A 115343-nucleotide genomic window follows, 5' to 3' on the forward strand; every position below is an offset into this window, starting at 1 on the left:
GAGAACGGCACGCTGGGGCTGGCCGATCTGGCTGCGCTGGCGGCCGGGCAGGGCGAACCCAAGCAGATCAGCGGCAAGCAGGAGCGTTACGAGAACCTGCTCAACCAGTACCTGCTGCGCTGAGCGCGTGATGACGGCTTCCGCCCGCGTGGTTCGGGCGGAGGCATGGGCAGCAGGTCGATTCGAAGCCTGGAGGGGCGCAACGAATGAACAGCACCACGCTTGAGGGTGGCCACATCGCCAGTGGCGAAAACACCCGCTTCATCATCCTGATCAGCTGCGTGGCCACCATTGGTGGCTTCCTGTTCGGCTTCGACAGCGGCGTGATCAACGGCACCGTCGACGGCCTCAAGCAGACCTTCCAGTCCAGTTCGGCCGGCATCGGTTTCGAAGTGGCCTCGATGCTGCTGGGCTGCGCGGTGGGTGCGTTCTTCGCCGGTCGCCTGGCTGATCGCTGGGGACGGCGTGCGGTGCTGATCATCTCGGCGGTGCTGTTCCTGCTATCGGCCATCGGGGCCGGCGCGGCGCACAGCTCGCTGGTGTTCATCGCTGCGCGCGTGCTGGGCGGCTTCGCGGTCGGCGCGGCCAGCGTCATGTCGCCGGCCTATATCGCCGAAGTGGCATCGGCGCGCTACCGCGGCCGGCTGGCCACGGTGCAGCAGATCGCCATCATCAGCGGATTGTTCTGCGCGTTCCTGTCCAATTACCTGCTGGCCAAGGCGGCCGGTGCGTCGACCGAGGCGCTGTGGCTGGGTCATGCGGCGTGGCGCTGGATGTTCTGGATGCAGGCCGTTCCGTCGGCGGTGTTCCTGCTGCTGTTGCTGTTCATCCCAGAAAGCCCGCGCTATCTGGTGGTGAAGGGGCGCACTGCCGCCGCCAGCGAAGTGTTGACCCGACTGTATGGCGCGACCGAAGCGGCCACCAAGCTGGGCGAGATCGAAGCCTCGCTGTCGGCGGACCAGCATCGTCCGCAGCTGTCGGACCTGATCAACAAGGCCACGGGAAGAATCCGCCCGATCGTCTGGGTGGGCATCGGCCTGGCCACGTTCCAGCAGCTGGTCGGCATCAACGTGGTGTTCTACTACGGCGCGGTGTTGTGGCAGGCCGTCGGCTTTTCCGAGAACGATGCGCTGCTGATCAATGTACTGTCCGGCGCGCTGAGCATCGGCGCCTGCCTGATCGCACTGGTGCTGATCGACCGCATCGGCCGCAAGCCGCTGTTGTGGATCGGTTCCGTGGGCATGGCCGTTTCGCTGGCCTTGGTCAGCGCTGCGTTCGCCAGCGCCTCGCTCGATGCCGGCGGAAAGCTGGCGCTGTCCGACACCATGGGCCTGGTGGCGCTGGTGGCGGCGAACGTCTACGTGATCTTCTTCAACATGTCGTGGGGCCCGGTGATGTGGGTGATGCTGGGCGAGATGTTCCCCAACCAGATCCGCGGCTCGGGCCTGGCGGTGGCGGGTGCCGCGCAGTGGACGTCGAACTTCGCGATCACCGTGACCTTTCCCATCCTGCTGGCGAGCATCGGTCTGGCCGGGGCGTATGGCATCTACACCGTGGCGGCGATCATTTCGGTCTTCTTCGTGCTCCGGTTCGTCTACGAGACGAAGGGCAAGGAACTCGAGCAGATGGAAGGCTAGGAACGGAGCATGCCTTCCGTGGCGCGCTACCCCATTAGTCCTATCGCGCGATCCGCAGGGCGGGCCCGTGGCGTTTCAGCGGCGCCTGGCCTTGGGCGGCACCGAGACCGAGTCGCGCACGACCAGACGGTGTGCCGCCACGTGGTCGGCGAGCACGCGGGTCGTGCCGTCCTGGCGGCGGATGCTGCGCAGCAGGACGTCGATGGCGTCGTTGGCCATCGACGCGATCGGCTGGTGGATGGTGGTGAGTTCCGGCCATACCGTCGTGGCGGCCGAGGTGTCATCGAAGCCCACCACCGACAGATCACGCGGCACATCCAGTCCACGCCGGTGCGCCACCGAGATGACGGCGGCGGCCATGTCGTCGTTGCTGGCGATGATGGCGCTGGGCATCCGGCGCAGCGACAGCAGTTTCTCCGCTGCCTTCAGCCCCGCGCGATACGTGTAGTCGCCGGGCTGCACCAGGCCGGGCTCCAGCGTCAGTCCCGCTTCATGCAGGGCCGCCTGGAAACCCTCGAAGCGTCGCGCACTGGCGCTGAGGTCGGACCGGCCCTTGATGAATCCGATGTGGGTATGGCCATGCTCGATGAGGTGTTCGGCCATTTCCTTGCCCGCGCGGAAGTCGTCGATGCGCACGCAGGAGATCTCGTCGCTGAACCGTCCCGACGCGATGGCGACCACCGGGACACCGGCGCGTACCAGCTCGCTTACCGCCGCGCGGGATTCGCACAGGGGCGGCGGCAGGATGACGCCATCGACACGCTTGGCCAGCTCTCGCGCCGCCTTCCGCTCCGACTCGGCATCCACGTCTTCCCAGTATTCGCTCACCAGCTGGATGGTCGTCCGCGAGGCGACGCGCAGCAGGCCAAGCAGCAGTTCGCGCAGGTAGGCGCCGGTGGGATTGGTATAGATCAGGGCGATGCGGGTGTGCTGCGCGGCCGCGAGCGAGCTGGCCGCCAGGTTGGGCGTGTAGTCGAGCTTGCGGACGGCGCGCATGACCCGTTCGCGCGTCGCATCCTTGACCTTGGACTTGCCGTTGATCACGCGCGACACGGTCATCGGGGAAACGCCCGCGAGTGCGGCCACTTCGTCGATGGTGATGCCGCGGCTCTTGCGTCGCACGGCTCTCGTCGGCTTTTCCAAAACGGGTTCCTTTCAGGGGTCGGAAGGCGGGCGACCCATGACCGCTCCGCGCGACAGCAACCAGCGCGGGGACGGCCATGAAATCCGCGCTCTGGGCCGCTTTCCTGTCGTGCCTCATGGTATCGCCAACACGGCGGGGCGACGAGGGGCGCGCTGCCCTCCGGCGCGGCCTCCACCTGCTTGTAGTGGGCTGCCTGATGTGCGTGCAGGCAGTCGGCGCGCAGGCGGAGGACGGCTACGACCTCTGGCTGCGCTACGCGCCTGCCGCACCGGCAACGGTGGAGCACTACCGGGCACGCACCACCCAGCTGGTGATGCCGGCGCCGTCGGCCACATTGGCGGTCGCGCACGCGGAGCTGCTGCGTGGTCTGGCCGGTTTGACCGGGCAGGCGCCCGATGTCGCGGCGGCGGTCACCCGCGATGGCGCGCTGGTGGCGGGGACGGCCGCTTCTTCTCCGGTCGTCGCCGGCCTGCGGCTGGACACGCGTCCGCTGGGAACGGAGGGTTACCTGATCCGCAGTGTGCGCATCGGTGACCAGGCGGCCACGGTGATCGCGGCGAACACCGATATCGGCGTGCTCTACGGCAGCTTCCATTTCCTTCGCCTGCTGCAGACGGGGCAGGTGATCGATGCGCTGGACGTGCGCGAGTCGCCGCGGGTGAAACTGCGCGTACTGAACCATTGGGACAATCTCGACGGGTATGTGGAGCGCGGCTACGCCGGTGCTTCGATCTGGGACTGGCACACGCTGCCCGACTACCTGGATCCGCGTTACACCGACTACGCCCGTGCCAATGCATCGCTGGGCATCAACGGCACGGTGCTCAACAACGTCAACTCCCATGCACTGAGCCTGACGCCCATGTACCTGGACAAGACCCAGGCGCTGGCATCCGTGTTCCGTCCGTACGGCATCCGTGTCTACCTGAGCGCCCGCTTCAGCGCGCCGATGGAGATTGGGGGACTGCAGACGGCCGACCCGCTGGACCCGACCGTGCGGCGCTGGTGGAAGGACAAGGCCGACGAGATCTACCGCGCGATTCCGGATTTCGGCGGCTTCCTGGTGAAGGCGAATTCCGAAGGCCAGCCCGGTCCACAGGACTTCGGAAGAACCCACGTCGATGGCGCAAACATGCTGGCCGAGGCGCTGGCGCCCCATGGCGGCACGGTGATGTGGCGCGCGTTCGTCTACTCGCATGAGGAACCCGACGATCGCGCCAAGCAGGCGTACACGGAATTCGTGCTTCACGACGGCGAGTTCCGCGACAACGTCCTGGTCCAGGTGAAGAACGGTCCCGTCGACTTCCAGCCGCGCGAGCCGTTCCATCCGCTGTTCGGCGCCATGCCGCGCACGCCGTTGATGCTGGAACTGCAGATCACCAAGGAATACCTCGGGTTCGCCACGCATCTGGTCTATCTGGGGCCGCTGTACGAAGAAGTGCTTGCCGCGGACACGCATGCGCGCGGCACCGGTTCCACGGTCAGGAAGGTCATCGACGGCACGCTCGAGGGACACGCGCTCACCGGCCTGGCGGGCGTGGCGAACATTGGCGCGGACCGCAACTGGAGCGGGTCGCACTTCGACCAGGCTAACTGGTACGTGTACGGCCGCCTTGCGTGGAATCCCTCACTGGCCGCGCGGGGCATCGCCGAAGAGTGGGTCCGCATGACTTTCTCCGACGATGATGGCGTGGTGGCACCCGTCGTGGAGATGATGATGGGGTCGCGCCAGGCGGCCGTGGACTACATGACGCCGCTGGGCCTGCACCACCTGATGGGGCGCGGTCATCACTACGGTCCGGGGCCGTGGGTGCAGGGCGGTCCGCGCGCCGACTGGACATCGGTGTACTACCACCGGGCCGACCAGGACGGCATCGGCTTCGACCGTTCCGCGACGGGGAGCAACGCGGTGGCGCAGTATTTCCCGCCGGTGGCGCGCCAGTTCGGCGATGTCGCACGCGTGCCGGAGGAATTCCTCCTGTGGTTCCACCACGTGCCCTGGGATCATCCGATGGCGTCGGGCCGGCCGTTGTGGGACGAACTGGTGATGCGCTACGCCCGCGGCGTGGACTACGTGCGCGGCATGCGGTCCACGTGGGACGGGGTGTCGTCGCATGTCGATGCGCCGCGGCACGCGCAGGTGGCGGCCTTCCTGGTCATTCAGGAAAAGGAAGCGCAGTGGTGGCGTGACGCCAGCATCGCGTACTTCCAGACATTCGCGCGTCGCCCGCTGCCGGAGGGCCAGGCGCCGCCGCCGCACCCGCTGGCGTATTACGAAGCGCTGCAGTTCCCGTATGCGCCGGGGGATGGTCGATGAAGGCTTACCGCATCATGGGGGTGCTGCTGGCGGTCGCGCTGCTGGGGAGCGGCGCGCCCGTCGCGCACGCCCGCGAGCCCGATGGCGCACTGCTGCATGCCCTGTTCCAGGACCACATGGTGCTGCAACGCGACGCGGCCATCCGCGTCTGGGGGCATACCGATCCGGGCGAACAGGTCAGCGTGATGCTGGCCGGCACGAAGGCCGGTGCGCGTGCCGCGACCGATGGCCGCTGGGAAGTGACGCTGCCGGCGCGCGCCGCCGGCGGACCGTACGACCTGGTGGTGAACGCCGGCGCGGGCGCGCAGACAGTGCGCGACGTGCAGGTGGGCGACGTCTGGCTTTGCGCGGGGCAGTCGAACATGGAGTTGCCGGTCTGGCGGGCACTGGATGCGAGTTCGGAGATCGCATCCTCGGCGCATCCGCGGATCCGGCTGTTCACGGTGCCGCAGGCAGGTGCCGTCGCGCCCCAGTCCCGTTTCCAGGGTGATGCACACTGGCAGGTGGCATCGCCCGATTCCGTGCGGGATTTCTCCGCGGCCTGCTTCTACTTCGCGCGGGAACTGCAGAAGACGGTCGACGTGCCGATGGGCCTGATCCAAGCGGCCTGGGGCGGCTCGCGGATCGAAGCCTGGACCAGCGCCACGGCACTGCGTACCGGTGGCGGGAGCGCTGAAGCGCTCGACGTGCTTGCGCTTTACGCCACGGACACACCTGCCGCGCTCGCGCAATGGGGACGTCATTGGGAGCGCTGGTGGACCACGCGCGAAGGTGCCACGTCAGGCGACGCCCCCTGGCGTGCAGATGCGCCCGACACCGGCTGGCGCACGGCGCCCGCAACGCTGGGCGCATGGGAGCGCTGGGGCGTGCCGGCGCTCGACGACTACAACGGCATGGTGTGGTATCGCACGCAGGTGACGTTGACGGCGGCGCAGGCGGCACGTGGCGCAACGCTGGAATTCGGGCCCGCCGACGAGACCGACATGACCTGGGTCAATGGCACCGCCGTGGGCAGCCGCTACGGCGCCGGTGAGCCGCGTCGCTATCCGCTGCCGTCCGGATTGTTGAAGGCGGGCATCAACACGGTGGTGGTCAATGTGCTGGACACCTATCGCGACGGCGGCCTCGCCGGCCCGGCCAGTGCGCACGCCCTGGCCTTCGACGATGGCACGCGCGTGGTGCTCGATGGCCGCTGGCGCTACCGGCCCGAGCCCGGCGCCGATGAGCCCCCCCGTGCTCCGTGGCATACGGCATCGGGGTTGTCGACGCTGTACAACGGCATGATCGCGCCGCTGGGTACGGTCGGTCTGCGCGGCATGCTGTGGTACCAGGGCGAATCCAATACCGGCGACGGCGCTGCCTACGCCGCGCGGCTGCGCACGTTGCGCGATGACTGGCGGCAGCGCTTCGGCGCCCAGGTCCCCTGGCTCGTCGTACAGCTGGCCGGCTATGGCATGCCACCGTCGGCGCCGGTGGAAAGCGGCTGGGCGCAGGTGCGTGAGGCGCAGCGGCATGTTGTGGCTGAAGATCCGCATGCCGGGCTGGTGGTCGCCATCGACATCGGTGACGCCTACGACATCCATCCACCGAACAAGCAGGAACTCGGCCGCCGCCTGGCGCGCGTGGCACGCCATGTCATCTACGGTGAGCGTGCGCTGGCGCCGTCCGGCCCGACCGCGCGTGATGCAGCACGCGTGCAGGACGGCATCAGCGTGGCGTTCGACAATGTCACCGGCGCCCTGGTGACGACCGGCGCGCACGGCCCCATCGGCTTCGAACTCTGCGATGCGGCGAAGCGCTGCGACTACGCGGATGCCGCCCTCGACGGGCGGTATGTCGTGTTGCGCGGCCCGCGCGCTTCCACCGCCATGTACGTGCGCTACTGCTGGGCGGATGGCCCGGTATGCACGCTTCGCGATACCGCCGGGTTGCCGGCCGGTCCCTTCGAACTTCCCGTCCCTGCCGTCGAGGTGCCCCGATGAAGCTGTTCTCCCTGCGTCGCCACCAGAACGACCGTCGACATGCCACTGCGCAGGGTGCAACCCGCCACGCCGCGCGCGGCCTACTGGCCGCCGCGCTCCTGCTGCTGACGGTCACGGGCAATGCCCAGCCCAAGGACGGGGCGCCGCCGGTCTACTTCGACTGGTTCGAATACACCGGCCGCGATGCGGCATTCGAACCGCCGCTGCCCACCGGCCACTACCGCAACCCCATCCTGGCCGGTTTCCATGCCGACCCCAGCATCGTCAGCGCGAACGGCAAGTTCTATCTGGTCAACTCCAGCTTCACCTTCTTCCCGGGCATCCCGGTGTTCGAGAGCACGGACCTGGTGCACTGGAAGCAGATCGGCAACGTCATCGACCGGCCCACCCAGCTGGACTTCGACGGCCTGAGCGTGTCGCGCGGCATCTTCGCGCCCGCCATCGAATTCCATGACGGCATGTTCTACCTGGTGACCACGGCCACGGACAGTGGGGGCAACTTCATCGCCACCGCCCGCGATCCGGCAGGTCCGTGGTCCGACCCGCACTGGCTGCCGACCATCGGGGGCATCGACCCGTCGCTGTTCTTCGACACCGATGGCAAGGTCTATCTGCTCAACAACGACGAGCCGCCCGGACCGGCGCGCTATGACGGCCACCGCGCCATCTGGATGCAACAGATCGACATCGCCCGCTTCCAGCCCATCGGCCCGCGCAAGGCGCTGATCGATGGTGGTGTGGAACCCGAGAAGAATCCGATCTGGATCGAGGGGCCGCACATCTACAAGCGCGACGGCTGGTATTACCTGTCCGATGCTGAAGGCGGCACGGGGCCGCAGCATTCGCAGGTGGTGCTGCGCAGCCGCGATGTCTGGGGCCCGTATGCACCGTATGCAGGCAATCCGATCCTGACCCAGCGCGACCTGGCGCCGGACCGGCGCCTGCCGATCACCAATGCCGGCCACGCCGATCTGGTCGAAGGCCCCGACGGCACGTGGTGGGCGGTGTTCCTGGCCAGCCGCAACTACCAGCAGCGCCACTACAACACCGGGCGCGAAACATATCTGCTGCCGGTGCAGTGGCGCGATGGCTGGCCGGTGATCCTGCCGGCGGGGCAGACCATCCCCTACATTGCCGCTGCCCCTGCGTGGATGCGCGGGAATGCCACGCAGGCGCCCTTCACCGGCAACTTCGTGCATCGCGACGAATTCGATGGCACCACGCTGCGGCCCGAGTGGCTGCGCGTGCGCGTGCCCAAGCAGGCGTGGGCCGACCTGGCCGCGCGCCCGGGGGCGCTCGCCGTGCATCCACTACCGGAAGGACTGGACACGCTGCGCAATCCAGCATTCCTCGGCCGCCGCCAGCAGCATCTGCGCTTCGAGGCCAGCACGGCGATGACGCAGCCCACGCCCGGTATCGCCGCGGGTCTGGCCGCTTTCCAGAGCGAGGCGTACTGGTATTTCCTCGGCGTGCGGCCCGCGGCCGATGGGCGCTTGGCCATCTTCCTTGAAGGCCGCGACGGTGGCGGCACCACGCGCACACTCGCCACACGCGAGGTCGAGGGCAGCGACACGCTGCGGCTGAAGATCGAAGGCGATGAGGGTGCCTACGGCTTCGCGTTCGACACCGGCGATGGCCGGGGCTGGCAATCGCTGGCGCGCGATGTCGATGGCACCGTGTTGAGCACCGACCGCGCCGGCGGCTTCGTCGGCACGCTGCTGGGCCCTTTTGCACGCGATGAACGTCCCTTGAGGAGCGAATGATGAAGACCGTGAGCCGTCCCCTTTCTGCGTACCGGCGTGTCCGCCCCGGCCTGCGCGCGCTCGCGCTGTGTGTCTTCGCGCTGGTGGCGCGGCCCGGATGGGCGGCGGACGCAAAGCCCTGGCTCGATACGTCGAAGAGTTTCGAAGCACGCGCGGCCGCGCTGGTCGGGCAGATGACGCTGGAAGAAAAAGCGGCGCAGATGCAGAACGCCGCGCCTGCCATCGAGCGCCTGGGCGTGCCTGCCTACGACTGGTGGAATGAAGCGCTGCACGGCGTGGCGCGCGCGGGCCAGGCGACGGTGTTCCCGCAGGCCATCGGCCTGGCCGCGACGTTCGACGTGCCGCTGATGGGCGACGTGGCCACCACCATCAGCGACGAGGCGCGCGCCAAGCATCACCAGTTCGTGCGCGACGGCTCGCATGGCCGCTATCAGGGCCTAACTTTCTGGTCGCCGAACATCAACATATTCCGCGACCCGCGCTGGGGTCGCGGCCAGGAGACCTACGGCGAGGATCCCTACCTGACCGCGCGCATGGGGGTGGCGTTCGTACGCGGCCTGCAGGGCGACGACCCGACCTATCGCAAGCTGGATGCCACCGCCAAGCACTTCGCCGTGCACAGTGGCCCCGAGGCCGACCGCCATCACTTCGATGCGCGCCCGAGCCAGCGCGATCTGTATGACACCTACCTGCCTGCCTTCGAGACACTGGTGAAGGAAGGCGACGTGGACGCGGTGATGGGCGCCTACAACCGCGTCTACGGCGAATCGGCCAGCGCCAGCCGTTTCCTGCTGCGCGACATCCTCCGTCGCGACTGGGGATTCAAGGGGTACGTGGTATCCGACTGCTGGGCGATCGTGGACATCTGGAAGAACCACAAGATCGTCGCCACCCGCGAGGAAGCCGCGGCGCTGGCGGTCAAGAACGGCACCGAACTGGAATGCGGCGAGGAATACGCCACGCTGCCCGCCGCGGTGCGCCAGGGACTGATCAGCGAAGCCGAGATCGACGACGCGGTGACCCGGCTGTTCGCGGCGCGGATGCGGCTGGGCATGTTCGACCCACCGGAACGCGTGCGCTGGGCGCGCATTCCGTATTCGGTCAACCAGGCGCCGGCGCACGATGCGCTGGCACTGAAAGCAGCACAGGCATCGCTGGTCTTGCTGAAAAACGACGGTACGCTGCCATTGCCGCGCACCCTCAAGCGCATCGCGGTGATCGGCCCGACCGCCGACGACACCATGGCGCTGCTCGGCAACTATTACGGCACGCCGGCCGCGCCCGTGACCGTGCTGCAGGGCATCCGTGACGCGGCGAAGGGCATCGAGGTGACGTACGCGCGCGGCGTGGACCTGGTGGAAGGGCGCGACGATCCGGCAGCGACCCCGTTGATCGAAGCCGCGTTCCTGCGGCCGTCGGCCGTATCCCCCGAGCGCGGCCTGCGCGGCGAGTACTTCCGCACGCCGGATCTGTCCGGTACGCCGGCCCTGGTGCGCACCGATGCGCAGATCGGCTTCCGCTGGGATCGCGGTTCGCCGACCGACAACCTGCTGGCGCGCGGCGAGGCGGCGCCGGGGCAGGGCATTCCGAACGATGGTTTCAGCATCCGCTGGAGTGGCCAGCTGTTGCCGCCGGTATCCGGCCGCTACCGGATCGAAGCGGCCGCGGACGACGGCTACCGCCTGTACGTGGACGGCAAGCGCGTGCTCGACCGCTGGACGAACAGCGACCGCCTGCGCAGCGATGGCGTGGAACTGGATCTGCAGGCCGGGCGCGCCTACGACCTGCGCCTCGAGTATTACGACGCCGAGCGCGATGCCGGCGTGCGCCTGGCCTGGCGCATGCCGGGCGCGAAGCCGCCATTCGAGGAAGCACTCGACGTGGCACGCAAGGCGGATGTGGTGGTGTTCGTGGGTGGCCTGACCGGCGACGTGGAAGGCGAGGAGATGACCGTCAACTATCCCGGGTTCGCCGGGGGTGATCGCACCGACATGCGCCTGCCGTCGCCGCAACGCGCATTGCTGGAAGCGCTGCATGCCACCGGCAAGCCGGTGGTGCTGGTGCTGACCGGTGGTTCCGCCCTCGCCGTGGACTGGCCGCAGGCGAATCTGCCCGCGATCCTGATGAGTTGGTATCCCGGGCAGCGCGGCGGAACCGCCGTGGCGGATGCGCTGTTCGGCAACATCAATCCCGCGGGCCGCCTGCCGGTGACGTTCTACAAGGCCGACGAAACCATGCCCGCGTTCGACGACTACGCGATGGAAGGCCGGACGTACCGGTACTTCCGCGGCACGCCGCTGTACCCGTTCGGCCATGGTCTGTCCTACACGCGGTTCGACTACAGCGACCTGCAGCTGGACAAGCGTGTCGTTGCGTCCGATGGGCGCATGACGGTGCAGGTACAGGTGGCCAACACCGGCACCCGCGCCGGCGAGGAAGTCGTGCAGCTGTACGTGCGTCCCTTGCAGGCCATGCCGGGCGCCGCGCAGCAGGAACTGCGCGGTTTCCAGCGCATCCACCTGAAGCCAGGCGAGCGCCGCACGGTGTCGTTCGAGCTCGCGGCCGATGCCGCACTGCGGCGCTACGACGAAGCCAGCAAGGCCTACGCCGTGGCACCCGGGCGTTACGAGGTGCGGGTGGGCGCGTCCAGCGCCGATCTGCGCGCCAGCGGACAGTTCGACGTAAAGGCGGCCGGCCGATGACATCCCTTCCATCCTGTGCCCGCGACGCGGCACGTGCACGCCATCGAACACCTTCGGAAGAACCGCATGTCCAGCCTTGAACAACCGTTGTCGGTCCGGGAGAAAGTGGGTTACAGCCTGGGCGACCTGGCGGCGAACCTGATCTTCCAGACGCTCATCACTTACCTGGCGTTCTTCTACACCGACGTCTACCAGCTGCCGGCCGCCACCGCCGCCACCATCATCTTCGTGGTGGGCCTGCTGGGGGCGTTCGTCTTCACGCCGATCATCGGCATCGCCGCCGACCGTACCCGCACCCGCTGGGGCAAGTTCCGTCCCTGGATCCTGTGGACGGCGGTCCCGTTCGGCATCCTGGCCCTGCTGGCCTTCAGCACGCCGGATCTCGGCGAGCGCGGCAAGATCATCTATGCCCTGACGACCTACAGCCTGCTGGTGCTGGTGTACGCCGCCAACAACCTGCCGTATTCGGCGCTGAGTGGCGTGCTGACCGGCAACATGGCACAGCGCAACAGCCTGTCGGCGTACCGGTTCGTGGCGGTGATGGTGGCGCAGTTCGTCATCCAGGTGCTGCTGCTGCCGCTGGTGCTGATCCTGGGCGACGGCGACAAGGTCAAGGGCTTCGAGAGCGTGATGACCCTGTTCGCGGTCGTCGGCACCGTGTTCTTCCTGATCACCTTCTTCACCACGCGCGAGCGCGTCGTTCCGATCGCCACGCAATCCTCCGGCGTGATGCAGGACCTGGCGGACCTGGTGCGCAACCGGCCGTGGCAGGTCATGCTGGCGCTCACCATTCTGGTGTTCATCAACCTGGCGCTGAAGGGCGGTACGTATGTCTATTACTTCCAGTATTACCTCAGCGGTCCGGCACTGGCGGCGTTCCTGCAGGACATCGGGTTCAACGGCTTCATCGGCGCGCTCAACGCCACGCTGACCCGTGCCGGCCTGACGGAATTCCAGTGGCCCAAGGATGCGGCCACGTCGGCGTTCAGCCTGTTCAACGCCAGCGGCATCATCTGCATGATCCTGGGCATCGGACTGTCGCGGCCGTTGGCCGACCGCTTCGGCAAGCGTGACGTGTTCGGCGGCGCGCTGTTCGTCTCCACGCTGTTCCTGTTGGTGTTCTACGTCTACCCGCCGACGGCGATTCCTGCTGTGTTCGTGTCCTTCATGCTGCACGGGTTCTGCTACGGCATCACCATTCCGCTGCTGTGGGCCATGATCGCCGACGTCGCCGATTACTCGGAGTGGAAGAACAACCGTCGCGCCACCGCCATCATCTTCTCCGCCATGCTGTGCGGCCTGAAGATCGGATTGAGCATCGGCGGTGCGCTGGTCGCCGGCCTGCTCGCGCATTACGGCTACCAGCCCGGCGCGGCGCTGCAATCGCCGCAGACGGTGGACGGCATCCGCCTGACCGTCAGCCTGTTCGCTTCCCTTCCTTTCCTGCTCGCCGTCGCGCTGCTGCTGGCCTACGAGATCAACAAGAACCTCGAGGCGCGCATCGAACGGGAACTGGCCGAGCGCAGGGCAGGCCAGGCGAGCGTCACGCCCTGATCCAGGCATTCCAATCTTGATGACAGCCACAGCGATGAACCACGAACCGACGACCGTTGACCTTGACGAACTCGCCAGCCGGGCAGTGTCCGCACCTCTGGTGACGCATATCTACACGGCGGATCCGTCTGCCCATGTGTTCGAAGGCAAGATATACATTTATCCCTCGCACGACATCGACGCAGGTGCTCCCTTCGACGACGAAGGCGGCCATTTCGGCATGGAGGACTACCACGTCCTCTGCATGGATTCACCGGAGGGCGAGGTGACCGATTGCGGCATGGCCTTGCACATACGTGATGTGCCCTGGGCGGATCAGCAGATGTGGGCGCCGGATGCCGCCACCAGGGACGGCCGCTACTACTTGTACTTTCCCGCCAAACGCGCCGACGGCCTGTTCCAGATCGGTGTTGCAACCAGCGATCGCCCTGCGGGTCCGTTCGTGGCCGAGCCTGCACCCATCCCGGGCTGCTATTCCATCGACCCGGCCGCATTCGCCGATTCGGATGGCGAGCACTATCTCTACTTCGGCGGCATCTGGGGTGGTCAACTGCAGCGCTACCGCGACAACGCCTACGATCCGGACAACGAAGAGCCTGCAGACAACCAGCCCGCCCTGGGGCCGCGTGTCGCACGGATCAGCCACGATATGAAAACGCTGGCCGAACCGAGTGCGGAGGTCGTCATTCTCGACGAGTACGGGCAGCCGCTGCTTTCCGGCGACCATGCGCGCCGCTACTTCGAAGGGCCGTGGGTGCACAAGCGCGAGGGCCGGTACTACCTGTCCTGGTCAACTGGCAACACACATCTTCTCTGCTATGCCACGGGAGGCAACCCGTATGGTCCCTTCGTCTACCAGGGCGTCATCCTGAAGCCGGTGGTGGGCTGGACCACGCATCATTCCATCTGCGCGTTCGGCGACAGGTGGTATCTGTTCTACCACGATGCAATCCTGTCGGGCGGCGTCACCCATCTGCGCACGGTAAAAATGGTCGAGCTCCACCACGACGCGCAGGGACGGATACAGACCATCGACCCTTATGGCGGCTGACATCCTGCCGAAGGTCCCGCTTGCCGCAGCGGACTCACCGTTGCCGCCGGGCCACCTGTTGCGCATCGGGAACGGCAACGTCTCCGTTGATCTTGCGCCAGAGGCGGGCGGCCGCATCGCGCAGATCCGGTTCCGCGGTAGCGAACAACTGATCGGGCCGGACGATGGTTGGCCCGCCATGATCGCGTGGGGCTGTTATCCGATGGTGCCCTGGGCCGGTCGCGTTCGGCACGCACGTTTCCGTTCCGCCGGCGTCGCGCAGACGCTGGAAGCGAACATGGGCCCGCATGCCATCCACGGGGTAGGGTTCGCACTTCCATGGGAAGTGATCGAACGCACGGCCACCAGTGCGGTGCTGACGCTGGCACTGCCGCGCGACAGCCGCTGGCCGTATGGCGGAACCGCGAAGCAGTCGATTCACGTTGAATCGGACCGCCTGCGGATGACCCTGACCGTGGTGGCGGGTGAGCAGGCGATGCCCGTGGTCATGGGCTGGCACCCCTGGTTCCGCAAACCGGAGCGACTGGAGTTCTCGCCCGTGTGCATGTATCCCCGCGATGCCGAGGGGATGGCGACGCTGCCCACGGTGCCGGCGATCCCCGGGCCCTGGGATGATTGCTTCCAGAAGGAGGGGGACGTGGTCCTGCGCCTCGGCGGAAACCGCCTGAAACTGGTGTCGGACTGCACGCACTGGGTGGTGTTCGACGCCATGGCGCACGCCACCTGTGTCGAGCCGCAAAGCGGCCCTCCCGATGCATTCAACCTCTGCGATGACGTGTTGCCTTCTGGCGGAACGATGGAGCGCAGCTTCACGATGATCTGGACATGAGAACGGGTGGATCGCGTGTCATCTTCATCGCGTGATACCCCCTCACGCCCGCGAGCCATTGCCTGCATCGCTGGGGAGAACGGTGATGCCTGAACATGTCGGAGTGGTTGTCCATGGGCCTTGGCATCGGGTCGATGGCAGCCGTGGAGCGGCTGGCGTCAACCGTTGACCCCGCAGTCATCGCGTTTCAATCGCGGATACCAAACACCAGACAACTGCTGCCACGCCAATGGATCTCGAGGGGCTGACCCGCGTCGGCCGCCTCTTCGTCCGACGGATCCTTGCCGCTGCCCAGGTTGAGCTGGCGATCCGGTTGCTTGCTCACGCCGAGTGTCACCACAAGACGGCTGCCACTCGCCAGCTTGCGCCCGATCAGCCGTGTGTCCTTCACGGCAAGGCGCTGCGGCACGCCTGCCTGCAGCAGGCGGCGTTGGCGGCGATCCATTCCGTAGCTGGCGCGCTGAAGCCACCAGGCGAGGTCCAGGTAGTGGCCATCAGCCGTGCGCTCGTACACGCCGATCACGACATCGACATCGCGCTTGTTGACGGTGAAGTCGAGCATGCCCTCGAACGGTCCGGCCAGTTCCGTGTCCCGCGGCAAAGGATCTCCGACAAAGACCAGACCTGCATGCGGATCCAGCTGTGGATTGACCACTGTCGGCGACGGCGTCCAGCTGGCGTCGCTGCGATCGCGGAAGTCAACGCGCTGCGTGGTGACAGCGCCAGGCTGCTCCTGCAAGGACAGGACACTCGCATCAGGCGTGGCACCGGGCGCCAGGCAGAGTTTCTGCATCCGCGTCGCCATGGTCTCCAATGTGCGGGCATGACGCCATGCATTGGCGCCCATGACCTGCCAGTTCACGCGGTCGGCCAGCAGTTCCGGCTTCGGCGCGCCCTTGAATACATGATCGAACCACGACAGCCGCAGTGCCTGCAGATCGATGCGCGCGGCGGCGTCCGGGGTGTAGCCCTGCACGGAGGGTGGGACGCCAGTCTGCATCGTGGTGTGCTCGTAGGGCCCTATGAGGAGCGTGTGGTCGGCCTCGGGTCGGTGCCGCAGGTGCTCACGGAAATAGTGCAGCACCCCCGCCTGCGCCCCATCGAAGTAGCCGGTCGTCGCCAGCACGGGAATATCGATGCCGGCAAACTCGTCCTCCTGTGGAATCATCGCCTGCCAGTAGGCATCGTAAGCAGGGTGCTGCAGCCATTCGTTGAACAGCGGATTCGCACTGCCATCCATCAGTGGGCGTTCCCGGTAGGCCCGGCCGCTCGCGTACCCGGCCCGGTCGAGCGCGGCCCAGCGTGCGGTGTCTCCGTAACGCGCATCATCCAGCCAGCGGTTCCCCATCGTGTACAAGGGCCACGCGTACATGAAGTTCAGGAAGACGCCGCCTTCCATGGGGATATCGATACCGGGTGCCGCCGAGGCGGACGTGGCGATCGCCCTCAGCGCTGGCGGCATGTGCTTCAGCGCGGCCCATTGGGCGAAGCTGTTGTAACTTCCGCCGAACATGCCGACGCGGCCGTCGCTCCATGGCTGCCTGGCGATCCAGTCGATGACCGCAGCCGCATCGGCGCCGTCGTGCCGGAAGGGCGCGATGGTATCGGGGCTTCGACCTTTGCCCCTGCTGTACGCCACCGCGCCTGCGTAACCATTGGCCGCCATCGTCTTGGCATCGCTCCATGCCACATCGTCGTTGGCGTAGATGGTGAACTGCAGCAGGGTGGGTAAGGGTGCTGCCTTGGCCGGGCGCACGACAAGGGCCGCAATACGCGCGCCATCCGGTGTCCGGACCAGGAGGTCGCGATCGATCCGGTAGCGGCGGGCATCGTCCTCCTCCAGCGCTGCATCGAACAGCGGCTGGAACTCGGCATATGCGGCGTGCACCTGATAGGCGCGGACAAGATCGATGGCCTCGAGCAGCGGCAAACTTCGCCTGCCTGCCGTCTTTGCCAGCGCCGCGTCCAGATCGCCCCGCAGTCTTGCCAGCGACGTGCCGAAGCCGAATTCCGCCTGCAATGCCGTGCGGTCGTCCAATGCGCCGAACTGCTGAGCAAACGCCTGGCGCCACGCCTGCGCGAACGGCACCCCACGTGCCTGCAAGACCTTCGCGCGGGCATGGATCTCGTACTGGAGATAGATCGGCGGTTGCGGACCCAGATCGTTGCGCAGCGCGCGAAAGGCGTGGATGCTGTCGATCGCCTGCGCGTACTGGCCCGCGACGAGTTGCAGTCGGAATCTCGTACCGAGATAGCGCGTTGGATCTTCTTCCCGATAGACGCTCATCGCTTCGCGCGCGAGAACGACCATCGCCTGGTCGACATCGCCTTCATGCAGATCCGCCGGAACGCGCACCTCGGGTGTCTGTGCGAGAGATGGCAGACATAGCGCCATCAGAAGAAACCCCAGCGTTAGTTTCATGTCGATGCGAGACGAGAGTGGCGGAAGGCAGCTTTACACACGTGCGTCATCGCATGGAAGTGACCAATGCCCGTCGTAGCACGCGTAGGACTGGGCGACGTAGTGGTAATGCACGGCCCAGTGTCTGCACAGGTATGCCGTGCGCTTGGCGGTGATGGAGCGGGCAGGGCAGTGATGGCCCCGCGCTTTGGCCAGCGCATGTGCTATCACTGATCAAGCCTTGGTGGAGGATCGGCCCAAACTGGACGCCGGGCGCGGATCGTCTTTCCGATTTATGCATTTACGCTGGCCTACAACACCGCACGCCCCGGCGTGGATCTGCTACGTGTGGTCACGTGCCTCGTGATCATCGGCCTGATCGCTCAGCCGTTCCACATGGTCGCGTTTCCTCGCAGGCTACTGCATCACTGAAAGAGCCGCCCAACAATGAGTTCGCTGATCAGCGATTCGTCGCCAAACTGTCCGGTCTTGGCCGTGCACGATTCGCTGCCCGCGCTGTGGAAATCGAGGCTTGGGCATTAACGACGATGATTGTCAGGCATGTCGTTGAGCACGGTGATCTGGAGGTGATTGTTCGTAGGCTTGTAGGGGCAAAGCCCTACGGTGAAAGTGACGGGAAGGAGCGGGCTTTTGCCCGGTGCAGCTGCTGAAGTGGTGGGCCAGCTAGTCGGCCAGTTCCACAATGATGACTTTGATGCATCCCTGCGAAACTTTCGCTTTGGCGTTCCGGGCCCGGGCATTGTCCCGGCGGGCTTCCGCCTCCATTCGCCACATGATCCCGCGCATTCGCTCGGGGCTGATTCGCTGCCCGTCCGGTGCCACCAGATATCGGCCGCGCTGTTTTCAGCCCAGCCAGTCCGCTCGCAGTTCGGTGTGGCCATGCACAACGCGGTTGTAGTGCGCCAGGACGCAGGGGTTCTGTTTCTCACGGTCCTGCCAGCACGGGGGCTGATCCATCAACATGCAAATGCCTCCAAAGTGTCCTTTGAAGGCTTATCGGCACGGGCAGGGCCTTTCAGGAACTGTCGACCGAAAAAAACCTAAGTAATTGATTTAAAAAGATCTAGCTACTCTTTCCTATGCCCGTCTCGGCATGACGTAACGCATTACTTCGGCAGCAACGGCGGACAGCGCGGCTCGGTTTGAGCATGAATCGACGCAAGGCAGACAAGTCGCCGCATAGATCGATCGAGCATGTTCGGTGCCGTGATCTGGTTCACATCTGCGTCTTGGGTCATCCGGATGCATGGCACGACGTGTCCGTCCTTCCTTCGTTGGTCGCCCCAGAGACCCGACAACCCTAAACCTCCTTCCTCTTCCTGGGACTGTAGAGGGATAGGCCCTGACAGCGTCCATGGAGGAGGCGGGGGTGACCGGGGAGTAGGGGCATGTCGGCAGTGTTCACGGGTAATGGCCTGGGTCTGTTCAACACCTCGCTGAGCCAGCTGGGGTACGGCGGCGGGGCGGGGGTGGGGCAGGGACGCGATGCCCAGTACGTGAACGTAGCCACGGGTAACCTGGTCTGGCAGGGCAGCGACGAGCACCTGGTGTTCCGCGGCCTGAGCGTGAACCTGGGGCGGACCTACAACAGCCTGGGCCAGCTGGCTGACAGCGGCGCCGATGGCTGGATCACCGGCTTCGAGCGCCGGGTGGTGCTGCAGAGCGGCATGCTCAACGCGGCCGGCAGCGTGATGCGCCGCCACACCGGCGACGGGGCCTACCAGGACTTCACCTATGTGGGGGCCAACACCTATCAGGCCACCGGTGGCGATGGTGCCCACGACACGCTGAGCTGGTCGGGCACGGACTGGCGCTATGTGGAAGGCAGCACGCGTCGGGAGGAGGGCTATGCCAGCCACGCTGATGGCGTGCAGCAGGGCCGGCTGACTTACCTGCGCGAGCTGCGCAGCGATGGCACCACGCCGACGACCTGGTTGGTGGACTACGACGCCAACCAACGTATCCAGCAGATCCGCAGCCAGGACGGCACCAGCAGCGGCGATGCGCTGGTGTTCGGCTACGACGGGGCCGGTCGCCTGAGCGCGATCGCCACGCGCGAGAACGGCGTCCTCCGGAGCCAGGTCTGGTACGAGTACGACGGCCAGGGTCGCCTGACGGGCGTGGTGACGGACCTGACCCCGGATGTGGTGACCAGCATCGATGATCCGCGCACCGGCGCGAACCAGTGGAACACCACCGCCTCGGCCAACAACGGCCAGCTGTTCCGCACGCAGTACAGCTATGAGGGCACAAGCCTGCGCCTGGCCTCGGTCACCCAGAGCGACGGCACGCTGGTGAGCTTCACCTACCACGCCGATGGCCGGCTCAAGACGATCACACGCGGGGACAGCAACATCAACGATGCCGACGGCGTGGGCCAGACGCTGACCTACACCTATGGCACCGGCACCACCACGGTGGCCGACAGCCTGGGTCGCAGCTGGGTGTACGCCTTCGATGCGGCCGGCCAGCTGACCAGCCTGACCGCCCCGGCGATCTCGGGCCAGTCCGATGTGACCAGCTATCAGTACGATGCGGCCGGCAACGTGACCCAGGTCAAGACGGTGCGCGGGGCCAGCGTGTTGTCGCAAGTGGACTATGCCCATGACGCTGCGGGCAACGTGACCTGGGAGTGGGACGCGGCCGGCAATGCGATCAGCCGCACCTGGAGTGCGAGCAACCAACTGTTGAGCCTGACCCAGTACACGGGCGTGGATCCGGACCGTACCGGTGCCAGCCTGCCCACCGGTGGGCTGACCACGCGCTACATCTATGACGTGCAGGATCGCCTGCGCTTCGTGGTCGATGCGCTGGGCCATGTCAGCGAGTTCGGCTATGCCACCAGTGGCAATGGCGTCGGCCAGCAGGACAGCCTGCGGCAGTACCTGGGCGCCAGCTACAGCGGCACGTACGACCTGGCCGGCCTGCAGGCGTGGGCGACCGCGACGCAGAAGGCCACCAGCACGCTGAGCGAGCTCAGCTACGATGCCTGGGGTCGGTTGAGCCAGCGCACCGACTACGCCACGGTCAACGCCTCGGGCGTGGGCGTGCTAGAGGCGGGCACTGCGATCAGCCGCTACACCTACGATGCCCAGGGCTTGCTGCGCCAGCAGAGCACGGTGCGAGGCAGCAGCCGCACGCTGACAGGTATCGCGCTGGCCGGTAGCCAGCAGGTGGTCTATGCCTACGACGGCATGGGTCGCTTGATGAGTACGACCGTGCGCCAGGTCGGCAGCACGGACACCGACCTCACCACGATCCATACCAGCTACGCCTACCTGGACTCGGGTCAACAGATCATCATCACCAGCGATGCGGGCATGATCCGCACCGAGACGCGCAACGCAGCCGGACGTCTGCTCTCGGTCAGCGAAGTCGGTAATGCCGGCTCCGGTACCCAGACTCGGACCTCGCTCAACTACTACGACAGTGCCGGCCAGCTGCGTGCCAGCGAAGATGCCGCGGGTGGGCGGACGTACTTCTTCTACGACGCCAAGGGCCGGCTGGAGGCCACGGTCGATGCCACCGGTGCGGTCAGCCGTACCTATTACGACGGTGCCGATCGAGTCATCGGCACACGCCAGTACGCCAGCCGCCTGACCACCACGTCCTGGCTGGTCAGCGGACAGGTCGTGCCAACCCAGCTCGACAGCCTGGGCATCGTGGTCAGCAATACCACCGATCGCGTCACCGAGACCACCTACGACAGCGCCGGTCGCATCGCCACGGTGACCGATGGCATCGCCAGCAGCGCGGCACGCTCGATCAGCACCTACACGTACGATGGTGCCGATCGCCTGCTGCAGGTACGTACGACCGACTCGGTCAACACCACGGTCACTGCGCGCGTGGTGCGCTACTTCTATGATGATGCCGATCGCCAGATCGGCGTGCTGGATGCGGCCGGTTACCTGAGCGAGGTGCAGTACGACCGCGCCGGGCGGGTGCAGACGCAGACCCGCTACGCGAGGGGCTCACCGGTGTCCCAGAGGGCCAGCGGAACGATGGCTCAATTGCGTCCGTTCGTCAGCCCACACGATCAGACCACACGCTACTACTACGATGGTCGCGGCAACCAGACTGGCGTGCTGGATGCGGAGGGCTACCTCACCGAGTGGATCTTTGATGAGGCCGGCAACGCCCGTGCCGAGCGGCGCCATGGCAGCGCCGTGACCTGGGCCAGCAACGACACCTTGGCCTCGCTGCGCAGCCGGGCCGGGACGTACCGCGAGAAGCGCATGGCCTACAACGCACTGGGCCAGGTGGAAACCCAGACCAACGCCGAGGGCACGGTCACCCGCTATACCTACGATGAAGCCGGCCGTCTGGTGAAGACGGAAGTGGCCCAAGGCACCAGTGACGTCCGCGAAGGCCATCTGCGCTACAACGCCTTCAACGAACTGATCGGCGAGCTCAGCGGCGAAGGCGCCCTGCAGGTGCTGCCGGGCATGAGCGAGGCGCAGCTGGATGCGGTCTACGCCCAACATGGGGTGCGCCATGGTTACGACGTGCTGGGTCGGCGGATCGAGAGCATCGATGCGGCCGGCAACCGGACTTGGTACTTCTACGATGCCGCCGGCCGTCCGAGCTTCATCGTGCGTGGCGTGGCCGATAGCGGCAACGTAGCCAACGCGCAGGGCGAGGTGACCGAGACCCGGTACAACGCCTTCGGCCAGGCCAGCGAGACGATCACCTATACCGGCCGCATCACCTTGGCCACGCCGGGTAGCCGCGCCAGTGCGCAGACGGCGATCTCGGTGCTCAGCTACGTGTCCGCCACCGACACGCGCCGGCAGTACACGTACACGACCCGGGGGCAGCTGGCCAGCCTGATCGATGCCGAAGCCAGCACCACCCAGTACAGCTATGACGCCTTCGGCCAGTTGAGCGAGCAGATCATCGCTTCGGGCACGGCTGCCGCTCAGACAACGCAGTACGCCTACGATAAGCGCGGCTTTCAGTTGCGCGTGAACGAGGGTGTGGGCACCGCGCTGGAGCGCGAGCGTTTTACGATCTATGACGGCTTCGGCCGCCTTACCAGAATCGTCGATGCGGCCGGCTCGACCCGCAACCTGACCTACGACCGGCTGGGTCGCCAGCTGACGATCAGCCAGACCGTGTCCGGGCGGATCGAGGCCACCGCCACGGCGTATGACGCCTACAGCCGGGTGGTGAGCCAGACCGATGCGCTGGGCCGGTTGACGACCTATGCCCACGATGACGCCGCGCGCAGCTTGACGGTGACCTCGCCCGAAGGCGTGGTGGTGAGCACGCTGCACAACCGGCACGGACAGACGATCACCGTGTCCAACACACTAGCTCAGGCCACGACCTATGCCTACAACCGTAACGGGCAGCTGATCCAGACGACGGACAATGTCAGCCAAGTCAGCACCCAAGAGTACGACACGCGTGGTTTGCTTATCGCCACGGTCGATGGCAGTGGGCGTCGTGTGGCATTCACCTACGATGCGGTCGGCCGGGTGCTGCGCCGGATCGAGGATCCGGCCGGCACGCCGCTAGTCACCCAGTACCAGTACGACGGCCAAGGCCGTCAGTTGGTGGTGACCGATCCCAGTGGGCGGGTGGTGCAGTACGCCTACGACCGCGAGGGTCGTCTGAAGGAAGTGGTGCAGGATCCGGCGGGTGTAAACGTCCAAACACGTTACGCCTACGATGCGGCGGGTCAGCAGATCAGTCTCATTGAAGGGGGCGGATCGGCGGCACGAGTAACGTCGTACACCTACGACGTGCTGGGCCGTCGTATCAGCGAGGTGGTGGATCCGGGAGCCGGCAAGCTCAACCTGACCACCGGCTACGCCTACGACACCAACGACAACATGATCCGCCGCACCGATGCCAACGGGACGGTGACGCGGTACTACTACGACGAGGCCGACCGGCAGATCTACCAGATCGATCCGTTGGGGGCGATGACACGCACCTGGTACGACGCAGCCGGGCGGGTCGTGGCCACGCGCCAGTTCGTTCAACTGACCAACGCGGCCACGCTGACCGATAGCCTCACCATCGCGCAGGTGGATGCGCGACTGAGCTGGGGCGCCACCGATCAGAGCCACTATCGTGTCTATGACCGTGACGGGCGCCTGCGCTACACAGGCAACCTGCATGGCCAGATCGCCGAGCATTACTACGATGCTGCCGGTCGCCAGATTGGTACGCGCGCCTTCGCCGCGATCTTTGTGCCGGACGCGACGCTGGAACAGGAGTTGCTGCAAGGGACCTTGCACGCGGGTGACCTGGATGCCTCCTATCTGCGCGACGACGCGCGTGATCAGCGCACGTACCAGGTGCTCGATGCGATAGGCCGTGTGCGTTATATCGTTGATGGCCTGGGCAATACCCAAGAACATATCTACGACGCAGCGAGTAGGGTCGTAGGAACAGTGCGCTATGCGGCACCGGTGACCGTGGATGCCACGCTCAAGACCCGATTGGAAGCTGGCACGACGTTGCTAGCGGATATCCGAACTAGGCTCGTCAACACGACCAGTGACCAGGTGCAGTACCGGGTGCACGATGCGGCCGGTCGCCTGCGTTACACGATCGATGCGATCGGCGCGGTGCGCGAGAGCCTGTTCGATGCAGCCGGCAATGTCGTAGGCGAGCGCGCCTATGCCACCCCGATCACCGTCGATGCGACCTTGCGAGGCAAGCTGCAGGCCGGTACGGCCACGGTGGCCGAGTTGGGCGGCCTGTTGGCCGCAGGCGCGAACGATGCGCGCAACCTGGAACAGTTCCAGGTCCGCGATGCGGCCGGACGCGTGCGATTCACCGTGGCGGTACTGCGGGATGCCGCCGGCACCGGCACGGGTCTGATCACCGAGTTCAAGTACGACACCGCCGGCCGGCTGATCGAGCGGATCGAGCGTGAGACCCCGATCAGCGCCGCCACGTTGGAGACGCAGCTTCCGGCCTTGCGCGCCGGTACGGCCAGTATCGCCACGCTGGCCGGCTTCATGAACGCAGTGCTGCGCACGGCGGCATTCATCTACGATGCCGCCGGCCGTGTGCGCTACACCTTGCAGGCCGTCGATGTGGCCAGTACGTGGGCAGTACGCGAGCAGCGCTACGACGCGGTGGGCCAGGTGGTGGCCGAGGTGGCCTATGCAATGACCATCCCGTCGACCACGACCCGCACAGAAGTCGGTGTGGCCGCGGCGGTCAGCAGCGCCGGCGGGGATGCGGCCAGCCAGCAGCGCCTGACTCGTAATGTCTACGACGGCAATGGCCAGCTGCGCTTCCGCATGGACGATGCCGGGGCGGTCAGCGAGCTGCGCTACGACGGTCTGGGCCGGGTGGTGGAGAGCCGCCAGTACGCGCAATTAGTGTCCACCGGCACGGCGGCGACCGAGACGGCCATGGCCACGGCCGTCAATGGCCAAGCCAACGTACGCATCACCCAGACCGCCTACAACGCAGCCGGGCAGGTGGTCTCGGTGACCGATGCGGCCGGCAAGACCGAGAGCTATGGCTACGACGGTCTGGGCCAACGGATCCAGCTGACCAACAAGCTGGGCCATGTGTGGACCTATGCCTACGATGCGGCCGGGCGCATGGTCGAGCAGACCAGTCCAGCGGTGACAGTGGCCACGGCCAGCATCACCGGCACGGTCAGCACCAGCGCCCGTACCATCAAGACTGTCATCACCTACGACGCGCTGGGCAACGTGCTCAGCCGTACCGAAGATGCCACCGGGACGCAACCGCGCACCACGCAGTACCAGTACGACAACCGCGGCCATCAGATCAAGACGATCTTCCCCGATGCCTGGCAGATTGGTACTGCCAGCGGCGCGTTCGAGGCCACCGGTACCGCGCCCACGATCGAAGTCACCTACGACGCCCTGGGCCGGGCTGTGGTGCAGAAGGACGTGCGCGGCTACTACAGCTACAAGGTCTACGACACCTTGGGCCGCATCGCCCACGAGGTCGATGCCGACGGCTATGTCACGGCCTACGGCTACAACGCCTTCGGTGAGCAGACCACGCTGCGTCGCCATGCCACCAAGCTCAACACCGCGTCCATCGCCGGGTTCACGGCCGGCAGCGCGCTGTCGCTGTCGCAGATGACGGGCTCGGCGGTGGTGGCCGATGCAGCCAATGACCGCGTGTTGACCACCACCTACGACCGGCGGGGCCTGAAGACCCAGGTCACCCAGTCGGCGATCACCTACGTGCGCACCACCGGTGCCACCGCCAGTGCCTCACCCACCACGCAGTTCAGCTACAACGCCTTCGGTGAGCTGACCCGCACCTCGGTGCTGCTGGATCAGGCCGGCGGACTGTGGGCGCACAGCTGGCAGTACTACGATGAGCTGGGTCGGGCCACGCTGAGTGTGGATGCCGAAGGCTATGTCACCACCACCCAGTACAACGCACTGGGTGAGGTGACGCTGGTGCACGAGCATGCCCGCGCCTTGACGGTGGCCGCGCAGGCGGCCCTTACCACGACCGCACCGCCGGCGCCGCCGGCGGGTGGCGATGCCGCGATCGGCTACGACCGCATCGTCAGCTACACCTACGATGCGATGGGCCGCAAGGCCAGCGAGACGGCGCTGCGCCACTATGGCCGGGCCGATGGCTCGCAGGGCGTGCGCAATGTCAGCACGCAGTGGACCTACGATGCAGCCGGGCAGGCGATCATCACTGATCTGGATGGTCAGCACACGCGTACCAGCTACGATGCCCTGGGCCGGGTGAGCGGGGTGCAGGAAGCTGCGCAGGAGCGCCTGGCGAACACTGCCGAGAGCCAGCTGCTGGGCACCACCAACATCGGCCTGGGCACGCAAGGGCTGTATGTGCAGGTCTCGGCGTATACGGCCATGGCCTATGACGCCTTCGGCAACGCGGTGCAGGTGACCCGCTATGCCAATGGTCTGCAAAGCGGGCAGAGCACGCCGGTGGCCGATGCGGCCAACGACCAGGTCAGCGTGACGATGTACGACCGCCAGGGCCGGGCGGTGATGAGCCGGGATGCGCAGGGCCAGCGCGTGTTCCTGCAGTACGATGCAGCCGACCATGTGGTGCACAGCTGGTATGCGCTGTCGGGCAACGATGGCCGCGACACCTCCGTGCACAGTTACTACACCTACGATGGCGCCGGCCGCCAGTTGACCGCACGGACCTTCCGCAGCAGCGCCAGCGCTCCGGATCAGCGTGAAGCGGTGCGCTACAACGCCTTCGGCGAGATTATTGCCAAGGGCGATGACGATGCGCCCGGGGCCACGCTGCAGGCGCAGTACCAGTACGACCAGGCCGGCAATCTGGTGCGCAGCAACGCCGAAGGCGGGGCCTGGCGCGATTACGGCTACAACCTGGGTGGACACCAGGTGCGCGAGTCGCACAGCGTCTACATGGGCGCGGGCAATGTGGTGACCGCGGTGACCCGGCAGATCACCGACCGGTTGGGACGCACCGTGCAGATGGTGTTGCCTTCGCACACCGATGTGGTGACCGATGCGAACTATCTGTCCCAGCGGGTGGACCGCTGGGGCAACGTGCTGGAGCTGGTGGATCCGCGCGGTTACCAGACCACCTACCAGTACAACGACCGCAACCAGCTGGTGAAGCAGATCCAGCCGCTGGTGAAGGTGGTGACCACCAATGCGGCCGGTAGCTGGCAGCGGCCGGAGCTGAGCTGGTCCTACGACGAGCTGGGTCGTCTGGTGGCCAGCCGCGATGGCAACGGCAACCTGACCCGCTACGAGTACGACGGCACCGGCAAGCAGACCAAGGTCATCGATGCCAACGGCAGCGTGACGCTGACGGCCTACGATGCGCTGGGACGCGCCCGTATCGCGCAGAACGCGCTGGGCTACCTGACGTTCAAGGACTACGACCGGCTGGATCGTGTGACCGCGCACGGGGACTACCTGCCGGCGGCCAGCGGCAGCACGCGCACGCGCAAGGTGCTGGAGAGCTATGTGCTCAACCAGAACGGACAGCGCCTGCAATCCACCAATGCGATGGGGCAGACCTACACGTACGACTACGACAGCCGGGGCTCGCTGATCCGCAGCCAGACGCCGATGAACGTGGTCATGGAATATGCCTACGACCTGGGTGGGCGGCGCTCGCTGGAGCGCTATGCCCTTGAGCACAACAATGTGGTCGATCGCGATGGCGAGACGGTCCGCACGAACGAGCAGACCTGGGACTACGACTACTTCGGCCGGCTGGTCGACCGCAACGATCTGAGCGGGCGTGACTACAACTATAGCTACGACGCCACCTCGGGCCAGCTGACCACAGAGACCAACAGCAGCGGTCTCAACCGGACCACGACCTACTATGCCAATGGCCTGGTCAAGCAGATCCAGGAGACGGGTGCGACTGCCGCTACCTACACCTATGCCTACGATCAGTCGGGCAACCGTATCCTGGAACAGGCCCAGGTCACCGATAGTCGTGGCAAGGCGTTCAACCTGCGCACCCAGATCGTCTACGACAGCCACAACCGCCTGCAGCGGGTGGTGCAGGATGACCTGACCACCGGTCAGCGGGCCTTCGAGCTGACCTACGACTACGATGCGGCGGGCAACCGCACGCATGTGGTGGCCCGTAGCGGCTACGGTGAGAACACCATTCCGATCACCGCGGTGGATGGGGCGCCGGAGGTGATCGGGCTGCCGCCCAGTCGTGCGGTACGTACCGGCGTGGCCACCGAGTTCCGGGTGCGGCTGACGGACCTGTTCCGGGATCCGGAAGGCAAACTGCTGACCGTCACGGCCCAGCAGGGCAGTGGGGCTGCGCTGCCGGCGTGGCTCAGCTACAGCGTCGATGCCAACACCGGCGAGGCCGTGTTCGTGGCCAGCACCGCCTCCACCGCCGGCACCTACCAAGTGCGTCTGACCGCCAACGATGGCACATCCACCGCGGCTGTGACCTTCGAGCTCAAGGTGGGCGCCAACACAGCCCCGTCGGTCCGCTCCGGTGCGCCGACGGCCTACACGATCAAGACCAACCGGCCGTGGGCGATGGAGTTCGCGGTCAACGACTACTTCCTGGACCAGGACGTGGGCGACAGCCTGAGTATCACTGGCGCGATCACCGGCGCCAGCGGTATCGGGATCGATCCGCAATCGGATGCCTCGGCCCTGCGCCTGATCAGCACCGCACCGGTGGCGGGCACCTATACGCTCACGCTGACGGCCACCGATCAGACCGGTGCCACTCGCACCCACACCGTCACCCTCACCGTGGCGGCCAATACCGCACCCACCGTGGTGATCCCGATCCCGAACCAGAGTGCTACGCTGGGGCGCAGCTTCCTGCTGGAGCGCGAGCTGGGCACGGTGTTCCAGGACACCCATGGCGATGCACTGACCGTCACCGCCAGCCTCAGCAATGGCTTGCCGTTGCCCGGCTGGCTTGCATTCACTCGCGTGGATCAGGCCACGCCAGCGCTGCGCTTTGCAGGCCAGGTGCCGGCTGGAGTCCCGGAGGGAACCGCTTACACGGTGCGATTGACGGCGACGGATCCCGATGGTGCATCGGTCGCCATCGACTTCGTCATCACGGTGTATGCGAACCGCGCACCTGCCATCGTGACGGTACCGCCTGTCCAGTCAGTGCGCGCCAACATGCCCTACAGCGCGGTGTTCCCCGTGGCCAGCCTGTTCCAGGATCCGGACGGCGAGCCGGTTTCGCTCCGCCTCGTGCATCCGGAGGGCACTGCGACCGCCTGGTTGTCGCTCGACTACGATACGGACACGGGCAACATCACGCTTGAAGGAACGCCTGCGGCAGCCCATGCCGGCGCGCATTCGGTGCAGATCGAAGCGCGGGATACCGAGGGGCTGACGACGCTGCTGACCCTGTCGTTCCAGATCAACACCGACACCGCGCCAACCCGCAACGCCGCTGTCGCGCTTGTCGACCGCAACCTGAGCATCGGTCGCTCTTTCAGCTTCACGCTGCCTGATCACCTGTTTGCCGATGCCGACGGCGACGCATACAGCCTGAGTGTCAAAGTCATCGTCGAGACGTCCTACATCGAGGGCGAGGGAGGGGGACGCCAGTACGAATTGCACTACAGTGCGCTTCCGGGCTGGATGACCTTCAATCCGGCGACGCGCACCTTCAGTGGCACCGTTCCTGCGGACACTGCGGTGTCGTCGTTCGATATCCGCGTGTCCGCCCACGACGGCCGCTATCCCTCAAGCGGCGGAAGCAGGCTTGGCGTTGCTGGAAACACGGGCGACTCCGACTTCCGCATCAGTCTGGTGCCGTTCGCCAACAGCGCGCCTGTCTACAGCAGTGGCAGCCTGCCGGCTGCCACTGCTGTACATGGCGGCACGTTCAGCTACAACCTCCCGGCCGGCGCCTTCACCGAACCCGACGGCGATGCGATGACCTACACAGCGCAGGTGCAGGTCGGCAGCAGCTGGGTCAGCCTGAGCACCTTGGGCCTGAGCATCAACAGCACCACCGGCCAATTCACCGGCACGGCCACCAACCTCACCCAGGCCAGCTACAACGTCCGCATCATCGCCAGCGATCCGCAGGGCCTGCAGGGTACGGGCACCTTCACCCTCACCGTCACCAATACGCCACCGACGGCGAGCACGATCCCACCGCAAAGCCTCGGGCGCAACACCAGCTGGAACTTCGCGACGGCATCGTTCTTCAGCGATGTCAACCAGAACGCGCTCACGTATTCGGCCTCCGGCTTGCCGAATGGCCTGGCCATCAATGCCACGACCGGTGCCATCACCGGATCCACGGCGGTCGCGTTGGGCAACTACAGCGTGACGGTGACGGCGAACGATGGTCGCGGCGGCAGCGTCAGCACCAGCTTCACGCTGACGATCGCCAACAGCGCCCCGGTCGCGCCCTCCATCCAGAATCAGACGGCGGTCGCAGGAACCGCCTGGAGCTTCCTGGTCCCGAGTTTCACCGACCCCAACGGCGACACGCTGACCTACTCGGTCAGCGGTCTGCCGGCGTGGATGAGCTTCAATCCGCAGACCCAGACACTGAGCGGCACCCCTGGTGCCGTCGGCAGCTGGACCATTACCGTCACGGCCACCGACACCGCCGGCATCTCCGCCAGCCAGAGCTTCACCGTCACCACGCCCAATGTCGCACCGGCATTGAACATCGGCATCAGCAACCAGAGCTTCGGTCGCAACCAGGCTTGGTGGCTTCCGCTGCCGGCCAACACCTTCACCGACGTCAACGGTGATGCGCTGACTTACAGCGCTACCGGTATGCCGCCCGGCGTCGGGTTTGATCCGCCTAACCGGACGTTCTACGGAACACCGACCGCGCTCGGCAATTACACGATCACGGTGAGCGTCAGCGATGGACGCGGAGGAACGCAGAGCACGTCATTCACCCTGAGCATCATCAATAACCCGCCCACTTACTCGGGCAATCTGCCGAACCGGGTCGCCCAGCAGAATGGCAGCATCAACTGGCCGCTGACGGCAGGTGCGTTCCTTGACGCCAACAGCGATGCGCTGAACTACACGCTGTATGTCGAGCGTCCGGCATACGAGTGGACTGACTACACCACAAACCCGCACGAGCCGATCGACCGGAGCGTGCCGGCCGCCTGGTTGTCCGCGAGCAGCGCAGGCCTGACGATCGATCCCAACACCGGCACCATCACCGGCACCGCGAACGGTATCCCATTGCCGAACGCAGGAAGGAGTGCCTTCGCCTACCGGATCAAGATTGTCGCCAGCGATGGCTCCAGCAGCGTGGATGGCATCTTCAACCTGTCGATCAACGCAGCGCCGGTGGCCCCTGCGCAGGTGCCAATCGCAGCACGGCAGGGCAGGGCGCTGTCGGCAACGCTGATGTCCTTCAGCGATCCGAACGGCAACCCGTTGATCTACAGTCTCAGCGGCCTGCCCGCCGGACTGTCTTTCAATCCCTCCAATCGCGTTATCAGTGGTACGCCGACAAGCTACGGCGATTTCAACGTTACTTACACGGCTGATGACGGCCAAGGTGGCGTCACCAGCACGACGTTCTTGCTCCGTGTCACCGCCAACAACATTCCCGTGGCACCGGGTATCGCCGCGCAGACGGCAACGACCGGTGCCGCATGGGGTCTGAACCTGCCGATGTTCAGCGATGCCGACAACGATCTTATGACCTATTCGGCCACTGGCCTGCCACCGGGCCTGTCGTTCGATCCGGCGACGCGCAACATCACCGGTACGCCGACTACTGCAGGCACGTACACGGTCACCTACTACGCCAATGATGGCATCGGCGGGATCGGCAGTACGACGTTCACCATCACGGTCAATTCGCCGCCGCCGGCGAACGTCGCTCCTGTGGTCGCGATTCCTATCCCAGATCGGTACGTGGACTATCACGTCAACTGGTCGTACACGGTGCCTGCGAATACCTTCAGTGATGCCAACGGCGACACGCTCACCTACAGTGCGTCGGGTATGCCCTCAGGCATGACGTTCAATGCGACGACGCGTACGTTTGCGATGTATACGCCTCGCACGGGTACGGGTATGAACTACACGCTGACGGTCACCGTGTCGGATGGCCGCGGAGGATTCGCCAGCGATCAGTTCGTGCTCGTCGTCTATGCCTGGGAGCCGGGAGGAGGCGGGAACAACCGGCTGGCAGCGCAGTCCTTCATTGCCGGGTCTCCGTCTTCGTTGGAAGCGCCTGCTGCCATCCAGGCGCAGAGCACCAGTACTGCCGCGGTCAACGAGGTGCAGTCCTGGTATGCCTACGACAGGCTCAACCGCGTCTCGGTGGTCAATGGCGTCGTCGACGGGCAGGGCAAGGTAGTGACGGCCGAGAGCAACAAGAGCTATGGCGTCACCTACGATGCGATCGGCAACGAGGTCGGCCGCTACGAGTGGACCCTCGTCAACAACGTGTGGAAGACCACGCTGCGCCAGCAGACCTATTCGCTGCGCGGCGAACTGTTGTTGACGTTCAGCGAGCAGGCGGTTGATGGAACCGGTCCTGCCCCGCGTGTCGTCGAGCGCCGGAGCTACGATGATGCCGGGCGTCTACTGCAGCGCCTGGAGTACTACGGTCCGGGCACCTCGTACACGTGGGTTGCCCAAGGCGGTGATCTGACCAAGACGTTCGTGTCAGGCTGGCTGCGTTATGCCGAGATCAATACCTACGACAACGATGGTCGCCTGCTGACGCAGGATAACAAGGCGCGGTCCGCGGGGACGATCACGAGAAGTACCAATGGTGGCGAAGGGCATGCGTACACATTCCCGCAGTGGCTCCAGCATGCGTTCAATAATCCCAACATCAGTCAGTCCACCGATCTGGGCGTACTGGTCACGACGTCGGCCATCAGCTATGTCGAAGGCGAGAAGACCGGCTACGACGCTGCAGGCAGGGTCAGGGGCTATATGTACGCGGAAGCGGGCAAGTTCACCCATACCTACCACCATGAGCGGTACGAAGGTTGGGACAGCTATCGCGAGAGTTTCATCAAGGGCAGCAGCGACAATGAGCTGTACCGCCTGACGACGAGCGAGATCAAGTACGACGCGGCAGGGCGACAAAAGGAGATCCAGGAGCACACCGAATACGGCAACACGCATGATCGCATCAGGACGTTCACGTCAAATGGCGACGGAATGATCCTGACCCGTCGCGATGGCACCTTGAACGGCAGTACCTTCGAGCAGAAGGATGCCCAGGGTAATGATGCGACAGGCAATGCGTTGGGCCGTATGAACCTGCGCAATGTCTATGCCAATGGTCAGCAGGTGGCGGGACTGGACGAGGAGGGCAAACTCGATGTACTGAGCCGCCTGACCGGTTTCAGCAACACCACGGCGGGCAAGACGCAGGTGGTGGTGCAGGCGGGCGATTCGCTGCGCACGGTGGCCCAGCGGGTCTATGGCAACGGCAATCTGTGGTACTTGATTGCCGAAGCGAATGGGTTGAGCGGTGATCCGGCCAGTGAACTGGTCGCGGGCACCAGCCTGACCGTGCCGGAGACCAAGACGTCGAGCAACGACTCGAGTACGTTCAAGCCTTACAACCCGGGAGAGATCACCGGGCCGACCAGTCCATCTTTGCCATATATCGAGCCGCCATCAGGACATAACTGTACGGCACTGGTCAGAGTTCTCTCGACCGTTGTCGCGATCGTAGTCAGGGCAGTCGTTACCTACTTCACCGGTAACGAGCAGCTAGGGGCGATGGCTGGTGCGGCAGCCGGTGCGCACTCTGGTCAAGTGTTCCAGCTGATGGCGGATGGAGAATACGACTGGGGTCGGTTCATGCGAATGCAGATGAATCCTGCTGGCGGCAACACCTTCGACTACTTCGATCCGTTGGGCTCGGGTGCCGCTGGCAAGATCGACTACAAGGCCATCGCCGTTGCTGCCGCAGCAGCTGGCGCAACAAGCTATATCGGAAAGATTGATTCCGAGTACACGCCTGTTCTTCAGGCAGCCACATCGCACGCCGCGAACTATCAGTTCAGCAAGTGGGCGGGGTACGACGTCAGCTGGAATAACCGCCAATTCGTCACGGACGTCGCAAGCGCCTACATAGCCACTCGGCGGTTTGGCGGCAGTGATCCGTCGATCATGAAGGACTCCTCCTCGAGTACCGTCCAGCCAGCCACCGTAGGCCCGATACCTTTCTCCTGGAAGCAGACTGCCATGCAGGTCCTTCGGGATGCGGGTAGTAACCTCATGCGCACCGCCATCCAGTACAGTGCAGGAAAGGCGACTGGCGCGGGGTCTCATTGGAACTGGCGTAACACGGCCGCCGATGCCTTCGGTAATGCACTAGGTAATGCTTTCGCCACGCCCTACATGCGGAAATTCGAAGCAGCAGAGCAAGCGCGTCGGGATGCTACGATTACGGCATCCGCGCCGCAGGTCGGCTCCGCTTCTGAATGGCCTAGCGCTGTCGGTGGATACTGGCCGGGCACAAACAGTTCTTGGGCGCTCGGAGGATTCTCGCAGCAGAGCGCCAGCGACCTGGCCGCTGCACCCTCGGTCGTGGGCTCCATATCCAGCCGTTACAACGCCGACTATTCAGTAAGCAATGCTGTAACCCTGGATACGATCGAAGTGGTAGGTGACCGGAGCACGGGCCGAACAGTAAGTAGTAACTTCACCGAGTGGCAGTGGAGGCAGGACTACAACCGCTGGGCGGGAGTGGGTGGTAACGGTATTCCGGTTGGCGCAAGCGTCGAGCAATCGCGTGCGATTTACCATGAGACCCAGCTGACATGGCATCAGAAGAACAATGCCGAAGCTTACGCGAGCGCAATGCAGTCCCCGAAGATGCCTAGCCAAGTCGGCTATCAGCTTGGTGAGGGGGAGAAGTTGTTCGTGCGTGTAGGCGGCGGCATTGTTGGCGTAATTAAGTCGTTCGTCTATGATCCCTTGGTTGGTACTTTGGCGCTGGGGCGAGACACCATCTTGGCCAGCCCGCAGATTGCCGCATTGGCATATGCGACGGGATACGATGATTCCAGTGCGGCGGCAGAGGCGCGGATGGAGCAAAGAATTAGTGGAGCATGGAAGTTTGCGAGTGAGGATGGTCGCTTTAAGAAGATAGTTGATAGCTTCTCTGGACGCTTTACTGAAGCCGATGCTCTAGATGCGAACGGGGACGGAATGTCCTTGTTCAGGGCTGCAGTGATGAGATCCAGTGCCGTCGCAGATGCGGGGTCGATAGCGGTGGGCGGCTACGGCGCGGCGAAGCAGGGAGTAAGTGTTGCGGTTCGAGGTGTAGAGGGTGTTACAGAGTTTGTTGATGACGTCGGTCGTAGGGGCGATGTCCGTGATATTGACCTTGGCGCAGCGCAAGGGGGGGCGACTGGCCTCGTTGCAAACAGTGGAAGAGCGGTAAATAGCAGTCCTGCCCATAACGCATACCAGTACGAGCTGCTTAAGCGTGATCTTCTTCGTCAAGAGATCGCCAACCCTGGCGATTTGATGTCTGGTCCGGTTGTCCTTCGAAATCCTGTGGCTGGTGCGAGCCCGGCCCAAGTGCAGCAGATTCGTCAGTACGCCGACGTTAGTAACCTGTCGATTGCCGAGGGCTACATGTCCCCCACTGGCAGGGTATCGACGACGGGCGCATTGCGGAACGCAGCTAGCTATGCCGCAGATGCAGAGCGGGCAGCTGCAAGAGCTGCTGGCCGACCGTACACCGGCGTCGTTGGTCATGGCCCCGACACGACCTGGACCGGTAGACCCGTGTCCCCCTTCTGGCTGGATATGGATAACTCGATCAATTCCAGTCTTGGTCGCCAAGCGCAGAATTACCCACTTGGCTACAAGCCGACGCACTTCATTTACGAAAGGGATATAAATTGGACTGGAAACGGGAACTGGTAATCGCCCATCTCGTCAAGCAGAAGATCGCGGAGGTAGATGCTGACGGGTTGTGGGAGAACACGCTGCCTGAAGTTGCGGCTTCAGAGGAAGAGTTGCTGGCGCTTGAAGCACGGCTTGGCTACGTGTTGGACTCGCAGCATCGGGCCTTTTTGTTGCACGCGAACGGATGGCGGGCTTTCAAGAACCACGTCGATGTATTTGGCATTGACGACTTTGTAGGTGGCCAGCGTGCAGCCCGAGCTGCAGAATTAGTTGAGTCGCTTGAACCACTCAAAGAGCTATGTGGCTTCGATAAGTCGGACTTGCTGCCGATTGCCGTGTCCTCGGACGATATCGACGTCATGCTGATGACGCGTCCCCATACGACGACGCCGGGCAAAGTGCTATGGCTCGCTGGTGGGCTCGTCGATACCTTCTCCGGGTTCGATGAATGGTTCCTTGCGATGGTCGATTACAACCGACTCAATTACCAGCATCTTGTTGAGAAACATAGCCGTTGATCTTGCTTGATATCAGAGGGACGCACTCTTCATTTAGCTGCTAAAAAAAGCCCACCCACCGCCCGGCAAAGCCGGGTGGTGCTGTTTTAGCGCGTCGATGTTGGCGAAGCATTGCGCTTCGCTCAGTGCTGCGCTTGTTGCAGCACCGTATCAAGCATCTGACTGACGAACTTCTGCTGTGCCTTGGGTAGGCGATGGACCTGCTCTAGTTGCTGTTCGAGCTTGGAGGCTGGCCCGCGCTTGCTGCGGGCCTTGGCGGCTGGCGTGCCGATCAGTGCTTCCACCGAGGTGTGCAGGTGCTGGGCAAGCTGGGCCAGCGTCTCGACCGGAATCCTCACGCTCCCTCCTTCGTAGTGCGCCATGGTCTGCTGAGCAACGCCCAGCAACTCGGCCAGTTGCACCTGGGTGATGCCTTGGGTCTTGCGGGTGGCGGCGATGCGTTCGCCGAGTTGGACGTAGAAAGCGCGCTCGTTGTCGGCCATGGGCAGCGTGATGGCGTGGGAGTGAGAACTACAGGGACGGAGGGAATTAACTCGCCCTGGCTCTTGGTCTGCCGCGCGGTCTGCAGATGGCTGGGCGATTCAGGGTCTTCTCGACCATCTTCTGGAATCGTTCACTGCCCAGCGCACGCTCTTGTTCCAGATGGTTGCGTATGGCTTTTAAGTCGTCTTCGCAGATGCCGGCTTGCAACCACTCCCGATAAGCAGCGATGCGCTCGGCAAAAGTGTGGGCGAGCGCCAGATACACAGGATGCGGGGTAATCAATGGATCGCAGGCAGTGCCCAGATGCGTATGCACGCTGGACCAGCGGTAGTCCTCGGGTGCGGTGACCATGGCGGCACGGACCGGATTGAGCTCGATGTAACGGCAAACCGTGAGCAGGTAGCGATCCGAATCAACCAGACAGGATTTGAAACGCCCTTGCCACAGAGTGCCGCTACGTCCGTGCCTGGCATTGAATGCCTGCACATAGTTTTGCCCCAATACGCGCATGGCAGGCGCCAGCGATTCTGGTTTGGAGGGCGTAAGCAGCAGATGGACATGGTTGTCCATCAATACGAAGGCATGGACGGCGATGCAGTGGGCTGCGCAAGCTTCGCGCAGCAGGCGATGGAAGTGATGGCGATCCTCATCATCAAGGAAGATGGCGGCGCGATTGACGCCACGCTGGGTGACGTGGAGGGGAATGCCGGCGAGTACGAGTCGGGCGCGACGTGGCATGCTGAGACCGCAAGCGATGGGCTGATGCGAGCATGCCCATGATCTCCGGTGAGTCGGATCGGTGAAGGTGTAGGCGGCATGTAGGAGAATACCGCTTAATTCCCTCCGTCCCCTATAGTTGGGCAGCTTGACTGTAGCAGCGAATATCTCAGCGCCGTTACCACCTCCAACAGGCGATTCAGCCGCGTACGGTAGATAGGACGCTAAACTCCGAACGGCTGGCGGGGACTATTCGATATGCACCCGCACCCAGCCCAGACCCCGAAGGGAATTCAATGAGTTACGACCGTCTCGACAATGAAGAACTCTTGCGGCTGTCGCTGTCAGCGATGACAGCCAACCGCGATGCCGATGCCACAGAATTGCTGAAGATTCTGGTTGAACGGGATCCCTCCCACGCTTACGGCCACTACCTGCTGGCCGCCCAGCATGCTCAGCTGGGCATGATGGATCGCGCTGAAGCTGGTTTCCGCACGGCGACCGACCTCGGACCTGCAGACTTCCCCATGCCCCGCTTCCAACTGGGCCAGCTCCTCCTGTTGAAGGGCGAGGCTGATGAAGCCCACAAGACCCTGGCGCCGCTCACCGAAGGCGGAGGCTCGCTTTCAGTCTACGCTGCCGCACTCAGTGCCCTGGCAACGTCGGACACTGCGTCCGCCATCCAGCACCTCCAGCACGGCCTTGAACTTTCACAAGCCATTCCGGCGCTGGCACAGGACATGGCGCGCCTGCTGCAGCAATTGCGTGAGCGCGAGCCGCTGGCAAATCAAGGAGAGCCCGCCGCCGCCAGCACCGGCGCCAGCTTCCTGCTGTCCAACTACGGCCGCCAGCACTGACGCCTCGTGGCCATGGACCGCCTGTCATCGACGTCTGCCCTGATCGCCGCCCTTCGCGGCGACATGCTGCGCAAGACAGAAAAAAGGCCGGCATCCTCCCCAACCTCGCGGACATCCCAAGCCGACAAAGGCACACCCACCGCCGCCAAGTCGCCGGCGAAACTGCGGGCCCAACTGGTCGATATCGCACGCGAGGTGGATCTGACGGATCCTGCATCCATCCAGAACTCCCGCGTTCGCCTGGTCAGAGCCGTGCTGTTGTGGGAATACGGCGAAGCCTTTCGAGAACACCCGGACTGGAAGCCCCTGATGGACCACATCATCGGCACATTCGAGGTCGATGATGCGCAGAATCAAAGGTACATGGATTTACTATCAGCACTGAAGTCCAGTAAACACAAGTAGTTGCACGCGCCGCTTGACACCCGCCGCTGAGCCTGCATTACAGTCCGACTCAACAAGGGGGACGCTCTTCAAAACGTGCTTTTGCAGCAGCCCACATCCGGGGTGGATGGTGGCGATACACCTGCAGACATGGCTTGTCGGGCTCCAAGGAATTGGCATATGCGGCGGTCCTCACTTGCTCGGTGAGACGCAGCGCAGGGAAGTGGGTAAGGCTCGTAATGTCGTCGCTGCAACGGTTGAGCGCCTTCCTGGCGCAGGATCCAGGCAATCCCGAACTGGCATGTGAAGTCTTCGATCAGCACTTCGCGGCGGGGAGTTTTGCTGAAGCGCGCGGCACCTTGGAGCCGCTACCGGAAGAGGGCCAGGCGCTAGTCAGCGTGCGCTTCCGTTACGCGCGGCTCGATCTGGTTACCGGCGAATATCGCCGAGCAGAAGACAACCTGGTCTGCCTTCAGGCCACGGGCCACGACGGTCCGACAATCGCCCACGACATCGTGTTTGCGCAGCTCTGCCAGCGCAACCTCGACGGCGCGCATGCATCGCTCGAAACCGCACTCACCCGCCACGGCGAGACCGCCGCGCTGCGTATCCTGCAGGCGCGCATCGCGCTGATGCGCAAGGACTACGCCGCCGCCCAGGCCGCGCTGGATGACGCGCTCCGCCTGGATCCCGCCGATGCGACGACACAAGGACTCCGCGCGCTGGCCTGGCTCGACGCGGGCGATGAAGCGCAGGCACTCAACATCGCAGCTGCCTGCCTGGCGCAGCATCCGGATCAGCATGAAGCACTGCTGGCGGCCGGTACCGCCAGCCTCTGGCGCGGGGATGCGCAGCTCGCGGGCCAGCACTACGGCCGTGCACTGGACCGGTTTCCAAACTCGGGCCGTGCGCTGTCCGGGATGGGCCAATGCCACATGCTGGCCGGGGATCTCGACCAGGCGCGTACCACGCTGGAGCGCGCGGTGGTAGCGATGCCGGACCACGTCGGCACTTGGCATGCGCTGGCTTGGATCCAACTGCTCTCCGGCGAGCTCGCTATCGCCGAAAAGAGCTACCTCGAAGCCCTGGATCTGGATCGCAACTTCGCTGAGTCGCACGGCGGACTTGCGGTTGTTGCGCTGTTGGACGAGCGCTACGAGGAGGGCGAGGATGCCATGAAGCGCGCGCTCCGTCTGGACCCCGCGTGTGTAAGCGGCCGCTATGCGCGCTCGCTTTGGTTGCAACACACCGGCGAACATGACGCCGCGGATGCCATCTTCGCGGAACTGATGCGTGCGGGCGCCATGCCTGGCATCAGTGACGAGGACGCACGCGTCGCAGCCCAGCGCGTGCGCGAACGCGCGACCGCCCAGCGCGGCGGACGACGCTAGGAGCGCGGGCATGGATGCCGATACCGCCATGCACCTGCTGTCAGAAACGCTGTGGGCCGCAGCGAAGGTGTCGGCACCGATCCTGCTGGTGACCTTGGTTGTGGGACTGCTGATCTCGATCGTGCAGGTTGTCACCCAGGTGCAGGAAATGACGTTGACCTTCATCCCGAAGCTGATCGCGGTGGGCGTGATCAGCCTGATGCTCGGCGGCTGGATGATCGCCACCACCGTGGAACTGGCCAATCGCCTGTTCGAATTCGCCGCGGGTCTTTAGTCATGGATCCCATCACCACCTTCGCCGTCGTCTTCGCCTTCGCACTATTACGTTATTTGCCGGTGATGGTCCTGCCGGGTCTGTCGCCATTGAGCTGGGCGCCGGCCTTCATTCGCATCATCCTGCTGCTGGCGTTCTCCTGGTTGACCGTCCTCGCGTTGCCTGACACGCCGCCGATCGACGCACGCGGATGGCCGGTCGCACTGGTGCTCGGCGCATTGGGCGAACTGCTGATCGGGCTCGTCTTCGGACTGGGTTTAATGTTGCCGAATGCGGCATTGCATACGTCGGGCTGGTTGCTGGACATGCAGGCCGGTCTTGGGGCGGCCACGTTGTTCAACCCCGGATCCGGCAGCGGCGAATCGCTGCTCGGACATGCGCTGATGCTCGCAGCCACCGTCCTGTTCTTCACCCTGGACCTGCATGTGCTGCTGTTCAAGGGCATCGCCGCTAGCCAGAGCTGGATGCCGCTGGGGAGCCTGTCGCTGAACCTGCAGCAGGACGCGTTCTTCGCACTGCTAGGAAGCAGTTTCCTGTCCGGCCTGATGGTAGTTTCACCGGTCGTGATCGGTCTGTTCTGCATCGACATTGCGATCGCCTATGCCAGCCGCTCGATGCCCCAGGCCAACATCTACTTCCTGGCGCTACCGTTGAAGGTGGCGGCGGCGGTCGGATTGCTTGCGCTGACCTTGGCATACGCGCCGACGTTGATCGGACGCTTGTTCCGCGATGCCTTCGACCAGGTTCCCGCCGTTCTGGGGGTGCGCTGATGGCGCAGGGCGACCAGGACAAGACGGAACAGCCGACGCCGTACCGCCTTGAGGAGGCTCGGCGCAAAGGTGAGGTCGCCAAGAGCGCGGACATCGTGGGCGTATCCGGCCTGCTCGTGTTCGTGGTGACGCTGATGTTGACTGTGGCGGGCATTGCCGATGCGTTGTCCGGCGCGACGCGCCGCGTTGTCGAACTCGCGGGCGCGAGGCCATTGCTGGGCATGGAGATGATGGGGTGGCTCGGCGAGGTCTACAGCGGACTGATGCAGTCCATGATGCCGCTCGTGCTGGCCTTGGTCGTGGTCGCCGTGGTCGCCAACCTCGCGCAGACCGGGCCCATCTTCAGCGCGCATCCTATCCGGCCGGATTTTCAGCGGATGAATCCCGCCAATGCGTTCAAGCGCGTCTTCTCGATGCGTAGCCTGTGGGAGCTGGGCAAACTGACGGTGAAGCTTGTTTTGCTTGTCATGCTGGGCTACTTGGCGTTTTCCGCCGCGCCACGACTGATTGCACTCGTTGCGTCTGCATCTCCCCAGCAGCTGCCGGGACTCGTTCTCACCGGCTTTTGGAAAACGTCTCTCTATGTGCTGCTGGTGCTCGGCCTGGCCGCGCTGGCCGACCTGATGTTCGTGCGCCGCGATCATATGAAGCGCATGCGCATGAGTCGTCGCGAACTGCGCGACGAGGTCAAGCGCCGCGATGGCGATCCGGAGGTCAAGTCGAAGCAGAAACGGCAGCAACGTGAGTTGCTGAAGAAGGTTCGGGCGCTGCCACGTGTAGGCGACGCCGACGTGGTACTGACCAACCCGACCCACTATGCGGTCGCTGTGCAGTACCGTCCCAGGACCATGCGGGCTCCGATCGTGCTGGCCAAAGGCAGGGGTTTCCTGGCGGCACGCATTCGCGCCCTGGCGGGCACGGCCGGCGTGCCGGTGCTGCGCATGCCCGCGTTGGCACGTGCGATCTATGCAGACTGCGAGATCGACGCACCGGTGCCCGAAGCCCTGTATGGTCAGCTCGCTCCGGTGTACCGGCAGTTGTTCGCACAGGGCAGGACGCCGCGATGAAGGAACTTTTCGCACTGCTGTGGTCTGACAAACGCGATCTGGCGCTGGTCGCCCTGGTCGTGGGCATCCTGATCATCCTGTTCGTGCCCGTCCCGCCGCCCGTGCTGGACTTCCTGCTGGTGATCAATATCAGCTTGGCGCTGCTGGTGCTGCTGGTGACGTTCTTCACCGAGTCGCCGCTGAACTTCTCGACGTTCCCGACGCTGCTGCTCATCGCTACGATGTTCCGGCTGGCGCTGAACGTATCCGCGACGCGCCTGATCCTTGACGGTGCGGATGCAGGGCGTGTCATCAATGCGATCGGCTCGTTCGTGATTCGCGGCAACTACGTCGTCGGCATTGTCGTGTTCCTGATCCTCGTCGTGGTGCAGTACGTCGTCGTCACCAACGGTGCCCAGCGCGTGGCGGAAGTGGCGGCGCGCTTCACCCTGGACAGCATGCCCGGCAAGCAGATGAGCATCGATGCCGACATGAACATGGGCCTGATCGACGAACACGAGGCGCGCCGGCGCCGCGCGATGATCGAGAAGGAAGCCAACTTCTATGGCGCCATGGATGGCGCCACCAAGTTCGTCAAGGGCGACGCGATCGCCGGCATCATCATCATCCTCATCAATATCGTCGGCGGGCTGGCCATCGGCATCGCGCAGATGGGCATGCCCTGGACCGAAGCGGTCCAGCGCTTCACCCTGTTGACGGTCGGCGATGGCATCGTCACCCAGATTCCTTCGCTGGTGATCGCGGTCGCCACCGGCATCATCATCACCCGTGCCGCTGCGGATGCCCGGCTGGGTGAAGAGATCCCGCGGCAGATGCTGTCGAGCCCACGTGCACTGCTGGTCGTCGCCGCCGTGCTGCTGGTAATCCTGTTCCTGCCTGACTTCCCAAGTTTCCCGGTGCTGCTGGTATTGGCGGGAGTCGTCGCGCTGGCGTGGTACGCGATGCGCGCCGCGCGCACGCAGGATGACGAGAACGATCCCGAGGGCGCAGCGGGCGCCAATGCCAGTGGCGGCGGCACCCAGGACGACTTGCAACAGGCCATGCGCCTCGAGCCGATCGAAATCAGGCTCGGAGCCACCGTCCATGACCTGCTGATGGGCCCCACGGGTGATCTCGCCGAACGCATCATCCATCTGCGCAAGCAGGTCGCCAGCGAACTGGGATTCGTACTTCCGAAGGTGCAGACATCGTTGCGCCCCGACCTGGATGCGCATGTCTACGAAGTCCTCGTCCAGGGCAATCGGATCGGGCAGGGCACGCTTCGCCCTCAACAGGTGCTGGCAATCAACCCTGGCAGCGTTCGCCAAAAGCTGGAAGGTCTCGAGACACGCGACCCCGCGTATGGCCTGCCGGCACTATGGATCGAGCCCGAGCAAAGGACGGCGGCCAGGACGGCGGGCTACACGCTGGTCGAACCCGACACCGTGCTGATCACCCATCTGAACGAACTGGTCAAGCAGCAGGCGCCGGAATTGCTGACGCGCATGGAGACGGAACGCCTGGTCCGCCGCCTGCGCGAGAGCAGCGGACCGCTGGTGGACGAACTGGTGCCGAACATCCTGACGTTCTCCGACATCCAGAAGACGTTGCAACTGCTGCTGCGCGAGCAAGTCAGCGTCCGCAATCTCGAAGCCATCCTGGAAGTCCTGGTGGACGTGGGCCGGACGATCAAAGTTCCGGAGGAACTCGCGGAGCGAGTGCGCGAACGCTTGGGCCCGTCCATCTGTCAGAAGTTCAGCGATACCCGTGGCGAGTTGAACGTGCTGACCCTGGCACCCGATGTCGAGCGCTCCCTGTTGGGCACTCAGCGAACCGTAGAGGGCAGGGCGCCGCTTTTTTCCGACATGGCCCAGCTCGACGTCTTCATCAAGCACCTGTCGCGGCAGTCGGAGGCGATGATGGGCCGCAACCTGATGCCGGTGTTGCTGTGCCCATCGCCACTGCGACGTCCTCTGCGCAACCTGGTCCAGCGTTCGTTGCCGCACGTGGCCATCGTCGGGCTCAACGAAGTTCCCCCCACCACCATGGTCCGTTCCTTCGCGGCAGTCGGAGGTTCCCCATGACATCTGTCCAGTACGGGAGTTGCATATGAGCGACACCATCCAGGTCATCAGTCGCGCTCTGGGCGCGGACGTGCAAGGCCTCAATGCGGTCAGCCACAACGTCGCCAACCTCGCCACACCGGGCTTCCAGGGTGTGCGCATGCTTCCCGATTTCGCCAACGCGCTGGCCCAGGAACAGCGCGTGCAGTTGCAAGACGGTCCGCTCAAACAGACCGGTCGCTCCCTCGACCTCGCGCTCCGCGGGGATGGATTCTTCCAGGTCAAGCGTGGCGACGAGGTACTGCTCACCCGTGCCGGGCACTTCGTCCGTCGCGCCGACGGCGTGCTCGCCACGCTCGCCGGCGACGAGGTAATGACCGATGCCGGTCCGCTGGTATTGCCGGAACAGGATGTACGCGTCGATGGCGCAGGCATTGTCTGGCAGGGCGATCAGCGCCTGGCGCAGCTCGCGGTCGCGGGTATCGCCGAGCCCGCACGCCTGCAGGCAACTGGCGGCGGCTACCGCTACGACGGCACCGTAGGAACATGGAACGGCACGGTGCAGCAAGGGGCCATCGAGCAGTCCAATGTCGACGCCGCCGAAGAGACCCAGCGGCTGATCGAACTCAGCCGACACGCGGAATCCGTGCAGCGCGCCATCTCCATCTACGATCGCACGCTTGATACCGGCATCAATCGCATCGGCGACAACTGACGCAACGAGGACCCACCATGATCGACGCTCTTTATATTTCCTCCAGTGGCCTGCGCAGCCAGCAGGAACAGATCGACGTGATTTCCAACAACGTCGCCAACATGCAGACGCCCGGTTTCAAGCGTGGCCGGGTGAACTTTGCTGAAATGGCGACCTTGCCCGTGACGGGGCAGGTCGGCTCGCTGGAGCAGCAGCATCGCGGCGCGGGCGCGCGCGTTGTGTCGACCAGCCAGGAGTTCGCCACCGGCGCGCTGCAGCCCACGCGTGGCGCCCTGGACTTGGCCATCGACGGAAACGGATTCTTCGAACTGGAGAACGCCACCGGAAGCCGTTTCTATTCCCGCTCGGGCCAGTTCCGGTTGGACGACCAAGGCTACCTGACCGCAGTCAACGGCATGCGCCTGACGGCCGGCATCCAGATCCCGCAGGGCGCGAGCGACGTCCAGATCTCCGCTGAGGGCGAAGTCAGCGCCGTACTCGACGGTGCCGCCGAGCCCACCGTACTCGGCACCATCGATCTGGTGGGTTTCGTTTCAACCGAAGGACTTGTGGCGGAAGGCGGCAACGTGTTCAGCGCCGGGCCGCGTGCGGGCGAGCCGCTGCGTGGCGTGGCCGGGCAGGAGGGCTACGGCAAGCTGCAGCAGGGTTATCTGGAAATGGCCAACGTCGACATGATCGACGAGATGACGGGGCTGGTACTCGCGCAGCGCGCTTACCAGCTCAACGCGCGCGTCCTCCAGGCCTCGGACCAGGTGCTGGAAACCATCAACAACCTGCGCCGCTGATGAACGCCGCGACGCGCATTGGCATCCTGTTGCTGGCGACCTTGAGTGCGCCCTGCCTAGCCGCGCAAACGGTGTCGGGCGAACAACTGCTGGCGTGCGCGGAAGCCTCGTTGCGCGAACGCAGTGAGATGTTGACCGGACGCCTAGAGCTGTCCGCCAGCCCAATGCCTGAGGTTTCCAGCATTCCGGGCGAAGGCGAGGTGCGCCTGCACGCCCTTACAGTGGATGGGGCATGGCCACGTCGTCGGGTGGGTGTGCCGGTGGAGATTAGAAGGGGCGACCGCGTCGAACAGACGCGAATGGTGTGGTTGTCCGTCCAGTGGTGGCAACAGGTGCCGGTATACGTGGTGGACGTGCGGTCGGGCACGCCCCTGAATGCGCTCGCGGTACGCATCGACGAGGTCGACATGGCGGGGAGTACGGAGCCAGCGGCAGCGCTGGATGCCCTGGGTGCGATGGACAACTGGAGGCTGCGGCGCACGGTCCGCGCCGGCGAGCCGGTGGTGCGATCGGACCTGATACTGCGACCCGCAGTGAGCCGGGAAGAAGCCGTTCGCCTCTCGCTGCGCCAGGGCCCCGTCGCGTTGACGGTTCCTGCAATAGCCAATGGGGAGGGGGAAATGGGGCAGTGGGTCCAGGTCCGCGCGGAGGGCGCGGAACGCTCGGTGCTGGCCAAGGTCGTGGCACGCGGCGAGGTGGCCATTGAACGGTAAACGACGCGGTAGACAGCTCGCAGCAGGGATGTCGGTGTTGCTCGGCGCCGTCATGCTGCCGGCAGCGGCGCAACAGAGCATGATCGATGCGGACACCTACCGGGGTATCGCCGCCGACCGCCGTGCCTACCGGACAGGCGACCTGCTGACGGTCAACGTACTGGAGGCGGCCCGGGCACGGTCTGGAGCCGCGACCGATGCGAGCTCCGACATACGCCTGAGCGCCGCGGCGTCCGCGAAGAATTACCAGGCGCAAGCGCAGGGGGCGCTGTCCGCCTCCAACAGCGGGGGTGCGGAAACCTCACGCGTCGGCGAACTGCGTACGCAGCTCTCCGTACGCGTCGCCGAGGTCCTTCCCGACGGCACGCTGGCCGTGGAAGGCGCACAGTCACTGGTCATCAACGGTGAGGACCAGCGCATCGTCCTTAGCGGCCTGGTCCGGCCTGACGACATCCAGTCCGACAACAGCGTCTGGTCGCACCGGCTGGCCAATGCGCGCGTCGAGTTCAGCGGAAGCGGCGTGGTCAGTAGTTCGCAACGGCAGAGCGTCGTCTATCGCGTGCTGAAATGGTTGAGGTTGCTATGACCCGCTTCGCATCGCTGCTCATCCTGCTGTTACTGCCAACGTGGGGCTGGGCCGCAAGCCAGGAGGTCAAGGTCCGCGACATCGCCCGCATCGCCGGCGTGCGCGACAACCCGCTGACCGGTTACGGCCTGGTGTTCGGCCTGTCTGGCTCAGGCGACTCGGCGCGCAATCGCGCCACGGTGCAATCCGTCGCCAACACGCTGCGCAATTTCGGTGTGCAGGTGGACCTGACGGACCTTTCGAGCCGCAATGTGGCGGCGGTATTGGTGACCGCCAAGCTGCCTGCATTCGCCGAGCCGGGACAGCAGCTCGACGTACAGGTCGCCTCCGCCGGCGATGCGCGCAGCCTTACTGGTGGCACGCTGATGCTGGCTCCATTGAGCGGACCGGACGGCAAGGTGTATGCCATCGCACAGGGCGCCATCTCGGTGGGGGGCTACCAGTTCGAAGCCATCACCGCGTCGGTGCAGAAGAACCACCCTACGGTCGGCTGGATTCCGTCCGGAGCGACCGTCGAGCGCGCCTCGTCGTTGGGCGTCGTCGGCGATGGGCGTTCGCTGCAGGTGCTGCTGAACGAACCGGACTTCACCACCGCCAATCACATCGCCGGCGCCATCAATGCCGCACTGCCGGGCTCCCTCGCGCGTGCCGAGCATGCGGGCAAGGTATCGGTCAGCTTCGATGCGCCTGTGACCGACACCGTCGCTCAGATTTCCCGGATCGAGAACGTGCTGGTCAGCCGCGAGCGGCGGGCGCGGGTGGTCATCAACGAACGTACCGGCACCGTCGTCGCAGGCGGCGACATCCGACTCGGCCAGGTCAGTATTTCCCATGGCGAGCTGCGGGTGGAGATTTCGACGCGATACAGCGTCTCACAGCCCGAAGGCTTCCTGTCTCGACCTGGTAACGGGGTACGCAGTGTCGTAGTGCCGGAAAGCACGATCGAGACGAACGAAGGCGTGGCACCCGTGGTGAGCGTCGCTGAGGGCGCGACAGTCGCCGACCTGATCTCATCGTTGCGCACGATCAAGTTGAGTACCCGGGATGTCATCGCCGTCCTGCAATCGATCAAGGCCGCCGGCGCGCTCGACGGCGAGTTGATCATCCAATGACCCGGAGCATGCATGTCTGACCTGACCGTGGATGCCGTCCGCATGGCACTCAACCTGAACCAGCTCAAAGCGGAAGTGACCGGCTGGAACATCGTCAATGCTTCTGCCACGGATGCACCGATGTTCGTGATCGACCAGAGCGCCACGGACGCGTTACTCGGCGCTGCGGCGAACGGGCCTTCGCACGCGACCCGCGACGCGCTGGCTTCGCCGAGCTCGCCCACCATGGCCGTGGTGCACGAGCAGTACATCGCCGAACGGCCATCGCTGGACCAGCTCGTCGCCGACTCCGTTTCGGCGGGCATGAACTATCAGGCGTTGACCGAGTCGCTGAGCCGACATTTTGGCCTGATGCGCCTGGCCATCAGCGGAAGGAGCGGGACATGAGTATCGATGCGATTCTGGAGGCCAGCCGGGCCGGGATGCAGAATGAACGTCTCCGGTTGGATCTGGCGAGTCGGCGCATTGCTGCCGCCAATCAGCCGATCGATCCCGCGTCCGCCGGCTCGGGCGCCACGTTCGCCCAGGCGCTCGGAGCGGATCTGGGAGCCGGCCTCGGCACGCGTTCGGTACTCGATCCCAAGCATCCGCTGGCCGACGCGCAGGGCCGCGTGCATTACCCCGCCGTCGATATGGTCCAGGAAATGACCACGCTGCTGACCGCCAGCCGCGGCTACGAAGCCAACGTCCGTTCGTTCAACGTCCTGCGCGGCATGCTGCTGCGTGCCATGGAAATCGGAGCCAAGTGATGACCATCGACGCCATTGCCGCGCTGGGCGCGGCCTCCATCACCGAGGCACATGCCTCTACGATCCCGCCGCCTCGCGCCGACTTCGGTGCCGCCATTGAACGCGGCCTGGCGTCTACCAACCTGGCTTTGCAGGCGGCCGATCAGAACGTGCGTCTGCTGGCCTCGGGGCAGGAGATCGCGACGCACGACGTGATGATCTCCCTGGAAGACGCGCGCATGCAGCTGATGCTGCTGTCGGAAGTACGCAACCGCGTGGTCGAGGCGTACCAGGAACTGTCGCGCATGCAACTCTAAGGAATGAAGGCCGTGTCTTCGATCAAGACGTTCTACCTCTCCCTGGCCCAGGGCGCCAGGCGCGGCTTGCTGGCAGGACTGATCCTGCTTGCACTGGGAACCGTGGTGGCCCTATGGTGGATCTTCTCGCCGCGCGAGTCCCTATTGTTCGGGAACCTTAAGGAAGTCGATGCCGCCGAGATCGCAGCGGCGTTGGAGGAGTGGAAGGTCCCGCACCACTTCACGGCTGACGGCACCGGAATCCTGGTCGACGAGCAGCAGATGCATGCCCTACGAATGCGCCTGGTGTCGGCCGGCGTACCTCGTGGTGGCCATGTCGGCTTCGAGCTGTTCGACGACAACGAATTCGGCGTCACTGAATTCGCCCAACGGATCAACTACCAGCGCGCACTGCAGGGCGAGATCGAGCGCACGATTGCCACCGTTCCAGGCGTGCAGAACGCCCGCGTGCACCTGTCCATCCGGCGCCCGGGCCTATTTCTGGCGGACGAGGCGCAGTCAAAGGCATCGGTCGCATTGACGCTTGTTCCGGGCGCCACGCTGGAGCGCAAGCAGGTGGCGGGGATCCGCAATCTCGTCGCTTCGGCGGTGGATGGCTTGCAGCCGGAGTCCGTGGTCGTGGTGGGTCCCTCCGGCATGCAGCTGATCGGCGGTAGCCTTGCGGAAAGCGTTGCCGAAGGTTCCGGTACGGCCGAAGAACTGGCCAGCGCACTGGAAGCGAAGATCGGCAAGGTGGTGGCGAAGGCGCTCAATGGCCAGCAGGCCGCGATCTCGGTAAACGTGGCGATGAACTTCGATCGCGTGCACACCACCAGCGAGCGCCTGCTGGGAAGCCCGGGCAAGGAACACGGCCTTCTGGTACGGAGCAATCGCAACGGCGATCGTGCCCCGGAAGGCGCGACCGCTCCGGCTTCGTTACTGAACGAGCAACTGGAGTACGCCCACGGCCGCGAACGCCAGGAAGTAACCCGCGCGACGGGCGCCATCGACCGCATCACTGTCGCCATCCTGTTGCCTGCCTCGGTTCCGGCCACACAACAGGCGCACCTGCGCCGCCTGGCTTCGGCGGCCGCAGGGTTGGACTTCGATCGCGGAGACAGCCTGGAACTTGCCGTGGCGACGCCGCTCGCTGCACCCACCGCACAACCGGGCGTCGAGTCCATACCCGCACCCGGCGCATCCCGCACGCCATCGCGAGCATTTGAGGAAATCCCTTTCATCCATCCGCTGTGGCTGCTCGCCGCATTGATGTCCGGTGCACTGGGCATGTGGCTGCTGCGCGGTACGCGCAAGGTGCCGCCGTTACAAGTGCTGAGCCACGAAGAAAGCGAGCAGGCGGCACGCAACATCCGCGCTTGGCTCGCAGGTGAAGTTCGATGAGCGAACTGGCGCTGCGCAAAGCCGCGCTGGTCGCGAGCCTGATGGATCGCGACCAGCGCAAGCGCCTGCTCGCCAGCGTGCCACGCGGCACGGCGCGGCATCTGCGTCTTGCGATCGCACACGTGGAGCGCCAAGGATGGGCGAGGCGCGATATGGTGGAGCAGGCATTAGGTCAGCCGCTGACCGCGATCCAGGGCGCTCCCGATTTCGGGCTGGATGAACTGGTGAAGCTTGCGGAGCACGTGGACGCGCGCACGTACGCGCGCGTGCTGGCGGCTGCGCCGCTGCGCGATCACGGCTTCCTGTTCTCGCTGCTGCCTGCCGGCTTCGCTGGCGGCGTGCAGGGGTACCTTGAAGAATTGCCCGTGATGCCGGAGCGCCTGCGGACTGCCACGCTTGCAGCGGCCCGCCAACAATTGCAGGCGGTGGCGGCATGACGCAGCCGCTCGTCCGACGACTGGATGCGAGCGGCCTGGACCTGCGTGCGTGGTCCGGCGACGAGCCGCGGCAGGAGATTCCCGCGCCGAGTGATGGGGCGCACGCGCAACAACGCTTGGCGGAGGCGCAGCGCCAACAACAGGATGAACTTGAGCGCCAGCGCGAGCGTGGTTACCAGGCCGGCATGGCGGAAGGGAAAGCCGCGGTGGAAAGGCGCGTGCAAGCTGAACTGGTCACGATGAAGAAGCGCCTTGAAGAAGATTGGGCCAAGGCACAGAAACATCTCGATGAAGAGCGGGCTGCGCTGCAAGCGCTCGCGGCGCGCTTGGAACAGGTGCTCGGTGAGGCGGACAGGGCTGCCGAGGAAGCGGCTGTACAAGCAGCATATGCCGCGCTGGTACGCGTGCTGGGAAATCGCGAAGCCGAGGGCGAGCTGATGCGCGACCTGTGCCAGCAGGCGCTGTCGGATGCCGGCGGAGAGACGCATGTGCTCTGGGTCTGCGACCAGGACCATGCCTTGGTGGGCAAACTAACGTCCGCCGAGCTGCGTACCGATCCTGCACTGAAGCGTGGGCAGGTACGTCTCCAATCCCGGCTGGGTCACTACGACACGGGTCTGGACGTGCGCCTTGAGCAGATCCGGCAGGCCTTCCTAGCAGGACTGGCCCTGCATCACACCAAGGCGGAAACATGAGCCTGGGCGAACGACTGCGCAGCGCGGTGCATGCCGCAGAAATGCACCAGCGGCATGGGCGCATCGTGGCGTTCGACGGCCTGGTCATCGAGGCCGAGGGCCCCGACGCCAGGCTTGGCGAGTTGTGCGAGATCGTCGGTAGCGAAGGCATGGCGCCCACCCGCGCGCAGGTCGTCGGCTTTCGCCGGGAGCACATGCTTCTGATGCCTTACGGCGCAGTGTCGGGCATTTCTCCGCGGAGCCTGATCCGTGCCTGTGGCCACACACTGGATGTGCCGGTGGGCAACGGCTTGCTCGGTCGCGTGGTGGACGCGTTCTGCCAACCGCTGGACGATGGGCCGACGCTGTCGTTGCCCGATCGCCAGGCGTTGCATGCCGCACCCTCCAATCCTTTGAGCCGGCGCGGCATCGACAAGGTCATGGAGACCGGTGTCCGGGCCATCGATACGCTTTTGACCCTGGGAGAGGGCCAGCGCGTAGGCGTGTTCTCCGGCAGCGGCGTGGGCAAAAGTACGTTGCTGGGCATGTTGGCGCGCCACGTGAGCGCCGACGTCACCGTGCTCGCACTGATCGGCGAGCGTGGTCGCGAAGTAGGCGACTTCATCCGCGAATCGCTCGGCGATGGCCTTCGCCGTTCTGTCGTGATGGCCGCCACCGCCGATCAACCGGCGCTGGTGCGCGTGCATGCGGTGCATGCCGCGCATGCGGTGGCCGAGTACTTCCGCGACCAGGGGAAGTCGGTGCTGTTGGTGGTCGATTCGATCACACGCTTCGCCATGGCGCAGCGCGAGATCGGTCTCGCCATCGGCGAACCGCCGACCTTCCGCGGCTATACACCCTCAGTGTTCGGCTGGTTGCCGCGCATAGCGGAACGTTGCGGCCGCTGGGCCCACGGTTCCATCACGGCGGTCTACAGCGTTCTGGTCGAGGGCGACGATATGAACGAACCCATCACCGATCACATGCGGGCGATTCTGGACGGCCACATCGTGCTGAGCCGCGAGCTAGCCGCACGCGGCCACCATCCCGCCGTCGACGTCCTGCACAGTGCGAGCCGCCTGCTGGATGCCTTGGCGACGCCGACGCAGGCAGCGTTGGCCTCCGAGGTACGCCGGCACCTGGCCACGTACGAGGGATCCCGCGACTTGGTCGAATTGGGTGCGCACCAGCGCGGCATCAACACCGCGCTCGATGCGGCGATCGATCTGAAACCCGGACTCGACACCGTGCTGCGCCAAGCATCACAGGACGCCTATTCCCGTGAAGAAGCGCTGGCCGCACTGCGTCGTGTACTGGACGTGTCGCATGGATAAGTCGGCCATGCGCCGCGCAGACGTCTTGTCGCGCTTGCGCCAGTTCGAGCAGGACAAGGCGCACGCGGCGATGTCGCGCACCGCACACGAGGCAGGCAGCGCGCATGAAATCCGCGATCTGCGTCGCGACGAAGCCGAAGCGGTGGGACGCTGGAAGGTGCCATCTGCGGACGGCGGTGCCATCGAATTAGCGATCTATACCCACGCCTTGGGCGTCGAAGCGTCGGCGATGACGCGATGGTCAGAAGCTGATGAGAACGCCAGCAAGGCAGACAAGGCACTGGACTTGGCGCGTGCTGACTACGGCCGCGCGTTGTTGGCCAGAGACGTGGTCGCCCGGCGCCAACAACGGGTGGCGGCCATGGCCGCCACCGAAGTGGAACATCGCGACGCTGACGCCGTGAGCGACATGTGGTTAGCCAGGAGGCAGCATGGATCCGATTGACTGTGGCGCGCCACTTCCATGGCATGGCCCCTCAGGCACGAACGGTGGCGTTGGCCCGCGCGATCCCTTGCGTGAAATGCGACAGAACGCCGGCGATTTCCGAGCCTGGGTGGAGGAGGCCGACGACGCAAGCCGCGAGGGCCAGACACCCCTGCCGCAAACCTTAGCGACGGTCGTCGGAGCGACCCAGGGAGCGGTCTCCGCGACCCTGTTCGACGACACGCAATTCGTGGGCACGGTCTATCCGTGGATGTTGCAGGCGCAGGCATACCTGTCGCAACTGGGTGTTCGCGAGGCGAGCGGCGGCCGGGCGGCTGCGATGGACGTCCGCGTCACCCAACAAGCGTCATCGCCGTATGCGGACGCGGAAGTAACCGCCATGCCGGCCGGCGGTTCCTCGCGCATCGCCTCTACGGATTCGCGATTCCCGCTTGCCACCGGCATCGCTGCTACGGTGCGCAGCGTGCACGGCACGCTCAGCGGGTTTGGTGCGCCGCCTGCGGATGCTGCGGGCAGTGCCTTTGCGGCGTCCTGGTCCGAACGCCTGCTCAGGCGGACGGTCGATGCGGACGGCAACACCACTTGGTGGCTGCGCGACTACGGCATGGACGCTGCCGCACAGGAAGACCTTACCCGCTCCCTGCTGTCCCAGCCGCTGCACCAGAGACCCCACCGCATCGTCATCAACGGCGTCGAAGTCTGGCGCGCCCCTCATTCCCTGCCGGAGTCCTGAGCATGGCCATCGATGCCATCGGATCCATCGTCAACAACGGAAGCGCAAGCACCGAAGGACGCAACACCATCGACCAGGAGGGCTTCATCAAACTCTTCCTTGCCCAGTTGCAGTTCCAGGATCCCCTGGAGCCGGTGGACAACCGCGAATTCCTCGCGCAGTTAGCGCAGTTCAGTAATCTGGAACAGTCGCGGCAACTGAGCATGAACTCGGAGGCGCTGTTGACGATGACGTCCGCCAGCCAAGCGCTGAGCCTGCTGAACCGCAAGGTTGAAGTTTCCCAGGCAGGGGGCACCGGCGTCTCAGGCACCGTCACCGCGATCCAGTTCACGCCGTCCGGGCCCGACCTGACCGTCGACGTCAACGGCAGCGTCCTCACTGGCATCCGTCTTCCCCAAGTCAGCCTCGTCCGTCCCTAGGAGCTAACGCATGTTTCAAGCGCTCTTCAACAGCCTGTCCGGACTCTTCAGCTTCTCGCGCAGCCTGGACACGGTCAGCAACAACGTGGCGAACATGAACACGCCGGGTTTTCGCGGCAGCGACTCGTTCTTCGAGAATATCGCCGGTGAGCACGGTGCCCGCATCACGGGCCAGGGCATGCGCACCGGTGCCGGAGACTTGCGCCAGACCGGCAACTCCACGGACGTTGCCGTGGAGGGATCCGGCTTCTTCGTCCTGCGCGATGCCAACGGGTCCCTGCACTACACCCGTGCCGGCCAGTTCATCTTCGACGAGCAGGGCGTCCTGATCGACAGCGTTAGCCGCTTCCAGGTCATGGGGATCGACCAGCACGGCAATCTCGCGCCCATCTCGCTGGAGGGCCAGCGCACGCTGCCGGCTCAGGCCACCACCCGAGTAACGTTCAGCGGAAACCTGCAACCGAGTGGTGACTCTCACGAAGTGACCGTCGCCAACATCTATACGGCGGCAGGCGCGAGCCAGTCATTGAAGATCAAATTCACCAAGAATCCGGATGCCACGCTGCCCCGCAGCTTCCTGGTCACCATCACCGATGCCAACGGCGCCCAAGTAGCGAGTGGTGAGCTGCGCTTTAGTACATCCGGTACCTTGGAGCCAGGCTATAACACCCTGACCGCGCAGTTGACCGTGGAAGGCGGTACGCAGGAGGTCACTTTCGACTTCGGTACACCAGGTGCGTTTCAAGGAACCACACACCTTCAGGGAATAAGCAATAACGTCAGCGGGACAGTCGCCGATGGTCGTCCGATCCTCGGCATCACTACGTTGTCCTTCGATGACAAAGGCGTGCTGCAGCTGACTTACAGCGCCAATGAGAAGCGCCAGGGTGCGCGACTGGCGCTTGCCTCGTTCTATAGTGAGAGCCTGCTGGAACTACGTTCCGGCCGATTGATCTCAGATGCCGATGCACAGCGCAGCGGACTGGGACGAGCAGGAGAAGGCGTATTTGGACGCGTCCAGGGCGGGAGCTTGGAGATGTCCAACATCGACCTGACTCAAGAGTTCGCCGACATGCTGATCATCCAGCGCGGCTACCAGGCCAGCTCGCGCGTGATGACGGTCAGCAACGAGATGATCGAGCAGCTCTACAACAGTACGCGTGGTGGCTGACATGGAAGTACGCCGTATCGGCTGGCAGGGAGCCTCGCGGGCACGCTGGCTGCGCGAGCGCATGGAACAGCGCCTCACGTACTGGTGGCATGGCTGGTTCACTGGTGACGATAGGCTGCTAGAACTGCGGCTGCACGCGATATCGCTCCCGCCAGCGCAGGTGGCCGGGCTGGAATGGCATTCGCTGAGCCACGAAGGTCAGCACTTGATGCTGGGAGCACCTCTTGGCGCCGCCCATGCATTCGCAACCCGTGCGTTGCATGTCCCCGAGAGCGAAGCCAACACGCTGACAGGCGACGTGGCGGCGGCCTGCCGCGACGATCTGATCGCCTCGTTATGGGGCGAGGGACCGCACGCGCCACTGGTTTGCGGTGAACCACCCGCGCCCTGGCAACTTGAGCCCCGTCACGGTGGCCTGCTTTTCCAGTTGCAGGGCTTGTCCGCCAGTATCTGGGTATGGGCGAACCGGGCATGGTGCGATGCACATGGTCCGGAACCCGCCGTTCGCGCGCCCAGCCCGCTATCGGACCGGCGCTCGGCACTTGGGAAAAGCCAGTTGCGCTTGTCGGCACACATCGACCTGGGTCAGATCGCGCTTGCCGATTCACTCGAATGGTCGGTGGGAGAAGTGCTGCTGACCGACATCCCACGCCGCGCGCGCGTGGAACTGTCCACCAACAAGATGCATGTGACCAGTGGCGTGCTCGGCCAGACCGGGGACAACCGGCACATCACCCTGGCGTAAAGCTATCCGCTACCTCGTGGCATAGAAGAAGAAACCATCATGAGCACTGAAGTCGTTGGAAATGGAAAGGACGTGAGCCTGGTCGGGCACGTGAAGATCTCGTTGGTCGCGGAGATCGGTCACGCCGAACTGACTGTGGAAGAGCTGTTCGCCTTGAGGAAGGGCGATAACGTGAAGCTGGAGGAGGGCAGCGACGCTATCGTGACGTTGCTGCTCAACGGCAAGGCGGTAGCGCAAGGCGAACTGGTCTGCGTTGACGACAAACTCGGTATCCGCATCACCGAACTTGCATGAGCAGTCAGGCTGGCGCACAGACCCCGATTCCCTATCGCGCTGAACCTGCGGTCAGCGGTGGCGAGCTGACGGGCGTACTGACCGCCACGATCCTGTTGCTTGCCGCGTTCCTGGCGCTGGCACTGTACGCTAGGAAGCGCAGCTGGCTTCGCAAGCTGGCGCCTTTGGCTGCAGCCGGTCAGACCGGCAAGCGTTGGCGACTAGACGTGCAGGCACAGCGCATCAGCCGTCTGACGACGGTATACAGAATCGAAGATGGCACGAACGCTTGGCTGGTCGTGGAGTCGACGGGGCAGGTGTCGGTATCAGCCCTCACGAACCAGCCAGCGAGCGGGGAGGGCGTCGATGCAACGCCGTGAACTTCGCCTAGGCGTCGTGGTGCTTGCGTTGGCACTACTGACAGTGTCTGAGTTCGCCTTGGCGGCGGATCCGGCCACGGAAGCCTTGGCCGCCGCCAGCGGCCAGGATTTCGCGCCCGCGCTGCGGACCTTTGTCATCCTGAGCCTCCTGTCCTTCATTCCAGTGCTGCTGATCGGCATGACGTCGTTCACCCGCATCATCGTGGTGCTCGCCTTGCTGAGGCATGCCTTGGGCATTCCGCAGACCCCGCCAAACAGCGTACTAATCACACTTGCGCTGTTCCTAACCCTGTTCTCGATGGGGCCAGTGCTTGGCAACGTGCATCAGCAGTCGTTGGCGCCGTACATGGCCGAACAGATATCTGCCACCGAGGCGGTCGTGAGGGCCAAGGATCCGATCCGCGACTTCATGATACGCCAGACACGCGAGAGCGATCTGCTCGCCGTCGTCGAGATGGCGCGTGAGCCTGCTCCCAGGCGGATCGAAGACATCAAATTCACACACCTGGCCGCGGCCTTCCTGCTCAGCGAGCTGAAGACCGCCTTCCAGATCGGTTTCGTGATCTTCCTGCCGTTCTTGCTGATCGACCTGGTTGTATCGGCAGTGCTGATGGCCCTGGGCATGATCATGCTGCCGCCCACCACGATCAGCCTACCGCTCAAGTTGCTCCTGTTCATCCTGATCGACGGCTGGGTGCTTGTGTCGCGGACATTGCTGGGCAGCTTCTGGTCCTAGAGCCCATGGCGATCGAGGATGCCGAGCAGGAACTTTGGCGCCGCTACCAAGAAGATGAGGATACCGCTGCCCGCGACTACCTTTTCCTCAAGTATGCGACGTGGGCTCGACGTGTTGCGGGTGGCGTCATGAGCAGGGTGCCCTCTCACGGCATGGAGTGGGCAGATCATGTGCAGAACGCCCAGATGGGATTGCTGGAAGCCATGTCGAGATTCGACAGCCGGCGCGGCATAGCCTTCATAGGCTTTGCGAAGCCGCGCGTACGCGGCGCTGTGTTCAACGGGATCCGGTCCTACGTGCGATCGCCACACGGGCGGCCAGACGATACCGGAGCGAGCGACCGGCTGCGTTCGCTTTGGGAAGACGAGCAGGATCCGCTGGACGGCTTCATCGATGCGGTAGTTGGGCTGAGCCTAGGCTACCTCCTGGGGGGAGGAGGCGAGCACGATAACGTCGATAGCCTGAAGATCGATCAGCTGCTGGGTGATGCATTGCTGGATCTGCCAGCTCGGCAGCGGAAGATCGTCATCGCACACTATTTTCATCACGTGCAGTTCCAGCAGATCGCCGAAGATCTCCAAGTCACAAAAGGGAGGGTATCCCAGCTGCACAAGGCCGCGCTCATGGAGCTACGGGCCGCACTTGAACGCAGGAAGGCCAACAGAGACAACTTCTTCTGACGAAGTGGAACTGACCTCGACCCAGTGCTACGACGATGGATTAGGGATGTTTATCGGGGGAAGGGGAGGGCAGCTTCCGACCCGAAACGGACATCTTCTGCCGTACCATGCCCGGGTGTCGATCGACGCGCGGGAGACATGGATTCCCTGCTGCCCCATGACTTGTGCACCGCGCGTTTCATTGGCGCGTAACGCTGGACGTGTGCGAGATGTGGGAGGCTACGTGCTGCAGTATCGGCCAAGCCTTGAACTGACCTCGCGCTCGCGATGAACTCCACCTCCCATCGGACCGAACATGCGCCTGCTAGCCGGATGCGAACTGACAGTCGAATCCAACGAGGACTGCGCGGTGGTCGCAATGTTGCGACCGCGCAGTGGCGAAGCGCAATGGCTGATCAGCGAAACCTATACATTCGACCCCCACGTTCGCCCGACCGAGTTCGTCGATGTATTCGGCAACCTGTGCCAGCGTTTCGTGGTCCGGCGTGGACGCATGCGAATCCGGGCAGAGCTTGAGGTCGAGACCGAGCGGGATATCGTCATTGCGCCGTGGGTCGCGCCGACACCGGCCGCTTTCCTGCCCGATCACGCGTTGCAGTACCTGCTGCCGAGTCGCTACTGCCCGAGTGATCGTACGTTCGACCAGGCGCAGGCCATCGTGGCTGCGGCGGCCCCCCGCAGTGGGCAAGTGGGGGCAATCGTGGAATGGATCCGCACCCATATCGCGTACCGGTACGGGGTTAGCGACGCCACCACGGATGCACTCGGCACTATGGAATCACGTGCAGGAGTCTGCCGCGACTACGCACATGTCGGAATCACGCTATGCAGGAGCCTGCGCATTCCTGCGCGGATGGTGGTTGGATATCTGCACGGACTGGAACCGATGGATCTGCATGCCTGGTTCGAGGCTTACCTGGATGGCCGCTGGTACACCTTCGACCCGACGCAGTCCGCACCCCGTGGTGGTCGGATCGTGGTCGCTTACGGTCGCGATGCTGCCGATGTGGCTTTTCTGACCAATTACGGCTGGTTGCAGACTCTGGAAATGCAGGTATGGGTAGGCGAGCGAACTAGCGAAGTGCCACTTTCATTCACTGGCGGAGGCATATAGCAGTCGAGCAGCCGCCAAACCGGCATTGCTCTTTCTGTCGAAGCAGAGTCCGTGTCCGCTTCTGGCCGAAGGCGGGACCCCTGGTTTCGATGTCAGCTGTCGTTCGCAACCATGTCTTCCCGGCGCTTTGATTAGCAGTTTATGTAAGGCATGGCTATGGAGCAGGCTCGGTGCCTGCTGGGGGGGGGGGCTTGAGTTGAGGAGCCGCGAGCGATCTCCGATCGGGAGTCGGCTAGCTGCGGGCTGCAAGAACAGGTGATAGACTGATGTTCTTGATAATCATTCGCATTAAAAGCCCTCATGTACCCCCCACGATTTACGCGTGGCCTCCTGGCCACAGCCCTGTCCTTGGCCATTTTCCAGGCTCATGCCCAGGCTTCCCCTGACGCCGCACCTGCCAACCCTGATGTGACCGAACTGGATTCGGTCCAAGTCCTGGGCCGGGCCCAAACTCTGTACAAGGCCGACGATGCCGCGGTCGGTACCCGTACGGATACGCCCTTGGCTCTGGTGCCGCAGTCGGTACAGGTCATGCCCCGCGAACTGATCGATGACCAGGCCGCACGCCAGGTCACCGACCTTTACCGGAGCATCAGCGGCATCAGCTTCTTCAGCTATGCCGGCGTGACCTTGCGTGGATTCCGCCAGGAGAACGTGCTGTACGACGGGCTGCGTGGCGATCCCTATGCAGGCTTCTCCGTCCCGCAATTGTTCAACATCGAACGGGTCGAAGTACTCAAAGGTCCGGCAGGTGCGCTGTATGGCGGCGGCGATGCCGGCGGTGTCATCAATTACGTTACCCGCAAGCCGCAAGCCAAGATGCAGCGCCGGGCCGAAATCCAATTCGGCAACGAGGATTTTGTTGCCGGTTCGATCGAGGCGACCGGTCCGCTCACCCCGTCCGGAAGCGTGCGTTATCGCCTGGGAGCCTACGGCGATGGCGAGGAGGGCGTTCGCTGGAATGCAGACAGCCAGAGCGTGATCGGTGATGCCTCGATCGCCATGGACATCGGCGAGACCGGCGAGCTGACGGTGCAGTACACCGACATCACCCAGAACCTGGGGGGCAACCGGCTCCGCGGCGTGCCGGTGAACGACAACGGCGAATTCCTCACGAACCGTCGCTGGAACCACAACGAAGCCACCGACTTCCTCGACATGAATGCCAAGGTACTGCTCGCGCAGTATCGCTTCTCGCCGGCGCAAGCATGGGACGTCGACTTTGCTGCGCGATGGTTCGAGAACAGCGAGCATCAGATCTACCACGAGCCGATGGGCTTGATCGACCGTGACGGCGATGGAACCGCGGAATGGATGACGCGCCAGCTGCGCAACCAGTACCGGGACAACGACGCCACTGCGGTCAACGGCAATGCCGTCTGGCGCTTCAGGACGGGGGCGGTGGAACACAAGCTGCTGTTCGGCGCCGACTACTACCACGTGGATTCGGATTTCACGGCACAGACGGCCAATAGCGCGGACCTGGTTCGCAATGCAGGACCGGTTCCCGGCATCGACCTGTTCAATCCGGTATACGGGGTCACCTCCTACCGCGACTACAACCTCGCCGCCCTTCCGTGGCGCGACACCAGCACCCGCGGCATTCGCTACGGCGGTTACATCCAAGACGAGCTGACCCTGACACCGCGCTGGTATGTACTGGCCGGCTTGCGCTGGGACGGCTTTGAGGATGAGGACCTGATCGGTAGAACCCGCGTGGACGGTCACGACCTCAGCTGGCGCCTGGGCAGTACCTTCGTGCTGCGTGATGGACTGAATGCGTATACCAGCGTGGCCAGCGGCTTCGTGCCGCAGGCGACCGGCAACCAGAACCCCGCGGCAGGGGGCCCTTTCGATGCCGAGCAAAGCAAGCAATGGGAAGTGGGTCTGAAGACTCTGCTGGCCGATGGCCGCCTCACGCTCAATACGGCGCTCTACCGGATCGAGCGCAGCAACATCCTGCAAGCCACGGGCGAAGTCGTGGACGGCACCAACCAGCTGGCGGCACTGGGCCTGGTACGCAGCGAAGGCCTGGAAGTCGATCTGCTCGCAGACGTGACCGACCGTTGGGTCGTCAACATCGCATACGCCTACAACGACGCCCGCGTAATCGATGCCGGCAGCAACGGCATCACCAATGCGTCAGGCGATCGCTTCGCCAACGCACCGCGCAACAAGTTGGGCCTGTGGACCCGCTACGACATTCCCTCCATCGCATCCGCCATCGGTTTCGGAGCGGACTACACGGACGAGCGCATCAGCCTGGAGGGGCAGCGGGTCAAGCCGTACACGATCTTCGACCTGAGCTGGCAGACGCAATGGCGGGACTGGAAGTTCCAGGCCAACATCAAGAACCTCTTCGACAAGGTCTATGCGGCCAGCGGCTTCATCGAACGCAACGGTCATTTCCCCGGCGAACCGCGACGGCTCTACCTGCAGGCGGCCTATACGTTCTGACGTCATGCGCCAGCCACCGTCAGCGATCTCATCTTCTTCCGTGCCGACCCAGCCCCACAGAGCGGGCGGAAGGCGCCGTTGGTTCGATCTGCACAGTTGGATCGGACTCAAGCTGTGCCTGTTCATGGGCTTTATCTGCCTGACCGGCACCCTGGCGGTGTTTGCGCAGGAAATCGATTGGCTGCTGCACGCGGAAATGCGCGTCACTCCCGGCGAGCAGCGCGCCAGCTGGGGTCAGATGGTCGATGCGGTGCAGCGGGCCCATCCTGACTGGTCGCTTCAGGGCTTGGCTGCACCGCATGCATCGCGCTTCGCCGCCAAGGCCCAGGTGCGTACGAACGATGGAAGGCTGCGGTTTGTCTGGGTCGACCCGTACACCGGCAAGGTGACGGGGGATACCCATTGGTTCAATGCCCACCGTTTCCTGCGCAACACGCATCGCCACCTCATGCTGCCCGTCAAGTACGGCGTACCGCTGGTGGCAGCGCTGTCGATCCCCTTGCTGCTGTCCCTTGTCAGCAGCCTCTTCATCTACAAGCGTTGGTGGCGCGGATTCTTCAGTTGGCCGCGCGGTGACCGGCCACGCCGTCTTTGGGGCGACATCCATCGGTTGCTCGGTGTCTGGAGCCTGTGGTTCGTGGCGCTGATTGCGGTGACCGGCGGGTGGTATCTGGTCGAATCACTGGGCGGCAAGGCCACGCCTCCACCGAAGATCTCGCTGCCCGGGGACGGCAAGGGCGAGAAGGCGGCACCTGCCGATCCTGTGGCCATCGACCGCGCTGTCGCGGAGTTGGCGAAGCGCTGGCCTGAGCTGAGTGTGGCAGGAGTGCAACCCACTGCGGCTGGCCAGGGCATCCTCATCGACGGACAAGCGCAGGCATGGCTCGTGCGTGATCGAGCCAATGTCGCTGGCTTCGATCTGCGCGATGGTCGTCTGCTCGAGCTCCAGGATGGCCGCGAGATGAGCGTCCATCAGCGCATCGCCGAGATGGCCGATCCGCTGCACTTTGGCTCATTCGGTGGATGGCAGGTGCGGCTGCTGTGGCTCCTGTTCGGCGCTGCGCTCACGGCGCTCAGCTTCACGGGCGTGTACCTGTATGGCCTGCGAGTGGCCGACACACTGCGCTCGGCCCGCAAGCGGGGGCGTCATGAGTCGACCTGACCCCGGTCCTTGGAGACTGGCCTGGCGCAACATGGGACGATGGCGATGGCTATGGCTGGTGCTGCTGATTCTCTGGCTGGCACTGATTCCGTTGGAAGTGATGAAGTAGTGGTTCCTTGCTGATCCATCGTCGCAAGTGCCCGCTTTCGACCTTGGGTTCAACCGATCGACGCAACAGCTTGTCGATATCGCTTTGCCGATGTTTCGTAGCCTTGCGTGGCCGTTCATTGAGTCGGCGCGCCACAGCATCGAGCTTGGCCTGTGAGACGTTGGCCATGCTGATGCCCGTGGGGAAGTACTGGCGTAGCAGATCGTCGGTGTTCTCGTTCGTGCGGCACTGCCAAGGATGATGCGGATCGCCGAGGTAGACACGGATATCCGTGACCAGAGTGAAGCGGCGGTGCATCGCCATCTCCGCGCTCAGATCCCAGGTCAGCGAGCGGTAGAGTTCCTTCGGCAGGCGACGAGCATTCTTGTGCAGTGCGTGAGCACCGTCTCGGTGTCTTTGCCTGCCACCTTCACCAGCATCAGGTAGCGGGTTTGCCGCTCCAACAGCGTGGCGGCCTGACTGTTGTGATCACCGAACAGCAGGTCGCCCACTCAATGCCCCCGCACAGCCCGATCTTCGGTACTGGCCGGACGCTCGCTGATCGAGAAGGCAGGTTTTCTCAAGCGAATAATCCTTGGCGTGCTCTTTCAACGAATCTATGGCCGCTAGACTGCCGGTGCCGCGTTGGAACTGAAGGCGAGCCAATAGACTGCAGGCCCTTCCCAATCAGCCCCAACGACAGGAACGCCATGATCAGACGGCGCCGGATAGGTGAAGTCATCCTGCTAACGCTCGCAGTACTGAGCGTGAGTGGTCTCACCAGCTACGCAAACGCAGCGAACTCTGCAAAGCGTCTCGCTGGAGTGGCATTTGCTAGTTTTGCGCCGTTGAATACCGACATATTCATCGCCAATGGAGACGGCAGCAATGCGATCGCTTTGGCGGAAGATCCCGCACTGGACTCAAATGCATCGTTCTCCCCAGATGGTCGCTGGATTGTTTTCACTTCAACCAGAAGTGGCTCATCCGATATCTACAGAATGCGTCCTGATGGCTCTCGACTTGAGCGACTTACGGATGACCTCTCATTTGACGACCAGGCAGCCGTCTCGCCTGACGGGAAAACGCTCGCCTTCGTCTCGACTCGCAATGGTCAGGCAGACATTTGGATATTGGACCTAAAGACCAAAGCGACGCGGATTTTGACCCACGATCCCGCGGGTGACTTTCGACCGACATGGTCGCCAGATGGAAAATGGATTGCCTTCTCGTCTGATCGTGATTCAAGAAAGCCAAAGATGAGCTTCGTGACCCTGCACTCGACCGAGCTCTATGTCGTTCGTGTGGACGGCTCCCAGTTGCGACGGGTGACGTCGACAGCGGCATTCGCGGGAAGTCCATCGTGGTCTCCTGACGGCAAATCGCTGCTGTTCTATGAGGCAGACCTCGACAACGTGCAGAAGATTACGAGTCCACGCCGCTTACGGGGGACGACTCAAATCGTTGGGATAGATCTGGAAAGCGGGGAGCGCACGGTCTTTAGTAGCGGCGACGGCGAGAAGTGGTCCCCGCGATGGCTGTCGAACGAAAAAATAGGCTTCGCAAGCGGCGGCCCGAACGGCGGCATCGAGTTTGTTGACGGCGGCAAGCCAATCAATGGCGCGCGCGGCGAGATGCGAAACGTTGATTGGTCGTCGGACGAGAAGCGAGTGGTGTTCCAGCGCGAAGTGGAAACGCAGTGGCCACCCACGCAGACGTGGCCGAGCCGCGATGCACGGTTTCCCCTGCTCAGGACTGGAATCTTTCCGTCCTTCTCCCCGAGCGGAGATCGATTTGTCGTCAACGACAGGACGGCGGGCGCCCTGCACAACCGCATCCTGGTGATGAATGCAGACGGAACCCAGGCCGCGACCCTGTACCAAGAAGACAAAAGAAGTGCGTTGGCGCCTGTCTGGTCTCCCGGCGGCACCCGTGTCGCATTCGGTCTGGGAGGCTTCTTCCAGGCTACGACGGGGCCGTCAACCGCGGACATAGCCGTAGTTGGGATGGATGGTACCGGGCTGAGGGTGCTGACTGACGGCACAGGCAACTACGGATTCCCAAGCTGGTCACCGGATGAGAGTCGCTTGGTCTACAGAGCCGCTGGCAAGGATGCCAATGGTCTGTGGATCGTTGACGTGGAGACGGGTGAGCGATCAGAGCTGATTCGTAGCGGGGGGCATGAGAACTTTCCCGCATGGTCTCCCAAAGGCGACAGGATCTCCTTCACCAGCGACCAGGATGGCGACTACGAGATCTACAGCATCAAGCCTGATGGGACCGATCTGCGCCGACTTACGAATGCGCCTGGCAACGACGCACACAATGCATGGTCGCCGGATGGTGAATGGATCGTTTTCACCAGTTCAAGAGCGGGTTTCAAGGATGAGGCAGTCCTGCATCCGCACAACCCGCAACCGTATGGGGATCTTTACGTGATGCGGGGTGATGGCACTGAGACCACGCAACTTACCGACAACCAGTTTGAGGAAGGAACCCCGGCGTGGATGCCGCCCCCCTCCTTACAATCCCCTTCCACTCCTGCTGGTCACTGAAGATCGGAAGCGGACGTCATCGCTTCGCTAGCAGAGACGCGCCACCACGGATGGCAGGTCGCTCTGGCTGGTTCTTGCCTTCGCGTTGTGGATTGGCTTTCAGTCGCGTGAGGATGGCGGGCTTCATGGAGCCGCGGGGCTAGCCATGTTCGTAGCCCGTCGAGTGGCCGGCGGTCGGTTGCACAGCTAGACTTGATTGAGTTCCAACGCTGGGGTTTGATCGAGATGCAACCGATCGCAATGTCGGATGTGTTGATTGTGGAAGACGACATCCATGCCGGTCACCGCCTGCAACGCCTGGTGGCAGGTCTGGCCAGCGAGGCGCGGATCGACGTGGTCGATACGCTCGACGCGGCGCGATCGCGACTGCAGGCGCATCCCTATACTCTGGCGCTCGTCGACATGTACCTGCCCGATGGCGACGGCAATGGTTTGATCGCGTGGATGCGATCCCACGCTGCCGAGGCTGCCGCGGTGATCGTCTCGTCGTTCGCGGAAGAGGAAAGCGTGTTGACGGCCTTGCGCAGCGGCGCTGTCGGCTACCTGTTGAAGGAACGCGACGACGAGGAGCTGGTGGTGTCGCTGAAGAGTCTGCAACGCGGCGGAGCTCCCATCGATCCTTCCATCGCGCGCCGCATCCTGGCGCTGCTGCCTGTCGGCGCCGATCCGGCGCTGCGGTCCTCGCCCGTACCGCCGCTGTCGCAGCGCGAGCTGGAGATCGTGCAGCTGGTGGCGCAGGGGTTCACCAATCGCGAGATCGCCGAGTTGGTCTCGCTGTCGCGGCTGACCATCGAAAGCCACGTCAAGAACATCTATCGCAAGCTGGCCGTCGGGTCACGGACCGAGGCGGTTTACGAGGCGCGGGCACGGGGCCTGCTGAAGTGAGGCGCATCGTCCGGTGCCTGGTCGTCCTGCTGGCGATGCTTGCCGTGCTGCCCGTGCAGGCGCAGCACGTGACGCGGATCGAGCAGGCGGATGCCGTGCGGTCGGACTGGTCGGCGCAGGCGCCCCCGCGGCAGGGCTGGGTACCGGTCGGACTGCGCGACCTGTGGGAGAAGCGCTGGCCCGGCCATGATGGCGTGGTGTGGTACCGCGTCCGCTGGCAGCAGGCGGATGCATCGCAGCCGGTCGGGCTGTTGCTCGACTACACCTGCCTGGCGGCCGCGGTCTCCCTCAATGGCCAGCCGATCGACCGGGACGCCTCACTGGTGGAGCCGCTGTCACGCAAGTGGCATGTGCCGCGTTACTACACGGTGCCGCCGGCGCTCCTGCGCGAAGGGCAGAACGAATTGCTCGTGCGGGTTTCCGGCCTGGCCGCCTATCAGCCTGCGTTCGGTACCGTCAGCGTGGGCGATCCCATCGTGTTGCGCGGCCAGTACGAGCGGGAGCGTTTTGCACGTCGTGACATGCAGATATTCGACGCCGCCGTGGGATTGGTACTGGCGGCGATGATCGGCATCTTCTGGCTGCTACGCCCGCAGGACACGCTGTATGGCTGGTATGCGTTGAGCGCAGTCTTTGGCAGGCTGTACGACTGGAACTTCATCGCCGGCAGTCCTTGGCCGTTCCGCACCACGGACGGATGGCAGGCTTTCATCGCGGCGGTCTTCGTGGCCTCCGCCGCCACCCATACGATCTTCCTGCTGCGGTTCTCGGAGCGACGATGGCCGCGCTTCGAGCGGGCGCTGCTGGCGCTGGCCGGTGCGGGCATGGTGCTGGGGTTGTCGTTTCCGCACTGGATGGGGCCACTGCGCAATCTGTACGTGACCCCCGCCATCCTGTTCCTGTACGTCGTCAGCGCGGTCTTCGTCGTCTTCGCGCTGCGCAGCGATCGCCGCGATTACAAGGTGCTTGCGGCCTGCATCAGCGTCCCGTTGCTGGTGTCGCTGCACGACCTCGGTGTGTACATGGGCTGGTACGGCGGCGTGAGCTACCTGGGGTCGTTCACCTCGCCGGTGATGCTGTTGGGCATGGGGTTCGTGCTGGCCTATCGCTTCGCGCAGACCATGGAGCGGGTGGAGGGCTTCAACGCCGAACTCCAACGCGAAGTACAGGCCGCCACCGTGACCCTGGCCGACACACTCAACCAGCAGCACGCGCTGGCACTGGCGCACAGCCGTGCAGGGGAGCGCCTGCAGCTGGTGCGCGACCTGCACGATGGCTTCGGCGGCACGCTGGTGGGGGCGATCACCCGCCTGCAGCATGCGCCGGACGAAACCTTGAAGGAGGAGGTGGTGGATCTGCTGAAGGACATGCGCGACGACCTGCGGTTGGTGATCGATACCACCGCGCAGGAGCAGGCCGACCTGGCCACGCTGATCGCCCCGCTGCGCCATCGCGCCAGCCGCCTGTTGGAAGCGGCGGACATCGATGCGCATTGGCGGGTGGAAGGTCTGGAGGGTCTGCAACTGGGGCCCGGCCGCAGCCTGGACCTGCTGCGCCTGCTGCAGGAGGCATTGACGAATGTGTTCAAGCACAGTCGCGCGGCGCGGGTCGACGTCCATCTGCGCCGTGCCGGTGATCGCCTTGAGCTGCGCGTGCGTGACGATGGCGTCGGCCTTGCCGGGGCGGCACCCGCGGCCGGACAGGCCCGGGCCGCAGGTGCCGGCTTGGCGAGCATGCGCCACCGCGCCCAGCGACTCGGGGCGGAGCTGCGCATCGCGGGCACTTCCGATGGAAAAGGCACTGCGCTGGAACTGGATCTGCCATTGGCTGCGTGAGCGCGGCCTCGAGGGCGGATCGGGAGTGCTTTACCTGATTTCAGGGATACCCGGGGCGGGATGCGGCACCTACCGTGTGCGCCATCGTCGTCGGCGGGTGGCCGCGTCATGGGCGCGGCGGCCGGCGGCATGCCACAGGGGGCATCGCCATGCGTAGATATCGCCGCAACATCAATACTGTCCGTCATTTCATGCTGACGCTGGCTGCGGGTGGCGGCCTGCTTTTGTCAACGACGTCGGCCGAAGCGCAGGTGGTGGGTGGTACCGCACCCACGCAGCCGTGCAGCCAGAACCCCACCACCGGCGGCATGGCGTGCATGCCGGGCAGTACGGTGGGCGCGAATGGCAGCAACGGCCCGGCTCCTCCAGGCTGGACGGCCGGGGCTGGCGGGCCGGGTACCGAAACCGGCAACGTTGCAATAGGCCAAGACAGCAGTGCAGGCAATGGCGGTCAGGGTGGGATCGCCACTGCCGGAGGCATCGCCGGCACGGGTGGCGCGGGCGGCGCAGCGAACCTCGCGCTTGGCGCGAACAGCAGCGCAGGCAATGGCGGTGCGGGAGGAACTGGTAGCGCAGGTGGCACCGGCGGCGCTGGCGGGACAGGTGGCAACAACAACATCGCCATCGGCAATGGCAGTAGCGCCGGCTCGGGTGGACGGGGCCAGGATGGGTGTTGTGGTTTCCCGGGCTCTTCGGGTTCCAGCGGCACCAACAACAACATCGCGCTTGGTACCGGTGCGTCGGCCAACGGGGGTGGATCGGTCGCGCTGGGCTACAACAGCAGTGATCAGGGTCGCGCGAACGTGGTCTCGGTCGGTTCTTCAGGCCAACAGCGTCAAGTCACCAATGTCGCGGCGGGTACCGCCACCACTGATGCGGTCAACGTTGGTCAGTTGAATGCGGTGGCGAACACGGCCAATTCGGCACTGGACGCAGCAAGCGATGCACAGGCGACCGCCGACATGGCACTTTCCACGGCGGACACGGCCCAGGCGACGGCCGATGCAGCATTGGACGCGGCAGGTAACGCGGTGGTCACGGCGAACGCCTATACGGACACCCGCGAAGCTGCGGTGCGCAGCGACATGGCGGTGGGCGACGCGGCGACACTTGCGACAGCCAATAGCTACACCGACACCCGCGAAGCTGCGGTGCGCAACGACGTGGCCGCGGGCGACGCGGCCACGCTGGCGACGGCAAACCATTACACCGACGCCCGGGAGTCCGCGATGCGCAGCGACATGGCGGCGGGCGATGTGGCCATGCTGGCGACCGCGAACGGCTATACCGATACCCGAGAAGCCGCCGTGCGCAACGACATCGCCGCGGGCGATGCGGTCACACTGGCGACGGCGCAGGACTACGCCGATGCTGGCGACGCCACGACACTCGCTTCGGCCAATGCCTACACCGATGCCCGCTTCACCGAACTTACCGGACTGAGCGACGACTTCAACGCCTTCCGCGGCGACGTCGACCGCCGCTTCAGCCATCTGGATCGCCGCATCGACACCATGGCCGCGATGAGCGGTGCCTACGCCGGCATGGCGATGAACACAGCAGGCCTGGCGGGCAAGAACCGCGTGGGCGTGGGCATCGGCGCGCAGGGCGGTGAGCAGGCGATGGCGGTTGGCTACCAGCGTGTGATCGGCAACCGCGCAAGTGTGTCGTTGGGTGCTGCCTTCGGTGGCGGCGAGAAGAGCGTGTCGGCGGGCGCCGGCTTCAGCTGGTGAAGCGGTATTTGCGCGTCGCTTGCCTTTAGAGGGCATGCGGCACTCGCCCCGCATCTGAAATTCACGTGCTCTAATCTCTGGCCACACCAACGACGGATGGATCTTGACGCCAGCCCAGGCTCCATTCGCGACGGCTGGAGAAATCGAGTGCGGGACACGGTCGTCATCGCCATACGCTCAGACCCTGGCGATGTTCGTCTCTTTTGTCTCCCATTGGTGTTGGGTCTAGCAATTCTGGCCGAACGCGCATTTTGGGTCGGCCTGATTGTCAGACGTTCGATGTCCGCTTCTGGCCGGTAGCGGGCGTCTAGCAGCAATTGTCGGGGCACCTCACGGTTCTTACATCCAACATTCGAAGGGGTAGCCTCATAGCCAGCTGCCCAGTTTTCTGGCGACGCCGTCCAGTTCTTCCGGCGCCGCTGTCCACATCATTTGGCGGAGATGCCCAACTCGCTGGCTGTGGGCACTTTCATCATTTCAAGGAGCAAACGATGTCTTTGTGCCTAGTGGATTGGACAGCGGTCGCGGCATGGGTCCAAGCCGTGGGCTCTATCGCAGCGATCGCAGCAGCCATCTGGATTGGCAAGCGGCAGTACACGCAAAGCGTCGCTCTACTGGAAACGCAACATCGTCAGAACCTGGACCTGATCGAGCACGAGCAGCGCAGGCTCGCCGATTCTGCAGAGCAGGACAGAATCGACGAAGGCCGCGATCTGAAGGAGTTGGTCAGGATCGTGATCGATCCGCTCATGCAACAGTCCGAAGAGCGCTTACAGGTACTGGCACGCTACGAGGATCGCAAGGATCCCTTGCCCACCGACGCCATTGAAATCTTGCGTACTATTGCGGCCGAAGCGGAGGCCACCAAACAGCAGCTGGCTGAGCTGCGCGATGTCTTTGTCGGCCGGCCGCGCCACTTGCTGGTCCACGGGCACCTGATCGGCGCGTTGGGTGCGATTGCCCGGGTCGCGCACCGTGAGCAGGTCCAAGATGGCGTGAGGAAGTTCCGGGTGGAGCAACTTGCGCAGGCGGCCTTCAACGCACCTCAGACCCCCATCGAGGTACAGCCATTTACCACCCAGGCCCTGATCGAGGCGATCAATCAGCTGCATCATGTGTTTGACACGGTAGGTCAGTAACAGCAGGCATCTGGCCGGCCAGCGGTGATGGCGTCGTTTTAGTTTCGACAGGGGATGTGTCGGACAGAACGACCAAGGGGGCCGGGATGGATGCTCAAGTTCTAGTGGCGCTTGCCAAGGCCTGTGGCGTGGCGGGCCTGGCCATCGGCGTTATGTGGCTGATCTATCGCGAGATCCTGCGACGGGACATTTTCCCGCGCCTGAAGCAATGGCAAGCGTTCACGATCATCTGCTTGATCACCGTGTTGATCTTTGCGGTGGTGATGACGGCCCTGCTGGCCAATCGCGGTGAGCCACCGCTGCCCGGCGAATTACCGGCCAGCGCGCATTTTCAAGTGGATACCAAAGACGGCATCTTCTGTGAGCAGAACAACGTTGATGATCACGCCGCACCGCATTTCTTCGACCTGCTTCAGGTCGGCCTTTCCGGGTGTCCGAACACGGATCGCAGCGGAAGCCGGGCTTACCTGGTATGGCCAGGCCCCCAGGAACCGCGGGCATGGGTGCCGGTCTCGCGCAAGGGCTATCGCCATTGCGGCCCATCGGACTTCCATGAAACGGCCCCGAAACTGCTCAATGCCGTGGCAGCGGAGTTTCGTGCCCAGCACGATCAGGTGCCCTGCGAGGTGACGCTGAGCGTGGAGCGCTACTCCACTATCTCTTACCTGGACATCCGCAATCGGCCGATGCAAGCGGCCTTCATCCAGAGCTACCGTCCGGAGACGGGCTTTGCGATGCGACAGATGAACCCTCACCAGTTCCCGGACTCTTCCACCCAGACCAGTTTCCAACGCACCGCGACCTCGCAAATCGGCGATGCACAGATCGCCCGGATCTACGCCGACTTCAAGCCGTTTCTGTATCCGCAGGCGCCCAACTAGGAGGGCGCCAAGCTACGCACCGGCCGGAGTTTCGGCCTGCCTGCAGAACGCAGGGGAGTGTGCCGATGAGACATGAGGGGGAAACACCACGCGCACCACGAGGCCTTGCCCATCCAAGCCCAGGCCAGTGCGAACAGAGGCCTGATGCGACTGGGCGATGTCAGCGACCAGCGACAACCCGATGCCGCTACCGCGCACGGTCGTGTCCACCGCCCGATGGAAACGCTCGAAGATCACCTCGCGCTCGGCTTCAGGCACACCCGGGCCATCGTCGAGCACCTCCAGGAACACCGCCCGTGCCGCGTCAGGCGTGGTGGCCGGCTCATAGCCGCAGCGCACCAGCACGTGGCCTCCCTCGCTGGTGTAACGCAAGGCGTTATGCAGCAGGTTGCGCAGCAGGATCCCGACCTCATCGATGTCGCAGCGAATCAGGCAGGAGGGCACGTCCAGCGAGAGCGCCGCCATGGACATCTGGGAGGCCTTGCCCCAATGATGTTTGAGGCGGCTAACTCAAAACAAAGCCCCTAACCGTCTACGAAAGCGGGGGCGTACCATTGAGTCGATTCGACATCCCCCAACAGCCAAGACCGGTGGCGTTGTGGGTTTCGCAGCATCAGGAGATAGTCCGGAGGGTTCTGGTGGGCGATATCCACCGCCACACGCAGCTCATGCAGCACGTAGGGAGCCAGCGCGGCGCGCTCGGTTCGTACCATCGCGCTGGCTTTGTGGAATCGCTCAAACCTGACCACATCCATCTGCGCTTTGGGCAATGCACGATGCGGTTCGATCACCAGTTCAACCTGGGTGTGCCATGCCCGGTCACTCTCCACACCGACCGGGCAAGGCGCGGGCGTCGGTGCCACCGCGGACACGCGGCCCAGTACGAAATCCCGGAACGAGGCGGTTTTGGCACAGTAGGCGCGCATATGCCAACGTCCTTGCGTTTGAACGCAGGCATGCGGAAACACCGTACGGGAATGGGGCTCGGGGTTGCGCATGGAGCGGTACTCCACCTCCAATCCCGTCTGGAACCGGATGGCTTGCTGCACGGGGGCAAAGATGTGCGGTTCCACCTCGGCCGCATCGGCTTGCAGGAGCACCATGCCCGCCGGTGCGGCGCCGGTACGCTGGAGCAATCGCACGTAATCGGCCAGCCGGCCTGTTTCCGAAGACGCGGCCGGCACTTGGGGCAGGCGAGGCACGAACCGCTTTCTAGAGCGGTCCTCCACCACCGACTCGGGGAAGGCGTCGCGATAGGCGGCGATCAAGCGGCTGGCGTGCGTAAAGTGCAACTGATACAGCTCGCGCAGTCGCGCGTTGGACACGCTGCCTTCCCAGCGCAGCAGCAACCCGATTGCCGCTAGCCGTTCTTCCATCAGATTCAATGACTTACCCATGCGCTTGAATATAGCATAAAAGCTATTATAGATTAAAAGCTAAATACGATATCGACAAGGATGTGCGATGCACCTGTTCGATGCGCCCCGTGAACGCTTTCTGCGGGTACTTCATGGCAAGTACCGCGCCATCGCGGCCTGCACCTTGGTGGAACTGCATGAGCAGTTCTTTGGACCCACCAGCGATTCGGTTACCTTGACGCTGGACTCGCTGCGCCAATGTCTGGCTGCAGCGTGCGACCACACCGATGTTTACGCCGCGAGTGAAGACGACACCGCAGCGATTTTCAGCCGCGCGCCGACCGAGATGGAGCGCGAAGAGGCCATTCGCCTGCTATCCCGGTTGCTGGTTGAGGACGGGTGGCTCGAACGCTACTTCGCCGATCTCAAGCCTGCGCTGCGCTTCACGCGCGCAGGCAAGCTCGTCGCGGCCGCGCTGACGGAGATCACGCGCCCGCGGCGTCGCACCCGGCTGCGCAACATGCGTAGCGTACGAAACGCGCTGCTGCAGTTTTACGAGCGGGCCGACCCAGATGATCTGGCCGATGCTCTGCATTACGCCGCGGCCATGAGCGATGAGCTCACCGACGACATCCACATGCTGCAGGAGCAGGCGCGCTCGCTGCTTCGCCAGCAGGACACAGCCTTCGACCATCTGCTGGAGCTGAACCGCCGGATGGATGGGGACTATGCCCCACGACTGCTGGCCGACAACGTCGATACGTATTCCAGTGACATCATCGACGCGTTGGAGAAGCTGCGCGCCCTGCCGGACGCTCGCCGCACCGAGATGGACAGGCAGCTCTCGCGAGAGTTGCCTTGGCTGGCAGAGGACGCGGCCGGGCACCACCGGGTGCTGGACTACGCGCTCGATCGTGTCCACACGATCATCCTGCACGGCTGTCGCCCTAAACAGTCGGCCATGGTGCGAGAGATCCAGTCCGTCACTCGCTTGATGGCGCAGGTCGTGGGGCATCAGCACTTCGTCAGGGCCGCCTCGCGTTCGTCGGCGCTGTCGCGCTTGGTGGAGCGCCTGAAGGAAGAAGAGAGCCCGGAGCAGCGAGAACGCTTGCTGGCCCGCTTCGGTCACGCCATTGCGCCGATGGCGATCCGACTAGTGGATCCCTCCCGCATTGCGGTGCGCGACAAACGCGCCTCACGCGTGGCTAGCGGAGAGGGCTCCAGTGCGATCATCTCCTGGGACGCGCAGCTGCAGCATGCGATCGAGCAGGCGCTGGATAGCGCAGTGATGATCGATGCGCCCGCCAACGGTGCACACCTGGCCAATCAGTTACGAGAACGCCATGCGGTGTACTTCTCAGACCTGGCGCTGGACTCGCCCCAGGCGATCCTGCATGCGGTGTTCGCCATGGCCCATGCCAATGAAGTGATCCAGATCAGTGCGGAAAACCTGCCGCATCGTCCGGTGGTCAACGCGTTCTTCTCTACCCACGATGTGTTGATGACGCCCTCGGTGCGCCGTCCCCTGAAGGAGCCTTATGCAACCGATCCGTGATGCCCTGATGGGCACGCTTCCCGCTTGGCTCCAGCCCAGCTTCCAACCGGTAGTCTGGCGATTGCTGGCCACCGGGGTGATTGCGCGCGGAGCCTCGGGTAGCGAGACCGAACTCTACGATCGCAGTGTGGACATGGAGCGCGTGCTCAGCGAGTTGTTTGAGGTGCTCGGCTTTCCTTTCCATCACGATCCCACCGCACAGACCGTCAGGCTCTACGCACCTGGCGCCTCGATCCCGGGTGTTCCGACCCACGATTGTCCGACCTATCCCCGGCTTACGACGAACGTATCGGCCGATCTGGCTGCTGGCCTGATTGCCTTGTGGCTCCTCTACCGCGAAGCCATCGAGCGCAATCTGCTCAATGACCGGGGCGAGCGGGTGGTTGAACTGGCCGATCTGGACAACTGCATGGTGTCCCAGTTGCAGAACCTGTCGCTGCAGCGACAGACCGACCGGCGAGCGATGCTGACCAGCTTCCGACAGCTTCGCGTTGTGAGGTTGCCCGATAGCGGTGTGGACATGGAGGCGGGCGAGGCGCTGGCCATCCAGCGCGGCATCCTCAGCCTGATCTTCGATACCGCGGCCGAAGCGGCGTTGGAGCAGCGTGGTGACAAGGAGCGTGAGTCCGCATGAAGATCGAACGCATCATTGCCATCAATTTTGGCGCCCTGTCCGAGCGTGATATCGAGCTAGGGCAGGCCAACCTGGTCGTGGGCAAGAACGGCGCCGGGAAGTCCACGCTGCAGGACCTGATCCAGATCGTACTGGCGGGCAACGATCACAATCTGATCCGGCTCAATCCAGCCCAGGATGCGGACCACAAGAAATCCAAGCGCGGCCTGACCAAACGAAGTTTGGCCGCCTATGCGGTGAACATGACCGATGACGGCCCCGGCCGACCCGGCGGTGCGCTGTGCATCATCGGACTGGTCTTCCAGCCCGACCCGGACGAACAGGCCGAACCGATGACCGCGTTGTGGATGGCAGAGGTCGTGCCGGATCAACCCGGTCTGACCAGCCGTCCGCACTTCCGGGTGAAGCACGAGTTTGGGACCCTGGTGCGGGCCGGGCTCAGCTCGCTGGACCTGCTGCAGGTGGACGCATCGGGTGGGTGGCGCGTGCCCGCGCTGGCCCAGATAAGCGATCAGCTCCTAGCCTCGTATCCGCGCGGCCAGGTGAAAGGGGATCTGGCAAAGAAGGCCTACGTCGTCTCGCTGCAAGACTGGTTGAGTGGGGGCAACATTGAGACAGGCAAGGAAGCCGAGCGCGCCACGAAGACCTTCATCCAGTCCATCGCGCTGAAGGACATATCCGATGTGGATACTATCGTGCGCGATCGGGTGCTCGACGACATGGATCTCAGCGCCGATGTCCAAGAGACCGCCAGCACGCTGCGTCAGCTTGAGCTACTCCAGGCCGAGGCTGATCGTCTGGCGTCGATGGATGCGATCCTGCAACGCGCCGACCAGACGGGCCAGGAGATCCTGGAGCGCGTCAAGGGTGTCCACGTAAGGCAGCTGGCGGTTGCGATCCGGCGCCACGTTCAACGGCGCAAGGACCACAATGACGCCATCTCCGCGTTGGCGGACTGTGATGTACGGCTGATCAAGGCCGAACAATCGGCAGCCGCATTGGAGCAGAGCGTGCACGACTTGGATCTCAGGGTTCAGGACGCATCGCTGCAGGTCGGCTCGCTCCCAGGCATGGGCGAACAGCGGGTGCTACTGAGTGAAGCCAAGGAAGCACAGGCGCTGCGCGCGCGTTCCTTGGCCAGTCTCCACGATGACCTCGCTGCAGCGTGGGCCAGCGAGGTTTCCGGCGCGCTTGCCCGCTTGCCCCTGACCCAGTTCGCGACTATCCATGAGGCATGGAAGGGCATCTCGCCTCACGCCACGGCACTGGGCCATGCATCCGAACAGCTACGCGCCTTGACCGCGCACGCCTGTCGGCAAGTCGACGATCCCGTACCCGTCGGTGAATTCCACGCCTTGGCGCTGGAGCACGACAGCCACCTCTCCCTCTTGCAAAGCTCTGGACGAAGCAGTCTGACCAGGCTCAAACAAGCTGCCTTCACTGAAGCAACGAGCCTGAGTGCGGTCATGCAGACGGCCCAGGACGCCGTTGGCGCCGCCCAACAGCAACTGGACAAGGTATCCAATGGCAATATCGTCCTGCCGCGCCTGATTGAAGAGGCCTGCGCCATGCTCAAACACGCGCTTCCGGCCGATGCCAGGCCGCGGCTGCTTTGCCATCACGTGACGCCGAGGTTCGGAACCGCTTGGCGGCCCGCGATCGAAGGGCTGCTCGGTGGAAGCCGGTTTACCGTTCTTGTCGAACCTGCCCACGAAGGCGATGCCCACCGGCATTTGCGCGACTGGCTGGCATTGCGACCTGCGCATGCCAAAGGCGGCCTCCAACCCACCCTTGCGCAGACGCGTCGGGCCAGGGACGAGGCGCAACGCAGGCCTCCGGTCCAGGCTTCGGTGCTGGAAGAGCTGGACATCGACGACCCCCTGGCGCGCGACTACCTGATCGCCAAGTACGGCAGCACGGTCAAGGTAACCGACGCCAAACAGCTCGATACGATCGCCAGCGGCCTGATGGTGGATGGCCGCGTGTCAAAAGGCTTTGGTCGCCGCATCGCCCTGCTGAAAAAAGAGGAGTGCGTGTTCGGCGCCGATGCCAGGCGCGCCCAGCGTGCCGCCATCGAGGCTCAGCTGTCGCAAGCACGTGGCGAGCTTGACCAGGCCAGTCTGCAGTATGAAGCCGTGAAGTTCCTGGCGACGTTTGAGGGCGATCGGCAGGGCCGCCCGATTCAAGCTCTGGTGGCAGACCTGGAACGTGCCGAGTACAAGCGTATAGATGTGGCGCACAGGACATCGGCGCTGGACGGACAAAGTCCAGAAGCCAAGCTAGCTATCGCGCGTCTTGAGCAGCAGAAGCGCGAACTGACGGATATGCGAGCTCGTCTAGTGGTCGAGCAGGAAGCCGTGCATAAGGCGTCTTCCAAGAAGGATAAAGCCCAACAGGACCTGGACGCGATGGGCTCGCAATTGGCAGAAGCGGCGAGCGAGCAGGATCAGTACCGGCAGCGTCTGGTGGCGGCACAGGCCGCTGTGTCGCCGACCTTGGAGGAAGGCGCGTGGGAGGCCGAAGCCGATCAACTGTCACAGCATCCGTTGGAGGCAGGCGACTCGCTGGGTACCGTCGCCGGCCATATCGCACAACGCTTCCAGACCATGCAAGCCGATCTGGACAGGTACATGGAACGCGCGCGCGATGGCGAGGGGTTGGAACGCGTGGCGGATGTGGACAGCGGTGCGGTCTGGTCGCGCCTGATCGATATCGTCCAGTGCATTCGCTCCGTGGAGCGCAGGCGCGCATGGCTGACCGAATCCTCGCTGCGCGCCAATGCCGAAGAGATCAGCAAGACCAAGCACAAATTCGCCAGCGTCCTGACCGACACGCTGGTTCAGAAGATCCTGAGCCGCACCAAGGAAATCAAGTTTGTCATCGATACCTTGAACCGGCCACTGCGGGACTTGGACTTCGGTACCCACAAGCGGTATGAGGTGGTATATGCGCTCAAACCCGAGTTCGCGGACTATCTGGCTTTCTTTGCAGCCGTGAAGGAGAAGTCCCAGGATCTCAGCCCCGAAGATCAATGGTTCGGCCAGGACGTGTTCACACCGGAAGAGCAGGCGATTCGGGAACGCATCAAGCGAGACCTGCTCAACGCCCACAGCGAGGCCGGGCGCCGGGCACTGGAGCGCATCAGCAACGCAGCCAACTACTACGAGTACGACCTGGCATTCGAGACGCAGGCCGGCACCCCGGTCCTCTACTCGGAGTGGGGCACCGGCTCAGGCGGGGAGAGCGGCACGCCGCCGTACATCCTGTGCGGCATGCTGGTGGCCAACGCATGCGGTTGGTTCAAGGGACGAGGGCCGCGACTCCGTGTGCTCATGCTCGATGAGGCGTTCAAGGTGCATGACCTGGAGCGATCCAATCGGGTGATCGAGTACCTCCAACGCATGGGCTTCCAGCTCATCATCGCCGCCCAGATGGACAAGGCCAGCTCCATTCTTCCCAATTTCACCACCACAGTATCGGTGGCGCGGTTGGCGGCTCGCATTGGGAACGTGCGCACCTGGGTGTCCCAGATCCATGTCATCGGTCTGAATCGCGATCCACTCCGCGCGTTGTGGCAAGAACGACGCCGTCAGGTGGCTGCGGCGGCCGAGGCGGAATTTCGCAGACTCAATCCGCCGCCGGACCAGGGGCAGATCGCACTCGGAGTAGAAGGGTGATCCGCCCTGGGTTTCTCGAGGAGCCGCTGGTGGATGCGGTCCTGCAGGCGCTGCTCAAACGGGCCGATCTGCGGGCGCCACCGCGGATCAGGCCACCACGCATCCGGCTTGACCAGGAGACTTGTCCGGTCTGGTTTGGCGCCATTGGCGGTGAGGCCAAGGCATTCAGCTGGAAGCGTTTGTTGGATTTGGAGCAGGCGACGCTGATCGTCGTGCGGGTCAAACATCGGCATGCGGACGCTCCTTGGCGCGACGAACCGGCCATCAGCCTGACGTCGTTAGGCGAAGAGCGCCTGCGTGAGTGGTTGGGTCACCCCTTTCCCGAGCCCAGCGCGAACAGGCAGTGGCGGGCTGCGGTAAGTGCTCGCGCTGGCCTGACCGATACCCTGCGGCAGGCGCTGCTGGTCAGGCCGCTGCTGATAGGAAGGCGAGATCCTCAAGACATCCTGTCCCGCCTGCTTTCCGCCCATGCCACTTTCGGCCGGGCAGTCCGCAGACGGGTGGTGTCAGCCAAGGCGTTCTGGGGCCTGTCCAAGGTGTTGGACCAACGCGATGACCTGCTCAGGGCCCTAGAGGGCCAAGACGGGGAGGTGTGGCCCAGACGCACTCTGCTGATGCATGTGCGCGCGACGGTACCGACGCCGGATGGGATCTTGTTCGTGGAGAACCTGGATGCCTTCGATGCGGCGTGCTTGGGAGAGGTGCCGCTGCCGGATACCTGGTGGATCCTCTATGCCGCCGGCTTCAAGGGCAGTTCGAGCCGCCTGCTGACAAAAGGTGCCGTGCGTTGGTTCGGTGAGGTTGAAACTGACCACCTGACCTCGGCGCAATTGCACCAGGGCCTGGAACAGGTCAACCAAGGCGTATGCGAAGCCGCTTTCTGGGGAGATCTGGATTTTGCTGGCATTACCATTCTTCGGGAATTGCGCCGGGTGATGCCCTCCATCCAAGCCTGGAAGCCGGGCTATACCAGATTGCTGGCGTTGCTTGAGACCGGGCAGGGGCATGAGCCGGAGGAGAGCGCGAAGGCGGGCCAACTGGATCCGGAGCGCAGCGGCTGCCCCTATAGCGATGAGGTACTGCTGCCTGCCATACGCAGGCATCGGAAATTTGTGGACCAGGAGGCGGTGTGCTTGGCCGATGACTGGACGCACGTAGCGCCACTGCCGCAGGCTTCTGGTCACGCGTGAACCACGCGCACCGAGCTTGCTGGCCACCTGAAGGAGTAGGTAGATGCACATCACCTTGGTTGAGATAGGCAATTTCCGAAAGCTGCTGGCGGCCCGAATCGAGTTTGCGCCAGAGAAGACCGTGCTGGTGGGCGCGAACAGTAGCGGCAAGACCTCAGCCATGACCGCGCTGCGACGCTTCCTCGTGGATCCACGGGGGTTTTCCATCAATGACCTGTCGCTGGCTCACTGGCAAGCACTGAATGCACAAGGCCTGGTCTGGGAGGAGGCGATCGCCGCCAACCAGGACCTGCCGCCCCCCGATCTGATGGCTTTCCTGCCCCAGCTGGATGTCTGGCTACAGGCGGGCAAGGGGGAGATGCACTACGTCCAGAAGCTCTTGCCGACCCTGGACTGGACATCCGGCTCCCTGGGCGTGCGCTTGCGCTACGAGCCGGATGACCCGGTCAAATTCCAGCAGGAATACATCGCCGCGCGAGGCAAAGCCACCGCGATCGCTGCGGCGGTGATGGAGGCAGGAAAAGGGAAGGCGGACCCGCTGGAACTGGAACTCTGGCCCCGCAACCTCATCGATTTCCTGGAGCGACGGTTGCGGCAGTTTTTCAAGGTCAAGGCCTATCTGCTGGATCCGGCCAAGCTCGTGGATCCAAAGGAAGACCTGGCACAGATGCAGGCGCTGCCGGAGGGGATGGAGCCGGTGGAAGGCAACCCGCTTGATGGGCTGATCCAGATCGACGAGATCAGCGCACAGCGGGGCTTCGGCGCGCCCGGCGGGCGCTCCCCACGCGAAGAGGCCAGTGCGGATGCCAAGAGTGCAGGGCGCCTGTCAACGCAGCTACGCAGCTATTACGACAAGCACCTGGACTGGCGCGACACGCCCGAGTTGTCCGACATCAAGGCCATGGAGGCGCTGGAAAAGGCGCGCAAGGCCTTCGACGACCGTCTTTCCGAAGCTTTCGACAAAGCCTTGCTGGAACTGCAGAAGCTGGGCTATCCCGGGATCTCGGATCCGAAACTGAAGATCGCCAGCAAGCTCAAGCTGCAGGACGGTCTGAGCCACGACTCGGCGATCCAGTATGAGATTCCAGCCGCAGCTGGCGAGCTCATGCACCGCTTGCCGGAAGACTCCAATGGCTTGGGATATCAAAACCTGGTCTCGATGGTCTTCAATCTGATGAGCCACCGGGATGCGTGGATGCGCGTTGGCAAGGCCGGCACCGGCGACGACGTGCCGCCGCCACCGCCACTTCACCTGATGCTGGTGGAAGAGCCCGAGGCTTACCTGCATGCCCAGGTCCAGCAGGTCTTTATCCGGCACGCCTATGAGGTGCTGCGCAACGATCCCGCGCTGGGTGCCTCGACCGAGTTCTCTACCCAGCTGGTCGTGAGCACGCACTCCAGCCACGTTGCCCATGCGTGCGACTTTGCGGCGCTGCGCTACTTCCGCCGACTGCCGCCCACGCCAGCACGCAAGACGCCCATTGCCTGTGTCGTCAACCTTTCCTCCGTGTTTGGCAAGCCCGACCAGACCGCCAAGTTCGTCGCGCGCTATCTCAAGGCCACCCACTGCGATCTGTTCTTTGCCGACGCCGCGGTATTCATCGAGGGCAGCGCCGAGCGCATTCTGGTGCCCCATTTTGTCGAGCAACAAGACGCTTTCTTGTATCTGCGCAGCTGCTACATCACCTGGCTCGAGGTGGGCGGCAGCCACGCCCATCGCTTCAAAGGGCTGGTGGAAACATTGGGTCTGACTACGCTGATCATCACCGACCTCGATGCCAAGGATCCGGCCACCCACAAGAGCGCGCCACCGGTGCTAGGTAAGGGCTTGGAAGCCGGCAATGAAACCTTGCGCTCCTGGGCGCCAAAACAGACCCAAGTCGATGTTCTGTTGAAGCTCGATGAGAAGGAGAAAGCGTAGGAGCTAGCCCGCCGTCTCGCCGGACAGTTTGGTAACGCCTCTGTCAGGAACGAAATAGATGGAGCGGACGCCGCGACCGTACTGAACGCGCAGGCTTAGCGCCTGCGCTGTTCTTCCAGACTATCTACTTGTTACCTAGCCGAGGCTTATGAGGCATAGGTCACGACGCGCAATCTGCGAGCCTGAGAACTTCAATTACATAGTAGATAGTAAATACGCTTACATGTCCTTACCCGACTCACCGAGCCGTTGAAACAGGCGTAGAGGGGCTAGGGGGCTTCCATGTGGCACCGGAAGCGACGCGACATTCTTGCTGACGAATGATCCGATGCGGGAGGGGGGCATGGCAAGTCATATTCCCAGCTATGAGCAAGTAATCGAGGAAACCCTCCTGGTTCTGCACGAGTGGTGCAGAAAGCCAGTAGATGATCTGAAAAACGACGATGATCTCGAGAAGCTAAGGCCGGGAAAGAAGCGGTTACTGGGCCTAATGCTGTGGGAGGCTTTCGAGGAGAAGTACGCTCCGATATTCGATGAGATTGCATTCTCAGAGATCTGGAGCAAAGGAAAAATAAGAACCGTGATCCATGTGTGGTGGGCGGTCCAACTTTCGTTCAAGGAAGTGGGGACTTCGCCATGACTTCACTGGCACTTACGTCAATAGTCATGCTTGCGGCACAAGCAACGGCTGGGCCCTTTGATTGCAAAAAGGTTGATGAACAACCTGAGGTATCCCTTGCCGATCTCGGGCGGTGTGCTGCAGAAGATTTGGGCGTAATCCGCGAGTTCGGCGGGAAGACGAAAGTCCAGCGAGAGCGCGCCGAACTAAAACTCGCAATCGAACTCGTTGATGCCGCTGAGAAGCAGGATTCGCGCCTGGTTACCGAGTCCGGCGCGATCCGGGGGGGCGACTATCACGTGATCCTTCGAGCCCATCCGAGCGCTGTCCTGGAGATTGTCGAGAAGGACGAACCTGGGCCAAGCGGACTCTCTGTAGGACGAAAGCTCGTCGACAACGCAGATCCTTCCACAGCAAAGTTGAACGAAAAAGTTCCCTTCCTGGTGTCCTACAGGAATGATCGGGAAGGCGAGGATAGCGGGCTAACGGTTCTCGGCAAGATCGAGTACAAATGGGGCAGTGGTCTACCCGTACAACAGACCGTGTTCACCGACATTGATAGCAGTACGAAAGATGATCGGATCAAGAGCAGCATCACATTCGGATACTCGTACAGCCTCCTGACAAAAGACGTTCCCGGAGAACTGTTCGACGACGCGGAAAGTATCTTTGGATTCGAATGGAACACAGATCGCGGATTCAGGCGAAAGGCCTATGCTGCTCATTACACGTTCATACCTAGCTCAGAGATGCTGGGTGCCGGCTATCGTAGTGGCCGCACATGGGATATCGCCTGGCAGCCCAGCGTCTCGTTGCAGGTTGGCAATGTTATTGATGCGGCGGGTAATGAGGCGCTGGAGAAGCGAGAAAGCGATGGCGGATTCGCGCGCGTGGCGCCTTCATTCTCGCTGGCCACCACGCCGCAACGCTTTCCCAAGCTGAGCTTCGGTATCAGCTATCTCCATACCTGGGATTTGACGCACCGCTGGGACAGGGGACTGCTTGAGGCTAGTGCTACCTACAGCTTGTCCAAAGGAACTTTCGTGACGCTGGTTCACCGATACGGCGCCAAAAAGATCAGTTTCGATGACATTGACGAGACATTGTTCGGCATCGGTGTGACGTACTAATTGTGCCGCAACTGGACTAGTCCGGACATCTGCGATCCCTGTTCGAAAGGAGGCATACTGTGGCCACGCGCGGTCTACTCCATTTTACGGTCTTAACGGCCGCAATCACACTCGCCAGCTGCGCGAGCGTGCGCCCACCGGCAGGTGATGTCGCCGAGGAACAGGCCCAATCCCAGGTTAAGAAGGAGGGCGCCGGCGTCGAGCGTGCGACAGCTACTGGCGAATCGTTCCTTGACGATACTGCTGCTCCTGACCTGGCGCTGATACTCAGGGAGAAGGGCCTGTCCCAACTTGAAAGTCAGCGGACGTTGGTTAGAAAGAGTGAGCGATCTCGTCTGCAGTTTCGCGGCGCAAGACGGCCGCTTGCAGACATCGTCCTTCCTCCTCCCAAAGGCGAGAACGATCTGCGTATCCACTTCCTTCCGGTAGGCGCGGGCGTATGCCAGCTCGTGGAATGCCCGGGCCGCGACGGAGTTCCCATGCTGGTGGACTGCGGGAGTACCAGGGTCGTTGCAGGCATTGACTGGACGCAGGACGCCGTTTCGTCCTACATCCAGGGCATCTTGAAAGGACGACAGGTGAATGTCGTTGTGTCGCACCCCGACGCCGATCACTACAAGTTCATCCCTGGAGCGATCCCCGCAACCCAAGTACATTCACTGTGGATGGGAGGCCACCATGGCGACTACCCAGCCTCGTTCCTGGATTGGGCGAATCAAGTGAGGGATCTTGGCACCGCGAGCAGTCCTCGCGTCATGGAGCCGTTTCCGGTCAACTGGCACAACGACGGCTACGCGGTCGCGGGTCTCTCTTGTGGAGTTGCCAACACGTACGTTGTCGGCGTCAACAATGGCACCACCAAGAATGACCACAGCCTGATGCTCTCGATCGACTATGGGGACTTCCGCGCACTTTTCCCCGGTGATGCGACAGGGGTAAGTCAGGACGCGGCAGTCGCCAACTTTCCCGGAGACTACCTCTACTCGACGGTGCTAGTTGCCTCGCATCATGGAGCCGACAGCCACGGGAGCAATAATGAGCGCTGGGCGAACGCCACGCTCCCGCAGTACGTGGTCTACCCCTCGGGTGCATCCTATGGTCACCCGCGATGCAATGTGGTCGAGACATACAGAGCGATTGATCAACTAGTGCCTGCTGATAGTCACGGCCTGGCGTGCGGCATGACTGGGGGTACTTACGACACAGAAGCCTCAGAACTTGGCGAGTACAACACTCACCAGAGTGGGGCAATCATCATCACTTCGGACCCAGCTGCCCAGCCCGTCGAGGTGCTGTGTCTGCCCAATGGATGCTAGTTACCTCATAGACCTTGCAGCTCATTTGTTCCCTTGAATCGATACTGGAGGGTAACCATGCGCACATGGCTCGTAGTTGTCCTGATGATCCTCGTTGGTACTGGCTGCAATGGAGCACATAGCCAGATTGAAGAAGTCAGGCAGGCGGCGAACAACACCGAACGGTCCGGCTGGGTGCTTCCCTATGACAAAGCGGCTCGCAAGCCCGCAGCGATCGTCTTCGTGCATGGCATTTTCGGCACCACGCGTGGCACGTGGACAGCGGCTGACGGAAAAACATTCTTCAATCTGATTCGACAGTATCCCGAGGTCGGCGACAAGGTGGACATCTATGCCTTCGGGTACACCTCAGAGGTGTTCAAAGGTGGCTCTTTCACTATTCAGGAGGCGGCCAAAAAGTTCTCGCTCTTCATGGAAGAAGAGGGGGTGTGGGAGTATGACACCGTCGTTCTAGTTGGCCACAGCATGGGCGGCCTGGTCATCATGACGGCCTTGTCCGTGCAGCCCGAGTGGACAGAGCGGGTGCCATTGGTAGTGATGTATGGGACACCGCAGGAAGGGTCACAGCTCGCCTCGATCGGCAAACAGATCCTGAAGAATCCGGCGCTGAAGCAGATGGTCCCAAGAAACGCCAATGAGTTCATCAATAGCCTTGACTATGCGTGGACAAATCTTCCGAAGAACAAGCGGCCAGAGCTTGTCTGTGCTTACGAGAAGACCACGGTCTATGGCTTTGAAGTGGTTTCCCAGTCCAGTGGGACACGTTACTGCACCGGTGTCAGTCACGGGATGGAGCAGAGAAATCACATCACTATCACTAAGCCGACCCATGTAGACGACTATCCCGTCCGCCTGCTTGGCAACAAGCTGAAAGAAGTACTGGGCACCGATCGAAAGGCGCGCATTGAGACCTTGGACTTCACGCCAGAAGGCGACAGGCTTGTCTTCAAAATGCGAGACCCCATCAAATTGCGCAACACCGCAAGATTGTTCAACCCAGGGGCGCTGCGGGCACGTGTGGTAGTAGGAAAGCCTTCATCAGACAAGCTCCTCATCACCCCGGTCGACGACCCCATGTTCGTGGACGGAGGCGACACGGAGGAGTTGGTCTTGGAGCTTTTGGTAAGGGGGGAATGGGTCGACAAAGTCGAGTTCGAACTCGATACCCCTGGCCGACCAGATCGCATCGTTCAAGTGCAAATTCCTAGCCCTCCCGCATTGGAACAGAGGGCTGCCTTCATACAGACCGAGATCTTGTCTGACTTGGATAAGGCGCTAGCGCTACCTGACATCAAGGCCAGGGTGTTGGCCATACCTGAGGAGTATCAACCTCTGTTCGTGGTCGAACTCGCAGAGCGGACCTTGAAGCGTCTTGACGTGGGAGCCACACAAGCTTCGCGATGGGTCTATGTTGCTGAGGCGATGACCAATCAGTCCTGGTCGACATACGCGGACAGGGCACTACTAAAAGCGAAGCAAGAGAGTCCTGATTTGGTCCGCTCTTCCGCGGTGCGGTCGCTGAGCGAAGCGGTAGCGGCCAAGGCAGGAACCGAGTCTGTCTTCGTGCTTACCGATGGCCCCGGGCCAAGGCCTTCTCCTATTAAGTACGACCTCCAAGACAGCTGGCCGACCCGCGATGTACGCGTGGCGGACACCGCGAATCTCACTCGCAACATGCAGTCGATTCCGGGGCTCAAGCGTGCCGGCCTTACCTTGGAAGGGAACGTTTTATTGAATGCGGGTCAGCAAGAGAACGCTGAGCGTATCTATCGCAGCGTTCTGGATCTGAGGGTTACGCCGGAAGCGGAAGTGAAATGGCGAGTGGCGCGCGGACAACTGGAGAAAGAAGGCTAGGCGAGGCACGCAACTGTTGGAGGTCCAGAACCAGCGCACCGCGCGACGCGCTATGACCCATCCAACAAGCGCGCAGCCGGATGCTCCGGTGCGGCACCTGCCTGGAAGTAGCTGATCACACTGGCTACCGCCCGATGGTCGGTCATCGCCATCAACGCGGGAAGGGAGATACCCTGACGGGCGCCTTCGGTCACAAAGCCCGAGCGCAGGCTGTGCCCACCGAAGTCACCCTCCAAACCCGCCAACTGCGCCCGACGTTGGACGATCGCGGCCACCGCCGCGGGCGAAAGACCCTCGCCTAAACGTGTCGCGCCCCAAACCCGCCGAAAGATCGGCCCAGTGACATGCCCGGCCGCCTGCAGCCAGGTCTCCAGGGCCAGGGCGGCCACGCCCAGGATCGGCTTGTCCGGCGTGGCGCCGGCGGCCGGTCCTTCTTGCTGGGTCTTGCTGTGGAGCAGTCGGTAGATAAAGCCGCTTTCCGGTAATCGCTGCAGGTCGGCCAAATCGGCCGCGGCGATCTCGCTACGGCGGCGGCCGCCACTGGCAAAGCCGAAGCTCAACAGGGCGCGATCGCGCCGACCGATCAACGAGTCATCGCAGGTGGCCAACAGCGCCTCGAGCGCAGGGCGGGGCAGGGCGGTCTTCTGCCGTGGCCGCTCACCGCGCTTGGCCGCGGCCCGCCGCGCGGCCGTTGCCAGTGCTTTGACGGCCGGGGTGGCGCACGGATTGGGCTGCTCGCGCAGCTGGTGGATCTTGGACAGCACCGCCAGCCGGTGCACGACGGTATTGCGGCTCAGCGGCCCCAGGCGCTGCTTGAGGCCGGCCGCGACCAAGGCGGCATCCAGTCCCGGTGGCAGGTCGCAGACCTGGCCGCGGGCGGTCCGCCGGGTCAGGTGATCGACCAGGAACTGGATCACCACCGGTTCGGGCACCGGCCAGGGCAGAGCACGCCCGTAGCGGCCCTGGCCCCAGCCGCTCCAGTAGCGCAGCGCGGCGGCGTAGCTACGGGTGGTATTGGCCGCGGCCGCCTCGGCCAGCAGCTCCCGAGCGGCGGTGGCGGCTTCCCGCGCCAGCACATGCGGATCCAGCGTCGGAAGGTCGACCAGCGGCCGCAAATCGTTCTTTTTCATATGTACTATTTAGTGATATGAACGTTTCTGGATCGATACCAACGATAACTTTCAATTATCGAAGGTAGCAGCCGAGAATGCCCCCCGCCAGATGCAGGAGACCCCAATGCCCAAGGGCATTTCCGAAACCGACGTCCACCAGGCCGCTGATGCACTGGTGGCGCAAGGCGAGCGCCCAACCATCGAACGCATCCGCGCTCATCTCGGCACCGGCTCGCCGAACACGGTTACGCGCTGGCTCGAAACGTGGTGGCAGCGCTTGGACGAACGCCTGCGGGCGGGGGCGCCGGGACTGGCTGCCGGGAATCCACCGGCCGATGTCGCCGCCCTAGCGCAGCAGTGGTGGGAGGTGGCGGTCACCCACGCGCACACCGTTGCCTCGCAAGCCTTGGCCGATGCCCACGCCGCCCTGCAGGCACGCACCGATGCCCTGAGCGCGAGCGAGACGCAGATTGCCAGTGAGCGTCTAGCCTGGGCCGCGGAGCGCGCCGCCTTGATCCACGCGCGCGATCTCGCGCAGCGGGGAGTAAGCGACTTGGAGGCCCACTTGCAGGCGCTGGGCCGACATCTGGATGAGCTTCAGCGCCAACATGCGCAGGTGGACGCCGAGCGGGAAGGCCTGTTGGGGCAGCTCCTGGCAGCACAGGCGGCCGCCCAGGAAGCGGCCGCGGCCGCTAACTTGGCACGCACCGAGCGCGAGCAAGCTCATCGCGCCGCCGAAGATCGTTGGCTGCAAGAGGTGGATCGCGCCCGCCAAGAAGCGGCGCGCCAGGCCGCAATCGTTGTCCAGCGAGACAAGGCGATTGAGCGGATGACCAGCGCCCAGGCCGACCTGCAGGAGCGGCTCCGCGTGGCCAGTGTCGCGACCGCGGCCGCCGAGGCGCGGGCGAACACGTTACAGGCGGTACGCGCATCGCAACCGGCGGCCAGAGCAGGGCGGACGCCAAAGCCTGCCGTCGCGACTGCGGCAGCACGGAAGACAAAGCGAAAGTAGCGCGCGCAAGTACATGCATTTACTAGCGCGTCGTTCGTCAGCACGCCCTCTTGAGGACTTGAACTCAGCCCTTGCACCGGCGCAGCATACGATCAGGGCACACGGGGGTGGGGCCATGGAAAGCATCGAGCTGGAGCTCGACGCCGAGTTCTTTTCAGCGGACGTCATTGCACGCACGGTCTACCGGTATACCGGCGACTACTACGTGCAGGTTGAGCGCGCGACGACTGCGCATCGCATCACTCTGATGCCGCGCACGCCTGACATCGACACAAACCAGCTGGCAGAGCGCTTCCAGACGGACGCCTGCGACGATCGGTTGCGCCAGCAGATCGCGCTTCAGACCGGCGACCTGCAGCACCTGCTCATGCGCGCGGCGATTGAGCGTGCAGTGTCCGTGGGTGATGCCTCCACGTGAAGTTTCAGCCTGCCTCCGCCTTTGTTGGTAGCGCGTCTGCGTATCGGTTGCTGCCCCTTCGATTCCGGCGCCTGCCCTGGGATCCAGCCCGGGTGTTCGTCAGTTCTGCTGCCGGTGACTGGTTGACTTGCCGGCACGAAGAGCTCGTACAACTGCTCAACGGAGATCTACCCGTCGACTCGGCGCTGATGCAAGACCTCCAGGCCCGGCATATCGTCGCCGGGCCGCTTGACACGTTGACCCTCTCGCCACTGCTCTCACAGCTGCGGACGCGCAAGGGCTATCTGGAAGGAGGGCCGGCACTGCATATCATTGTGGTGTCCCTGCGTTGCCATCACTCCTGCAGCTATTGTCAGGTTTCCCGGCAGGACACGCTGAAGCGCCAGTTCGATTTGCAGGAGACCCTCAACGCTCAACTGGTCGAGCGCCTGTTCCAGTGGCCATCGCCCACCCTGACCATCGAGTTCCAGGGCGGCGAGCCATTGCTGAATTTCAAGCAGGTCAAAGCGCTGACGGAGTTGATCCAAGCGCGAAACCGTAGTGAGGGCAGGGCGCTGCGTTTTGTCATCGCATCCACGTTGCACGGTATCACCGACACCGAACTGGAGTTCTTCGGAACTCATGGCTTTGAGCTATCCACCTCGCTCGATGGTCCCGCTTGGCTGCATAACGCCAATCGTCCCACGCCCACGCGCGATAGTTATGAGCGCACGATCGCGGGCATCCACAAAGCACGAGCGGCGTTGGGACACGACTGTGTGTCGGCCCTGACGACGTTGACAGCCAAAAGCCTGACTGCCCCCGAAGCCATCATCGACGAGTACCGGCAACAAGGGTTTCACAGCATTTCGCTGCGGCCGCTTAGCCCGTACGGTTTCGCGCGCAAGACTGCCGGCCGTATCGGCTACACCATGCGCGACTTCCTGGCGTTCTACAGGCGCGCCCTCGACACGATCATCCAGGTCAACCAGGACGGCTTTGCCCTGGAGGAGACGCACGCCAGCCTGCTGCTGACTCAGCTACTGACCCCCTTCAGTCATGGCTATGTGGATCTGCGCTCGCCTATGGGAGCCGGCGTGGGAGCAGTGGTGTATGACTACGATGGTCGCGTCTACCCCTCGGATGAAGCGCGCATGCTCGCGGCTCAGGGCGAGGACAGGTTTTGCCTCGGAACGCTGGACCAGCCCGTGCACGAGTGGCTTGCTTCGCCGGCGATGCAGGAACTACAAGCCGGGGGCGTGGCCGAGGCACTGCCGGGTTGCTCGGACTGTGCCTACGTCCCGCTGTGCGGCGCCGATCCGGTCGATCACTTCGCGCGTCAGGGCGAGGTCGTCGGCCACCGACCCACCTCGGACTTCTGCACAAAGCAAATGGGCATGTTCGATCTGCTGCTGGAGCGCATTGAAAACGCTCCGCCGGCGGAGCGGCGCATCCTGGAGGGCTGGGCCATTGGCGCAAGGCAGATCGCGCCTGTGATGGAGCCGGTCCACTGATGCACCCTCAACAAGCCAAAGCAACCTTCTCTGGGCTTGAGCATGGCTACTACAAGGTTGCCGGGCTGCAGGAATTTGCCGCCGGACTGTACCCCCTGGAGCGGATGCTGCTGGATCTTCGCCACGCTCCCACTGCTGACATTGACTCACTGATCGCGTTGCCTTGGGCAGGCTTCATGGTAGACGAGGCTGACCGTGTGCCGCCTGATCGGCCGTGGATGCGGTGCGAGACGGACCAGGACTGGACCTCGCCCGGGGATGTATTGGAACTGCAGCCCTCTGCAAGCCGTGCTGCATTGCGTTATCGCCGCGGCGACAACGGCAACGTGCTGTTCGCGACGGAGCAGTGCAACAGCTACTGCCTCATGTGTTCCCAGCCGCCACGGGTGATTGACGATTACTGGCGGCTTGAGCAACTCCATGCCTTGATCGACCTGATCGACAAGGATGAACGTTCTCTCGCCGTTAGCGGCGGGGAACCGATGCTACTGGGAGACGGACTGGTCGAGGTCATCGCCCACTGCCAGGCCGCGCTGCCTCAGACCCACGTCCATGTTCTCTCGAATGGACGTTTGGCGGGGGAGGGTGGTTATGCCCGTCGCTTCACGGGCTTGCATGAGTCGCTCACTTGGGGCATCCCGCTCTACGGCGACACTCCGTTGCTGCACGACTACATCGTCCAACGCCAAGGTGCTTTCGCACAGACTTTGCGAGGCCTGTACGCAATGGAGCAAGCCAAGCAGCGGATCGAAATTCGCATCGTGCTTGTCAAGGACGCCGTGCAGCGCCTGGAAAGCATTGCCCGTTTCATCTACAGAAACCTGCCGTTCGCCGAGCATGTCGCGCTGATGGGCGTGGAGCCCATTGGTTTTGCCAAGGCACACCATCAGTCACTTTGGATGGACCCCATCGATATGGGCCCAGCGCTCTCGGATTCCGTGCAGTTCCTTAGTTCGCGCAACATCGCCGTCTCAATCTACAACCTCCCACTGTGCACGCTTTCTCGCGAGCTTTGGTCCTTCTCACGCCAAAGCATCTCCCATTGGAAGCAGAACTACCGCCCGGAATGCCAACCCTGCCAGGTGCGCCAGCGCTGTGGGGGATTCTTTTCTTGGGTGACGCCAGACTGGCTTAGCCGTGGCGTTGCACCGATCAATCAACTGGAGCCAGCCTGATGAGCAAGACTCTCGCGTTCGCTACGGCCATCATCAATGGCGGCAGTCCAGTGGGCGGGCTGGCGGATCAAGGGTGGCAGGCTAGTGGGCTCACCGAACTTGCTCTCAATGAGAGCAAGTTCACCACCACGCTCACGGCACCTTTGAACCACGAGCAGTTCAACATGTACGCGCGGCATCGTTCACATAGCTCGCACCGATCGCACAGTTCTCATCGGTCACATAGCTCGCACTACTCCGGAAGTGGAGGCACCTATCGTGCGCCGACCTATACGCCACCGCCTCCGCCACCCCCTACAACCTATCAGTCGACACCCCGATCGTCCTTCAACGGAAGCAGCAGCTCTGGTAGTTCGAGCTCTTCGAACAGCAGTTCGCAACCCTTGACGCTCGAACCGGCGCAGAGGACGAAACAAAGCCTGACGCCTCGCCCCAGCTCCGACCAACTGCAAATGATGATCATGCGGGTGCAGGCAGCCCTCTATGCGCGCGGGTACGACCCTGGCGCCATTGACGGCGTCATGGGCATGCAAACGAAAGCAGCTCTAGCCTCGTTTCAATCGGCTCACGGACTTCCGGCGACTGGAACGATGACAACGCCAACACTCAATGCGCTGGGCGTGGCAATCGCGCCATAAGCACTGGTTCGTATCAAGAGTTGTGAGAGCCCGACATGATGTGGGCTTCCCTGATACACAGGCATTCAAGGAGACGGGATGGAGCCCAGCAGAAAAATGTGTTCGAGCGTCATCGGCATGGCATTGAAGGTAAACGGCTATTGGAGACAAGCCGCCCCTTTAAGCCAGGTCTATCTAGCAGGACTAGCATTCGTATTCATGTGCGTACCGCTAATTCTCTTCGGATTGCACTTCATAGCGCAGGCGGTCGGAGTTGCTGGCGCAATTTTTCTTAGTGCAGCACTCGTCGTGGAGGCATACCTGCTAGCAGTACGCTGTTGGGAGAAGCCCTGGGGCAAGCTGACCGGCGTAATTGTATCCGCCGCAGTTGTTCCGATGGCGCTTGGCATGTCAGCTAATGCCGTCAATGCGGCCACAGGCCAGGCGCCAGACAGCTACCCGTATACGGTGGGCATGCTTGCTCCGCTAGCAAGCATCTATGTGATTGCGTTTCTTGCAGCGCTAATCTCCCTTCTTGGATTTCCATTGATGCTTGTTCTTGCGGTTGTTCGCATCGTGACTTCTGAGAAAGATCAATCTGATGCACTTACCCGCGACTTGTTCACACGCATCTTCGCCTTCGCGGCAGCATCATTTCTTTTCTCTTTCGCATGGAAGGAAAGTGAGCCGGCATATGCGAAGCTTCTGGAGTGGTCCGCAAAGCACGCCGCGATGATCTTGGACAGTTACCCGAACGACAGTTGTGCGACGGGGGAGGGCGAGAGGGTCAAGAGGATCTCTGATGAATGGGTGATCGTGGCCAGTTCCGCCAACAAGGAGCCAAAGTTCTCCAAGCTCAGATGCCCCCATGACGGAAACGCTCCAGAACTTGTGGACTCAACTCACTCAAATCCTCGATTCGACGAGCCACCAAGGCCAAGCGCCAATCGATGACGCAACCGCGCATCGACGTCGATTGAGCCTCAACTACCAGTCGAGAAGACCATGTCATACAGAAACGGAAATTACGCAGCTTTCTATGTCGCTGAACCCTTCAGCACTTCGGGATTGAAAGCCCATGCCACGCCCGACTTCCTTCACTACAACCAACTAAGGATGTGGAAAGGAGCGGACGCAAGCTTTCCATTTAACGACTCGCACGACAAGACGTACAGCGTGCGCGACGGGAGTGATTGGGAAGCTACCCTGAAACCTAGGCTCCGCGAGCGCCTAAGAGCTTCGAAGAACATCGTTCTCTTCCTAAGTAACCACACCAAATCTTCAAGAGCGCTTACCGAGGAGATTGACTACGGGATCAATACTGAGAGCTTGCCTGTGATTGTTGTCTATCCGGATTTCAACTCTCTCGCGGACTTGCGCAGCGGGACAACCTTCTCTCCATCGATCAAGGCTCTATGGGACCGTGTGCCGATCTTCAAAACCTCGATGCATAAAGTGCCGACAATGCATGTCCCACTGCTCAAGCAAAACATTTCAAATGCGCTCAAGGATCCAGACTTCATGCTCGCCACCAAAGGAAAGTCAATAGCCTATTACTACAACCCTTGAGCCATAAGGCTAGCTTGTACGAAGCGACCTGGAGGAGATGAGGTGAAAGTACAGTTTCTCGACAAGAACGCCGTTAAGAGATCAGTGAAAATTATCGCCGGACTCTCAACTTCACTTTCGATTGCATTGCTGTTCGTAGACATTCCGCCAGAGCGCAAGATCTATGCGGGCGCATTGTTCTTGCTGGCTCTCCTATCCATACACCTAGTCATCTGGATTCAAGCGAACCGACTTAGAGAAATAAGTATTGATGTCGAAGGGAGTACAGTCAGCATCAAGACTGGCGACATTTTTAAGCAGCGAGGCTTGAAAGCGATCGCATTCAATGAGTACTTCGACACTCAGGTGGACAACGTCCTCATCAGTGAAGAATCGCTCAACGGAAAACTGATTACTTCAAAACTTAAGGAGCCTCCGGAAACGCTAGATGCGCACATCGAAAACTACAAATTTGATGATGGTGATGTACTTGAAACAAATGTGACTAGGACATCCGGAAAGACTACTCGATACCGGCTCGGCACCATCTGTGTATACAACGACTTCCTTCTCGCTGCCTTCGCCCGATTTGACGATAACAATCAAGCAAGCCTAACGATGCCTGAGTATCTCGAATTTCTGATCAATTTCTGGGATAGGGTGAATAGGGTGTATGCCCAAAAGAATGTATCAACCACCATCTTTGGCTCTGGCATCACTCGGATTAAGGGCCATAAGCTGATAAATGAAGAGGACCTTCTTAAGATCATGCTATGGACATTCCGAATCAGCGAGATGAGGTTCAAGTATCCAGCGAAACTCACAATCGTCATTCATGAAGACAAGATTGGGCAGATCAACCTACTGGATATCGCTTCTGCCAAGAATGGAGTATAGGCTCATGCCGCCGCAGCGTGCAGGCACGGGTGGCCGCCCTGGCAGGAGCAGTACTTGAGGCATCGCACTGCGTATCACTGCAGCCGTCGTTCTTCCCAAGACTTAGTCACGGCAGGATCGGTTTCGATCACCAGACTAGGATCCAAGTAGAGACCAGGTTCGCTTAGCCTGATACTGCCGTCCTCGAGCAATTCATTGACTATCCCCAGGATACGCAAGTTTCCTTCATGTGGGTCTCCACAAGAGCAGTCCTCAGCATGTATTTTCCGATGCCAGACACCGTTCACATCCACGCTATAGAAGAGCCCAGGGAACCGAGCAGCCCTCTCAAGACGCAGTCCGGGATGATCGACACCAAACTCAAAGACCTCCAGCAAATCGTCGCTCGTCTTGATAACGGCGATACCTTTTCCGTATGTCGTCCCCATCCCGTGGTAAACAAGGGCATCTGTCTCAATGATGACCTCATCTGATTCTTCCAGAAGTCGCATAATCTGACGGAGCAAGTTCGGAACTGGAGCGCTCCCGTGATACGCGGCGCTACCGCACCTAATGTGCACTTGCCGGCGTGGCTGCCCCTGCTGGCCGGGTGGAGGCGAAAGATCAGAAATCCAGAAAGGTCGATGAAAGGCGCTTTCCGGCGGCATGATCTTTCGCAAGTGAGGCTGATACTCCGGGATGGGGAGCGAACGCGCAAAAGCATCGATTCCACCACCCATGGTGCCGATCTTTTCCCAAGGCATCGCCAAGAGCTCCGAGAAGATTGGATCGTCTTCGGGCTCAGGGAAAAGCCACGCGGTATTCATACTGCCCGCGTGAGCTCGCAGCACATCCGCAGGTGCAGAGATGTGGGCTACAACCAAGCTTGGATCAAGATATCCGTCATATAGACTTCCAATCATGTAAGCGTCTTGACGCACGTACCTGGGCGCGCCGTCCCTAGTCGCAATCTCCGAAAGGTGTATAGCCTCTAATCCTGCTGCTCGAAGTTTTCTTCTGCTAATGACGTAGATGTGCCCTGAGTCGGAGGACTCTTTGTAGCTTGCCTGATCGCATCGCAGATAAACAGGATTCTCAAAACAGTCCTCCACCATTTCTGCACTTCTGTGCGAAACAAATTCTTGGCTTGCGAACCAGGCCGCAACACGCGAGTCCCCGGTAGCATCGACGAAGAAGGATCTCCAGCCATAGTGCTGCAGGATGGCCTGATCTGTGGCCGGATCTCCAGCATCTGACCAGCCATCGACATGTCTCTCAAGCGCCTTCTTTGCGTAGTGCGTCCACTTCAACATGAGCGGCGGAATACAGCCATGCCGCTGGAAGGAAGTAGGCAAAGATAGGGAGCCGTCAGCACGCTGGTAGTGAGCCACTTGACCTCTAAACAGAGCGTCAGACCCGAACGAGGCTATCGCTAGCTTCAGCTGCTCCGCGGTGTCGCAGTGAATGATCTTCATACTACTAACTGAGCTCATTTCCATCGTAGTAGTTCAGGAATCTGCGGCAATGTTCTGATGTGTTCATCAGGAATAGTACGTGCTCGTCTCAAAGGCGAGTCAGGCGCCGAGGGAGGGAATGGCGAGGCAGATGATCTCGCACTATGTGGCGAGCTTCTCGATCTCCGCAGTGAGCCCGTTAGAATCCGGCGCCGACAGGTGAACGGACAATGCACGGTCCGACATAACGGATGCTTGAGGAGTGATGGGAACAGTGGTCATAGGCGCCGCTTGAAGCTCCACGTCACGACGCCCCAGATATCAGGCATTGTGAGCGCGCAGCTCAGAAAACAGAGTATTCCCTGTGGCCCAAATGGTACTCATGGGAGGCAATATCTACTTCCACCTCCCATTGCTCCGGACCAACGTCTAGACGAACGTCATTCAAGCGGACGTAGACCGTGACCTCGATATTGTGAGGGAAATGGGTCGCTTCGCTCGCAAGAACAATTTCTTCTCTATCGATAGAATCCCATTTGGTCACAAGGACGGAGGCATCAATCGCGACATCAACGAACGCAACGAGCTCAACCACCCAGGCCTGATCGCTCTCGCGCCAGATCTCGATGTTGTCTCCAAACTTCATTGAAGTCATGCTTGCATCAAAAACTTCCATCTCTAGACGATCACCAAGATCAGGAACATAGCCAGAGGCATCCCATTCAGCCCCGGAGACATGAGTCGCCATCGCCTTGGAAACAGCTCGGCTGATCGGTGAATCAGGGTTTGCAAGGTGCTCCTTGATTTTCGACTCAACTTCTGTGGCCGATTTGCCAGTGGCCACGAAAAGCGCGGTGAGATCATCCAGGCTCTTGAAGTAGTAGAGCCTGTCCGACTGGGCTGCATACCTCTCCCATCCGCCGTCACCTGAGATGACAATGCCGTAGGTTTCGTTGCTCTCCGCGTAGTTTTCGAGAATCTGCAAGCTTGCGGCATCGGGGAACTCTGATTTCTTGCTTTCCTCAAAAGGAGGGTTCTGCGCGAAGTAGGCTTCGAACAGTTCCTCGCCATTGACGCTGGACCAAGGAAGGATGCTGCCGCCACATCTGGCAGCGTAGTCGTGAAGCTCCTTTTTGAACTTGGTTTCGGCGGTAGGAACGATACTCAGCGCATCCACTGCATTCGTTAACCCGCTCAGATCTACACCTGTTTGGCGGTGCACCGACTTGGAGGCACTCGCCAATTCCCTCGTGGCTGCAATCACCAGGTCGAGGCGGTGCTTCTTCACTTCCTCGTGAACTACTTGGGTAAACACCAAGTGCACATCGTCGGGAAGCTGGTTGGGCAGCTGGTTGAGTGCACCTTTGTCGAACTGAAAACCCTTTGACTGCAATATGTCCGTGTCGATGGAAACGAAGGTGATCAGCTTGTTCCAGATGTCATCAACAGAGGGCTTTTCGGTAGGCATGACGCAATGATACACGCAGGCTATTCAGGAGGCAGCCATCATGGAATATGCTAGGGCTGATCTCCCATGGGGGTGGGGCCATGAAGTTCCTCGAAACCGCGTTTGGCCAGCTGGCGTTCGCTTGGAAGCTCTACAACTACGGCCTTGACGGAAAGATCAACCGAGAGGACTTGGACATCCCTCTGACGTTCAAGGAAGACGGGATGATGTTGGTGCTTCCTGACCGCGTGCTGGATTCAGACGACGACCTCCGCATCGCACTTGCGAACAACTTGGGCATAGCCTTCGGCGCGGCCGCCATCACGCTCAATCGTAGTCGCGAAGAAGCAGGCTTGACCCTCCCTAACCCCATCGCGACCGACACCGATCAGTTCGTTGCGCTGACCTATCAGATCCGCAATGCGTTCGCACATGACATCTCCGAGCCAAGATGGAACATCACGCAAGCCCGATACCGCAGGGCGTATGCGTTCGATGGCGTGAACGTAGACCTGACCGACAAGCACGAGCGTTTTTTCGATTATGAGGACATCGGTGGTCCCGAGACACTGTTTCAACTTCACCAGTTTGGCAAAAGGCTCTGGGCCTGAGGATTAGCCATGTGCTTTTCGACGGAAGCGTGGTCGTTGTACGAGAACTTTGTCCGTCAATGCGGGATCGACATGGACTACAAGCGCCATCCTTACTACGAGCATCGATTGGCGGCATAAGGACAACTGACCAAGGGGAAGGTCATGATCAAGTCGATCAGCATTCAAGGCTACAAGAGCTTTCATCCCACGCAAGCGGTGACCATTCCCATCGCGGTGGACAAACAGCAGCCCGTTTTCATCTACGGCCTCAATGGCGCCGGCAAGACGGCCATCGGCGAGGTCATTGATGGTCGGGCCAGTGGCGATGCGAGATTTCAGCACTGCAAGGTGGAAGCGACGCAAGGTGGACCCTTCCGATACATGGTCTACAACCACCATTTCGTGCAGAGGGTCATTGGTGAAGCGGAGGGCATGCCAGGGATCTTCACGCTGGGCGAGCTCGATACCGCAGTTCTGCGAGAAATCGAGGACAAGGAGCGCCAACTTGGCGAGATTGGCGCGGAGCGCGAGGCCATCACGCAGGACAATTTGCGGTTGCAGCCACTGATCGACACCGCCAGCAAGGCCGCCCTTGAGGAGGTGTGGACGGTCTACCAAGACCACGACGGTGGCACGTTTGATGAGTTCATCACGGGCTACGGGCGTGGCAAACAAAAGTTCTTCGATGACCTGTGGCGGTATAGGACGGACGACACGGAGGTGCTCGATACACTGGAAGTGCTGGCCCAGCGACTCAGCGATGTGTCTGGGACAGAGGAGCGGAAGAGCACCTTTCAGTTCAGCATGGGGGACTTGGAGCCGATCGGGTCTGATCCCGTATGGAAGGTGCCCATTGAAATCTCTGGTGACAGCCGCTTGGCACCGCTGATTGAAAGGCTTGGAAACGCCGATTGGGTCGGCACGGGACGACCATACATGAGGGACGACCAGTGTCCGTTCTGTCAGGAAGGTCTGCCCGCCGATTTCACAGGTGAGTTGGCCAAGCTCCTCGACGGGGATCGTCAGACCAAGATCGACGGCTTGCAAGCCAAGGTGGATAGATATGTCGCAGCTGCCGAAGTTCTGGAAGCGCAGGTGAAAGCAGCGATGGACGAACCGCTCTCAACACAAACCAGTTTGAAGGGCGCATGGCACGTTGTGCACGTGGGGCTCATCTCCAACATTGTCAGCATGAGAGCGAAGCTGGCACGTCCCAGTGATGCGGTTGTGATTGACGCTCTCCACTTGATGCCGCTGCGTGATGCGCTGACTGCCTTGAATGCGCGGATTGAGACGTTCAACGAACGCATCCTAAACAGAGAGGCCGAGCGTCAGGCCATCAAGGAGATGTTCTGGAAGGTTATGTGTCGTGATCGGGCAGGCGCCTACAAGACCTATCACACCATGTTGGAGCCGCTGACCAAGCGAAAGAGTGACAATTGGACCAAGGAAATGGCTGCCGACATCAAGCAAAAGGAACTCGGCGCGCGGCTCACGAAGCTGCGGCAGAACCAAGAGGGTGTCGGTGCGTCAGTAGAGGCCATCAACGCCCGACTGAAATCCTTGGGAATTCAGTCATTTTCTATCGCGCTCAAAGACAACGAAAGCAATTTGTATCGCTTGCAACGGCCCAACAATGAAGGAAGTGATCCGCACACCCTCAGCGAGGGAGAGAAGACGCTAATCTCATTCCTCTACTTCATTGAGCTGCTGAAAGGTGCCTCAGAGCGGGGGCAACGCGTGGTGCAAGGGCAAACCATCGTGGTCATTGACGACCCGATATCCAGCCTGTCCCACAATTACGTCTATGATATCGCCACCATCATCTGTGCTGAGCTGATCAAGCCGCCAGGCGGCCGCAAGGTGCGGCAGATCATTGTCCTCACACACAGCCTATTCTTCTTGCATGAGCTGGTTGGGCAGGTGGCGGTGCGTGACCTTGCCAAGGCGGCCAACCACTGCCAGTTGTTCCGAGTTGTCAAGGGTGAACACAGCAAGGTCGTCCCGCTGCTCGCCCGTGATTTCGCCAATGACTATGACGCCCTGTGGCAGGTGATCCGCGACGCCAAGGACGGAAACGTCCCGCAACAGGTTGTCCCCAACACCATGCGTTGCATTCTGGAAACTTTCTTCGCGTTCACGGGGAAGACCAAGCAGATCGAAGACATCCTCTTGGAGATGTCCAACGCCGACCGAACCTTTGTCCCATTGGCCCGCTATCTCAATCGGGGCTCCCACAAAGACGCCGTCAACCAGGTGGGTGTGGATTGGAGCATGTTCAATCTGGACTACTACTTGGACAAGCTCGAAAAGGTCTTCGTGGCGGCAGGGCACGACGAGCATTTCGGGATGAAGATGGGGCAGGGTGACAATCAGGCGACCGCTGCGTGAAGCAGACCCGACCACTGCCCTCGATTGAAGAGATCTTGCGCAAGGATCGGGAGTTTAAGGATCAACTTGAACGAGCGATGGAAGCCGACGCCAAAGCCCGCTGGGCCAAGGTCATGCGTTCTCAGTTTCCTGCAGGGGAACGTGTGTCCAGATCAGCCTGGATGTCAGGTCCGAGCAGGGACGAGCTCCACGTCTGGTTGCATGTCACGGATGACGGTGAGCCGTTCTTTGTCGGCCGTGGACGTGGCGCCACTGCATGGGAGCGCAACGGTGGGCTTGCTTGGGAGTGGTTCGTGCGGGAAGAACTGGGTGGCTCATATCACGTGGTGATCCCCGCGAGTGACCTGAACGAGAGGGGCAGCCAGATCTTGGTGGATGCCGTGATGTGCTCGCATTGGGACAAGCTGCTCAATCAAAGCAACATCCATCGTCCCGCAGGCGGGCCAGACTCGGACCGCCGATGGGAAGCCCTCGGCAATCTCAAACCTTGCTATGAGGCAGTCAAGCAGGCGGGCAATGATGAGCTGCGCGCACGGTTGGCGCTGGAAGCCCAAGAGCTTCAATACCTCGCGGCCAACTTTCGCATGGAGCAGGGACGGTTCGGCGAGGTGCTGCACAAGATGAAGGCAGACCGCGCCACCAACATGTTCTTCATCAAGCCGCTCATTGAGAGCTTGATGCGGCTGGGACGTGTGGAAGACGCCCGCCATCAGATGGCTCGGTTCAAAGAACTGGCACCTGTGGAATACCGCAGCCCGACGGCGGCCAAGCTCCAAGTCATCGTGGATCGCGGGACATATCGGAAGCGTTCCAAGAAGCTCTGACGCGGCCGAACTCACTCAGAATGCAGAAACACTAAATACGTGTGGCACCAATAAAAAACAAGGAGGTCGCCATGCGTATCAACATTTCCCTCATTTCGTGCAACAACTGCTTCAACGGCAATACCGTCAAGGTTGTCGGACGATGGACCCGCTGGTCCATCACGCTTGCCCTATCCCTGGCGCTGACCCTCTGCGGGGCGACCGCTTGGTTCTTCCTCTCCTAAAGGGGGGCGACCCACCAATACGCCCTGACGTTCTCGCCCTGATTAAGGGCGCGGACGGCCGCCAGCGCAGCTTCAAGCAGGTTTGTTTCGGATAGTATTTGGCCAGCGCCTGCACATTGGTCCCGCAGCTCATGGCCACTGTCCGCAGGCAATGAGGGCTTGGGGCGCAGATGGAAGAAGAGCAACCAGATATTTGGGAAGAGTTCGTGTTGCAGTCCCACGAGCTGGTGGTGGAGCTCATTGACTGCGTGGCATTCGACGTCAATACCGACGAGCCTCGCATCGCGTTGAGTGAAGTACTTCTATCGTTGGCGTTTGAGCACTCCCACTCTGCGCGGATGCTGCTGCATACGGGGTTCCTGCCATCCGCTCTGGTCGTTCATCGATCCCAGTTTGAGGCCGTCGTGCGGTCGCTGTGGGTGCTCTATGGCGCCAGTGATCAGGTGGTGGGAAAACTCAGCGCAGAATTGAACTTGGTGACCGAACTGGCTGCCAAGAACATTCCGACCGCGTCCAAGATGATGGAAGACTTGGCGGTGAAAGCCCCACCGAATGCCTTCAAGCCGCTCAACCACTTCAAGACCCACATGTGGGGTGCACTCAACTCCTACGTGCACGCCGGCATTCACCCCATCCGCAGGCATGCCGATGGCTATCCGGCTTGGTTACTTACCAATGTCATGAAAAACGTCAATGGCCTGTCGGTGGTGACCGCTATGCAGGCTGCGATGCTGCTCATAGGGACGGAGCTGCAACAAGAAGTGCTAACCATCGCGGATCGGTATGCCCATGTGCTGGGGCCGCCCAATTAGCGCCGATCTCAGCGATAGCCACTGCGGCGGCGCGAAGCAGATAGGAGGGAGGGTAGGGTGAGACGCACTACTGATCTTTGAGCGTCGACTTCTGTATTCCAAGCTTTCGGCTGGCCCCATGACTGGGCCGACATAACGGATGTTATGCGAAGTAAGTAATTGATTTACAAGTATATTTTCTGATTCCGTTCAAGTCAACTCAATCCCTTCGCGACGCTCTCATCCAATAGGACTTTGGGGGGGGCCTTAAACCCATCCTATGGAAGCTCAAAGCCCAAGGCGGCGGCGCAACTCTGCCGGTAACGACCAGCCAAGCTACCCGAAGCGCCTCCGCGTCAACAAGTGCGTGGTGACGCCGAGCAGCGGCCGTGGGATGGCCTGCAAAGTAGTCTTCAATCAACATTCCCGTGGCACCTTCCTTGAGCATTCTGGTCATCACAGGCTGTGGGACAGGGCCACATACCGCAGCCTGATCATCTGAAAGGTCGAACCCTGCGATCACATACTTCAGAAGCGCTAGGTCATTGGGATAGTCAGCCACCACAATCGGCTCAGTGACAGCGCACAAGAAGGCACGCAGGCCGGTCGTCATGGCTTGGTCTGTCATACGGTACCTGCCACGTTCCAGCAGGGGATAGACAACCGATCGCACGAAGTCGGTGGCCACGTCGGGCAAGGGATCGCGCTCAGCATAAAACCGATGAGCTCCATCTTCAGAGATGAGTGCGAAGCTCACTAGCTCGGAGCCCGTCGGGTCCGCCCATTCGGTATCGAGGAATAGATAGGTCACGGCTTCAGCTTGACGTGTACTTCTTAGGCCAAATCAATTTTGCCCCCTTAACCATCTCCGGTTGAATGAAATGCGTATAGGTGGGCGGCTTTCGCCCCCTCGACTACGTCTAAGCGATCAAGCTCCTTAGTCCTGGCAATCATCTCTTGGACAAGAAGCCACCGGCCTTCTTCAGTCAGGCACCAGCCACCACGCACTTCGTCATAGACGATGTGCGAGATGTAGTTGTCGGGATCTAAGACGGGCATAAGCAACCCCGGTGAGAGGTATGGTGCCCCTGGCCGGACTCGAACCGGCACAAGCCGCTTATCTGGCGCTGACGGGTTATAAAACCGCTGCTCTAACCAATTGAGCTACAGGGGCTGATCAGTCGACTGATCAGCCAGGTATTCGGAGCGCGCGGCAAAAGATGTTCACAGGATCGAATCTAGCAAGTCCTGACGACAAAGCAATAGATCAGGCAAAAGTCGCTCCCAAATTTGGGGACATTACGAGTAACAGCACATGATGTTGGCTCACCGCGACATGCCCCCAAATTTGGGAGAGCTTGAAGCAGATGGACCAGCGGATGCATGATCAAAGGATCCGAGTTCCCGAACCTTAGACTGCGACCGACGAAACTATGACCTCCGACAAGACCGATCCTGATCTGGACCAGGCAGCAGTTGAGTACGACGCTTGGTTCAGGGCCAAGGTCATCCGGGCCTTGGCGGACCCACGACCGTCGATTCCACACGAAGAGGCCATGGCACGTAGCAGGGCGACGATCCGTGCTGTGGCGCGGAACGCCGACGGAGAGATGTTTAGTCGTTCGTCACGGCAATCTGAAGAAAAGGTAGCCGGGGCAGATCTTCAGGGGCAATCAGAGGCCATGGCTTGTGCCAGGGCAACAATCCAGGCAGTTGCCGTTCGCCGAAAGCGTTGAATCTGGGGATGGCAGGCCGCCGCAGGTTGGAATTTGGGGATATCAAAGCGCGTGCTTTGATGACCGTGACATCAGACTGCGGCTACTGGGGAAGGTTGATGCGGCTGCTGGGTAGAGATTGCCGCGCTCAACAGCAGGGCCTTTCAGGAACCAGCCCAGCAGCCGCATCCACCAGCCAGCCTCGGCTGCAATCCATTTCGCATAATGCCTATTATGTCAAAGGCGACGCATGGCGCCGGTCAGATCTTCAAACGGTTCTGCCTATACCAAGCCACAGCCCCCAGCAGCCCCAGTTGCCCATGCTCCACCCGCCATACCGGCACCCGTTCCAGCTGCTCGGTCATCACGCCCTTGTTGAGGTACCGCTGCAGGAAGCGCCCGTCGTGCAGGAACTGCGGAATGTGTGCGGTCACGCCGCCGGCCAGATACACGACCCGGGCGCCGAAGATGATCGCCAGATCGCCGACCACGCTGCCCAGCCACCCACAGAACGTCTCCAGCGTTTCCCTTGCCAACGCATCCGATTCCGCGGCCGCGACCAGCGCGCCGGCATCCGCATGCACCGGCGTCGCGTCACGGAGTTCGCACAGGCACCGGTAAAGATTCATCAGGCCAGGCCCAGACAGCACGTGCTCGTTGTGCAGGTACGGACGGTCCCTCAACAGCCTGCGCACGATGTCCAGCTCCAGCGCGTTGCCGGCCGCCAGCGACGCCTGGCCGACTTCCGTCGGCAACACCCGTGGCGGCTGGCCTTCGATCCAGACCGCAGCCCCCAGCCCGGTGCCCGGGCCGATCACCAGCGCCGGCGACGACGTTCCAGACGCCATCAACGGTGTCAGCGGCGACAGCGTGTCCGGCGCCAGCGTCGGCACCGCATTGGCCACGGCTTCGAAATCGTTGATCAGCTGCACCCAGGCCAAGCCGGCACCCACGCGCGTCTGTTCCACCGACACCGCCCACGGTAGGTTCGAATTGATCAGACGGTCGCCTTCCAGCACACCGGCGATGGCCACGACCGCACCATGGCAAGGCGTGCCGGCCGCATAGTCGTGCAGGATGGAGGCGAGATCGGGATGCTCAGCGCAGGCGTAGCGACGGTAATCGTGGATGTCGTTGCTGCCGTCGGCGACGATCCAGCCGAGGCGGGCATACGTGCCGCCCACGTCGGCGACGATGATGCGTGCACGCGAAACATCCTGCGGGTGTGCTGCGGGAACGCCTGTCAGCACCTTGTCCATCGTTACCGTGCCTGCCATGCGGATGCCACGCTGCCCAATGCCTGAATTGCGCGACAAGGATAACGTGTCGTTGCCCGATCGTGGCGCGGGCCGACCGCGGACGGCCCGCAGCTCACCCTACGGAAAGGTACGTCCACGGGTCATGGCGTATCATGCGGGCATGTCCCGGTTCGCCCCCCTGCTCCGTGCCCTGCTCTGCCTGGCGTTGCTGCTCAACGGCACGGCGTACGCGCATGCCGCCACGCGCATGGCGATGGGCGACGTGGCGGCCGCCGTCCAGGCTGCCGAGGACACACCACCGTGCCACGAGGGCATGGACATGGCGATGCCGGTGGACGGCGACGCTCCTTCCGGTCACCACGACGCCGACGCCGGCCTGCCCGATTGCTGCAAGGCAGGGAGCTGCGACGGCTTCTGTGCCCAGCACGCGCCTGCACTGACCTGGCTGACCCCGCTCGGGGCACTGCCGTATCCGCAGGCAGAAGCTCCCGCCTACCGTGCCGATGCCCACGCATCCGTACGCTTGTCGCACCGTCACCGACCTCCCATCCTGGCGGCCTGACGCCGCATTCCCGCGGCTTTCCGCAGGGCCGGTGGCGCGTGTCGCGCGCCGGATCCACGACCACGACGGACGCCACCGCCACAGCGGTCGGTCGCGCCGACGATGCACAGGATGCTTGCAATGAACCACGATGAATCCACACCGGGACGCCTGGGCGCGTTCCGTCCCACACGCCGCCAGTTCGTCACCGGCCTGGCGACCGGCAGCGTCGCGCTGGGCCTTGGCCTGGCGCGCATGCCCGCCTCGGCCGGCACGCCCCCACGTCGCGGCGGTGCGGCGCTCGTCACCGGTACCGACTTCGCGCTGAGCATCGGCGCGATGCCGATCGACATCACCGGCCGCATGCGGCCCGCGATCACCGTCAACAACAGCCTGCCCGCCCCCACGCTGCGCTGGCGCGAGGGCGACACGGTCACCGTGCGCGTCAGCAACCGCCTGCGCGACATGACCTCGATCCACTGGCACGGCATTCTGCTGCCGTCGAACATGGACGGCGTGCCGGGCCTGAGCTTCAACGGCATCGCGCCGGGCGAAACGTTCGAGTACCGCTTCCAGCTGAAGCAGTTCGGCACCTACTGGTACCACAGCCACTCGCTGTTCCAGGAACAGGCCGGCCTGTACGGCGCACTGATCATCGACCCGCGCGATCCGCCGCCCTACCACCACGACCGCGAGCATGTCTTGCTGCTGTCGGACTGGACCGATCTCGACCCGGCCGCGTTATACCGGCGCATGAAGAAGATGCCGGAGCACGACAACTACTACCAGCGCACGCTGGTGGATTTCGTGCGCGACGCTAAGCGCGACGGACTGGCGGAGACGGTCGAGGATCGCGGCATGTGGGGGCGCATGCGGATGACGCCCACCGACATCTCCGACATCAACGCGCACACCTACACCTACCTGGTGAACGGCGCCTCGCCGGACGCCAACTGGACGGGACTGTTCAAGCCGGGCGAGAAGGTGTTGCTGCGTTTCATCAACGGCAGTGCGATGACGTACTTCGACGTGCGCATCCCAGGACTGAAGATGACCGTGGTGGCCGCCGACGGCCAGTACATCCATCCGGTCAGCGTGGACGAGTTCCGCATCGCGGTGGCGGAAACGTTCGACGTGATCGTCGAACCGAAGGGCCAGGACGCCTTCACCATCTTCGCGCAGGACATGGGCCGCACCGGCCATGCACGCGGCACGCTGGCCCTCCGCGACGGGCTGGAGGCGCCGATTCCGCCGCGCGATCCACGTCCGCTGCTGACGATGGCCGACATGGGCCACGACATGGGCGGCCATGGCACGCAGAAAGGCATGGAAGGTGGCTGCGGCGCGATGATGGGTGAAGGCGGCTGCGGCGCGAACATGGGCGCGATGGACCACGGTTCGCACGGCGCAACGTCGAACGCGCCGAATCATCCCGCCAGCGAAGCGGGCAACCCGCTGGTCGACATGCGGTCCTCCGCAAGCGAACCGAAACTCGACGATCCCGGCCTCGGCCTGCGCGACAACGGACGCCAGGTGCTGACCTACGGCGCGATGCGCAGCCTGTTCGACGACCCGGACGGACGCGAACCGGGCCGCACCGTGGAGCTGCATCTCACCGGCCACATGGAGAAGTTCGCCTGGTCGTTCGACGGCATCCCGTTCGCCAGCGCCGACCCGTTGCGACTCAAGTACGGCGAGCGCATGCGCATCGTGCTGGTCAACGACACGATGATGCAGCACCCCATCCACCTGCACGGCGTCTGGAGCGATCTGGAGGATGCGGACGGCGCATTCCAGCTGCGCAAGCACACCATTGACATGCCGCCCGGCACGCGGCGCAGCTATCGCGTCCGCGCCGATGCGCTGGGACGGTGGGCTTTCCACTGCCACCTGCTGTACCACATGGAAGCCGGAATGATGCGCGAAGTGAGGATCGAGGCATGAAGACCTTCCTCATCCCTGCCCCGCTCCGCCTGGCCTCCGTCGTTGCCGTCATGCTGGGCGTGGCCGCGCCTGCCATGGCGCAGCATCACGACCATTCACAGCCTGCGACGCAGGAGACATCCAAACAGGATGACCACGCGCATCACGATCACGGCGCCATGTCCCAGGCAGCACCCGCGACGACATCTGCAGCGCCGCGCGAGCCGATCCCCGCCATCACCGCGGACGACGTGGCCGCTGCATTTCCCGCCATCGACCACCACGCCATGCAGCATGCACCGGCGTTCAACCACAAGGTGACCTTCAACCGGCTGGAAGCCTGGGATGCGGACGAAGGCATCGGCCAGGCCTGGGAAGGCAGCGCGTGGTTCGGCACCGATACCGACCGCCTGTGGCTGCGCAGCGAGGGCGAGCGCATGGGAGGCCACACCGACAGTGCCGATCTGGAAGTGCTGTACGGCCGCAGCGTCTCGCCGTGGTGGGACGTGGTGGCCGGCGTGAGGCACGATTTCAAGCCCGGCGATGCGCGCAGCTGGGCAGCATTCGGCCTGCAGGGCATGGCACCGTACCGTTTCGAGGTGTCGGCCACGGCCTATGTCGGTGAGGGCGGCCAGGTCGCCGCCAACGTCGAGGCCGAATACACGCTGCGCATCACCAACCGCCTGATCTTGCAGCCGCTGGTGGAAGTGGACATCGCAGCGAAGGATGATCCCGATGACGGCGTCGGACGCGGCATCTCCGGCATCGAAGCGGGCCTGCGCCTGCGCTACGAAGTGACGCGCCGTTTCGCGCCCTACATCGGCGTGGTGCACGAACGCGCCGTGGGCGACACCGCCGATCTGCGCCGCGCCGAGGGCGAAGCCACGCGCGATACCCGCGTCGTCGCGGGTGTCCGGGTCTGGTTCTGATGGAGGACGTCATGAAATACCGCACGCCCCTGCCCCGCCTCGCCTCCGTCCTGCTGCTCGCCACCACCCTCGCCGCCTGCACGCAGGCGGTGCCGGCGCCGGTGGACAGCGCCCTCGCGGCGACTGCTGCACCAGCAACGCAGCAGAAGACCGCGGTGGCCGCGACGCCGAAGATCATCGTCCATCGCGATGCCTACTGCGGCTGCTGCCATCTGTGGGTCGAACACCTGCGCAAGGAACGCTTCGACGTGGACGACCGTGTGGAGGACGCCATGAGTCCGGTGAAGGAACGGCTGGGCATCGTGCCCGCGAATGCGTCCTGCCACACCGCCGAAATCGAGGGCTATGTGGTCGAAGGCCATGTGCCGGCATCGGACATCCGGCGCCTGCTGCGCGAGAAGCCGGCCATCCGTGGCCTCGTGCTGCCCGGCATGCCGATGGGTTCGCCGGGGATGGAGGTGGAAGGCGTCGACGCACCGGCCTACACCGTGCTCGCGCTGCACGGCGACGGCAGCACGACGCCGTACGCCACGCATTCGCCATGAACCGAGGGGGGACGGCACGGGCGCCGTCCCACCCCTTGACTCTGGAGCGTACTCCAGGGTGCAGACTGCAGGCACTTCGAGGAGTTCCCGCATGAACATCGGACAATTGTCCCGCCGCACCGGCGTCCCCATCGACACCGTGCGCTACTACGAAAAGCAGTGCTTGCTGCCCCCTCCCACGCGCAGTGCCAGCGGCTACCGGCATTACGAAGCGGACGATGTGCTGCGGCTGAATTTCATCCGCCGCGCAAAGGCGCTCGGCTTCACGCTTGAGGAGATCCGCGAACTGCTGGCGCTCAGCAGCGACCACGACGGCGACATGGCGGCCATCCGTTCCGCCGCCACCGTCAAGCTGGTCGACGTGGAACAACGCCTGGCGGAGCTGACGCGCGTGCGTGACGGGTTGCGCCAGTTGGTCGATGCATGTCCGGGGCATGGCGCGCTGGACCAGTGCCCGATCCTCACGGCGCTGGGAGGCGAGGCATGAGCCCCGCACCGCACACGCACGGCCACCCTCCGGCGCAACACGCGGCGAAACCCGCGTGCTGCAGCGGCCATACCACGGCCCGCGCCGACGACGACACGCACGCCACCGATCCGGTCTGCGGCATGAAGGTCGATCCGCTCACCACCTCGCACCATGCGGAGCATGCAGGCCAGGCCTACCATTTCTGTTCCGCGGGTTGCCGCACGAAGTTCGTCGCCGATCCCGAACGCTATCTGCATCCGACCGCTGATGCCACGCCGGCACCTGCGGGCACGCAGTACACCTGCCCCATGCACCCGGAGATCGTGCAGGACGGCCCGGGCACATGCCCGCTCTGCGGCATGGCGCTGGAACCCATGCTGCCCTCGCTGGACGAGGAAGAGAATCCGGAGTTGACCGATTTCCGGCGACGCTTCTGGTGGACGCTGCCCTTCAGCGTGGCCACGCTCCTGCTGGCCATGGGCGGCATGTACCTGGACGTCATCCCGCCCACCGTGCGCACCTGGCTGGAATTCGCGCTCAGCACGCCGGTCGTGCTGTGGGCCGCCTGGCCATTCTTCCAGCGCTGGGCGCAATCGATCCGCCATCGCAGCCCCAACATGTGGACGCTGATCGGTACCGGTGTGGCCGCAGCCTACGGTTACAGCGTGGTCGCCGTGCTGGCACCGCAGCTGTTCCCGCCCTCGTTCCGCGACCATGGCCATGTCGGTGTCTACTTCGAAGCGGCGGCGGTGATCGTGTCGCTCACCCTGCTCGGCCAGTTGCTGGAACTGAAGGCTCGCTCGCAGACCTCCGCCGCGATACGCGCCCTGCTGGGGCTCGCGCCGAAGACCGCACGCCGCCTGCGCGACGATGGCGATGAGGAAGACATCGATCTCTCGCACGTGCACGTCGGCGACCGGCTGCGCGTGCGGCCGGGCGAGAAGGTACCGGTGGATGGCGTGGTGCTGGAGGGCCGCACGCACATCGACGAATCCATGCTGACCGGCGAACCGATGCCGGTGGAGCGTGCGCCGGGCGACAGCGTGATCGGCGCCACCCTCAACGGTGCGGGCAGCCTGGTGATACGTGCCGAAAAGGTCGGCAGCGACAGCGTGCTCGCCCAGATCGTGCAGCTGGTCGCGCAGGCGCAGCGTACGCGCGCACCGATGCAGCGGCTGGCGGACCGGGTGTCGTTCTGGTTCGTGCTCGCCGTGCTCGCTGCCGCACTGGCGACCTTGCTGGGCTGGGGCCTGTTCGGTCCGGATCCCTCATGGACCTACGGCGTCCTCAACGCCGTGTCGGTGCTGATCATCGCCTGTCCCTGTGCCTTGGGGCTGGCCACGCCGATGTCGGTGATGGTGGCCAGCGGGCGGGCCGCACAGGCCGGCGTGCTGTTCCGCGACGCGGAGGCCATCGAAACCCTGCGCAAGGTCGACACCCTGATCGTGGACAAGACCGGCACCCTGACGGAAGGCCGTCCCGCCTTCCAGGCAGTGCATGCGCTGGCCCCGTTCGACGAGAACGAGGCGCTGCGGCTGGCCGCCAGCCTGGATGCCGGCAGCGAGCATCCGTTGGCGCAGGCCGTGGTGCAGGAAGCGCGCCGGCGTGGTCTGGCACTCGCGTCGGCGCAGGATTTCGAATCCAGCAGCGGCATCGGTGTCCGCGGCGTGGTCGACGGCCATCGCGTCGCTTTCGGCAATACCGTGCTGATGCAGGAAGAAGGCGTATCTCTCGATGCCCTGCGGGAACATGCCGATCGCATCCGCGAGGAAGGCGGCAGCGTGATGTTCCTCGCGGTCGATGGCGCGCCCGCCGGCAGCATCGCGGTGGCCGATCCCATCAAGGCCAGTACGCCGGACGCCCTGCGTGCCTTGCGCGACGGCGGGCTCCGCATCGTCATGGCCACCGGCGATGGCGAGCGCACCGCGCGGGCGGTCGCCGGGCGCCTCGGTATCGACGAAGTCCACGGTGACGTGCGTCCTGCCGACAAGGCCGCACTGGTGGCGCGCCTGAAGCAGGAGGGCCGCCACGTGGCGATGGCCGGGGACGGCATCAACGATGCGCCTGCCCTCGCGGCGGCGGATGTCGGCATCGCGATGGGCACGGGCACGGACGTGGCGATGTCCAGTGCGCAGGTGACGCTGGTGAAGGGCGACCTGCGCGGCATCGCACGCGCCAAGGCGCTGTCGGAAGCAACGGTACGCAACATGCGGCAGAACCTGGCCTTCGCCTTCGCCTATAACGCATTGGGCGTACCGGTCGCCGCCGGCCTGCTGGGCCTGTTCGGCGGCCCGCTGCTCTCGCCGATGCTGGCGGCACTGGCGATGAGCCTGAGCTCGGCGTCGGTGGTCGGCAATGCACTGCGGCTGCGCCGTGTCCGGCTTCCCGTCGACTGAAACGCACACGGCCACCCGCGGGTGGCCGTGCCGTCACCGGTACCGCGCGTTTACTTGACGGTGACGTAGGTGCCCTTCAAGGCAACGCCGCTCATGATGTTGCCCGCGTAGCACTCGTAGTTGGTAGCGCTGCGGAACTCGTTCTTCTTGAAATAGCTGGTGATGTTGATCACGGCATTCGCCCCGCGATCCTTGGCGCCTTCCTGCAGCGCCTTGAGTGCGGACAGCGCCACCCAGTTGCAGGACTCCACGTCCGATTTGCCCACGCCGTTGGTCTTCTTGTTGGTGACGTCCTCGCCCATGCGCATCACCACTGCCGGTGTCTTCTCGCCGGCCAGGAAGAAGCGCACGCTGCCGTCGATGCCCGCCGCCTTCGCTTGTGGCGAGTCGATCAGGTCGCGCAACGGAAGCTCGAGGCGCGTGTCGGCAGCGAATGCCTGCGGCACGGCCAGCAAGGTCAGCAGGGATGCAGTCAGAAGTCGTTTCATGGTCAGGCTCCTTCGGGGGAAAGGGTGGCGGGGCCACCGTGATGGTCAAGCATGCCGAGGCGGGCGTGGGGAGGCCGTGCAGGCCTGCCGAAAGCAGCGCCGCCGGTCTTGGCGCATCTCGTCACTGGATCGGTGGCACGTCTTCCTCGGGCCCGATCTCGATCGCGGCCTGCTCGTCCGCGAACAGGATCCGGAAATCGCCGCGGCGCAGCCATGCCGCCGTGTCGGCCGCCAGCGCATCGCTGATCTTGCTCAACGACGAGCAGCCACCCCGGAACAGCGTCATCGTCTGCCGGTAAGGCTGGTACTGACCTATCAGCTTGCCGTCCTGGAACAGTTCCGCTCGGATCATCGCCCACTTGGGACCGGAGAATCCGCCACCGTCGGCACTGCGCATGTTCATGATGCGGATGCGCAGGGTGCGGCCCGATAGCGCCTCGATATCCTGCTCTGTCAGTTCCACCAGGCCATGCGAGTAGTCGACCAGATGCGCGGGAAGCTCGGCCGTCCAGTCGCATTGCTTCATGAACTCCGGATACCCGGCATAGCCATCGCGCAGTGCGATCCTGGGGCTGGTGCGGATCACGTCGTCGGCCATCGCGGACAGTGCGGGCATGGCCAGGCACAGTGCGAAGAGCAGGCGCCATTTACTGCGGATCACGGCGTAGCCACCGGCGCGGCGTCCGCGGCAGCGTCCACCCCGTCCTGCTGGTGGAATACCGGGGAGTTCTGGATGTCGAGCGCAAGGTTGCGGATCCAGCGGTTGTAGTTCCCATGGATCCACGGCGCATCGCGCTTGACCTCGTAGTTCATCTCCCTGCTGGAGACATACTCGATCTTGAAGCCGTTGGCGTCGTAACGCACCGCCACCACGACCTCATGCGTGCGTGGCGCGTAGCGCAACGTCACCCGGCCGGGTTCGCTGTCCGTGACGGCCCAGCCACGTGTCTTGCCCGCGTGGATGATGGCCGCCTTGATGCGTGCTGCACTCGGCGGAATGCCGTTGGTGGACTCCACACGCTCGTACGCCGGCACGACCATCGGATCCTGCTTGCCGGCCATCACCGGCAGGCTGACGGCTGACAGCACGAGCGCCAACAGCAACGAAACGGAACGCTTCTTCATCTATCCCCCTGTGGATGTCTGACGTCAGTCTTTCCAACGCTTGAAGATCAGCGACGTGTTGATGCCGCCGAAAGCGAAGTTGTTGTTCATCACGTAGTCGGTCTGCAGCTCGCGGCCTTCGCCGGTGATGTAGTCCAGGTCCGCGCAGCGGGGATCGCGCTCCTCCAGGTTGAGCGTGGGGGCGAACCAGCCCTCGCGCATCATCTCCAGCGTGATCCAGGCTTCATAGGCGCCGCATGCCCCGAGCGTGTGGCCGACGTAGCTCTTCAGCGAACTGATCGG

The 115343-nt window shown here is 63.2% G+C and carries 90 protein-coding genes, 1 tRNA gene and 1 pseudogene (1 of these 92 running past the window's edge); 76 read left to right on the forward strand and 16 right to left on the reverse strand.

Features of this window, described 5'->3' with window-relative positions:
- Positions 1–206 precede the first annotated feature (206 nt).
- Positions 207–1637 carry a sugar porter family MFS transporter gene (locus IB223_RS14290; RefSeq protein WP_192202450.1) on the forward strand — a complete coding sequence of 477 codons (1431 nt, stop codon included), beginning with the start codon at positions 207–209 and terminating at the stop codon, positions 1635–1637.
- A gap of 75 nt (positions 1638–1712) precedes the next feature.
- On the opposite strand, the gene IB223_RS14295 is transcribed toward IB223_RS14290, so the two are convergent.
- Entirely contained in the window at positions 1713–2780 is a 1068-nt protein-coding gene (locus IB223_RS14295; RefSeq protein WP_192202451.1) for a LacI family DNA-binding transcriptional regulator, read from the reverse strand.
- A gap of 197 nt (positions 2781–2977) precedes the next feature.
- On the opposite strand from IB223_RS14295, the gene IB223_RS14300 reads away from it, so the two are divergent.
- The 7 genes from IB223_RS14300 (at position 2978) to IB223_RS14330 (ending at position 14979) form a co-directional block, all read left to right on the forward strand.
- Positions 2978–5098: an alpha-glucuronidase family glycosyl hydrolase gene (locus tag IB223_RS14300; RefSeq protein WP_192202780.1), complete on the forward strand. Its 2121-nt coding sequence runs from the start codon at positions 2978–2980 to the stop codon at positions 5096–5098.
- Between the two features lie 116 nt (positions 5099–5214).
- Positions 5215–7080, forward strand: coding sequence for a sialate O-acetylesterase (locus IB223_RS14305; protein ID WP_225591134.1), 1866 nt, complete (start codon positions 5215–5217; stop codon positions 7078–7080).
- A complete protein-coding gene (locus tag IB223_RS14310) occupies positions 7077–8843 on the forward strand; it encodes a glycoside hydrolase family 43 protein (RefSeq protein WP_192202453.1) in 1767 nt (588 codons plus the stop codon). The genes IB223_RS14305 and IB223_RS14310 overlap by 4 nt, the downstream gene beginning before the upstream one ends.
- Positions 8843–11545: a glycoside hydrolase family 3 protein gene (locus tag IB223_RS14315; RefSeq protein WP_192202454.1), complete on the forward strand. Its 2703-nt coding sequence runs from the start codon at positions 8843–8845 to the stop codon at positions 11543–11545. Before IB223_RS14310 ends, IB223_RS14315 begins: the two co-directional genes overlap by 1 nt.
- Positions 11546–11611: 66 nt before the next feature.
- Positions 11612–13099, forward strand: coding sequence for an MFS transporter (locus tag IB223_RS14320; protein WP_192202455.1), 1488 nt, complete (start codon positions 11612–11614; stop codon positions 13097–13099).
- Positions 13100–13133: 34 nt separating this feature from the next.
- Positions 13134–14150: a glycoside hydrolase family 43 protein gene (locus tag IB223_RS14325; RefSeq protein ID WP_192202456.1), complete on the forward strand. Its 1017-nt coding sequence runs from the start codon at positions 13134–13136 to the stop codon at positions 14148–14150.
- Positions 14140–14979, forward strand: a complete 840-nt coding sequence (locus IB223_RS14330; protein WP_192202457.1) for an aldose epimerase — start codon at positions 14140–14142, stop codon at positions 14977–14979. Before IB223_RS14325 ends, IB223_RS14330 begins: the two co-directional genes overlap by 11 nt.
- 187 nt (positions 14980–15166) lie before the next feature.
- Here the strand turns inward: IB223_RS14330 and IB223_RS14335 are convergent, their stop codons facing one another.
- Entirely contained in the window at positions 15167–17401 is a 2235-nt protein-coding gene (locus IB223_RS14335) for a CocE/NonD family hydrolase (protein ID WP_192202458.1), read from the reverse strand.
- A gap of 1388 nt (positions 17402–18789) precedes the next feature.
- On the opposite strand from IB223_RS14335, the gene IB223_RS14340 reads away from it, so the two are divergent.
- Positions 18790–35745 carry a putative Ig domain-containing protein gene (locus tag IB223_RS14340; protein ID WP_192202459.1) on the forward strand — a complete coding sequence of 5652 codons (16956 nt, stop codon included), beginning with the start codon at positions 18790–18792 and terminating at the stop codon, positions 35743–35745.
- Positions 35721–36245, forward strand: coding sequence for an SMI1/KNR4 family protein (locus IB223_RS14345; RefSeq protein WP_192202460.1), 525 nt, complete (start codon positions 35721–35723; stop codon positions 36243–36245). Before IB223_RS14340 ends, IB223_RS14345 begins: the two co-directional genes overlap by 25 nt.
- Before the next feature lie 122 nt (positions 36246–36367).
- On the opposite strand, the gene IB223_RS14350 is transcribed toward IB223_RS14345, so the two are convergent.
- Together IB223_RS14350 and IB223_RS14355 are read right to left on the reverse strand one after the other, a co-directional pair.
- Complete coding sequence (locus IB223_RS14350) at positions 36368–36727, reverse strand: helix-turn-helix domain-containing protein (protein ID WP_192202461.1); 360 nt, start codon at positions 36725–36727, stop codon at positions 36368–36370.
- A gap of 46 nt (positions 36728–36773) precedes the next feature.
- Positions 36774–37466: a transposase gene (locus IB223_RS14355; protein ID WP_192202462.1), complete on the reverse strand. Its 693-nt coding sequence runs from the start codon at positions 37464–37466 to the stop codon at positions 36774–36776.
- 275 nt (positions 37467–37741) lie between these two features.
- Between IB223_RS14355 and IB223_RS14360 the strand changes: the two genes are divergently transcribed.
- From IB223_RS14360 to IB223_RS14510, 31 genes are all read left to right on the forward strand, one after another.
- Positions 37742–38302: a hypothetical protein gene (locus IB223_RS14360; RefSeq protein WP_225591113.1), complete on the forward strand. Its 561-nt coding sequence runs from the start codon at positions 37742–37744 to the stop codon at positions 38300–38302.
- A 12-nt stretch (positions 38303–38314) separates the two neighbouring features.
- A complete protein-coding gene (locus IB223_RS14365) occupies positions 38315–38707 on the forward strand; it encodes a hypothetical protein (protein WP_192202463.1) in 393 nt (130 codons plus the stop codon).
- Between the two features lie 134 nt (positions 38708–38841).
- Complete coding sequence (locus tag IB223_RS14370) at positions 38842–40077, forward strand: tetratricopeptide repeat protein (RefSeq protein WP_192202464.1); 1236 nt, start codon at positions 38842–38844, stop codon at positions 40075–40077.
- A 10-nt stretch (positions 40078–40087) separates the two neighbouring features.
- Entirely contained in the window at positions 40088–40351 is a 264-nt protein-coding gene (locus IB223_RS14375; RefSeq protein ID WP_192202465.1) for a flagellar biosynthetic protein FliQ, read from the forward strand.
- A 2-nt stretch (positions 40352–40353) separates the two neighbouring features.
- Entirely contained in the window at positions 40354–41121 is a 768-nt protein-coding gene (locus IB223_RS14380; RefSeq protein ID WP_192202466.1) for a flagellar biosynthetic protein FliR, read from the forward strand.
- Positions 41121–42188: an EscU/YscU/HrcU family type III secretion system export apparatus switch protein gene (locus IB223_RS14385; protein ID WP_192202467.1), complete on the forward strand. Its 1068-nt coding sequence runs from the start codon at positions 41121–41123 to the stop codon at positions 42186–42188. Before IB223_RS14380 ends, IB223_RS14385 begins: the two co-directional genes overlap by 1 nt.
- Entirely contained in the window at positions 42185–44251 is a 2067-nt protein-coding gene (locus IB223_RS14390) for a flagellar biosynthesis protein FlhA (RefSeq protein ID WP_192202468.1), read from the forward strand. Before IB223_RS14385 ends, IB223_RS14390 begins: the two co-directional genes overlap by 4 nt.
- 25 nt (positions 44252–44276) lie before the next feature.
- A complete protein-coding gene (locus IB223_RS14395; protein ID WP_192202469.1) occupies positions 44277–44945 on the forward strand; it encodes a flagellar hook basal-body protein in 669 nt (222 codons plus the stop codon).
- A 17-nt stretch (positions 44946–44962) separates the two neighbouring features.
- Complete coding sequence (locus IB223_RS14400) at positions 44963–45730, forward strand: flagellar hook-basal body complex protein (protein WP_192202470.1); 768 nt, start codon at positions 44963–44965, stop codon at positions 45728–45730.
- Positions 45730–46443, forward strand: a complete 714-nt coding sequence (gene flgA / locus IB223_RS14405; protein ID WP_192202471.1) for a flagellar basal body P-ring formation chaperone FlgA — start codon at positions 45730–45732, stop codon at positions 46441–46443. Before IB223_RS14400 ends, flgA begins: the two co-directional genes overlap by 1 nt.
- 28 nt (positions 46444–46471) lie before the next feature.
- Positions 46472–47029 carry a flagellar basal body L-ring protein FlgH gene (locus IB223_RS14410; RefSeq protein WP_192202472.1) on the forward strand — a complete coding sequence of 186 codons (558 nt, stop codon included), beginning with the start codon at positions 46472–46474 and terminating at the stop codon, positions 47027–47029.
- Positions 47026–48141 (forward strand): flagellar basal body P-ring protein FlgI, encoded by a 1116-nt coding sequence (locus IB223_RS14415; protein WP_192202473.1) that lies wholly within the window; start codon positions 47026–47028, stop codon positions 48139–48141. Before IB223_RS14410 ends, IB223_RS14415 begins: the two co-directional genes overlap by 4 nt.
- Before the next feature lie 12 nt (positions 48142–48153).
- The gene (locus tag IB223_RS14420) at positions 48154–48528 is read left to right on the forward strand and encodes a hypothetical protein (RefSeq protein WP_192202474.1); all 375 of its coding nucleotides are present in this window, start codon (positions 48154–48156) and stop codon (positions 48526–48528) included.
- A complete protein-coding gene (locus IB223_RS14425) occupies positions 48525–48890 on the forward strand; it encodes a flagellar basal body rod C-terminal domain-containing protein (RefSeq protein ID WP_192202475.1) in 366 nt (121 codons plus the stop codon). The genes IB223_RS14420 and IB223_RS14425 overlap by 4 nt, the downstream gene beginning before the upstream one ends.
- The gene (fliE, locus tag IB223_RS14430; protein ID WP_192202476.1) at positions 48890–49186 is read left to right on the forward strand and encodes a flagellar hook-basal body complex protein FliE; all 297 of its coding nucleotides are present in this window, start codon (positions 48890–48892) and stop codon (positions 49184–49186) included. Before IB223_RS14425 ends, fliE begins: the two co-directional genes overlap by 1 nt.
- A 12-nt stretch (positions 49187–49198) precedes the next feature.
- Positions 49199–50566, forward strand: coding sequence for a flagellar basal-body MS-ring/collar protein FliF (gene fliF / locus IB223_RS14435; RefSeq protein WP_343227207.1), 1368 nt, complete (start codon positions 49199–49201; stop codon positions 50564–50566).
- The gene (locus tag IB223_RS14440) at positions 50563–51003 is read left to right on the forward strand and encodes a hypothetical protein (protein WP_192202478.1); all 441 of its coding nucleotides are present in this window, start codon (positions 50563–50565) and stop codon (positions 51001–51003) included. The genes fliF and IB223_RS14440 overlap by 4 nt, the downstream gene beginning before the upstream one ends.
- Positions 51000–51698: a FliH/SctL family protein gene (locus tag IB223_RS14445; RefSeq protein ID WP_192202479.1), complete on the forward strand. Its 699-nt coding sequence runs from the start codon at positions 51000–51002 to the stop codon at positions 51696–51698. The genes IB223_RS14440 and IB223_RS14445 overlap by 4 nt, the downstream gene beginning before the upstream one ends.
- Positions 51695–53011, forward strand: a complete 1317-nt coding sequence (locus IB223_RS14450; protein WP_192202480.1) for a FliI/YscN family ATPase — start codon at positions 51695–51697, stop codon at positions 53009–53011. Before IB223_RS14445 ends, IB223_RS14450 begins: the two co-directional genes overlap by 4 nt.
- On the forward strand, positions 53004–53456 hold the full coding sequence (locus IB223_RS14455) for a hypothetical protein (RefSeq protein WP_192202481.1): 453 nt from the start codon (positions 53004–53006) through the stop codon (positions 53454–53456). The genes IB223_RS14450 and IB223_RS14455 overlap by 8 nt, the downstream gene beginning before the upstream one ends.
- Positions 53443–54189, forward strand: coding sequence for a hypothetical protein (locus IB223_RS14460; protein WP_192202482.1), 747 nt, complete (start codon positions 53443–53445; stop codon positions 54187–54189). The genes IB223_RS14455 and IB223_RS14460 overlap by 14 nt, the downstream gene beginning before the upstream one ends.
- Before the next feature lie 2 nt (positions 54190–54191).
- On the forward strand, positions 54192–54608 hold the full coding sequence (locus IB223_RS14465; protein WP_192202483.1) for a flagellar hook capping FlgD N-terminal domain-containing protein: 417 nt from the start codon (positions 54192–54194) through the stop codon (positions 54606–54608).
- A 10-nt stretch (positions 54609–54618) separates the two neighbouring features.
- Positions 54619–55779, forward strand: a complete 1161-nt coding sequence (locus tag IB223_RS14470) for a flagellar hook-basal body complex protein (RefSeq protein ID WP_192202484.1) — start codon at positions 54619–54621, stop codon at positions 55777–55779.
- 1 nt (position 55780) lies between these two features.
- Positions 55781–56524 (forward strand): FliM/FliN family flagellar motor switch protein, encoded by a 744-nt coding sequence (locus IB223_RS14475; protein WP_192202485.1) that lies wholly within the window; start codon positions 55781–55783, stop codon positions 56522–56524.
- Between the two features lie 39 nt (positions 56525–56563).
- Complete coding sequence (locus IB223_RS14480) at positions 56564–56818, forward strand: FliM/FliN family flagellar motor switch protein (protein WP_192202486.1); 255 nt, start codon at positions 56564–56566, stop codon at positions 56816–56818.
- On the forward strand, positions 56815–57177 hold the full coding sequence (locus IB223_RS14485; protein WP_192202487.1) for a hypothetical protein: 363 nt from the start codon (positions 56815–56817) through the stop codon (positions 57175–57177). Before IB223_RS14480 ends, IB223_RS14485 begins: the two co-directional genes overlap by 4 nt.
- Positions 57164–57913 (forward strand): flagellar type III secretion system pore protein FliP, encoded by a 750-nt coding sequence (gene fliP, locus IB223_RS14490; RefSeq protein ID WP_192202488.1) that lies wholly within the window; start codon positions 57164–57166, stop codon positions 57911–57913. Before IB223_RS14485 ends, fliP begins: the two co-directional genes overlap by 14 nt.
- Before the next feature lie 5 nt (positions 57914–57918).
- Positions 57919–58593 carry a sigma-70 family RNA polymerase sigma factor gene (locus tag IB223_RS14495; protein WP_192202489.1) on the forward strand — a complete coding sequence of 225 codons (675 nt, stop codon included), beginning with the start codon at positions 57919–57921 and terminating at the stop codon, positions 58591–58593.
- Positions 58594–58888: 295 nt separating this feature from the next.
- Positions 58889–59707, forward strand: coding sequence for a transglutaminase family protein (locus IB223_RS14500; RefSeq protein WP_192202490.1), 819 nt, complete (start codon positions 58889–58891; stop codon positions 59705–59707).
- A 300-nt stretch (positions 59708–60007) separates the two neighbouring features.
- The gene (locus IB223_RS14505; RefSeq protein WP_192202491.1) at positions 60008–62164 is read left to right on the forward strand and encodes a TonB-dependent siderophore receptor; all 2157 of its coding nucleotides are present in this window, start codon (positions 60008–60010) and stop codon (positions 62162–62164) included.
- 4 nt (positions 62165–62168) lie between these two features.
- Positions 62169–63326 carry a PepSY-associated TM helix domain-containing protein gene (locus IB223_RS14510; protein ID WP_192202492.1) on the forward strand — a complete coding sequence of 386 codons (1158 nt, stop codon included), beginning with the start codon at positions 62169–62171 and terminating at the stop codon, positions 63324–63326.
- A 158-nt stretch (positions 63327–63484) separates the two neighbouring features.
- Here IB223_RS14510 and IB223_RS14515 read toward each other — a convergent pair.
- Positions 63485–63986: pseudogene (locus tag IB223_RS14515) on the reverse strand (IS30 family transposase); the annotation flags it as partial.
- A 138-nt stretch (positions 63987–64124) separates the two neighbouring features.
- Here IB223_RS14515 and IB223_RS14520 point away from each other — a divergent pair.
- The 6 genes from IB223_RS14520 to IB223_RS14545 all read left to right on the forward strand — a co-directional run bounded on the left by IB223_RS14520 (position 64125) and on the right by IB223_RS14545 (position 72442).
- Positions 64125–65969, forward strand: coding sequence for a PD40 domain-containing protein (locus IB223_RS14520; protein WP_192202493.1), 1845 nt, complete (start codon positions 64125–64127; stop codon positions 65967–65969).
- Positions 65970–66194: 225 nt separating this feature from the next.
- A complete protein-coding gene (locus IB223_RS14525; RefSeq protein ID WP_192202494.1) occupies positions 66195–66854 on the forward strand; it encodes a response regulator transcription factor in 660 nt (219 codons plus the stop codon).
- Positions 66851–68689 (forward strand): ATP-binding protein, encoded by a 1839-nt coding sequence (locus tag IB223_RS14530; protein ID WP_192202495.1) that lies wholly within the window; start codon positions 66851–66853, stop codon positions 68687–68689. Before IB223_RS14525 ends, IB223_RS14530 begins: the two co-directional genes overlap by 4 nt.
- Before the next feature lie 149 nt (positions 68690–68838).
- Positions 68839–70422, forward strand: a complete 1584-nt coding sequence (locus tag IB223_RS18995) for a YadA-like family protein (protein WP_192202496.1) — start codon at positions 68839–68841, stop codon at positions 70420–70422.
- Between the two features lie 542 nt (positions 70423–70964).
- Positions 70965–71561, forward strand: a complete 597-nt coding sequence (locus tag IB223_RS14540) for a hypothetical protein (protein WP_225591114.1) — start codon at positions 70965–70967, stop codon at positions 71559–71561.
- Between the two features lie 86 nt (positions 71562–71647).
- Positions 71648–72442: a hypothetical protein gene (locus tag IB223_RS14545; RefSeq protein WP_192202498.1), complete on the forward strand. Its 795-nt coding sequence runs from the start codon at positions 71648–71650 to the stop codon at positions 72440–72442.
- A gap of 12 nt (positions 72443–72454) precedes the next feature.
- Here the strand turns inward: IB223_RS14545 and IB223_RS14550 are convergent, their stop codons facing one another.
- Both IB223_RS14550 and IB223_RS14555 read right to left on the reverse strand, forming a co-directional pair.
- A complete protein-coding gene (locus IB223_RS14550; RefSeq protein ID WP_225591115.1) occupies positions 72455–72907 on the reverse strand; it encodes a sensor histidine kinase in 453 nt (150 codons plus the stop codon).
- A gap of 59 nt (positions 72908–72966) precedes the next feature.
- On the reverse strand, positions 72967–73818 hold the full coding sequence (locus IB223_RS14555; protein WP_225591137.1) for a WYL domain-containing protein: 852 nt from the start codon (positions 73816–73818) through the stop codon (positions 72967–72969).
- Between the two features lie 88 nt (positions 73819–73906).
- On the opposite strand from IB223_RS14555, the gene IB223_RS14560 reads away from it, so the two are divergent.
- The 9 genes from IB223_RS14560 to IB223_RS14600 all read left to right on the forward strand — a co-directional run bounded on the left by IB223_RS14560 (position 73907) and on the right by IB223_RS14600 (position 87696).
- Positions 73907–75355, forward strand: a complete 1449-nt coding sequence (locus IB223_RS14560) for a hypothetical protein (RefSeq protein ID WP_192202501.1) — start codon at positions 73907–73909, stop codon at positions 75353–75355.
- Complete coding sequence (locus IB223_RS14565) at positions 75339–75989, forward strand: DUF4194 domain-containing protein (protein ID WP_192202502.1); 651 nt, start codon at positions 75339–75341, stop codon at positions 75987–75989. The genes IB223_RS14560 and IB223_RS14565 overlap by 17 nt, the downstream gene beginning before the upstream one ends.
- Positions 75986–79666, forward strand: a complete 3681-nt coding sequence (locus IB223_RS14570) for an SbcC/MukB-like Walker B domain-containing protein (protein ID WP_192202503.1) — start codon at positions 75986–75988, stop codon at positions 79664–79666. Before IB223_RS14565 ends, IB223_RS14570 begins: the two co-directional genes overlap by 4 nt.
- Before the next feature lie 29 nt (positions 79667–79695).
- On the forward strand, positions 79696–80856 hold the full coding sequence (locus IB223_RS19030; protein WP_192202504.1) for a Wadjet anti-phage system protein JetD domain-containing protein: 1161 nt from the start codon (positions 79696–79698) through the stop codon (positions 80854–80856).
- A gap of 43 nt (positions 80857–80899) precedes the next feature.
- On the forward strand, positions 80900–82777 hold the full coding sequence (locus IB223_RS14580) for an AAA family ATPase (protein ID WP_192202505.1): 1878 nt from the start codon (positions 80900–80902) through the stop codon (positions 82775–82777).
- Between the two features lie 343 nt (positions 82778–83120).
- Positions 83121–83417 carry a hypothetical protein gene (locus IB223_RS14585; RefSeq protein ID WP_192202506.1) on the forward strand — a complete coding sequence of 99 codons (297 nt, stop codon included), beginning with the start codon at positions 83121–83123 and terminating at the stop codon, positions 83415–83417.
- A complete protein-coding gene (locus IB223_RS14590; protein WP_192202507.1) occupies positions 83414–84526 on the forward strand; it encodes a hypothetical protein in 1113 nt (370 codons plus the stop codon). The genes IB223_RS14585 and IB223_RS14590 overlap by 4 nt, the downstream gene beginning before the upstream one ends.
- A 59-nt stretch (positions 84527–84585) precedes the next feature.
- Positions 84586–85842 carry a hypothetical protein gene (locus IB223_RS14595; RefSeq protein ID WP_192202508.1) on the forward strand — a complete coding sequence of 419 codons (1257 nt, stop codon included), beginning with the start codon at positions 84586–84588 and terminating at the stop codon, positions 85840–85842.
- A gap of 57 nt (positions 85843–85899) precedes the next feature.
- Positions 85900–87696, forward strand: coding sequence for an alpha/beta hydrolase (locus tag IB223_RS14600; protein ID WP_192202509.1), 1797 nt, complete (start codon positions 85900–85902; stop codon positions 87694–87696).
- A gap of 50 nt (positions 87697–87746) precedes the next feature.
- Here IB223_RS14600 and IB223_RS14605 read toward each other — a convergent pair whose 3' ends face one another.
- Positions 87747–88826 carry a site-specific integrase gene (locus tag IB223_RS14605; protein WP_192202510.1) on the reverse strand — a complete coding sequence of 360 codons (1080 nt, stop codon included), beginning with the start codon at positions 88824–88826 and terminating at the stop codon, positions 87747–87749.
- A 106-nt stretch (positions 88827–88932) separates the two neighbouring features.
- Here IB223_RS14605 and IB223_RS14610 point away from each other — a divergent pair, with 106 nt between their 5' ends.
- From IB223_RS14610 to IB223_RS14645, 8 genes are all read left to right on the forward strand, one after another.
- On the forward strand, positions 88933–89820 hold the full coding sequence (locus IB223_RS14610) for a DNA-binding protein (RefSeq protein ID WP_192202511.1): 888 nt from the start codon (positions 88933–88935) through the stop codon (positions 89818–89820).
- A 115-nt stretch (positions 89821–89935) separates the two neighbouring features.
- The gene (gene hxsD, locus IB223_RS14615; protein WP_192202512.1) at positions 89936–90238 is read left to right on the forward strand and encodes a His-Xaa-Ser system protein HxsD; all 303 of its coding nucleotides are present in this window, start codon (positions 89936–89938) and stop codon (positions 90236–90238) included.
- The gene (gene hxsB / locus IB223_RS14620; protein ID WP_192202513.1) at positions 90235–91731 is read left to right on the forward strand and encodes a His-Xaa-Ser system radical SAM maturase HxsB; all 1497 of its coding nucleotides are present in this window, start codon (positions 90235–90237) and stop codon (positions 91729–91731) included. Before hxsD ends, hxsB begins: the two co-directional genes overlap by 4 nt.
- Positions 91731–92906, forward strand: coding sequence for a His-Xaa-Ser system radical SAM maturase HxsC (gene hxsC, locus IB223_RS14625; protein ID WP_192202514.1), 1176 nt, complete (start codon positions 91731–91733; stop codon positions 92904–92906). The genes hxsB and hxsC overlap by 1 nt, the downstream gene beginning before the upstream one ends.
- Positions 92906–93544 carry a His-Xaa-Ser repeat protein HxsA gene (gene hxsA, locus IB223_RS14630; protein WP_192202515.1) on the forward strand — a complete coding sequence of 213 codons (639 nt, stop codon included), beginning with the start codon at positions 92906–92908 and terminating at the stop codon, positions 93542–93544. The genes hxsC and hxsA overlap by 1 nt, the downstream gene beginning before the upstream one ends.
- 78 nt (positions 93545–93622) lie before the next feature.
- Complete coding sequence (locus tag IB223_RS14635; protein ID WP_192202516.1) at positions 93623–94477, forward strand: hypothetical protein; 855 nt, start codon at positions 93623–93625, stop codon at positions 94475–94477.
- Positions 94478–94528: 51 nt separating this feature from the next.
- Positions 94529–95092 carry a TIR domain-containing protein gene (locus IB223_RS14640; protein WP_192202517.1) on the forward strand — a complete coding sequence of 188 codons (564 nt, stop codon included), beginning with the start codon at positions 94529–94531 and terminating at the stop codon, positions 95090–95092.
- A gap of 42 nt (positions 95093–95134) precedes the next feature.
- The gene (locus IB223_RS14645) at positions 95135–95968 is read left to right on the forward strand and encodes a macro domain-containing protein (protein ID WP_192202518.1); all 834 of its coding nucleotides are present in this window, start codon (positions 95135–95137) and stop codon (positions 95966–95968) included.
- 74 nt (positions 95969–96042) lie between these two features.
- On the opposite strand, the gene IB223_RS14655 is transcribed toward IB223_RS14645, so the two are convergent.
- Positions 96043–97422, reverse strand: coding sequence for a hypothetical protein (locus IB223_RS14655; protein WP_192202519.1), 1380 nt, complete (start codon positions 97420–97422; stop codon positions 96043–96045).
- A gap of 322 nt (positions 97423–97744) precedes the next feature.
- Positions 97745–98869, reverse strand: coding sequence for a PIN domain-containing protein (locus IB223_RS14660; RefSeq protein ID WP_192202520.1), 1125 nt, complete (start codon positions 98867–98869; stop codon positions 97745–97747).
- 80 nt (positions 98870–98949) lie between these two features.
- Here IB223_RS14660 and IB223_RS14665 point away from each other — a divergent pair, with 80 nt between their 5' ends.
- The 5 genes from IB223_RS14665 to IB223_RS14685 all read left to right on the forward strand — a co-directional run bounded on the left by IB223_RS14665 (position 98950) and on the right by IB223_RS14685 (position 103692).
- Positions 98950–99459 (forward strand): hypothetical protein, encoded by a 510-nt coding sequence (locus IB223_RS14665; RefSeq protein ID WP_192202521.1) that lies wholly within the window; start codon positions 98950–98952, stop codon positions 99457–99459.
- Positions 99460–99603: 144 nt separating this feature from the next.
- On the forward strand, positions 99604–101832 hold the full coding sequence (locus tag IB223_RS14670) for an AAA family ATPase (protein WP_192202522.1): 2229 nt from the start codon (positions 99604–99606) through the stop codon (positions 101830–101832).
- Entirely contained in the window at positions 101829–102656 is an 828-nt protein-coding gene (locus IB223_RS14675; protein WP_192202523.1) for a hypothetical protein, read from the forward strand. Before IB223_RS14670 ends, IB223_RS14675 begins: the two co-directional genes overlap by 4 nt.
- A 71-nt stretch (positions 102657–102727) precedes the next feature.
- Positions 102728–102880, forward strand: coding sequence for a hypothetical protein (locus IB223_RS14680; protein WP_192202524.1), 153 nt, complete (start codon positions 102728–102730; stop codon positions 102878–102880).
- A 170-nt stretch (positions 102881–103050) separates the two neighbouring features.
- Positions 103051–103692 (forward strand): hypothetical protein, encoded by a 642-nt coding sequence (locus IB223_RS14685; protein WP_192202525.1) that lies wholly within the window; start codon positions 103051–103053, stop codon positions 103690–103692.
- 1059 nt (positions 103693–104751) lie between these two features.
- Here IB223_RS14685 and IB223_RS14695 read toward each other — a convergent pair.
- A tRNA-Ile gene (locus IB223_RS14695) sits at positions 104752–104845 on the reverse strand.
- 259 nt (positions 104846–105104) lie between these two features.
- Here IB223_RS14695 and IB223_RS19035 point away from each other — a divergent pair.
- Positions 105105–105407: a hypothetical protein gene (locus IB223_RS19035; RefSeq protein WP_343227208.1), complete on the forward strand. Its 303-nt coding sequence runs from the start codon at positions 105105–105107 to the stop codon at positions 105405–105407.
- Between the two features lie 239 nt (positions 105408–105646).
- Here IB223_RS19035 and IB223_RS14700 read toward each other — a convergent pair whose 3' ends face one another.
- On the reverse strand, positions 105647–106645 hold the full coding sequence (locus tag IB223_RS14700; protein WP_192202783.1) for a glucokinase: 999 nt from the start codon (positions 106643–106645) through the stop codon (positions 105647–105649).
- A 160-nt stretch (positions 106646–106805) separates the two neighbouring features.
- Between IB223_RS14700 and IB223_RS14705 the strand changes: the two genes are divergently transcribed.
- The 6 genes from IB223_RS14705 (at position 106806) to IB223_RS14730 (ending at position 113448) form a co-directional block, all read left to right on the forward strand.
- The gene (locus IB223_RS14705) at positions 106806–107207 is read left to right on the forward strand and encodes a CopL family metal-binding regulatory protein (RefSeq protein ID WP_192202527.1); all 402 of its coding nucleotides are present in this window, start codon (positions 106806–106808) and stop codon (positions 107205–107207) included.
- Positions 107208–107327: 120 nt separating this feature from the next.
- Positions 107328–109130, forward strand: coding sequence for a copper resistance system multicopper oxidase (locus tag IB223_RS14710; RefSeq protein ID WP_192202528.1), 1803 nt, complete (start codon positions 107328–107330; stop codon positions 109128–109130).
- 74 nt (positions 109131–109204) lie between these two features.
- Positions 109205–110038, forward strand: coding sequence for a copper resistance protein B (locus IB223_RS14715; RefSeq protein ID WP_225591141.1), 834 nt, complete (start codon positions 109205–109207; stop codon positions 110036–110038).
- A gap of 11 nt (positions 110039–110049) precedes the next feature.
- Positions 110050–110583: a DUF411 domain-containing protein gene (locus IB223_RS14720; protein WP_192202530.1), complete on the forward strand. Its 534-nt coding sequence runs from the start codon at positions 110050–110052 to the stop codon at positions 110581–110583.
- A 91-nt stretch (positions 110584–110674) separates the two neighbouring features.
- Positions 110675–111070 carry a helix-turn-helix domain-containing protein gene (locus IB223_RS14725; protein WP_192202531.1) on the forward strand — a complete coding sequence of 132 codons (396 nt, stop codon included), beginning with the start codon at positions 110675–110677 and terminating at the stop codon, positions 111068–111070.
- Complete coding sequence (locus IB223_RS14730) at positions 111067–113448, forward strand: heavy metal translocating P-type ATPase (protein WP_192202532.1); 2382 nt, start codon at positions 111067–111069, stop codon at positions 113446–113448. Before IB223_RS14725 ends, IB223_RS14730 begins: the two co-directional genes overlap by 4 nt.
- 50 nt (positions 113449–113498) lie before the next feature.
- Here IB223_RS14730 and IB223_RS14735 read toward each other — a convergent pair whose 3' ends face one another.
- The 4 genes from IB223_RS14735 to IB223_RS14750 form a co-directional block, all read right to left on the reverse strand.
- Positions 113499–113936 carry an excinuclease ATPase subunit gene (locus IB223_RS14735; protein WP_192202533.1) on the reverse strand — a complete coding sequence of 146 codons (438 nt, stop codon included), beginning with the start codon at positions 113934–113936 and terminating at the stop codon, positions 113499–113501.
- Positions 113937–114057: 121 nt separating this feature from the next.
- Positions 114058–114597, reverse strand: coding sequence for a hypothetical protein (locus IB223_RS14740; RefSeq protein WP_192202534.1), 540 nt, complete (start codon positions 114595–114597; stop codon positions 114058–114060).
- Complete coding sequence (locus tag IB223_RS14745) at positions 114594–115061, reverse strand: hypothetical protein (RefSeq protein WP_192202535.1); 468 nt, start codon at positions 115059–115061, stop codon at positions 114594–114596. Before IB223_RS14745 ends, IB223_RS14740 begins: the two co-directional genes overlap by 4 nt.
- 24 nt (positions 115062–115085) lie before the next feature.
- On the reverse strand, positions 115086–115343 hold the end of the coding sequence (locus IB223_RS14750; RefSeq protein WP_192202536.1) for a beta-ketoacyl-ACP synthase. The gene runs 984 nt beyond the window's last position; only the last 258 of its 1242 coding nucleotides appear in the window; the start codon falls outside the window, past its right edge; the stop codon is at positions 115086–115088.

Source organism: Pseudoxanthomonas sp. PXM03 (assembly GCF_014852005.1).
GTDB lineage: Bacteria > Pseudomonadota > Gammaproteobacteria > Xanthomonadales > Xanthomonadaceae > Pseudoxanthomonas_A.

Bases quoted from the DNA above. Each gene is read 5' to 3' on its own strand.
- IB223_RS14735 (WP_192202533.1), bottom strand. From the start codon at position 113,936: ATGAAACGACTTCTGACTGCATCCCTGCTGACCTTGCTGGCCGTGCCG.
- IB223_RS14725 (WP_192202531.1), top strand. From the start codon at position 110,675: ATGAACATCGGACAATTGTCCCGCCGCACCGGCGTCCCCATCGACACC.
- IB223_RS14410 (WP_192202472.1), top strand. From the start codon at position 46,472: ATGTCGGTGTTGCTCGGCGCCGTCATGCTGCCGGCAGCGGCGCAACAG.
- IB223_RS14365 (WP_192202463.1), top strand. From the start codon at position 38,315: ATGGACCGCCTGTCATCGACGTCTGCCCTGATCGCCGCCCTTCGCGGC.
- IB223_RS14380 (WP_192202466.1), top strand. From the start codon at position 40,354: ATGGATCCCATCACCACCTTCGCCGTCGTCTTCGCCTTCGCACTATTA.
- IB223_RS14385 (WP_192202467.1), top strand. From the start codon at position 41,121: ATGGCGCAGGGCGACCAGGACAAGACGGAACAGCCGACGCCGTACCGC.
- IB223_RS14640 (WP_192202517.1), top strand. From the start codon at position 94,529: ATGTCATACAGAAACGGAAATTACGCAGCTTTCTATGTCGCTGAACCC.
- IB223_RS14470 (WP_192202484.1), top strand. From the start codon at position 54,619: ATGTTTCAAGCGCTCTTCAACAGCCTGTCCGGACTCTTCAGCTTCTCG.
- IB223_RS14700 (WP_192202783.1), bottom strand. From the start codon at position 106,645: ATGGACAAGGTGCTGACAGGCGTTCCCGCAGCACACCCGCAGGATGTT.
- IB223_RS14570 (WP_192202503.1), top strand. From the start codon at position 75,986: ATGAAGATCGAACGCATCATTGCCATCAATTTTGGCGCCCTGTCCGAG.
- IB223_RS14330 (WP_192202457.1), top strand. From the start codon at position 14,140: ATGGCGGCTGACATCCTGCCGAAGGTCCCGCTTGCCGCAGCGGACTCA.
- IB223_RS14350 (WP_192202461.1), bottom strand. From the start codon at position 36,727: ATGGCCGACAACGAGCGCGCTTTCTACGTCCAACTCGGCGAACGCATC.
- IB223_RS14665 (WP_192202521.1), top strand. From the start codon at position 98,950: ATGAAGTTCCTCGAAACCGCGTTTGGCCAGCTGGCGTTCGCTTGGAAG.
- IB223_RS14485 (WP_192202487.1), top strand. From the start codon at position 56,815: ATGAGCAGTCAGGCTGGCGCACAGACCCCGATTCCCTATCGCGCTGAA.
- IB223_RS14520 (WP_192202493.1), top strand. From the start codon at position 64,125: ATGATCAGACGGCGCCGGATAGGTGAAGTCATCCTGCTAACGCTCGCA.
- IB223_RS14310 (WP_192202453.1), top strand. From the start codon at position 7,077: ATGAAGCTGTTCTCCCTGCGTCGCCACCAGAACGACCGTCGACATGCC.
- fliP (WP_192202488.1), top strand. From the start codon at position 57,164: ATGCAACGCCGTGAACTTCGCCTAGGCGTCGTGGTGCTTGCGTTGGCA.
- IB223_RS14440 (WP_192202478.1), top strand. From the start codon at position 50,563: ATGAGCGAACTGGCGCTGCGCAAAGCCGCGCTGGTCGCGAGCCTGATG.
- IB223_RS14730 (WP_192202532.1), top strand. From the start codon at position 111,067: ATGAGCCCCGCACCGCACACGCACGGCCACCCTCCGGCGCAACACGCG.
- IB223_RS14715 (WP_225591141.1), top strand. From the start codon at position 109,205: ATGGCGCAGCATCACGACCATTCACAGCCTGCGACGCAGGAGACATCC.
- IB223_RS14460 (WP_192202482.1), top strand. From the start codon at position 53,443: ATGGATCCGATTGACTGTGGCGCGCCACTTCCATGGCATGGCCCCTCA.
- IB223_RS14400 (WP_192202470.1), top strand. From the start codon at position 44,963: ATGATCGACGCTCTTTATATTTCCTCCAGTGGCCTGCGCAGCCAGCAG.
- IB223_RS14445 (WP_192202479.1), top strand. From the start codon at position 51,000: ATGACGCAGCCGCTCGTCCGACGACTGGATGCGAGCGGCCTGGACCTG.
- IB223_RS14745 (WP_192202535.1), bottom strand. From the start codon at position 115,061: ATGAAGAAGCGTTCCGTTTCGTTGCTGTTGGCGCTCGTGCTGTCAGCC.
- IB223_RS14455 (WP_192202481.1), top strand. From the start codon at position 53,004: ATGGATAAGTCGGCCATGCGCCGCGCAGACGTCTTGTCGCGCTTGCGC.
- IB223_RS14705 (WP_192202527.1), top strand. From the start codon at position 106,806: ATGTCCCGGTTCGCCCCCCTGCTCCGTGCCCTGCTCTGCCTGGCGTTG.
- IB223_RS14500 (WP_192202490.1), top strand. From the start codon at position 58,889: ATGCGCCTGCTAGCCGGATGCGAACTGACAGTCGAATCCAACGAGGAC.
- IB223_RS14305 (WP_225591134.1), top strand. From the start codon at position 5,215: ATGGTGCTGCAACGCGACGCGGCCATCCGCGTCTGGGGGCATACCGAT.
- IB223_RS14360 (WP_225591113.1), top strand. From the start codon at position 37,742: ATGAGTTACGACCGTCTCGACAATGAAGAACTCTTGCGGCTGTCGCTG.
- IB223_RS14685 (WP_192202525.1), top strand. From the start codon at position 103,051: ATGGAAGAAGAGCAACCAGATATTTGGGAAGAGTTCGTGTTGCAGTCC.
- hxsA (WP_192202515.1), top strand. From the start codon at position 92,906: ATGAGCAAGACTCTCGCGTTCGCTACGGCCATCATCAATGGCGGCAGT.
- IB223_RS14680 (WP_192202524.1), top strand. From the start codon at position 102,728: ATGCGTATCAACATTTCCCTCATTTCGTGCAACAACTGCTTCAACGGC.
- IB223_RS14550 (WP_225591115.1), bottom strand. From the start codon at position 72,907: ATGGCGGCGCTCTCGCTGGACGTGCCCTCCTGCCTGATTCGCTGCGAC.
- IB223_RS14425 (WP_192202475.1), top strand. From the start codon at position 48,525: ATGAGTATCGATGCGATTCTGGAGGCCAGCCGGGCCGGGATGCAGAAT.
- IB223_RS14395 (WP_192202469.1), top strand. From the start codon at position 44,277: ATGAGCGACACCATCCAGGTCATCAGTCGCGCTCTGGGCGCGGACGTG.
- flgA (WP_192202471.1), top strand. From the start codon at position 45,730: ATGAACGCCGCGACGCGCATTGGCATCCTGTTGCTGGCGACCTTGAGT.
- IB223_RS14710 (WP_192202528.1), top strand. From the start codon at position 107,328: ATGAACCACGATGAATCCACACCGGGACGCCTGGGCGCGTTCCGTCCC.
- IB223_RS19035 (WP_343227208.1), top strand. From the start codon at position 105,105: ATGACCTCCGACAAGACCGATCCTGATCTGGACCAGGCAGCAGTTGAG.
- IB223_RS14505 (WP_192202491.1), top strand. From the start codon at position 60,008: ATGTACCCCCCACGATTTACGCGTGGCCTCCTGGCCACAGCCCTGTCC.
- IB223_RS14585 (WP_192202506.1), top strand. From the start codon at position 83,121: ATGGCAAGTCATATTCCCAGCTATGAGCAAGTAATCGAGGAAACCCTC.
- hxsD (WP_192202512.1), top strand. From the start codon at position 89,936: ATGGAAAGCATCGAGCTGGAGCTCGACGCCGAGTTCTTTTCAGCGGAC.
- IB223_RS14555 (WP_225591137.1), bottom strand. From the start codon at position 73,818: ATGGAAGAACGGCTAGCGGCAATCGGGTTGCTGCTGCGCTGGGAAGGC.
- IB223_RS14510 (WP_192202492.1), top strand. From the start codon at position 62,169: ATGCGCCAGCCACCGTCAGCGATCTCATCTTCTTCCGTGCCGACCCAG.
- IB223_RS14660 (WP_192202520.1), bottom strand. From the start codon at position 98,869: ATGCCTACCGAAAAGCCCTCTGTTGATGACATCTGGAACAAGCTGATC.
- IB223_RS14610 (WP_192202511.1), top strand. From the start codon at position 88,933: ATGCCCAAGGGCATTTCCGAAACCGACGTCCACCAGGCCGCTGATGCA.
- hxsC (WP_192202514.1), top strand. From the start codon at position 91,731: ATGCACCCTCAACAAGCCAAAGCAACCTTCTCTGGGCTTGAGCATGGC.
- IB223_RS14605 (WP_192202510.1), bottom strand. From the start codon at position 88,826: ATGAAAAAGAACGATTTGCGGCCGCTGGTCGACCTTCCGACGCTGGAT.
- IB223_RS14465 (WP_192202483.1), top strand. From the start codon at position 54,192: ATGGCCATCGATGCCATCGGATCCATCGTCAACAACGGAAGCGCAAGC.
- fliE (WP_192202476.1), top strand. From the start codon at position 48,890: ATGACCATCGACGCCATTGCCGCGCTGGGCGCGGCCTCCATCACCGAG.
- IB223_RS14340 (WP_192202459.1), top strand. From the start codon at position 18,790: ATGTCGGCAGTGTTCACGGGTAATGGCCTGGGTCTGTTCAACACCTCG.
- IB223_RS14355 (WP_192202462.1), bottom strand. From the start codon at position 37,466: ATGCCACGTCGCGCCCGACTCGTACTCGCCGGCATTCCCCTCCACGTC.
- IB223_RS14320 (WP_192202455.1), top strand. From the start codon at position 11,612: ATGTCCAGCCTTGAACAACCGTTGTCGGTCCGGGAGAAAGTGGGTTAC.
- IB223_RS14495 (WP_192202489.1), top strand. From the start codon at position 57,919: ATGGCGATCGAGGATGCCGAGCAGGAACTTTGGCGCCGCTACCAAGAA.
- IB223_RS14720 (WP_192202530.1), top strand. From the start codon at position 110,050: ATGAAATACCGCACGCCCCTGCCCCGCCTCGCCTCCGTCCTGCTGCTC.
- IB223_RS14450 (WP_192202480.1), top strand. From the start codon at position 51,695: ATGAGCCTGGGCGAACGACTGCGCAGCGCGGTGCATGCCGCAGAAATG.
- IB223_RS14670 (WP_192202522.1), top strand. From the start codon at position 99,604: ATGATCAAGTCGATCAGCATTCAAGGCTACAAGAGCTTTCATCCCACG.
- IB223_RS14600 (WP_192202509.1), top strand. From the start codon at position 85,900: ATGCGCACATGGCTCGTAGTTGTCCTGATGATCCTCGTTGGTACTGGC.
- IB223_RS14475 (WP_192202485.1), top strand. From the start codon at position 55,781: ATGGAAGTACGCCGTATCGGCTGGCAGGGAGCCTCGCGGGCACGCTGG.
- IB223_RS14635 (WP_192202516.1), top strand. From the start codon at position 93,623: ATGGAGCCCAGCAGAAAAATGTGTTCGAGCGTCATCGGCATGGCATTG.
- IB223_RS14315 (WP_192202454.1), top strand. From the start codon at position 8,843: ATGAAGACCGTGAGCCGTCCCCTTTCTGCGTACCGGCGTGTCCGCCCC.
- IB223_RS14335 (WP_192202458.1), bottom strand. From the start codon at position 17,401: ATGAAACTAACGCTGGGGTTTCTTCTGATGGCGCTATGTCTGCCATCT.
- IB223_RS14545 (WP_192202498.1), top strand. From the start codon at position 71,648: ATGGATGCTCAAGTTCTAGTGGCGCTTGCCAAGGCCTGTGGCGTGGCG.
- IB223_RS14290 (WP_192202450.1), top strand. From the start codon at position 207: ATGAACAGCACCACGCTTGAGGGTGGCCACATCGCCAGTGGCGAAAAC.
- IB223_RS14565 (WP_192202502.1), top strand. From the start codon at position 75,339: ATGCAACCGATCCGTGATGCCCTGATGGGCACGCTTCCCGCTTGGCTC.
- IB223_RS14655 (WP_192202519.1), bottom strand. From the start codon at position 97,422: ATGAAGATCATTCACTGCGACACCGCGGAGCAGCTGAAGCTAGCGATA.
- IB223_RS14560 (WP_192202501.1), top strand. From the start codon at position 73,907: ATGCACCTGTTCGATGCGCCCCGTGAACGCTTTCTGCGGGTACTTCAT.
- IB223_RS14375 (WP_192202465.1), top strand. From the start codon at position 40,088: ATGGATGCCGATACCGCCATGCACCTGCTGTCAGAAACGCTGTGGGCC.
- IB223_RS14580 (WP_192202505.1), top strand. From the start codon at position 80,900: ATGCACATCACCTTGGTTGAGATAGGCAATTTCCGAAAGCTGCTGGCG.
- IB223_RS14300 (WP_192202780.1), top strand. From the start codon at position 2,978: ATGTGCGTGCAGGCAGTCGGCGCGCAGGCGGAGGACGGCTACGACCTC.
- IB223_RS14525 (WP_192202494.1), top strand. From the start codon at position 66,195: ATGCAACCGATCGCAATGTCGGATGTGTTGATTGTGGAAGACGACATC.
- IB223_RS14325 (WP_192202456.1), top strand. From the start codon at position 13,134: ATGAACCACGAACCGACGACCGTTGACCTTGACGAACTCGCCAGCCGG.
- IB223_RS18995 (WP_192202496.1), top strand. From the start codon at position 68,839: ATGCGTAGATATCGCCGCAACATCAATACTGTCCGTCATTTCATGCTG.
- IB223_RS14420 (WP_192202474.1), top strand. From the start codon at position 48,154: ATGTCTGACCTGACCGTGGATGCCGTCCGCATGGCACTCAACCTGAAC.
- IB223_RS14590 (WP_192202507.1), top strand. From the start codon at position 83,414: ATGACTTCACTGGCACTTACGTCAATAGTCATGCTTGCGGCACAAGCA.
- IB223_RS14415 (WP_192202473.1), top strand. From the start codon at position 47,026: ATGACCCGCTTCGCATCGCTGCTCATCCTGCTGTTACTGCCAACGTGG.
- IB223_RS14480 (WP_192202486.1), top strand. From the start codon at position 56,564: ATGAGCACTGAAGTCGTTGGAAATGGAAAGGACGTGAGCCTGGTCGGG.
- IB223_RS14390 (WP_192202468.1), top strand. From the start codon at position 42,185: ATGAAGGAACTTTTCGCACTGCTGTGGTCTGACAAACGCGATCTGGCG.